This is a genomic window from Mesorhizobium sp. M0045, assembly GCF_040323385.1.
Classification (GTDB): domain Bacteria; phylum Pseudomonadota; class Alphaproteobacteria; order Rhizobiales; family Rhizobiaceae; genus Mesorhizobium.
Window position 1 is genome coordinate 109753 of the sequence record NZ_JAMYUY010000005.1, and the last position, 112412, is coordinate 222164.

Sequence of the window (112412 nt, forward strand, 5' to 3'; positions counted from 1 at the left end):
GCATAGCCGGAAACGGCGCTGGTGACGCCCTTGACGTGCTGGAACACGCCTTGCACACCCCAGAAGCAGCCGCCGGCGAAGACCGCCTTTTCGGTGCCGGCGGTGGCCTTCTCGTCCATTGCCGGCGGCGGGATCACCACCGCGTCTTCGGCCGAGACTGCCGGGGTCTGCCAGAATACGGCGGCGGCCGCCGTGAGGATAAGCGCGGCAGCTGCTGCTTTTGCGAAAATCGACGATCGTTTCACGGCTGCGGTCATGTCTGATCTCCCATGATGTAGTGTGGATTATACGACGGATAGGTCCGCCGGGCTCTCACATTGCTGTGCGCATCGCCTATTTGGCCGGAGCCATGGCATCGCAGGCCTTGGTCGCCTCTGCCTTTTTCATGGCGTCCGTCTCGGCGGCGGCCTTGTTCATGCAGTCGGCCTTCATCGGATCTGTCGCCTTCATCGCGGTCGTAGCCATCGCGTCAGCCGCCATGGCGCCGGCCGGCTTCATTGCGTCCGTTGCCGGCTTCATGGCGCCCGTTGCCGGCTTCATGGCGCCCGTTGCCGGCTTCATGGCGTTTGTCGCCATCGCCGGCTTCATCGCATCTTCGGCCCGCGCCGCGCCTCCTGCGAACAGCGCCGTCGAGCAAAGGGCGAAGGCGAGTGCCGCCAGGGTCGGGCGATTGGTCAAACGATTGGTCATGATGATCTCCTAGGGTTTGGCAGGGTTGACGGCATGCGGCGGCGCCGCTGCGCGTTGGGGAATTTCGGGAGGGTTTCTAATTCGTAGCGGCAGCAAGGATCGGCCCGCCGCCCGGCACCTGCACCAGCACCGCCGTGCTAAGGCCGCCCGTCGTCGCCGGCAGCGGCAGCGCGGTGGCGTCGCCGGTCCAACTGCCCAGCCTGGTCAGCGAATGCACGACATTGGCGTGCGGCAGCGTGCGGCCGGTGTTTTCTCCGCGCGCCACCGGCACCTCGACGACGCCCTTGCCGTAACGCACCAGCCAGACGTCGGCCTTGCCGCCGGGCACCGGACCGGCGCCGATGCTGACCGTCCCGCCGGCGAGCGACAGCGAAGGTCCGTCGGCGCGGCCGCCGCTCGAAATCAGCTGCTCGATCTCGCCCGGCCTGGCGCCGACCGCATCGGCCCTGCCGTTGACCACCACTTGCGGCGTGAACGGGCCGGAACGGCCGAGCGACGGTTCATAGCGGACCTGGCGCTGCGTGAATTCTTCTTTGCCGAATGTGTCCTTCCAGCCGAGATAGTCCCAGTAGGTGACGTTGAAGGAGAGCGCCAGCACGCCGGGCCGGTCCTTGACCTTGATCAGATTGGCGTTGGCCGGCGGGCAGGACGAGCAGCCCTGGCTGGTGAACAGCTCGACGACGGTCTGCGTCTGGCCGGCGGCCGCGCCGGTTGCCGACAGCACAGTTGCCGAAAACAGCATTGCGGCGAGCCCCTTCAGGGCTGTGCTGCGTCTCGATCCGGTCATCGCTGTTCTCCTGTGCGGTTCCATGTCCACACTTCGCCGCCGACACACGGTTCGTTACAGCATCACCGCTTCGTGATCGTTCGCAGCTCTCCCTTCCCCTTGTGGGAGAAGGTGGATCGGCGCGAAACGCCGAGACGGTTGAGGGGTGCTGGAAGAAATGAGGCGTCGGCGTCTTCTGGAACACCCCTCATCCGACCGAGCTTTGCTCGGCCGTCTTCTCCTACAGGGGGCGAAGGGAAGACGGTCGCTCGCAACCAACACGCCACCCGGTGTGACCGGGCGGCGGTGTGATGGACGGGCAGCCTAAGCGGGCCGATATGCCCTCGCACTCAGCTGCGGCGTCCTATTGTGTCAACAGCGTTTCCGATGCCCGCTGATTGAAGGCGCACTTGCCGGTTACTGTGTAGAAAAAGTCCGCGTTGGAATCGGTGATGGTCGGAGATGTCGGCACCGGCGATCCCCCGTCTTCCCACGCTTGTGTGCTGGTCTGGCCGCACGGCACCAGCGTAAAGATATCGACCGTTTGGCCACTGGCGATCTCGACGCCGTCCGCGTAGAGGCGGTTCGATGTCGCCGGATCGTTCGATTTGAGCACCGTTGGATTGCCTGACGGCACATCCATCTGCAGATAGAGCTGGTCCATCTGGCTGACGTCGATCACCGCGCCGGCACCGGTCGCCGGGTACATGGTGTTGACGCAGGTGGTCGCATATTTCTTGCCGTTGGAAGCGGTCTGGGTGATCGTGGTGCTGGGCAGCCCATAAAAGCTGAGCACCGTGGTGGTCGTACACACCTGCTGCTGGACCGTAGTGATCGTCGCTCCGTTGATGGTGGAGACGGTCGCCGTGCCATAGCCTTTCGGATCGCCATAACCGTTGTATGTGTAGGTGATCTTCATCAGCTTGTTGGCCACCGTGTCCCCGAATTTGGTGCCGTAGAGTGTCATTGTCTTGCCCCACCAGCCCGAGACCTTGGTCACCTTGAACGTGGCTTGCACCAGCGCCGGCCGCTTTGTCACTGCCGACGCAACGCCGACCTGCACCGTGTTGATCCTGGCGATCTGCATGAAATTCGTCGGCATGGCAAAGCCGGCGGAAGCCTTGATGCTGGCGGCGCCGTCGGTGGCGACGACGAAGCTGTCGAGCTTGGCCGTGCCTTGCCCGCCATTGGCCAGGTATGTCTCCTGCAGTTTTACCTGGCGGTCCGCCAATGAGGTGTCCGTCGCAAGCGTCGTGATCGACAGCGACGCTGCATCGAGGGCGTTCTGCATCGATGCCCTGGTTGAAACCGCCGAGGTATAGTCGATGGAAAAGCCCAATGCGGCAACCATCGGGATAAGCAGGATGGCGAGCATCGGCGCGAACGAGCCGCTCACCGATCTGAGAAATTTGCGTGCTGACGGCGGCATTCCGATCCCCCCGAAACGGCGATAGACCGGTGGGCTATCACGCCGGGCGCAAACTATGCTCTAATCTCATGGATCAAAGTTTAACGACTTTGCCGCCCCGCCGCCCCGCCGGCGTCCCGCCGCTTGCCGATATACCGTGCCCCTGCTAAAGCGCGCCGCATGACCACGCCGATCAAGAACATCCGCAACTTCTCCATCGTTGCCCATATCGACCATGGCAAATCCACGCTTGCCGACCGGCTGATCCAGTCGACCGGCGGGCTGGAGCTGCGCGACATGAAGGAGCAGGTGCTGGACTCGATGGACATCGAGCGCGAGCGCGGCATCACCATCAAGGCGCAGACGGTGCGGCTGAAATACCGCGCCAACAATGGGCAGGACTATATCCTCAACCTCATCGACACGCCCGGCCATGTCGACTTCGCTTATGAAGTGTCGCGCTCGCTTGCCGCCTGCGAGGGTTCACTGCTGGTCGTCGATGCCTCGCAAGGGGTCGAGGCGCAGACGCTGGCCAATGTCTACCAGGCCATCGACAACAACCATGAGATCGTCGTGGTGCTGAACAAGGTCGACCTGCCCGCCGCCGAGCCCGAGCGCATCCGCGAGCAGGTCGAGGAGGTGATCGGCATCGACGCCTCCAACGCCGTGCTGATCTCGGCCAAGACCGGGCTGGGCATCCCCGACGTGCTGGAAGCGATCGTCAACGATCTGCCGCCGCCGCGCGAGGGCGACATCACGGCTCCGCTGAAGGCGATGCTGGTCGACTCCTGGTACGACGCCTATCTCGGCGTCATCGTGCTGGTGCGCATCATCGACGGCGTGCTGAAGAAGGGCCAGACCATCCGCATGATGGGCACCGGCGCCAGATACCTGGTCGAGCGCACCGGCGTCTTCACGCCCGCCCGCATCAATGTCGACGAGCTCGGCCCCGGCGAGTTCGGCTTCTTCACCGGCTCGATCAAGGAGGTTGCCGATACCCGCGTCGGCGACACCATCACCGAGGACAAGCGCCCGACGGCACAAGCCCTGCCCGGCTTCAAACCGGCGCAGCCGGTGGTGTTCTGCGGCCTGTTCCCGGTCGACGCCGCCGATTTCGAAGACCTGCGCGCCGCGGTCGGCAAACTGCGCCTCAACGACGCCTCCTTCTCCTTCGAAATGGAAACCAGTGCCGCGCTCGGCTTCGGCTATCGCTGCGGCTTCCTCGGCCTGCTGCATCTCGAAATCATCCAGGAGCGGCTGGAGCGCGAGTTCAACCTCGACCTCATCGCCACCGCGCCCAGCGTCGTCTACCGCCTACTGTTGAACGACGGCACGATCAAGGAACTGCACAACCCGGCCGACATGCCCGACGTGGTCAAGATCTCCGCCATCGAGGAGCCATGGATCCGCGCCACCATCCTGACCCCCGACGACTATCTCGGCGGCATCCTGAAGCTATGCCAGGACCGGCGCGGCATCCAGGCGGACCTCTCCTATGTCGGCAAGCGCGCCATGCTGATCTACGACCTGCCGCTCAATGAGGTGGTCTTCGACTTCTACGACCGTCTGAAGTCGATCTCCAAGGGCTATGCCTCCTTCGACTATCACCTGACCGACTATCGCGAAGGCGACCTGGTGAAAATGTCGATCCTGGTCAATGAGGAGCCGGTCGACGCGCTGTCGATGCTGGTCCACCGCACGGCGGCGGAAAAGCGCGGCCGCCAGATGTGCGAGAAGCTGAAGGAGCTGATCCCGCACCACCTGTTCAAGATCCCGATCCAGGCGGCAATCGGCGGCAAGGTCATCGCCCGCGAGACCATCTCGGCGCTGCGCAAGGACGTCACCGCAAAATGCTACGGCGGCGACGTCTCGCGCAAACGCAAGCTGCTCGACAAGCAGAAAGAGGGCAAGAAGCGGATGCGCCAGTTTGGCAAAGTGGACATCCCGCAGGAGGCGTTTATCCAGGCGCTGAAGATGGGGGATTGAGAAGCCGGTCAGCGACCGCGCGCGGCCGAGACATCGATCCGGTGGATCGATGTCAGGCTTCGAAAGCGGGGGAGTTGCCCACAAAACGCGGTCTGGGGCTGCACGTCCGAGACTCTTCTCGGCAATACTCAGAGGTACGAGCTCTAGCCGGACAGCGCTAAGGCTACTTGGTCCATAGCCCCAAATAAGCTATCGTAAAGATGGGGCGCCCGGGGGGAATATAATGGCTGGATTAGAGCTAACGATTGATGAGCTACTGCTTGATTTAGAGAATCCGCGTATTAGTCGATGCGAAAGTCAGCGCGAGGCGCTACAGAAAGTCATCGAAGACCAGGACGTTAAACTGGTTGTGCTCGCTGAGAGCATTGTATCAGACGGCCTCAACCCGATGGACAGATGGCTTGTTCTGAAGTCCCCGCTCGAACTTGGAAAATATATAGTGCTTGAGGGCAACAGGCGCTTAGCAACGATCAGGGTATTGAACAATAGGCATTTACTGAGTTCTCTTGAAGTACGGTCCGCGATAAAAAAGAGATTGGAGGACTTGGCCGATCAGTTCGATCTGGATCGAACTCAGCCGATTGCTTGCTTCGAGATAGGAGATCGACCGAGTGCCGCCGCCTGGCTAAATCAACGTCACACGGGGGAGAACAAAGGACGGGGAATTGTAAATTGGGGAGGCGTTGCTACGGCGCGCTTCCGCGGTCGAGATCCAGCGCTGCAGGCACTCGATTTAGTGCTTGAACACGGCGAACTAAGTGACGAGGAGAAGGCGCTAGTAGAGGATCACTTCCCGATTTCAACCCTTGATCGCCTCCTATCTACGCCTGCTGTTCGTAATCTAATCGGGGTAGACGTTTCCGAATCCAAGCTAAAAACCGACCTTCCGCCTGCCGAAGTTATTAAGCCGATAAGGCGAATTGTTCTTGATTTGGCGAACGAGGTCATCAATGTGAGCGCGCTCAAAAACCGCGACCAAATGGTGGGTTACGCTAACAAACTCGGAAAGGACCTCCCGAACCTTTCCAAGCGCACTGGTGAGCTAAAATCCGTCGATGAACTTGGCGATCGCGACTTCAAGCCACCTCCTGCTCCGAAACCCAAGCCAAAGCCCAGGCCAGTGCCGCTGCGTAAGACGCTCATACCCCGAGACTGCTATTTAACTGTGTCAAATCCGAAAATCGCAGAGATAGCAAAGGAACTTAGAAACCTAACGATAGCGGATTTTCCGCACGCAATATCGGTCCTATTTCGCGTATTTCTCGAGCAATCCGTGGATCACTATCTGACGCAGCAAGGAATTCCTCTGCAGGTAAGCACGACAGGCGGCAACAAAGACAAAAACCTCAGAAAAAAGGTCGGCGAAGCCATCGAAGGCATTGTCGCTGCAGGTACACCAAAAAAGGACTTGGCCGGTGTCGAGAAAGGAATAGACGATAAGGACAGCCCGCTATTCGTCGACACTCTGCACAATTATGAACACAATAGATTCTATTCTCCAACTGAGCGTGACCTAAAGGTTGCTTGGGATAACGCTCAACTGTTCTTCGAAAAGATATGGCAGTGACCGATTGTAGTTCACCTAGCCGGCGCCGCCTCACCCATTTTACGCCACTTCGATACCCCGGCGGCAAAGGAAAACTCGCCGCATACGTGAAGGAGATCCTTAGTCATAACAATTTACTTGATGGTTGCTATATAGAACCTTACGCTGGGGGCGCTGCAATTGCATTAGAGCTTCTTATGCAGGAATATGTATCGCGAATTTGTATTAACGACTATAGTAAACCAATATATTCTTTTTGGAAATGCGTCCTAGACGAGACGGATGATCTCTGTAGGCTCATAAGAGATACACCTTTAACTCTGGAGTCGTGGCTAAAGCAGAAGAGCATATTCAAGAATCAAAAAGAGCAGGATGACCTAAATCTTGGTTTCGCCACCTTCTTCCTCAACCGAACAAACCGCTCTGGCATACTCAATGGCGGTATAATAGGAGGGCGCGACCAGAGTGGTCCGTGGAAGATTGATGCTCGGTTCAATCGGATGGAGCTTGTCTATCGGATTGAATCCATTGCGAAGATGAGGTCTCGAATTTCGCTCAGTCGGCTAGATGCGCTTGAATTTTTAAAGACGGGCCTGTCAATTTGGCCGACTAAGACGCTGATATATCTTGACCCTCCATATTATGTCAAAGGCCGCGATCTATACTATGATTTTTATCAACCGAAAGATCATCAAGAGCTAGCCTCGTTTATAATAGAACGGATGTCCCAGCATAGATGGATTGTTTCGTATGATAACGCACCTCAAATCCGCAATTTCTATTCCAAGAGTACCAGACTGACTTATGAACTTGGGTACAGCGCGAGGCAGTCCTCACCTGCTGGTGTCGAAGTAATGTTCTTTAGCGAGCTTTTAAAAGTTCCAAACCTTGTAGGTCCTTTCCGGGTCGTTGCTGATAATGCATAGTAACGGACGGAACTCTGTACAAGCCGCCCCTTCGGCGCGTTGTCAAACGCTCCGAAAGCGGCGAAGTCGCTTGGCGCACACCGTTGCCAACGAAAGCTCTAGCCGCAACCTTGTAGGTCTCAGGGGCAACAGTGCCAACAGTATCACCGCCAATTGCTAACATTCCGGATTTTAGAAAGTGGCTGGAGGGAAAGGACCCCGTGTGGGTCCAAACAGTTACTGTCCGTACAGTGCTGAGGATATTTCCACTTTCGGGCGGGCTATTCGAGGGTCGTGGTCAGATTGAGAAAGAGTTAGCGGGCAGGCTTTTTCTCAAAGTTCTCAGAGCAACTACCGAGCAATTCGTCGTCGGAACTGAAATTGCCGCTGAAGGCAACATCCCATTCATGCAGTCCTCCGCAGCTATGGAGGAAGCGACCAGCTATGTTAGCCCAGATGATCAGTTGTATGCTGTGTTTAACGCCATGGAATTGGCGTCGAGAGCAGCAGCATTCTTTGATAAGGAGTCAGCGGTATTTGAAGACGATGATGTGCCGCGCGCAGTAGCGTGGCGCACCGTGGAGCGAGCTATCGCCGCTTGCGGCGGTAAGAACGTTGCCGCCATTTGGCGTGCCCTGTCGAACGATATCAATTACCTTGAACAGTCCCAGCTTGGTTCTATTGGGCTGAGATCCGAGAAGCTGTGGTTGGGCAATACGCCAGATTGGGCATTTTCCGTATATAATTCCTTGGCCCGAAATCTAAGGAGGCAGGGGGAGGGTTGGGAAATTTGGTCGGGATGGTATCGAAGCAGATTGGACGGGCGCCCAAGTTATGGCCTCGGCCCAAGGGAGGGGGAAGCGTTCGATGGCTGGATAGCGACAAGGGGGAGCGAATTTTGGAACCAATCGCCTGTTAACGTAAACTTAGCGGTAGCAGCTTGGGTGGAAGCTCGGCGCACTTTTGAGTTGGATCAAAAGAATCCAACGATAGGTCAATTCATCATCAGATTCTTGGAGGAGCGGAAAGAGCCCGCGTCCATCGGGGAGATTTCAAGGGCCTTTGAGGAGGCTGGGCTTTCAGTTGTGCCGAAAACCGTTCGAGGAGACCTGAGCCGACTAGCCTCAGCGGGGCAAATCCAGCGTGTTGGCAATGGGATCTATCAAGCCGCCAACCAAATCAACGTCGTAGACATCGGGCGGGCCGAGCCCCAAACTCAAGGCGCTATTCAATTTGCTGGACATGAAGATGCTCCGATAGATGTTGTTCCTCGGGGAAGCGCTGGTAAGCTGCGTAACGATGTTAGCGCACAAAAGCGCCACCGTGAGGTCCTTCGGCGTGCCGAAGCGCTGTTGGCGCACTATTCCCGTGCCGAGCAGGGCGGAAATGCATCGTCCGCCGTCGTTGATGAGGTATCACTATTTCGGGATTCGCTTGGCTCGTCCATCGAAGACGTGGACCCGGATCTATTGATTCCGAGAGGTGATGGTCTCCGTCACGACCTTGCAGCACATCAGGGAAGGGACGATTTTTCCAAACTGGCTCCGCTACCCGATGATCTGTTACTTTCGCTTCGTAAGTTGATCTCAGATTACAACAATTTTGTCTCGTTTGATGCGGAACTTGCGCGGCGCGACGAGGCTCTATTAGGCCCTGATGCGAGACGAAAGCTGGTGCCGCCCGCGGAAGGCCAAAAAGTGCTTGAACAGGCTGTACAACTCGGGGCAGCCGCAGCGAATGTAGTGGCGGTCCTTTCTGAAGAAGCAAAAGTCGCTCCAGAAGTGCCCGACCCAGAAAGCCGGCAGTCAAGGAGGTACTCAGAAGGTGCCAAAAACTTTGCTCGAATAGCGATAGAGAGAGCGACAGATTTTGCACGACTGGTTTGGAAACACAAAGGCAAGGCGGTAACAGGCGCGGGGTTTGGCTACTGCGCCGCGCAATGGGTAGTCGGACACGAATCTTGGTTGCTGAAGTACTTCGCGGCAAATCCGACAATGCTGGACGTAATCGCCAAGTTACTGAGGGCCCTGCATGAGTTGCCTCTCACATAGAATCGAGCTGGTAGCGACCTCCGACCGCGTCAAATATCCGCCTCCTTGAGCTCATCCTTTGAGAACGCTTCGCGCTGAAGTATCCTTAGGCGGCTTCGGGGGAGAGATCTCAGTGGGCTCCACTCTGGACATCGTCGCCGCGATCGGCCTGGCCATCGGCGGCGCTCTGGGCCTTGCCGGCACCTTCGTGGAGAGCGCCCCCCTCCGCGAAACACTCTGGACGATCGATGGCGTGGCGGTCGTAGTGGCCGCAGCACTTCTGACGATGAAGTATCAGCGGCAGGGCAATGACTGGGTGGCGGCCGGGTTTCTGACCTTTCTCGCCGGCGAGAGTCTGCTCCTGGCCGGCAATGCCGCAGGCCTCCAGGCCAGCGTACCCTCCTATGTCGGCGGTATCTCGCTTTGGGCGGCTGCGCTTGTCATGGTCAGCGGGCCGAAAACCTTCGCGCTGTGGATGCGGCTTACCGCTGTCGTGGCGGCTTTGCTGTTTGTCGTGTCGGCAGGCCTGATCCTGTGGGGTGCGCCGTTGCTGCCGACCTCGACGCCGCTGCCCGCTGCCGGGTATCCGTTCCTGGTGCTCACATTTATCGGCTGGATATGGACGCTGCTGAAGCCCGGACGTTGAGCCCGGTCGGACCGCCTCCTCTCCGGCCGCTTCGCGGCCACCTCTCCCCCACCTTGTGGGGGCGAGGAACCCAAGCCTTGTGAGGCTTCGGCGATTGGCATTCCCCGCCCCGGGGAGAGGTGGTTTGCGAAGCAAACCGTAGAGGGGTCTTGCTTGGCAACCTCGCGCGTCACGCGGAGCGCAAATGCCGCGATCACCTCTTCCACCCATCCCGCCATCATGCCATGTTCCCCCTCGCGGCCGGGCAGGCCGTGTCGTTCCGGGGGGAATCATCATGTTGTCTTACGCTTTCGCGCGCCGCGCTGCCGCGGCGCTTTGCCTTGCCGCCTTGTTTGCGCCCGTCGCGCATGCCGGCGATGTCACGTTCGAGATCAGGAACAGCCATCCCAACGCCATGCGCGTCGAACTCTACAGCCAGGACCGCGACCATGTCTGGCCGGGCAACAATCAGGATTATTATCTCAACGACGGCGAGACCAAGTCGATCCCGCTGTCCTGCAATGACGGCGAATCGATCTGCTATGGCGCCTGGGTCGATGGCGACGACAGCACCTATTGGGGCGTCGGTCCCGGCAACACGGAAAAATGCGACGATTGCTGCTACACCTGCAGCGGCGGCGAGACCGAGGAAATCGATCTGGTTCCGTAGCGCGCGAATCTCCCCCTCGAGGGGGAGATGGCCGGCAGGCCAGAGGGGGTCGCCGCGCGTGGAGCGCCGGCCTGTTCTGCAGTAGCAGGCCGAGCCCAGTCGAGCCGCCCCCCTCTGTCGCCTTCGGCGACATCTCCCCCTCAAGGGGGGAGATCAGGCGCCCAGCCTCTCAGGCAGCTTGACGCCGTCCCGGCCGCCGCCATAGCGTGACGCCTTCAGCAAGGAGATCACCCATGGCAGGCACGGTCGAAGGCGAAAAAATCGATATCGGCTTTTCCAGGCGCCGCTGCATCCATTCGCGCAATTGCGTGCTGGGCGATCCCCATGTCTTCGTGCCCAATGCGCCCGGCCAATGGATCCACCCCGAGGCGGCCAGCGTCGAGAAGATCGTGGCGCTCGCCGAAGCCTGCCCGTCCGGCGCCATCACCTATATCCGCAAGGATGGCGGGCCGCAGGAGCAGCCGCCGGTGGTTAACACCGTGCGCATCAGGGAGAACGGCCCGCTGGCGGTGCACGCCGAGATCGTGCTTGGCGGCGAGACGTTCTTCCGCGCCACGCTGTGCCGCTGCGGCGCCTCGGAAAACAAGCCGTTCTGCGACGGCAGCCACGCCAAGGCAGGCTTCACCGCCACGGGCGAACCGCCGCTGAAGGACACGCCGGCGCTGGAGGCGCGCAATGGCCCGCTCACCGTGACGCCGACCACCAACGGCCCGCTCAAGCTCGAAGGCAATGTCGAAATCGTCACCGGCACCGGCCACACGGTCGACCGCACCCAACGCACCTTCCTCTGCCGCTGCGGCCATTCCGCCAACAAGCCGTTCTGCGATGGCAGCCACAAGCGCGTGGGGTTTGTGGGGTAGGCGTCAAAGCTGCCAATCTCCCCCCTCGTGGGGGAGATGTCCGGCAGGACAGAGGGGGCGCCGTAGAGCGCCAATTTCAGGAGCACAATGCCTCACACGCCACTGCCTCCAAAACATCGCGCAAACGCCCGATCGATGCGTAAGGTCATGACCTCTGCTGAATTGAAGCTCTGGAACGAGCTTCGCGCGCACCGGCTGATGGGGCTTGGCTTTCGGCGACAACTTCCGATCGCCGGTTACATTGTCGATTTCGCCTGCCCGGAGCAGAAGCTGATCGTCGAGTCGACGGCTGCCAGCATACCGAAGCCGATGCTGGTGCCAGAGACGAAGCAAGGACAGTGCGCCTGGAACGGGACGGCTGGACCGTCCTGCGTTTCTGGAACGATGACATCATCCGCGACATCGACAATGTCTGCCAGCATATCGTGATTGCGGCGGGGCTCGCCGAGGTGCCTTAGATCGTGGCAAGGTCGGCGGGACAGCGCCCCCCTCTGTCCTGCCGGACATCTCCCCCACGAGGGGGGAGATTGGCCGTCACCACGATCATCGCCCGTGGCCCAGCCATCACGGCTTTATCGATCGGCCGGTATCCGCTAAGGGGCGGAGACGAATTCTCCGGACGCAAATATGACCGCCAGGCCCAAACCCTCACCCCTGTTCCTCGGCATCGACACCGGCGGCACCTACACCGACGCGGTGCTGTGGTCGGAGGCCGGCGGCCCAAGCGGCAAAGTGCTGGCCAAGGCCAAGGCGCTGACGACGCGCCACGATCTCGCCGTCGGCATATCGGGCGCGGTCGATGCGGTGCTGCAAAAAGCCGGCACCGACCCGGCGGCGATCAAGCTGGTGTCGATGTCGACGACGCTGGCCACCAATGCGCTGGTCGAGGGCCAGGGCGGGCGCGTAGCACTTGTGATGATCGGCTTTGCCGAAGGCGACCTGGCCCGTGACGGGCTGAAGGCCGCACTTGGCACCGATCCGGTGGTGTTCTGCCCCGGCGGCCACGATGTCCATGGCAATGCGGCAAAGCTCGACCTGTCCGGGCTGGAGGCAGCTTTGCCGGAACTGGAAAAGTCGGTGTCCGGCTTTGCCGTCTGCGCCTATTTCGCCACCCGCAATCCGGCGCACGAGCTAAGCGCGCGGAACCTGATCCGCGACAGGACCGGCCTGCCGGTCACCGCCAGCCACGAGCTGTCGGCCAAGCTCGGCGGCCCGCGCCGGGCGCTGACGACATTGCTCAACGCCAGGCTGATCTCGATGATCGACCGGCTGGTCGCGGCGACCGAAGGCTTTTTGACCGCGCGCAACATCGCCGCTCCGCTGATGGTGGTGCGCGGCGACGGCGCTTTGGTCTCGGCCGCCTTTGCCCGCCAGCGGCCGATCGAGACGATCCTGTCCGGCCCGGCCGCCAGCCTCGTCGGCGCCCGCCACATGACCGGCCTCGACGATGCCGTGGTCTCCGACATCGGCGGCACCACCACCGACGTCGCCGTGCTCGACAAGGGCCGGCCGCGGCTCGATCCGGAAGGCGCCACCGTCGGCGGCTTCCGCACCATGGTCGAAGCCGTCGCCATGCGCACCTTTGGGCTGGGCGGCGATTCCGAAGTGGCGCTGGAGGACGGCGTGCTCAACCCGAAAATCCTGCTCGGGCCGCGCCGCCTGGTGCCGCTGGCGCTGGCCGGCATGATACATGGCGAGGCGGTTACATCAGAGCTGGAACGCCAGCTGCGGGCTCCCAATCCTGGCCGCATGGACGGACGCCTGGCGGTTCGGACCGGGGTGCCGGAGCGGCTCGCAGCCGGACTGACCGGTGCCGAAGCCAAGCTTTACGAACTGATCGGTGCCGTGCCGCAGGCTCTCGACAGATTGCTGACCTCGAATGCCCAGAACGCCACCTTGAACCGGCTGGTGTCGCGTGGGCTGGTGCATGTTGCCGGCTTCACGCCATCGGACGCCGCGCATGTGCTGGGCAGGCAGGCCAATTGGGATGCGGCCGCGGCGCGTCTCGGTGCCGAGCTGTTCGCGCGCAGGCGTGACGGCCGCGGCCAGTTCATCGCCGCCTCGCCGGAGGCGATCTCGGAACGGGTGCTGACCACGCTGACCCGCCTCTCGGCGGAAGTCATCCTCGAGACCGCCTTTGCCGAGGACGGCCTGGATGGCGCTGCGACCGTCGCCCATGCCCTGGTCCAGCGCGCCGTCGACGCGCATCCCGGCATCGCCCGCCTCAGCGTCGCGCTCGACCGTCCGGTCATCGGCCTCGGCGCCTCGGCGCCGCTGCACTATGCCGGGCTGGCCGAGCTGGTAGGCAATCGATGCGTGGTGCCGGAGGATACCGATGTCGCGAATGCGCTCGGCGCCGTCGTCGGCCAGGTCCGGGTCTCGGCCGAGGCGCGGGTCAGCCAGCCCAAGGAAGGCCTGTTCCGCGTCGCCTCAGGCGAAAGCGTACGCGATTTCAACGACGAGGCGGCGGCGATCGCCGCGGCGGAGAAAGATGTGCGGGCGATTGCCGCCGGGCGGGCGAAGGATGCCGGCACCGACAGCGCCGAGATCGAAATCGCCAGCGAGTTCCGCGTCTCCACCGTCGAGGGCCAGCGCATGTTCATCGAGGCGCATGTCGTGGCGGTGGCGTCGGGACGGCCAAGGATTGCGGTGTAGAGGGACCCTCTTCCTTCTCCCCTTGTGGGAGAAGGTGGATCGGTGCGAAGCGCCGAGACGGATGAGGGGTGCTGGAAGGAATGAGACGATGGTGGTTTCTGGAGCACCCCTCATCCGTCGCCTTCGGCGACACCTTCTCCCACAGGGGGGAGAAGGGAAGGCCACCGCCCCAAAACGCCCTACCTTCATCCTAAGCCGAATTGACCCTGCAACCGTGACATGTCAAAGGCCCGGCTTAGCCTTTCGTCTGGAGAAGCCCTGATGACTGATCGCGTCGAGATCGCCGGATTGCGGATTGCCCGCGAGCTTCATGATTTCGTCGTGAACGAGGCGCTGCCGGGCACCGGCATCGAGGCGGAGGCATTCTGGAACGGTTTTTCGGCCATCGTCCATGATCTCTCGCCAAAAAATCGGGCGCTGCTCGCAAAGCGCGACGCCATGCAGGACAAGCTCGACCGCTGGTACCGCGACAATGGCGCCCCCGTCGACATGGAGGCCTACAAGACGTTCCTCCGCGAGATCGGCTATCTCCTGCCCGAGGGGCCGGCCTTCAGCGTGACCACCGAAAATGTCGACCCGGAAATCGCTTTGGTCGCTGGGCCGCAGCTGGTGGTGCCGGTGATGAACGCGCGTTATGCGCTGAACGCCGCCAATGCGCGCTGGGGTTCGCTGTACGATGCGCTCTACGGAACCGATGCCATCCCGGAGGCGGACGGCGCCGAGCGAGGCAACAAATTCAATCCGGCGCGCGGTGCCAAGGTCGTCGCCTGGGTGAAAAGCTTCTTCGACGAGGCGGTGCCGCTCACGACAGGCAAATGGGTCGGCGTCAACGGGCTTGCGGTCGCCAACGGCATGTTGCGGCTGGGCGAGGGTGCCGGCGCCACCACGCTTGCCGACCTCAAACAGTTTGCCGGCTATCGCGGCGATGCCGCCAATCCCGAAGCCGTGCTGCTGGTCAAGAACGGCCTGCACATCGAAATCGTTGTCGACCGCAACAACCAGATCGGCCGCACCGATCCGGCCGGCATTGCCGATGTCGTGCTGGAATCGGCGCTGACCACCATCCAGGACTGCGAGGATTCGGTCGCCGCAGTGGATGCGCAGGATAAGGTGCTGGTCTACCGCAACTGGCTCGGCCTGATGAAGGGCGACTTGGCCGAGGAGATCACCAAGGCCGGCAAGAGCTTTGTCCGCAGGCTCAACCCCGACCGCGCCTATACCGCGCCCGATGGCGGCACGCTGACCTTGCCCGGCCGCTCGCTGATGCTGGTCAGGAATGTCGGCCACCTCATGACCAATCCGGCGATATCGGACCGCGACGGCAACGAGGTGCCGGAAGGCATCATGGATGCGGCGCTGACGGCGCTGGTCGCGCTGCACGACATCGGCCCGAACGGGCGCCGCGCCAATTCTCGCGCGGGCTCCATGTACATAGTAAAGCCCAAGATGCACGGGCCCGACGAAGTTGCCTTCGCCGTCGAGATTTTCGACCGCGTCGAAGCGCTGCTCGGCATGGCCAGGAACACCATCAAGATGGGAATCATGGACGAGGAGCGGCGCACCACCGTTAACCTCAAGGAGGCGATCCGCGCTGCCAGGGACCGCGTCGTCTTCATCAACACCGGCTTCCTCGACCGCACCGGCGACGAGATCCACACCTCAATGGAAGCCGGCCCGATGATCCGCAAGGGCGACATGAAACAGGCCGCCTGGATTGCGGCCTACGAAGCCTGGAACGTCGATACCGGGCTGGAATGCGGGTTGGCCGGCCACGCCCAGATAGGCAAGGGCATGTGGGCGATGCCCGACCTGATGGCGGCAATGCTGGCCGAGAAGATCGCGCACCCCAAGGCCGGCGCCAACACCGCCTGGGTGCCGTCGCCGACGGCGGCAACCCTGCACGCCACGCACTACCACAAGGTCGACGTCCACGCCGTGCAGCAGGCTCTGAAGAGCCGGCCCAAGGCCAGGCTCGACGACATCCTGTCGATACCGGTGGCAAGGCTGCCGAACTGGTCTCAGGAAGATATCCAGAAGGAGCTCGACAACAACGCGCAGGGGATTCTGGGCTATGTCGTGCGCTGGATCGACCAGGGCGTCGGCTGCTCGAAAGTACCAGATATAAACGACGTCGGCCTGATGGAGGACCGCGCCACGCTGCGCATCTCCTCTCAGCACATCGCCAACTGGCTGCATCACCGCGTCTGCACGCCCGAGCAGGTCATGGAGACGATGAAGCGCATGGCGGCTATCGTCGATCGCCAGAACCAAGGCGATCCGCTCTACCGGCCGATGGCGCCGGAATTCGACAAGTCCATCGCCTTCCTCGCCGCCTGCGATCTCGTCTTCAAAGGCCGCGTCCAGCCCAACGGCTACACCGAGCCAGTGCTGCACGCGCGGAGGTTGGAATTGAAGGCGAAAGGGCAGGAGCGATAGTCGCCAGCGTCCCCTCCCCCTCGAGGGGAGGGTGGCCCGAGGGGCCGGGAGGGGTCCTGGGTGCAGTGCGCTGACGCCCATTCTGACGATGCGCCTCGGGAAGAGCACGGCAACGCTCCGCACGCGGATCGGTTTCGAAATACAGCAAGGCCGAGGGTCCCACCACTGACCCCACCCGGCCGCTTCGCGGCCACCCTCCCCTCAAGGGGGAGGGGAGCGTCCCTCACGCCGCCTGCGCCATCCGCTCCGAACTCATGCGGTAGGAAATCGCTTCGGCCAGATGGATGCGGCCGACCGTCTCGCTGGCCTCGAGATCGGCCAGTGTCCGCGCCACCTTCAGGACGCGGTGGTAGGCTCGTGCGGAAAAGCCGAGCTTTTCGCTGGCATCCCTCAGCAGCGACAGGCCGGCGGCATCGGGCATGGCGATCTCCTCGATGACCGACGGCGAGCAATGCGCGTTGGTGGTGGCGGAGGTCGCGCCGAGCCGTTCGAAACGCTCACGCTGGATCGTACGGGCACGGGCGACGCGTAGTGCCACGGCTGCGCTCTTCTCCGCCCGGTCCGGCCGGATCAGATCGCTGGCCGAGACCGCCGGCACCTCGATCCTGAGATCGATGCGATCGAGCAGCGGGCCGGAAATGCGCGCCTGGTAGTCGGTGCGGCAGCGGTCGCCGCGCAGGCAGCGATAGCCCGGCTCGCCGGCCATGCCGCAGCGGCACGGGTTCATCGCCGCGACCAGCTGGATGCGCGCCGGATAGGTGACGCGATGATTGGCGCGCGCGATCATGCAGTCGCCGGTCTCCAGCGGCTGGCGCAGCGCATCGAGCGCCTGCGGCGAGAATTCGGGAAACTCGTCGAGGAACAGCACGCCGTGATGGGCGAGCGAGGCCTCGCCCGGCCGCACGCGCAACCCGCCACCGACCATCGCCGCCATCGAGGCCGAATGATGTGGCGCGCGGAACGGCCGCCGGTCGGTGAGTTTTCCTTCCCCGAGCTCGCCGGCCACCGAGGCGATCATCGAGACTTCGAGCAATTCCCTGGGTGCCAGCGGCGGCAGGATCGACGGCAGCCGCTGCGCCAGCATCGACTTTCCCGACCCCGGCGGCCCGACCATCAAAAGATTGTGGCCGCCGGCGGCCGCCACCTCCAGCGCCCGCTTGGCGGTCTCCTGGCCCTTGATGTCGGCAAGGTCGGGCAGGTCGCGCGCGCGGCATGGATGCCGGCTTCCGGCCGTGACAGAACCTGCGTGCCGCGAAAATGATTGGCGATGGCAATCAGGCTGCGCGGCGCCAATATGTCGAAATCCTTGCCGGCCCAGGCCGCTTCCGGCCCGCAGGCGAACGGGCAGATCAGACCCTTGCCTTCGGCATTGGCGCCGATTGCCGCCGGCAGCGCGCCGGCCACCGCGGCAATGGTTCCGTCGAGCGACAATTCGCCAAGCACGACATAGCCGGCGAGCATGTCGCCCGGAATGGCGCCGAGCGCCGCCATCAGCCCGAGCGCGATCGGCAAATCGTAGTGGCTGCCCTCCTTCGGCAGGTCGGCGGGTGCCAGATTGACGGTGACCTTCTTCGACGGCATCGACAGGCCGGATGCATGAAGTGCTGCCTGCACCCGCTCGCGGCTTTCGGCTACAGCCTTGTCGGCCAGCCCGACGATGTGCATGTTGACCTTGCCCGGCGCGATCATCACCTGCACGTCGACCGGCACGGCCTCGATGCCTTGGAAAGCAACCGTGCGAACCCGCGCCACCATGTCTTCACCCCGGATGCGGCTTTTGCCCCAAGCCTTTGCGATCATGCCGCGAACGGCGTCACCGGAGACAACCACAGATTTCCGGCGAAGGCAAGAACATTTGGGGAACGGCTGAACGCAACGGCTGCGATGGTTTGCAACGCGGCCGCTCGCGAAGCGAGGCTAGCTGCGCTTCTCCTCCACCGCATTCCAGAACAGGCTGGCGATGTCGGCGCCGCCGAAGCGCTGCACTTCGCGTATGCCGGTCGGTGAGGTCACGTTGATCTCGGTCATGTAGTCGCCAATGACGTCGATGCCGACAAGGATGAAGCCGCGCTCCTTCAGCGAGGGGCCGATGCGGGCGCAGATCTCGCGTTCGCGTTCCGTCAGCTCGGTTTTTTCGGCGCGGCCGCCGACATGCATGTTGGAGCGCGAATCGTGCTCGGCCGGCACGCGGTTGATGGCGCCGACAGGCTCGCCGTCGATCAGGATGATGCGCTTGTCGCCAGCCCGCACCTCCTTGAGGTAGCGCTGCACGATGTAGGGTTCGCGGAACATCTGGCCGAACATTTCGAGCAGCGAGGCGAGGTTGCGATCGGCCTCATGCAGGTGGAAGATGCCGGCGCCGCCATTGCCGTAGAGCGGCTTGACGATGATGTCGCCGAACTCCTTGCGGAAGGCGGCGACCTCGAGCGGATCCTTGGTGATCAGCGTATCCGGCATCAGGTCGGGAAATTCGGTGACGAAGATCTTTTCCGGGCTGTTGCGCACCCAGGCCGGGTCGTTGACCACCAGCGTCTTCGGATGGATGCGCTCGAGGATATGCGTGGTGGTGATGTAGTTCATGTCGAAGGGCGGATCCTGCCGCAAAAGGATGACGTCCATCTCCGATAGGTCGGTGCGGACTTCTTCGCCTAGCGAATAATGATTGCCCTTCTCGTCGCGGACCTGCATCGCCTCGATACGGGCAAACACCTTGCCATCGCGCAGCGACAGCCGGTTGGGCGTGTAGTGGAACAGCTGGTGCCCGCGCCGCTGCGCTTCCAGCGACAGCGCAAACGACGTGTCGCCGGCAATCGACACGGTGGAGATATGGTCCATCTGGACGGCGACTTTCAGGGGCATGGCAGCTCTCCGGCGCACTTGGGGCGATCCACTTGGATGCACAAAGTACGCTCCAACACTTTGAATCCATGCATCGTGTTTTCCGAAAATCGATTCCGATTTTTCGGGCCGATGCACCGACGAGAGCGATATAAGGAAATCGGCGGCCTCTGCCAATCGGCCAAGGTCATGATGAGGCTGCGCTTCGCTTGGCGCAGACCCCAATGCGATGTGCCTTCAGCGGTCGAAGACCAGCTTGGAATAGCCGAGGAAGGACAGCGCCATGGCAACCAGTGAGGCGACCGCAAGGGCGGCGAGCGGCGGCACCATCGGCAGCGCGAACAGCATGGCGCAATAGACGAGATAATTGACGAGGCTGGTGGCAATGCCGACGCCGCCATAGCGTGCGCTCTCTTGCGCGACGCCGCGGCTGGAAGGCGAGAAGGTCAAATGGCGGTTGATCAGCCAGGTGACGGACAGGGCAAAACCGATCGAGATGATGCGAGCCGCGAAGGGTCCGAGCGGCGCTATCGCCAACACCAGCCAAAGCGCCGCCGCGTCGGCGACGAAGCCGATGCCGCCGGCGACAATGAAGCGGGCGAGGCGTCCCATTTAGGGCTCTAAGCCGCCCGCGGGGTCTTGCGCGGTCCGGTCTTCAGAGTCGCGAGCGCACTTGCGCGTTCGCGTTCGATGCGGCCGGAAGGCATCGACAGATAGAAGATGCGCTTCTGCTCGGCCCGGCCGCGCGACACCGAATCGAGGATTACCCCGGTCACCGCCGCCAGCATCGACAGCAGCAGCAGCCCGACCGACAGCACCCACGTCGGCATGCGCGGCACCAGCCCGGTTTCGGCGAACTCGATCAGCACCGGCGCCATCAGAAACAGGCTTGATGCCAGGAAGAACACCGAAAAAGCGCCGAAGAAACGCAGCGGCTGCGTCTCCTTCATCAGCATGGCGAACATCCACAGGATCTTCGCGCCGTCGCGAAAGGTCGATAGCTTCGACGAGGAGCCTTCCGGCCGTCGGCCATAGTCGAGCCCGATCTCGCTGACCGGCAGTTTGAGTTGCGAGGCGTGCACCGACATTTCGGTCTCGATCTCGAAGCCGCTGGAAACCGCGGGAAAGCTCTTGACGAAGCGCCGAGTGAAGGCGCGGTAGCCGGAGAAGATATCGGTGAAGTCGGAACCGAACAGCCGCTTGTAGAGGCTGTTGAAGATGCGGTTGCCGAAGGCATGACCGGTCCTGCCGCCATCGTCGGTGACGCCGCGCCTGGTGCCCACCACCATGTCGGAGCGCTCGGTCAGCAGCGTGTTGATCAGTTGCGGCGCGTCCTCCGGCGTATAGGTGCCGTCGCCGTCGGCCATCAGGTAGATGTCGGCCTCGATGTCGGCGAACATGCGGCGCACGACATTGCCTTTGCCCTGGCGCGGCTCGCGCACCACGATGGCGCCGGCGGCGCGGGCTCGGAGCGCCGTCAGGTCGCGCGAATTGTTGTCGTAGACATAGATCGCGGCGGCAGGCAGCGTTTCGCGAAAGCGCCGCACCACTTCGCCGATCGTCAGCTCCTCATTGTAGCAGGGCAGCAGCACGGCGATGCTCGGCTCATGGCGCACGTCTTGTGGCATTTTCGTCTCCGGATGCCCCGTGAGGCCCCTGACCGCGCAAACGCCGGCCTCGCTCGGGCGGCTTTACTATTTATTGAAGCTGTTAAGGCTAGGTTTAAGCCGCCCCGTATTCCTCCAAAGGTCCTGATATGAGCACAGCCGACGATGGCGCCTCCATTTGGAGGTCCGATATCGCGCTGGCGCTGCTTGCCACGGTGCTGGCACTTGCCGTCAATGCCTTTGCCGGCTTCCCGGCACTGACCAATGCCGGCGGCGACAACGACAATCTGCTGCGCCTCGTCGAAGTTCGCGACATGCTCGCCGGCCAAAGCTGGTTCGATCTCCACCAGTACAGGATGGGCCTGGAAGGCGGCTTCGTCATGCATTGGTCGCGGCTGGTCGATGCGCCGATCGCCGCCATCATCATCGCCGTATCGGCCCTGACCGGCAGCGCGGCGCTTGCCGAGAATGTCGCGCAAGTGCTGTGGCCGGCGCTGCTCTTCTGCCTGACCGTATTTTTCACCGCCCGCGCCGCACGCAGCTTTGCCGGTCACGGCGCTGTGCTGCCGGCTGTCGTCGTCGGCGCCGCCGCACTGCATTTCCTCGGCATTTTTTCGCCTGGCGCGCTCGATCACCACAATATCCAGCTGATGCTGAGCATGGCCAGCCTGAGCTTGTTGCTTGAAGCGCCATTGCGCAAGGCGGCGGCATTGCTCTCCGGCCTATGCGCCGGGCTGATGCTGGCCATCGGTATGGAAACCGCGCCATACGTTGCCACCATCGGCGCCTATGTCGCCATGCTGTTTGCCCTCGACGTCAATGGCGAGAGGTCGATCGCCAGGGATTTCGGCCTCGGCTTTGCCGGCATCTCCGCCCTCGTTTTTGTCGTCACCATTCCGTGGTCCGCTTGGGGTCAGGCGCAATGCGACGCCTTCTCGGCCGTGCAGTTCGTCGTCGCAGCGATTGCCGGAACCGGCCTTGCAACCATAGCGTCGATCGAGCCGGCCGGCCGCACGCGCCAACGGCGCATCGCCTCACTTGGCCTGCTCGCCATGCTATTGGGCGCTGTCGTCGTCTTGTTGTTCCCACAATGCCTGGCAGCGCCCTACGCCAACCTCGATCCGCGCCTCAAGGAGCTGTGGCTTGATCACATCGACGAGGCGCAGTCGCTGTTCAAGCTGCTCGCTGAAGATCCGGCCGGGGTGGTGGCGCGCTATGCCACGCCGCTCATTGCGCTCGTGCTGATGGCGCTTCGCCTTGGCCGCGGTGGCTGGCGGCGGCAGGACAGCCTTGTCGGCGCGCTGCTTGTCGTGGCCTTCATCGTCAGCGCCTGGCAGGTACGCGGTTCGACATTCTCGATCGCCTTCGCCGTCATTCCGCTTGCCGCCTGGATTGCCAAATGGCGTCAACGGGCCGAGGCCAGCGCGTCGCGCGGTGTGGCGCTGCGCATGGCTGCCGTCTGGCTGGTTTCGGTGAATGCGGTCTGGACTGGGGCTGCCGCGGCGACCTCGGTAGCCTTCGAAGACAGCAACACCACGGCGGATAATGGCGACGGCACCGATGTCGCTTGCCAGCGCAAGGCCTCCTTTGCGGCGCTCGGCCGCCTGCCCGGCACCACCGTGCTGGCAATTTCCAATCTCGGATCGCCTATCCTGGCCTATTCCGGACATCGCGTCTTCGCCGGGCCTTATCATCGCAATGTCGCCGGCAACCTGCTGGCGCTCGATGCCTTCCTTGGGTCCGATGCCGATGCCAAGACGGTCGTCGCGGATCATAACGTCGGCCTCGTCGCGCTGTGCCCCGGCAGCGCCGAAAGCAAGCTCCTCGCCGCCAAGGCGCCGGCAGGCTTTCTTGCCGGGCTGATGCGCGGCAGCGTGCCGGAATGGCTTGCGCCGGTTGCCGGGACCAGTGGAGCCGCCGTCGAATTGTACCGCGTCCGGCTGGGCGGCTGATCGATCGGCGGCGCGTGCGGCCTTTTGTCGGACATAAGTCGCGCCAATCCACTCTTTCGCCCTTGCCCGCCCGACACGGCTGGATAGGATGCGCGCCGGCCGACCGAGATCATTGGACCGGGAGAGAATTTCATGATGCCATCGGCACGCTTTGCCGACCTCGAAGGCGCTTCGGTGCTGATCACCGGCGGCGGCTCCGGCATTGGTGCTGCCTTGACCGAAGGTTTTGTCCGCCAGGGGGCAAAGGTCGCCTTTATCGATATCGCCGACCGTCCGAGCCTGGCGCTGGCCGATCGGTTGGACAAGGAGCTCGGCCGGCGGCCGTTCTATCTCAAGACCGACATACGCGACATCGAGGCATTGCGGGTATCAATCGCCAAAGCCGCCGAGGCGCATGGCGACGTGACCGTGCTGGTCAACAATGCCGCTCAGGATGACCGTCATGCCGTCGAAGACGTCACGGTCGAGTTCTGGGACAACAACCATGCCATCAACCTGCGCCCGCATTTCTTCAGCGCACAGGCGGTGGCGCCAGGCATGAAGCGGGCCGGTGGCGGCTCGATAATCAATTTCACCTCGACCTCGTTTCTCATTAACCATCCCGATATGCCGGCCTATACCGCCGCCAAGGCCGGCATCGTCGGCCTCACCAAGGGTCTCGCCGGCAAGCTTGGTGCCGACGGCATTCGCGTCAACGCGATCGCGCCCGGCTGGGTAATCACCGAGCGGCAGAGAAAGCTCTGGGTCACCGAAGAGGCGCTCGCCGCCCACGTCGCCAAGCAGTGCATCAAGCGTGTGATGCAGCCGGAAGACATTGTCGGCACCGTGCTGTTCCTGGCGTCGGATGCTTCACGCATGCTGACCGCGCAGATGCTGATCGTCGACGGGGGGTTCCTGTGATCTCACCGAGCAAGGCAGCTTCCGTCGCGGCCGTCGACTGGGGCACCACGCGCATGAGGGTATGGCTGCTCGACGGCACCGGCGACGTTCTCGCCGAGCGGCGCGGCGATGACGGACTGATCACCGCTCAGGCTAAAGGGTTTTCGTCCATTCTCGAAGGGCATCTGGCCGCCATGGGCGCACCCGAAAACCTGCCGGTCATCATTTGCGGCATGGCCGGCTCGCGCCAGGGCTGGCTGGAGGCGCCCTATGTCAGCGTTCCCACGCCAATCGGCGCTATCCTGGCCGACGCTGCCCGCATCCCCGGCCAGCGCCGCGATATCCGCATCGTGCCCGGCCTTGCCCAACGCCTCGCCGATGCACCTGACGTCATGCGCGGTGAGGAAACGCAGCTTGCCGGAGCCGGTTTGCCGGCAAAGGGACGTCACCTCGTCTGCATGCCCGGCACCCATTCGAAATGGGTGCTGGTCGAGGACGGCTCCGTTGCCGGGTTCGGCACCTGGCCGACCGGCGAGCTGTTTTCGGTGCTCGCCGCGCACTCGATCCTGCGCCATTCGCTGGGCGAGCCGCCGCAGCCGGTTGCCGCCGAAAGTCCGTTTTTTCGGGACTGGTGCCTGAAGGCGTTGGCCGAAGGCGGTGACGTCGTTTCAAGTTTGTTCTCGATCCGCGCCGCCAGCCTGCTGCAGGACCTGAAGCCCGAAGGTGCCGCAGCCTGCCTGTCCGGCCTGCTGATCGGCGGCGAGATCGCTTCGGCAAATCGCCGTTATGAAGCAAGCGCTGTGCCCGTCGTGCTGATCGCGTCGGGCGCACTCGGCACGCTCTATGCCGAGGCGCTCGGCCTTGCCGGGCTCGCTTTCAGGGCCGTCGACGCCGACGAGGCGGTGCGTGCCGGCCTCGCCGAAGCCGCGCGCGAAAATGGCATGATCGCCAAAAATGGAGTTGTCGCATGACCGAAACCGCACCTTTTCCAAAGCTCGAGCGGGGTCTGGTCGCGATCCTGCGCGGCCTGAAGCCAGGCGAGGCGGTGGCGATCGGCCAGGCGATCTTCGGCGCCGGCATTGAAGCGATCGAGGTGCCGCTCAACTCGCCCGAGCCCTTTGCCTCCATCGCCAGCATTGTCGAAGCGCTTCCTCCGACAGCTCTGGTCGGCGCCGGCACGGTGCTCACCGCCGCCGATGTCGACGGTCTGCACAAAGCCGGCGGGCGGCTGCTGGTCAGCCCCAATATCGATGCCGAGGTCATGGGCCCTGCCATGCAGTACGGTATGGTGACGATGCCCGGCGTGTTCACGCCAACCGAGGCATTCCAGGCCATCCGGCTCGGTGCTTCGGCACTGAAATTCTTCCCGGCGAGCGTGCTTGGCGCGGCAGGCATTTCGGCGATGCGCGCGGTGCTGCCGGCCAATGTGCTGGTCGGCGCCGTCGGCGGCGTTTCAGACAAGGATTTTGCCGGCTACAAGGCAGCCGGCGTCAGCGTCTTCGGTCTTGGCTCCAGCCTGTTCAAGCCGGGAATGAGCGTCGACGAAGTGGCAGCACGGGCGAAAGCCGCAGTTCAGGCCTGGGACGCGGCGTTTGGAGTGGCATGATGAGCGAGACCATCGTTTCGGTTTTTTCCGACCACGTCTGCCAACTCGGCGAGGGACCAAGCTATGACCCCGCCACCGACACGCTCTACTGGTTCGACATCGTCAACGGCCAGCTCCTGGAAAAGCGTTTGTCCGGCGGTGCGGTCAAGATCCACGAGCTCCACCAGATGGCCAGTGCGATTGCCGTCATCGACGACCGGCGTCAGCTGATCGCCACGGAAACCGGCCTGCATGTCCGCGACGTCGCGACCGGCAAGCTGACGCTGCACACGCCGATCGAGGCCGACAATCCGCTCACCCGCTCGAACGATTCACGCGTTCACCCTTGCGGCGCCCTCTGGGTCGGCACCATGGGCAAGGGCGAGGAGAAGGCCGCCGGTTCGATCTACTGGTTCTTCAAGGGCGAGCTGCGCCGGCTCTATGCGGATATCACGGTGCCCAATTCGATCTGCTTTTCCGAAGATGGGACCATCGCCTATTACACCGACACCAGCACCGGGCTGTTGATGCGCGTCGGCTGCGATCCGGCGACCGGCCTGCCGGTTGGCGAACCGAAGGTCTTCGTCGACCACCGTTCGGCCAAGGGCTATATCGATGGTTCGGTGCTCGACCGCGACGGCATATTGTGGAACGCCTGCTGGGGCGGCAGCGTCGTCGAAGCCTATGGGCCCGACGGCAAACTTGTCCGTTCGGTGGCGATGCCGGTCACGCAACCGTCCTGTCCGGCTTTTGTCGGCGGGAATGCCGACCGGCTCGCGGTCACCTCCGCCTGGTCGGGCAAGAGCGAGAAGCAGCGCCTGCTCGACCCGCAAGCCGGCATGACGTTTATGCTCGACATTCCGGTCAATGGTCGCTTCGAGCCGCGCGTGTTGATTGCCTGAGAGCAGTTGCTGTCGTGCGGGCACCCGGCTGACGTCGATTCCGCGAAAGCCGAATGCGCTCGCCGTGCGATGCTAGAACGGTTCATCGTTTCGCGGGAACGCTGAACCGCTCTATCTCTTTGTTTGAAGCAATTCCGGACGGAAAACCGTTTCACACTTTTCCTGGAATTGCTCTAGCAATCGTGCTGCCGGGAAATCGTTCAGTCATGTCAAGCCGCAAGCCGAAGCTGATCCTTGTCTACGAGCCGGAACAGGCCTGTTTCGATCGGCTGGTCACCGACAATCATGTGCCGGAGCGTGCCGCCGAAATCGCCTCCTACCTGGCGCAATCGACCGACATCGCTGCTGAATTCGACGCACTTGCCGCCGCTTGCCAAACGCGCGGCTTGTCGTTTGCGCCGGTGGCGCTCGACGACGCCGCAAGCGTTCTCGCCGGCGAAGTTCCGAAGACCTCGCTTGTCTGGACGTTGACCGACGGCATTGCCTATTTCCGCGGCGGCGCGGCACCGGCTCTGGCACGGCTGAATGGCTTCGACGCGATCGGCGCCGACGATGCGTTGTTCGCGCTCTGCCAAGACAAGTTCCGGTCCGGCGCCGTGCTCGGCGCGCTTGGCCTGCCGGTGCCGCAGGCGGGCCTTGCCCGTGACGGTGCGTGGCTGGTCGCGCCGCCGGCCTCGCCGGCCGGCTGGTTCGTCAAGCCGAACCGGCTCGGCGCCAAGATCGGCATCTGGCCGGATTCGCGCTGTCACGATCTCGGCCACGCGCTAAAGCTTAGCCGGCGCGTATTCGCCGCCTATCGCGACGATGTCGTCGTCCAGCCCTATGTCCCCGGACGCAATGTGCGGGCCAGCTTTCTCGGCCTGAAGCCGGATACCGGCATTGAGGCGCTCGGCGTCGCCTTTGTCGATTCGGGCGGCGATTTCCAAACCATGCAGGACAGCTTGGCGCTTTACGGCAATACCGGCGAAGCGGCCAAAGCCACGGGAAATTACGCCGAGCCGTTGCTGCTTCCCGTTGGCGCCAGCCAGCCTCGAGCCGATGCAAGAATCCGTCGCATCGCCGAAAGCCTGATGGTCGGGCTTGGCCTGCGGGACGTCTTTTCCATCGACTTCCGGGTCGAAGCCGACGACAGCGTGCATGTCATCGAGTTCGAGGTCTGCCCGGGCCTGCCTTGCTTCGATTTTCGCGATTACTGTCGCAAGCAATGGGGCCTGAGCCTCGCCGATGCGATGGCGGAGGCAGCGGCGAACCGGCTTCGCGCCTAAATCCCCTCGACCAGGACGATTTCGCCATCGGCCACCTTCTGGCGGATCGCGACGGCGCGCTGGTATTCGGGCGAGTGGTAGCAGTCATGCGCCACCGCAAGCGACGGAAATTCGATGATCACGTTGCGGTCGCGGCCCGGTCCCTCTGCCTTCTCATGCGCGCCGCCGCGCGCCAGGAACTTGGCGCCGAAGCGGTCGAAGGCCAGCTTGGCGGCTGCGACATAGTCTTTGTAGCCTTCCGCATCGCGCACATCGACGCGAGCGATCCAGTATCCCTTGGGCATGGTATTTCTCCGGGTTAATTCCTGGCATCAGGCCGAGCGCATTTCATCGAGAATGGCTTCCGCCGCCGCCCGCCTGTCGGTGGCGCCGACGATCGGCCGGCCAACGACGAGATGGCTGGAGCCGTTGCGGATCGCCTGCGCCGGCGTCACCACGCGTTTCTGGTCGCCATGGTCGCTGCCCTTCGGTCGGATTCCCGGCGTCACTACCGCCAGATCGGGGCCGACGATGCGGCGTACCGCCTCCGCTTCCTCGGCCGAACAGACGATGCCGCCCATGCCGGCATGCAGCGCCTGCTCGGAGCGCCTCAGCACCAGCGTATGCGGGTCATACTCATAGCCGGCGTCGATCACGTCTTGCTCGTCCATCGAGGTCAGCACGGTAACCCCGAGCAGGCAAAGGTCGCTGCCCCTGGCAGCCTCGACCGCCGCCTTCATCGTCTTCGGATAGGCGTGGATGGTCAGCATGCTCATGCCCATCCTGACGATGTTGTCGACCCCCTTGGCAACGGTGTTATCGATGTCGAGCAGCTTCATGTCGAGAAAGATCCTGGTGCCGCCGCTGGCCAGCTCGCGGGCGAAGTCGAGCCCGCCGGCAAAGGCGAGCTGGTAGCCGATCTTGTAGAAGGAGACGATCCCGTCGAGCTCGCGCACCGCCTTCTCGGCTTCCCTCAGCGTCGGCAGGTCGAGGCCGACGATCAGCCTTTCCTGAATTGTGTCGGCACGCGCGGCGTCCGGGATCATGCCTCGATCCGCGTCGACAGCATGCGCGAGGTTTCGATCAGCGTTCGGCATAGGTGCTCCATCGATTGGCGTAGTCTTTCGTCCCGGAAGTTGCCTTCGTCGTCGAAGGCGCTACCGCCCTCCGGCACCGAACACTCCGGTGTTACCACCTCCATCCGGCAGCGCACCAGCACAGCGCGCAGATGGTTGATGCAGCGTATCCCTGCAAAGGGTCCGCTGGAAGACGAGCACAGGCCGGCGACCTTGCCGGCAAGCGGCCTGAACGTCCGGCCCCCATCCTTGCGCAGTTGGCTCACCCAGTCGATGGTGTTCTTGAGCAGCGGCGGAATGGAGCCGTTATATTCGGGCGTCGCGATCAGCAGGCCGTCATGGGCGGCGATCATCCGGCCGAGGCTGACGGCGTTTTCGGGAATGCCTTCGTCCTTTTCCAGATCCTGGTCGAGGATCGGCAACGGATAGTCGGCGAGCGAGATGCGGGTCACCTCCGCGCCCTGCATGGCAAGTTCCTTCTGCGCCACGTCGGCAGTCCTGCCGCTATAGGCACCGCTGCGCACCGAACCGGCGACGACGAGAATTTTCGGGACGATCGGCATCGCAATCCCTTGCTGTGGCGGCAGCTATAGGCGATGCGTGGGATGAATCAATAGCCGAGATTGCGGCACGCATTTAGCCTTGGCCGCTTTGGCGACCGGCGCCAGCGGATAGGGCGGGACCTCGTGGGATTGAAATGGGTTGGCTATGGTCTTGTCGCTCTCGCGGTGGCTGCTGCCGTCGGCTACGCCGCTTTCGTCCTTAGCCCGTGGCCTTCGGTCCTTCTAATCCGTTACGCTTTTCACAAGGATGCAGTGGCAAAGAACCGCGCGCTTGAAAAGCACGTGCCCGCCAATGTCGGCGAACTGCGCGACGAGCGCTATGGCGAGGACCCCGACGAGACCCTTGACGTCTTCTTTCCCTTGGACGCTCAGGCAAAGGCGTTGCCGACGGTGGTCTGGGTGCATGGCGGCGGCTTCGTTGCCGGAAACAAGGCCGACATCTCGGCATATATGAAAATACTGGCCGGGCGGGGCTACGTCACTGTCTCGGTCGGCTATTCCATCGCCCCTGGCGCCCGCTATCCGACGCCAGTCCTCCAGGCCAACAAGGCGCTTGCCTTTCTTTCCGGCAATGCCGGCCGCTACCGCATCGATCGCAACAGACTTTTTCTCGCCGGCGACTCCGCCGGCTCGCAGATCGTCGCTCAACTGGCTGCCACGATCAGCAATCCCGCCTATGCCGCCATGATGGACGTCGATCCGGGCATAGAGCGCGCGCAACTGAAAGGCGTTGCACTGTTCTGCGGCATTTACGATCCCGCGATGATCTCGCCCGAAGGGCCTTTCGCCGGCTTCAACAGGACCGTCATGTGGTCGTATCTCGGCGTGAAGCGGCTGGACGACGACCCGCGCATTGCCGAATTTTCAGTCGACAGGCACCTGACGCCGCAATTTCCGCCGGCATTCGTCTCGGTCGGCAATGCCGATCCGCTGGCGCCGCAGTCGCGTCTGATCGCGCGCGCGATCACGGCGCAAGGCATTGCGGTCGACATGCTGTTCTTTCCGGACGACTACAGTCCGGCCCTGCCGCATGAATATCAGTTCGATCTCGACGGCAAGGCGGGAGAGCAGGCGTTCGAAAGGCTGACGGCATTCCTGGACCGATTGGCCAACCAGCCGCAATGACCGGCATCGGGAACTCCGATATGCGTTCAGCCGCGCCGATAGATCCAAAGCTGCGTCGGCGGAATGTTGCGGATGACGAAATGGAAATGCTCGACCGTATAGTCGCCGCGGCCGGGCGGGATCGGCGACAGCGGCCCGTAAGTTAGTTGCACGATCGGCCGGCCCGCCGGGATACGGTCGAGCAGGCTCTCGACATAGGCGATGCGCTGGGCGACCGGAAAGTTGAGCAGCGGCACGCCCGATATCACCGAATCGAAGATCAGGTCGCGCTTGTCGCCAAGCGTCGCGTCGAGATTGAAGGCGTCGCCCTCGATGACGTTGACGCCTGGATAAAGCTGACGCAGATGGCGCACGAAATCAGTGGAATATTCGACCGCGTAGAGATTTTCAGGCTTTATGCCCTGGGCGAGGATGGCGCGCGTGATGACGCCTGTGCCGGGCCCGACCTCGAGCACCGGCAAGCCGGATTTCGGATCGACGATCGAGGCCATCTTGCGCGCGGTGACGGAACTGGTCGGGACGATCGAACCGACCGCCTTCGGCTTGTCGATCCAGCCCTTGAAGAACTTCAACTCGTCGTCGAACTTTTCCGCCAGCGTCTTTCGCAGTCCGGGACTACGCGTCATCGAAAGTCCTCCTCAACGCTCCCTCGCATGCTACTTAACAGCTACGAGGTGCAAGACAAGGCGAATCCCCGGATAAGGTGTTGATGACGCTCGGGAAGCGTTTTCCAGGGATCAGCTTCGGTGCTCGCCGAACGTTTCGAAAAAGTCCTTCATGCGGGCGAAAAATCCGCTCGACTGAGGCGAATTGTCCTTTGAGGAAAGCTGCTCGAATTCTTCCAGCAATTCGCGCTGGCGGCGCGAAAGGTTCTGCGGCGTCTCAACCACGGTCTGGATGTAGAGGTCGCCAATATTGGGCTGGCGCAGCACCGGCATGCCCTTGCCCTTGAGGCGGAACTGGCGACCGTTCTGGGTGCCTTCCGGCACCTTCACCTTCGTCTGGGTACCGTCCAGTGTCGTCACCTCGAACGAGCCGCCAAGCGCTGCCGTTGTCATCGAGATCGGCACCTTGCAATAAAGATCGGCGCCGTCGCGCTGGAAGAATTCGTGCGGCTTGACCGCGAGGAAGATGTAGAGATCGCCGGACGGGCCGCCGCGTAGGCCGGCCTCGCCCTCATTGGCCAGCCGGATGCGGGTGCCGTCCTCGATGCCGGCAGGGATGTTTACCGACAGCGAGCGCTCCTCGGTGACACGGCCCTGGCCGGCGCATTTGGGGCACGGATCCTTGATGGTCTGGCCGCGCCCCTGGCATTGCGGGCAGGTGCGCTCGATCGAGAAGAAGCCTTGCGTGGCGCGCACCTTGCCGTGGCCGTTGCACATCGAGCAGGTGACGGGCTGGGTGCCGGGCTTGGCGCCGCTGCCGGAGCATTCCGAGCAGGAGATCGAGGCCGGCACGCGAATCTGCGCGGTCTTGCCGGAAAATGCCTCCTCCAGCGTGATTTCCATATTGTAGCGCAGGTCGGCGCCGCGCTCGCGGCCGCCGGACGAGCGGCGCTGGCGCCCGCCCATCATGTCGCCGAAAATGTCTTCGAAAATGTCGGCGAAGCCGCCCGCGCCAAAGCCCTGCGCCCCGCCATTCATGCCGCCGTGCTCGAAGGCCGCGTGGCCGAAGCGATCATAGGCGGCACGCTTTTGCGGGTCCTTCAGCGTTTCGTAGGCTTCGTTGATTTCCTTGAACTTGTGCTCGCAGGCATGGTCGCCTGGGTTGCGGTCGGGATGGAACTGCATGGCCAACTTGCGGAAAGCGCTCTTGAGCTCCTTCTCGTCGGCGCCCTTTTGCACGCCCAGCGTTTCGTAAAAATCAGCTTTCATGTTTTCCCGCAGTCCGGATAGTCAACGTCTTGAAGCATCGTTGCGTCGTTTGCCGGCACGCTGTTCCGATTTAGGTGTGATGGAGCCGCGATGCCAGTGTCTACGAGGCTTTGTCCGCATTTTTTCGGGGAGCTCCGCGTTTTTCTGGCAAAGGGTTGCAAAAAAGCCCGGCTGCGCGCCGGGCTTTTTGCTTACCTGTACCGTCAGGCGGTTCAGGCCGACTTCTTCTTCTCGTCGTCCTCGTCGATTTCCTCGAAATCGGCATCGACGACGTCGCTGTCCTTGGCGGCATCAGCCTTGGCGTCGGCCTCGGCGGCTTCCTTCTGCGAAGCCTCGTACATGGCCTGGCCGAGTTTCATCGAGACTTCGGCGAGCGTCTGCGTCTTGGCCTCGATCTCGGTCACATCGTCGCCTTCGGCAGCGGTCTTCAATGCCGCGATCGCATCGGCAATCGCCGTGCGGTCGGCCTCGGAAACCTTCTCGCCATATTCCTTCAGCGACTTCTCCGAAGAATGCACCAGCGCCTCGGCCTGGTTGCGGGCCTCGACCAGCGCGCGCCGCTTCTTGTCCGCTTCGGCATTGGCCTCGGCGTCCTTGACCATCTTCTCGATGTCGGCGTCCGAAAGGCCGCCAGACGCCTGGATGCGGATCTGGTGCTCCTTGCCGGTGCCCTTGTCCTTGGCCGAGACGTTGACGATGCCGTTGGCGTCGATGTCGAAGGTGACCTCGATCTGCGGCACGCCGCGCGGCGCAGGCGGGATGCCGACCAGATCGAACTGGCCGAGCGCCTTGTTGTCGGCGGCCATTTCACGCTCGCCCTGGAAGACGCGGATGGTCACCGCCGACTGTGAATCCTCGGCCGTGGAGAACACCTGGCTCTTCTTCGTCGGGATCGTCGTGTTGCGTTCGATCAGCCGCGTGAACACGCCGCCCAGCGTCTCGATGCCGAGCGACAGCGGCGTCACGTCGAGCAACAGCACGTCCTTGACGTCGCCCTGCAGCACGCCGGCCTGGATGGCGGCGCCCAATGCAACAACTTCATCCGGGTTGACGCCCTTGTGCGGCTCCTTGCCGAAGAACTGCTTCACGATCTCCTGGATCTTGGGCATGCGGGTCATGCCGCCGACCAGGACGACTTCGTCGATTTCGCCGGCCTTGAGGCCGGCGTCCTTGAGCGCCGCCTTGCAGGGATCGATCGTGCGCTGGACGAGATCCTCGACCAGGCTCTCGAACTTCGCCCGCGTCAGCTTCAGCGTCAGGTGCTTGGGGCCGGTGGCATCGGCGGTGATGAAGGGCAGGTTGATTTCGGTCTGCGTGGTGGACGACAGCTCGATCTTGGCCTTTTCAGCCGCTTCCTTGAGGCGCTGCAGGGCGAGCTTGTCGTTCCGCAGGTCGATGCCCTGTTCCTTCTTGAACTCGGCCGCCAGATATTCGACCAGGCGCATGTCGAAATCTTCGCCGCCGAGGAAGGTGTCGCCATTGGTCGACTTCACCTCGAACACGCCGTCACCGATTTCGAGCACCGAAATGTCGAACGTGCCGCCGCCAAGGTCATAGACGGCAATCGTCTTGCCTTCCTTCTTGTCCAGTCCATAGGCAAGTGCGGCCGCCGTCGGCTCGTTGATGATGCGCAGCACTTCGAGGCCGGCGATCTTGCCGGCATCCTTGGTCGCCTGGCGCTGGGCGTCGTTGAAATAGGCCGGAACGGTGATGACCGCCTTCTCGACCTTCTCGCCGAGATAGGCCTCCGCCGTTTCCTTCATCTTCTGCAGGATCATCGCCGAGATCTGGCTGGGCGACTGCTTCTTGCCGCCGGCCTCGACCCAGGCATCGCCATTGTCGCCCTTGACGATCTTGTAGGGGACAAGCTTCTTGTCCTTCTCCGTCACCGGATCGTCGTAGCGGCGGCCGATCAGGCGCTTGACCGCGAAAATGGTGTTTTCAGGATTGGTGACCGCCTGGCGCTTGGCCGGCTGGCCGACGAGGCGCTCGCCGTCGCTGTTGATGGCGACGATGGAAGGGGTCGTGCGGGCGCCTTCCGCATTCTCGATGACCTTGGATTCCTTGCCATCCATGATGGCGACACAGGAGTTGGTTGTTCCCAGATCGATACCGATTACTTTTGCCATTGTTCTAATCTCTCCGCTAAGCAGGCTCTCAGGACCCGTACAGGCGTTCCGATGAAAGCCCCTGTTCACAAGAAATTCCGCTCCGGCAACCGGCATTCGGCGCTGGACGGCTTGGCGCGTATATAAGAACAGGCTGCGTGGCGCGCAAGCATTCTGCGCAAGGCGTTCACCATTCATCGCGGTTGATCGGATCCGGGACCGGCAGGCCGGTATTTTCCGGCGGTGATCCAGCCGGCCCGGCCCCGGCCCATGAACCTTTCCGCCTCGCCCCGCGACAGACGCTCAGGTGCCGCACGGTGCGGCCCCGGAAAGGAAAGCCCCATGACCACAGATCCAGAGGCTCCATGGTCTCATGGAACAGCAGGAGCTCAGCGCGACCTTCGCCTTCCCATGACCTGTGGGGGGAGATCCATGTCTTGCGACCACGGGGCGTTCGTGCGCTCTCGTGGCGGCCGTTTGCGCCGCGCCATCCAGGCTGCCAGCGGATTGTCGATCTTGGCGCTCGCCGCTGGGCTGAAGAAGCCCGATCTGCAGAAGGTGAAACAAGGCAACCGCAAGCTCTTCCTGCCACGGACGGCCAGGCTGCGGCGCCATTCGAACTGAAATCCAAGGCCGTGCACTGGAAAGGCCTTGGAGGAAAGGTCTGCACCAGAAGAGAAGTGGCTCGCACCGCTTCTCGCCTTCTGCGCGGACGCCGGATTCCTGTCGACAAGCGGCGCCGAGATGATTACGGCGAAGGCGGGCTCAACAACGGGAAGCGGACATGGCTCAAAAAACCCTGATTGCGCCATCGGTGCTGGCTTCCGATTTCTCGAAGCTCGGCGACGAGGTCGAGGCGGTGGCCGCCGCCGGCGCCGACTGGATCCACCTCGACGTCATGGACGGGCATTTCGTCCCGAACATCACCTTCGGGCCGCCGGTGATCAAGGCGATCCGCAACCGCACCAAGGCCTTCTTCGACTGCCATCTGATGATCGCCCCGGCCGATCCTTATCTGGCCGCCTTCGCCGACGCCGGCTGCGACGGCATCACGGTGCACGCCGAAGCCGGGCCACATCTCGACCGGTCGCTGCAAACGATCAAAAACCTTGGCAAGAAGGCCGGTGTGTCACTCAACCCCGCGACACCGGAGACGATGATCGAATACGTGCTTGACCGGCTTGATCTGATCCTGATCATGACGGTCAATCCGGGGTTCGGCGGCCAGGCCTTCATTCCGGCGATCGTCGACAAGGTGAAGCGGGTGAAGGCGCTGATCGGCCGCAGGCCGATCAGGATCGAGATCGACGGCGGCATCTCGCCCGAAACTGCGCCCCTGGTCACTGCCGCCGGCGCCAGCGTGCTGGTCGCCGGTGCGGCCATCTTCAAGGGCGGCAGCGTCGAAGCCTACCGGGCAAACATCGAGGCAATCAGGACGGCGGCGGACAAGGCGGCCGGCTGACCGCCGCCGTCCGGCCGGAGTCAGCCGCTCGGGGTAAACATGAGCAACCATCTGTTTGATGCTTTCCGTGCCCGGATGCTCGCGCACGGACGCCTTTTGATGGAGGCAGAGGACGGGCGCTCGATCAGCTACGGCGATATGCTGGCGCGCTCCGCACAACTGGCGCATGCGCTGTCGCGGCTCGGCGTCGAAGCCGGCGACCGCGTCGCCGTTCAGGTCGAGAAGAGCCCGGAGGCCATTTTCCTTTACCTCGCCTGCCTGCGTGCCGGCGCGATCTTCCTGCCGCTCAACACCGCCTATACGCTGACCGAGCTCGACTATTTCTTCAGGGATGCCGAGCCACGCCTGGTCGTCTGCGACCCGGCGCGAGTGAGCGAAATCGGCGCCTTGGCGCAGGCCTCGGGCGCTGCGGTCGTGACACTCGGCAGCAAGGGCGAGGGTTCGTTGACCGATCGCGCCTCTGAGGCGGCCGTGGACTTCCACGATGTGGCGCGCGGGCCGGACGACCTTGCTGCGATCCTCTACACGTCCGGCACGACCGGCCGTTCGAAAGGCGCCATGCTCAGCCACGAAAACCTCGCCTCGAATGCGCGGGTGCTGGTCGACCTCTGGCGCTTCACCGCCGCAGACGTGCTGGTTCACGCGCTGCCGGTTTTCCACACGCATGGCCTTTTCGTCGCCACCAATGTCGTCCTGATGGCCGGCGCCTCGATGCTGTTCGAAACCAAATTCGACCCGGCCCGCATCGTCTCGCTGCTGCCGCGCGCCACCGTCCTGATGGGCGTGCCGACCTTCTACGTCCGCCTGCTGCAGCAGGACGGTTTGAACCGGCAGGCGGCGAAAAGCATCCGCCTGTTCATTTCTGGCTCGGCGCCGCTTTTGGCCGAGACGCACAGAGCCTGGCGAGAGCGCACCGGCCACGCCATTCTCGAGCGCTACGGTATGACCGAGACCAATATGAACACGTCGAACCCGTATGAGGGCGAGCGGCGAGCCGGCACGGTTGGCTTCCCCTTGCCCGGCGTCTCCCTGCGCATCGCCGATCCCGACGGCGGCGAAACACTTGCCCGGGGCGAGGTCGGCATGATCGAGGTCAAGGGCCCGAACGTCTTTTGCGGCTACTGGCGCATGCCGGAAAAGACCAGGGCCGAATTCCGTGACGATGGTTTCTTCATCACCGGCGATCTCGGGCTGATCGATGCCGACGGCTATGTCCACATCGTCGGTCGCGGCAAAGACCTGATCATTTCGGGCGGCTACAATATCTATCCGAAGGAAGTCGAGAGCGAGATCGACGCGCTGCCTGGTGTTGCCGAAAGCGCTGTCATCGGCGTTGCCCATCCGGATTTCGGCGAAGGCGTCACCGCGGTCGTGGTGCGGGCGCCGGGCTCGACCATCAGCGCCGCGGGGATCATCGAGGCTATCGCCGGGCGCCTTGCCAGGTACAAGCATCCGAAACGGGTGATCTTCGTCGACGAACTGCCGCGCAACACGATGGGCAAGGTGCAGAAGAACCTGCTGCGCGAGACCTATAAGGACCTCTATACGTCCAAAACCGGCTAAGCCGGAGGGATAGCGTTAGCTGCAAAAACTTTGGCGCCGTCGATCCAGACGCTTTTAATGTCCAGATCGTCCGACAGCGAAACGATGTTGGCGGCGGTGCCTTTGGCGAAACGCCCGAGCCGGCGCGACTGGCCGATCGCTTGCGCCGGATAGAGCGAGGCCATGCGCAAGGCTTCGTCGAGGTCGAGACCGACGACGCGGTGCACGAAGCGCACCGCGGAAATCATGTCGAGATCGGCGCCCGCCAGCGTGCCGTCGGCAAGTGTCAGCCTGCCATCCTTACGGTGGATGGTGCGGACGTTCAGCGTAAACGAGGTCATGTCGGTACCGATCGTCGCCATCGCGTCGGTGACGAGCAGGATCTTGCCCGGCCCCTGCTTGGCGCGCAAGGCGATGGCCATGGTGGCCGGATCGACATGGATACCGTCGGCGATGATGCCGGCATAGAATGTGCCGGCATCGATTGCCGCGCCCGCCAGCCCCGGCTCGCGATTGCCGATCTGGCTCATCGCATTGAACAGATGGGTGACCACCGTTGCGCCGGCCTCGGCAAAGGCGCGAGCCGTGGCATAGCCGGTATCGGAATGGCCGATGCTGACGACAATGCCGGCCTTGCTAAGTGCCGACACCTGGCCGGGCTCGACGGATTCGGGCGCCACCGTCGTCAGCAGCACGGGCAGGTTTTTCCGTGCGGCGATCAGCATCGCCTGGTCGGGGCCTAGCATCGGCCGGATCAGGGCCGGGTCATGCGCGCCCTTGCGGGCGATCGAAAGATGCGGCCCTTCAAGATGCAGGCCCAGGAACCCTGGCACCTTCCTCCGTGCCGCCTCGGCTCCGGCCGCAACCGCCGCGGCGGTGATCTCGGACGTGTCGGTGATCAGCGTCGGCAACAGCGCCGTCGTGCCGAAGGGTGCGTGCGCCCGGCAGATGGCCTCGATCGAGGCAACGTCCGGATGGTCGTTGAGCATGACGCCGCCGCCGCCATTGACCTGCAGATCGACGAAGCCAGGCGCCAGCATGCCGCCGCCGGTCTCGATACGCGCAACATTTGATGGAATCGCGCCGGCGGCAACGATGGCCTCGACGAGGCCGTCGCGCACGACAAGCGCCGCATTGTCGTGCCAGTCGTCGCCATCGAAAATCCGGGCGCCGGTCAGGGCAAAGCGATCGCTCATAGCGTTTCCGTCACCTTGCGCAGATTGGGCGGCGTGTCGGGGTCGAGACCGCGATGGCGAGCAAAAGCCTCGACGAAACCATAGAACGACACGATCAGCGTCAGTGGATCGGTCAGCGGATGACCGGTTGCGACATGCGGCAGCGGCTGTGCGCTCCTTGCCTTGTTCGACGTCACAAAGACGGCGGCGCCCTTGCCGGCCAGGCTGTCGGCGGCATCGGCCACCGACGGTTCGGACGCATCGCGAGCAGCCAGAGCCAGCACCGGGAAGCCGGGACCGATCAGCGCCAGCGGGCCGTGCATGACCTCGGCGGCACTATAGGCTTCCGCGTGCATGGCGCAGGTTTCCTTGAATTTCAGCGCCGCCTCGTTGGCGATCGCCGCCGACGGGCCACGGCCAAGGATGAACAGCGATTTCGGCGTCTCGAGTGCCGCTGCCAGCGCCATCCAGTCGCAAGCGATCGCCTTGCGAAAATGCTCCGGCAGGCGGGCGAGTGCTGCCAGAAGTTTGTCATCGCCGGTGCTGTGCGCCATCAAGGCGAGGCCGGCGACCGCCGAATTGACGAAGGTCTTCGTCGCCGCGACGCTGAGCTCCGGTCCGGCCAAGATATCGATGGCGTAATCCGAGGCTCGCGCGAGCGGCGAATCGGCAGTGTTGGTGATGGCGACGGTCAGCGACCCGCCGGCCCGCGCCGCCTGCGCCATTGCGACGATGTCCGGGCTCTTGCCGGACTGCGAGATCGCCAGGCAGGCCGAGCCGCCCAGCTTCAGCTTGGCGCCATAGATCGAGGCGATCGACGGGCCGACCGATGCAACCGCCAGCCCGGCGGTCAGCTCCACGGCATATTTCATGAAGGTTGCGGCATGGTCGGACGAACCGCGCGCCACGGTGACGACGAAATTCGGGTCGCGCTCGCGAATGCCGCGCCCGGCCTCGGTCAGCACCGCGGCCGAGCCGTCGAGCAGGCGCGCGGTGGCCTCCGGGATCTCGTCGATCTCGCGCCGCATATGGGTAATTGTTGCGCTCATGACCGGCCCTCTTCGCCCGGCCCGCTTAGCCGGAGTTCGGCGACAAAATCATAGGCGTCGCCTCTGTAGATGGAGCGGGTGAACTCGATCACCTTGCCGCTCGCCAGATAGGAGATACGCTCGATATGCAGGCCGGCAATGCCTGGCGGCACTTCGAGCAGATGCGCATCGCCATCGCCGAGATTGGTGGCGGAAATGCGCTGCACGGCCCGCACCGGTCTGTTGCCGGTCTTTTCCAGCGCCGCGTAGAGCGACGAACCGATCGCCGCCGGATCGGGCAGCACGCTTGTTGATAGCGAGGCGCGCTCGATCGCCAGCGGCGTGTCGTTGGCGATGCGCAGGCGCGCCACGCGCGCCACCAATTCGTTCGACGCCAGGCCGAGCACCATCATCTCGTCGGGCGACGGCGGATAGAGGCCGCGGTCGAGCCAGGCTGAACGCACCGCCATGCCGCGCCGCGCCATGTCTTCGGTAAACGAGGTCAGCATCGACAGCGACTGCTCGACGCGCTCCATGCGCGGCGCAACGAAGGTACCGGAACCATGGCGCTGGACGAGGATGCCGCCCTTGACCAGGTCCTGCACCGCCTTGCGCACGGTGACGCGCGAAATGTCGGCCTTGCTGGCGATGTCGCGCTCGGAAGGCAGCGCATCGCCCGGTCCGATCAGCCCGCGTTTGACCGCATCCTCGATGCTCTTCCTCAGCTGCAGATAGAGCGGCGCGCCGCTCTGCGACGATTGTTTCAGCGCCGTGAATATCTGGTCGGCGGCCTCGCTCATCGCGCTGTTTCCGCCGTGTTTGCGAAAATCCGAACCGCCATCTGCACCGCGCCGCCCAGCGCGTCGTCGAGCGGCGGTTTCAGCAGCGCCCGGTAGCGGGCCGACAGGCGCGGCGCGTAAAGCGGCGCCAGCCCGCCGAGCAGGCAGAGCGGATCGTCGCCGCCCAGGTCGAGTACGCCAAGCGCTGCCTCGACATCGGCGACCGCCTTGTCGAGGATCCAGATAGCGACGACGTCGCCTTTTTCGGCGTGTTCGAACACCTTGGGCGCGAAGCCGCCGAAATCGCCGGGCTTGGCGTTGGTGGTGAATTCGACCACATCCTCGGGATTGTTGCGGAAGATGGCGAGCATGGCCTGCGTCAGCGGCGAGCCTTCGCGGATGCCGTCATAGGCGAGCAGCGTCTGCTCAAGCAGGTCGCGGCCGATGCGGGCGCCGCTGCCCTGGTCGCCGACCTGGAACCCCCAGCCGCCGATGGCGCGCGACTTGCCTTGTCTGCGCGCCATATAGGCGGTGCCGGTGCCGAGGATGGCCATGGCGCCGTCGCCGGAGCCGACCGCACCTTCCAGCGCGATTTCGGCGTCGGTCTCGACACGGCTGATGCGGAACGGCAGGATCGCTTCGAGCTGCTGCCTATAGGTGCCGACATTGGCGCCGGCCAGGCCGAGAACGGCCGGCGTTTGCGGGATCAGTGCGGGATCCCTGCCCGCGGCGACAAAGGCCTGCTGCGCCGCGTCGACGATGTTCGTCCTGGCGCCGGTGAGATCGGTGCGGATGTTGGCGGCGCCGCTTTTGGCGCGGCCGAGGACGCTGCCGTCGGCCGTTGCAAGGGCCGCCCTGCAGCTGGTGCCGCCGCCATCGATGCCGAGCACGAATTTCACGCGATTTCTCCTCGGGGCGGATAATACCAATAAAATACCAATAGCCAAGGGTTAATTTCCATTTCAAAAAAGTTAAGGCCTAGTTTGTTGAGAAATCAGCGGATTTCGTCTGCAGGCCTATCCCGAACGTAGGGATTTCATTAATGCGTGTGGACAAGTGGTATTTTTTTGGTATTGTTTTCTGGATTGGAGGAAAGCGGATGGCCGAAACGCGCACCGAAGCGCTTCACCACAATGCCGAGGGACTGGACATCCAGGCCCCGGACGCCATCCTTTCCTCTTTGGCCAACGCACAGATCGAGGCCGCCAAGGCCGTACGCGGCGCCATTCCTGCCATTGCCGCGGCAGCCGAAATTATCGCAACCCGGCTGAAAAGCGGCGGCAAGCTCGCCTATGCGGCCGCCGGCAGCTCGGGCCTGATGGCATTGGCCGATGCGCTGGAACTGCCGGGCACTTTCGGTATCCAGCGCGACCGCATCGCCATCCTGATCGCCGGCGGCGACGAAGCTTTCAGGACACTGGCCGGCGGGCCTGAGGATGACGTTGACGAAGCTTCGGCTGCGGTCGCCGCCGCCGGCATCGGCAATAGCGATTGCCTGATCGCCGTCTCGGCCAGCGGCTCGACACCTTACGCTGTCCGCGCGATCGAGGAAGCCAGGCGCCGCGGTGCAGCGACGATTGCCATCGCCAACAACAGGGATGCGCCGCTGCTGCGGCTGGCCGACATCGCCATCCTGCTCGAAACGCCGCCGGAGCTGATTGCCGGCTCGACGCGCATGGGCGCCGGCACCGCCCAGAAGATCGCGCTCAACATGCTGTCGACGCTGGCCGCAATCCATCTCGGCCATGTCCATGACGGCTACATGGTCAACCTCATGGCCGACAACATCAAGCTGCGCGACCGCGCCGCACGCATCGTCGCCGCCGTCAGCGGGCGCGACAAGGACGAGGCGGCGCGCCTGCTCGAAAAGAGCGGCGGCGCCGTCAAGACCGCCATTCTGCTCGCCGCCGGCGCCACCAGCGCCGACGCGGCCGAGAAGATACTGGAAGGGACCGGCCACAAGCTGCGGCCAGCCCTTTCCGCGATCGAGGGGAGCAAGGGGCGCAATGCCTCTGTTCTCATCAAAACCGAACCTGAAAAAGGTCAACAGGGAGACTGAGCATGACAACGAAGCTACTGACGGCACTTCTTCTCGGCACCAGCATTCTCGGCTCCGCCGGGGTGGCTTACGCCGACGACGTAACGCTCAACATCGAAAGCTGGCGCGGCGACGACCTTGCCATCTGGAAGGACAAGCTGATCCCGGCCTTCGAAGCCAAGAACCCGGGCATCAAGGTGGTGTTCGCGCCGTCGGCGCCAACCGAATATGACGCCGCCCTCGGCGCCAAACTCGCCGCCGGCTCGGCCGGCGACCTGATCACCTGCCGCCCGTTCGACAAGTCGCTGGAGCTCTTCAAGAAGGGCAACCTCGCCGACATCTCGACCCTGCCCGGCATGGAGAACTTTTCCGACGTCGCCAAGGCCGCCTGGCAGACCGACGACGGCAAGTCGAGTTTCTGCGTGCCGATGGCCTCCGTCATCCATGGCTTCATCTACAACAAGGACGCCTTCGACAAGCTCGGCATCAAGGTGCCGGAGACGCGCGACGAATTCTTCGCCGCGCTGGACAAGATCAAAGCCGACGGCACCTACATCCCGATGGCGATGGGCACCAAGGACCTCTGGGAAGCGGCGACCATGGGCTACCAGAACATCGGCCCGAACTACTGGAAGGGCGAGGAAGGCCGCCTGGCGCTGATCAAGGGCGAGCAGAAGCTGACCGATCCGCAGTGGGTCGAGCCCTTCAAGGAACTGGCCAGGTGGAAGGACTATCTCGGCGACGGCTTCGAGGCGCAGACCTATCCGGACAGCCAGAACCTGTTCACGCTCGGCCGCGCCGCCATCTACCCGGCCGGCTCGTGGGAGATCGGCCTGTTCAACACGCAGGCGCAGTTCAAGATGGGCGCCTTCCCGCCGCCGGTGCAGAAGGCCGGCGACACCTGCTACATCTCCGACCACACCGACATCGGCATGGGCCTCAATGCGGCCTCGAAGAACGCGGATGCGGCCAAGACCTTCCTGTCCTGGGTGGCCTCGCCGGATTTCGCCACCATCTACGCCAACGCGCTGCCGGGCTTCTTCAGCCTGAACAACACCCCGGTGAAGATGGAAGACCCGCTGGCCCAGGAATTCGTCTCCTGGCGTGGCAAGTGCAAGTCGACGATCCGCTCGACCTACCAGATCCTGTCGCGCGGCACGCCGAACCTCGAAAACGAGACGTGGGTTGAATCGGCCAACGTCATCAACGGCACCGACACGCCGGAAGCTGCCGCCAAGAAGCTGCAGGACGGCCTCGACAGCTGGTATAAGCCGGCGAAGTAAGAGCGCGGCGAAGCGTTGTCTCCCCCCTCGAGGGGGAGATGTCGCCGAAGGCGACAGAGAGGGTTGGTCGAGGCAGGCTGCGGCTTGATCGCTGCTGGAAAGCACGGTCGAAACCACGATGGCGGGCCGCCTCGCCGACCCCACCCGCCTCGCTGTGCGAGGCGCCCTCCCCTCGAGGGGGAGGGAGGCGCCGCGCCCTTTGACGGCAATTGCAAGAACCTGATCCGCGGGGACCGAACGCATGGCCGCAGCACCGAAAAGACCGTTCCGTTGGCATATCGGCGTTTTCCTGGCGCCGGCGCTGCTGGTCTATACGGCGATCATGATCCTGCCTCTGGCCGGCACGCTGCAGCTTTCCTTGTTCCGCAACATCAATCAGTCGCAGGTCTTCGTCGGACTGGAAAATTTCCGCATGCTGTTCGGTGACCCCAACTGGTCGGTCAACTTCTGGAACGCGCTCAGGAACAATGTCTGGTTCTTCATCATCCATATGCTGGTGCAGAACCCGATCGGCGTCCTTTTGGCCGCACTTCTGTCCAGCCCCAGGCTGCGGTTTTCCGCCTTCTACCGCACGGCGATCTTCGTGCCGACGATCCTGTCCTTCGTCATTGTCGGCTTCGCCTGGAAGCTGATCCTGTCGCCGCTATGGGGCGTGGCGCCGCATATGATGGACCTTGTCGGCCTGAAAAGCCTGTTCACGCCCTGGCTCGGCAAGGCACAATATGCGCTGACCGCGCTCAGCCTGATCTCGGTGTGGCAGTTCGTCGGCATCCCGATGATGCTGATCTATGCGGCACTGCTGTCCATTCCCGAAGAGGTGATCGAAGCGGCCGAATGCGACGGCATCACCGGGATGGCGCAGTTCTGGAAGATCAAGCTGCCGCTCATCCTGCCGTCGATCGGAATCATCTCGATCCTGACCTTCGTCGGCAATTTCAACGCTTTCGACCTGATCTACACCGCGCAAGGCGCGCTGGCCGGGCCGAACTATTCAACGGATATTCTCGGCACCTTCCTCTACCGCGCCTTCTTCGGTTTCCAGCTGCAGGTCGGCGATCCCAACATGGGCGCGGCGATCGCCACGATGATGTTCCTGATCATCCTCGGCGGCGTCTGCGTCTATCTGTTCCTCGTGCAGACGCGCTTGCGTCGCTACCAGTTCTGAGGCGCGACATGAGCACGGCAACCCGCTCGCTGCCCCGCACCATTGGCGCCCACGCGATCCTGTTGACCTACACCGCCATCGCGCTGTTTCCGGTCATCCTCGTCATCATGAATTCGTTCAAATCGCGCGCAGGGATTTTCGGCGCGCCGCTGACGCCGCCGACGCCAGGGACGTTCGACCTGATCGGCTACGCCACGGTGATCGGCCAGGGCGACTTCATCCACTATTTCCAGAACAGCCTTGTCGTCACCGTCGCCTCGCTGTTCTTCGTGCTTCTGTTCGGCGCCATGGCTGCGTTCGCGCTGTCGGAATACCGCTTCCGCGGCAATTCGCTGATGGGGCTCTATCTGGCGCTCGGCATCATGATCCCGATCCGCCTCGGCACCGTCGCCATCCTGCAGCTGATGGTGGCGAGCGGGCTGGTCAACACGCTGACGGCGCTGATCCTGGTCTACACGGCGCAGGGCCTGCCGCTTGCCGTCTTCATCCTGTCGGAATTCATGAAGCAGGTCTCGGACGATCTGAAGAATGCGGGCAGGATCGACGGCCTGTCCGAATACACTATCTTTTTCCGGCTGGTGCTGCCGCTGGTGCGCCCATCGATGGCGACGGTCGCGGTCTTCACCATGATCCCGATCTGGAACGATCTGTGGTTCCCGCTGATCCTGGCGCCGTCGGAGGAGACCAAGACAGTGACGCTCGGCGCCCAGCTGTTCCTCGGCCAGTTCGTCACCAACTGGAACGCCATTCTGGCGGCACTGTCACTGGCGATCATGCCGGTGCTGATCCTCTACGTCATCTTCTCGCGGCAGCTGATCCGCGGCATCACTTCGGGAGCGGTCAAGTGAGTTCGCAACAACCTCTGCGCGTCGTCGTCGCCGGTCTCGGCAATATGGGCCGCAGCCATGCGCTGGCCTACCATACCAATCCGGGCTTCGAGATCGCGGCACTGGTCAATCGCTCCGACGTGCCGTTGCCGGCCGGGCTCGCCAGTTATGGCATCAGGCGCTCCTTTGACCAGGCGCTGCGCGACGAGAGTCCTGACGTCGCCTGCATCGCAACCTATTCCGACAGCCATGCCGACTATGCGGTGAGAGCGTTCGAGGCCGGCTGCCATGTCTTCCTCGAGAAGCCGCTGGCAACCACCGTCGCCGATGCAAAGCGCGTGGTCGCGGCAGCCAAGGCCAACGGCAAAAAACTGGTGATCGGCTACATCCTGCGCCACCATCCGTCCTGGATCCGGCTGATCGCCGAGGCGCGCAAGCTCGGCGGCCCTTACGTGTTCCGAATGAACCTCAACCAGCAATCCTCCGGCCATAGCTGGGAGACGCACAAGCAGTTGATGCAGACGACGTCGCCGATCGTCGACTGCGGCGTGCATTATCTCGACGTGATGCTGCAGATCACCGACGCCAGGCCGGTCGAGGTGCGCGGCATGGGGCTGCGGCTGACCGACGAGATTGCGCCCACGATGTATAATTACGGCCACCTGCAGGTGCTGTTCGACGATGGTTCGGTCGGCTGGTACGAGGCCGGCTGGGGGCCGATGATCTCGGAGACGGCCTTCTTCGTGAAGGACGTGATCTCGCCCAATGGCTGCGTGTCGATCGTCATGAAGGAGGGCGTCAGGTCCGACGACATCGACACCCACACCAAGACCTCGACCATCCGCCTGCACAGTGCGGCGACCGGCGCGGACGGCAAGTTCGCCAAACCGGACGAGATGCTGTTGATGGAGGGCGAGCCTGGCCATCAGGATCTTTGCGACCTGGAACAGGCGTTTGTGCTGAAGGCGGTTCGCGAGGATCTCGACTTGACCCGTCACATGGACGACGCGGTGAAGTCGCTCGCCGTCTGCCTTGCCGCCGACGAGAGCGTGCGCAGCGGCCTCGCCGTGAAACTCTAGAACAGGGACGAAGCCGTGGGCTCGCTGAACATCGAGAATGTCAAAAAGGCCTTCGGGCCGGTAGAGGTGCTGAAGGGCATCAACCTCGAGGTGACGGATGGCGAGTTCGTCGTCTTCGTCGGTCCATCCGGCTGTGGAAAGTCGACGCTGCTCAGGGTCATTGCCGGGCTGGAGGACTCGACCTCGGGCCGCGTGGTGATCGACGGGGCGGACGTCTCCGCCACGCCGCCCGCCAAACGCGGCATCGCCATGGTGTTCCAAACCTATGCGCTCTATCCGCATCTGACGGTGAAGAACAACATGGGTCTCGGCCTCAAGCAGGCGGGCACGCCGGCGGCCGAGATCGACCGCCGCATCGGCATCGCCTCTTCGATGCTGTCGCTGGAGCCCTACCTAGAGAGGCGGCCGGCCGAGCTTTCCGGCGGTCAGCGCCAGCGCGTCGCCATCGGCCGCGCCGTGGTGCGCGAGCCCAAGCTTTTTCTGTTCGACGAGCCCCTGTCCAACCTCGATGCCGCGCTGCGCGTCAACACCAGGCTGGAGATCGCCCAGCTGCACCGTCGGCTGAAGGCCACGATGATCTATGTCACCCACGACCAGGTCGAGGCGATGACACTGGCCGACAAGATCGTCGTGCTGAACGCGGGAAAGATCGAGCAGATCGGCGGACCGATGGAGCTTTACAATTCGCCGGCAAATGAATTCGTCGCCGGCTTCATCGGCTCACCGAAGATGAACTTCGTCGACGGGGCCAGGCTTGGCGAGACGGCCAAGACCATCGGTGTCCGTCCCGAGCACCTGACCGTCGATGCGAAATCCGGTGCCTGGAAAGGCACGGTTGTCCATGCCGAGCATCTTGGCGCCGACACCAATCTCTATCTCGACTGCGAGAAGGCTGGCTTGATCACCGTGCGCATTTTTGGCGTCTATAACGCCGAACCTGGTGCCACGCTCTACGCGACGCCGGATCCGGCGAAGACGTACCGGTTTGGGGCCGATGGGAGGGTGCTGAAGTAGCTGCTCTTTTTCCTTCTCCCACAAGGAGAGAAGGGAAGAGTGCGCTACACGTCAGCCCTGAACGTCTGCTTCTGGATGCCCAGCCCTTCGATGCCGAGCTCGACGACGTCGCCGGGCTTCAGGAACACCGGCGGCTTCATGCCGAGGCCGACGCCGGGCGGCGTGCCGGTCGAGATGATGTCGCCGGGGTGCAGCGACATGAACTGGCTGAGATAGGACACGAGATAAGCGACGCCGAAGACCATGGTCTTGGTCGAGCCGTTTTGCATCGTCTTGCCGTTGACCGTCAGCCACATCGGGATGTTCTGCGGGTCCTTGACCTCGTCCTTGGTCACCAGCCACGGACCGATCGGCCCGAACGTGTCGCAGCTCTTGCCCTTGGTCCACTGGCCCTGGCGCTCGGCCTGGAACGCGCGCTCGGAGACGTCATGCGCGACGCAATAGCCGGCGACATAATCCAGCGCCTCGGCCTCGGTGACATACTTCGCTTTTCTGCCGATGACCACGCCGAGCTCGACCTCCCAGTCGGTCTTGACCGAGCCGCGCGGGATCAGCACGTCGTCATTCGGCCCGACAATAGCCGAGCTTGCCTTCATGAAGATGATCGGCTCAGGCGGCACGGTAGCGCCGGTTTCGGCGGCGTGGTCGGAATAGTTGAGACCGATGCAGATGAATTTGCCGGTGCCGGCGACGCAGGCGCCGATCCGCGGCTTGCCGGAAACCGCCGGCAGCGATTTCGGATCGAGCTTCGACAATGTCTCGAGCGATGCCGGGTCAAGCGCCTTGCCGGCAATGTCGGTGACATGGGCGGAGAGGTCACGGATCGTTCCATCGGCATCGAGCAGGCCGGGGCGTTCGTTCCCCGCCTCGCCATAGCGCAGCAGTTTCATAGAATTCCTCTCCTTGATTTGAGATGAGCTTAGATCGACCAGCCACCGTCGATATTATAAGCCTGCCCCGACGTATAGGTGGCGCCGGCCAGATAGACGGCGAGATCGGCGATTTCCTCGGGCGTGCCGAGGCGGCCCATCGGCTGGCGAGCGATGAAGGCGGCGCGAGCTGCTTCGTAGTCGCCCTGCGCATGCATGCGATCCTGCAGCGACGGGCTTTCGACCGTGCCCGGACAGATCGCATTGCAGCGTATGCCCTTGCCGACATAGTCGGCGGCGACCGATTTGGTCAGGCCGATGACGGCTGCCTTGGTCAGCCCGTAAACGAAGCGGTTCGGCACGCCCTTGGTCGAACTGGCCAGCGACGCCATGTTGATGATCGAGCCGTCGCCGCGTTCCAGCATGCCGGGCAGCACGGCGCGGATGGTGCGGATCATCGAGCGGACATTGAGATCATAGGCGAAGTCGAGATCGCCGTCCTTCATCTCGAGGATCGAGCCGGAATGGACGAAGCCGGCGCAATTGAACAGCACGTCGACGGCGCCGATCTCGGCAAAAGCGGCATTCACCGCCTCGTCGTTCAGCACGTCGAGCTTGCGGGTCTTGATACCGGGCGTCTTGCCGAGATCGGCGAGCACCACCTCGTTGATGTCGGTGGCATGGACGACGGCGCCGGCCTTGGCGAACGCCAGCGCACTTGCCCGGCCGATGCCTTGCGCCGCCGCCGTGACGACAACGATCTTGCCAGTCAGATCTGCCATGCTTTTCTCCTCGCCCGTCTTTAATCGTTCGGCTTTTTACCGGCACAAGGCCGGGCGCAATGTGCCAGGCGGGCAGTACCATCCCGCCTGTTTCGGTATTCGCTTGCCGCCCAAATGTTTTTTCTCGGTAAAGAACATCTTTTGGCCCGTCAAGCCCGGACGTCCCCTCCGGGACACTCAGTCGCCGTAGGGCACCCAGACGTTCTTGACCTCGATCGCACGCCGCAGCAAGGCATCGCCGGCTGCTTGGCTCGACGCCCAGTCGAGGCTGTGGCCGTTGCCGGTCCAGACACGCTTGAGATTGCCGATGGACTCGGCCTCCGCCTTGGCACAGGTGTCGGCATCGGCGAACATCCAGAGCCCGTCGACATCGTCGTGCTTGGCCAGCACGCCGGCCAGCTCGGCGCTACGGCCCGTAACGATGTTGATGGCGCCCGCCGGAACGTCGGAATATTCGATGACCTGGTAGAGGTCGGTGGCAAGCAGCGGGTATTTTTCGGATGGCACTGCGACTACGGTGTTGCCCATGGCGAGCGCCGGTGCCATCAGCGAGATCAGGCCAAGCAGAGGCGCATTGTCCGGTGCGATGATGCCGACGACGCCGACTGGCTCGTGCAGCGCCAGCGTGACGGCGCGGGCCGGCGGCTGGTGGACGCCGCCCTCGAATTTGTCGGCCAGGCCGGCATAGAGGAACAGGCGCTCGATCGACAGCTCGACCTCGTCACGCGCCGCCTTGCCGGTCGCGCCGGTGAGCTGGGTCAAACGGGCGGCAAACTCGTCGGCGCGGCCGGAAAGGTTTTCGGCCACGTAGTAGAGTACCTGGCTGCGGTTGTAGGCGGTCGCCTCCGGCCAGGCCTTGCAGGCGCGCGCGGCCGCGACGGCGTCGCGGATATCCTTGCGGTTGCCGAGACCGACCTCGCCGGCAAGCTTGCCCTTGGCGCTGGCGATGGGCAAGGAATAATTGCCGTCCGGCCGGACCTGCTTGCCGCCGATGAACAGCTTTGCCGTGCGGTCGATGACGCCACCTTCCGCCTGCTCGACAGGTTGGGCAGAAGAATTTGCGGGTTTGATGATCGGGCCGAGCGGCAGTTTTGCCGAGAGATATTCGAACATGCCCTCGCGCCCGCCTTCGCGGCCAAAGCCGCTCTCGCGATAGCCGCCGAAGCCGCAGGCGGCGTCGAACATATTGGTGCCGTTGACCCAGACGACGCCGGCCTTCAATTGCGGCGCGACGTGCAGGGCAAGATTGATGTTCTCGCTCCACACCGAAGCGGCCAGGCCATAGCGTGTGTTGTTGGCGAGCTCGATCGCTTCCTCGGTGTTGCGGAAGGTCATGGTGACGAGCACCGGCCCGAACACCTCTTCCTGTGCCAAGATGTTAGCCGGCGAAACACCGGTCGCCAGCGTCGGCAGATGGTAATAGCCCGCGGCGGGCAGCGCCGAGTCCGGCTGCCAGCAGATCGCGCCCTGCTTGGCACCGTCGGCGATCAGGCCCTTGACGCGATCGAGCTGAGTCAAATCGACCAGCGGGCCGATATCGGTGTTCTTGTCGAGCGGGCTGCCGACGCGCAGCCGGCTCATCCGCGTCTTGACCTTGGCGATGAAGGCGTCGGCGATGCCTTCCTGCACCAGAAGGCGCGAGCCGGCACAGCACACCTGGCCCTGGTTGAACCAGATGCCGTCGACCAGACCCTCGACGGCGCTGTCGAGGTCGGCATCCTCGAAAACGACGAATGCCGACTTGCCGCCAAGCTCCAGCGAAAGTTTCTTGCCCGAGCCGGCAGTGGCCTTGCGGATGATCTTGCCGACCTCGGACGAACCGGTGAAGGCAATCTTCTGGACGCCGGGATGGTTGACGATGGCCGCGCCCGCCTCCGGCCCGCCCTGGACGATGTTGACGACGCCCTTCGGCACGCCGGCGCGTGCGCAGATCTCGGCAAACAGGATCGCGGTGAGTGGCGTGAATTCCGCGGGTTTGAGCACCACGGTGCAGCCCGCGGCGAGCGCCGGCGCGATCTTCCAGGCGAGCATCAAGAGCGGGAAGTTCCACGGGATGATCTGGCCGACGACGCCGACGCCCTTGTGACCGGGAAAATCCCTGTCCAGCGTCTGCGCCCAGCCGGCATGATGGATAAAATGGCGGATCGCCAGCGGCACGTCGATGTCGCGGCTTTCGCGGATCGGCTTGCCATTGTCGATTGTCTCAAGCACCGCGAACAGCCGTTGGTGGCGCTGCATGGCGCGGCCGATGGCATAGAGCACCTTGGCTCGGCTGTAGCCGGTGCTGGCGCTCCATTTCGGCAGCGCTTTTGTGGCGGCCGACACCGCCGCGTCGATATCGGCGGCACCAGCGTCCGACACCTTGGCCAGCAGCTTTCCCGAGGACGGATCGCTGGTGTCGAAGGTTTTGCCTTCGCTGGCTGCCTTCCAGTCGCCGCCGATGAACAGCGCCTTGCCGAAATCCCGCGCGGCCAGCCAGGCATCGGCCTCGTTGCGGGCTTCCGGCGCCAGCCCGTAATCCATGGCGTGATAGCGTTCGAGGATGTTCATGAAGCGCTCCGAATCACGCCATCGCGTGGCGATGATTGGCCGAGTAGTGGCCGGTCAGATGATGCTCGAGCTGGCGCTCGATATCGGTCAAAAGGCTCGATGCTCCGAAGCGGAACAGCTCCGGCTCCAGCCACGGCCGGCCAAGCTCTTCCTTCATCAGCACCAGCCAATCGAGCGAGGCTTTTGCCGTGGAAATGCCACCGGCCGGCTTGAAGCCGATGAGATAGCCGGTTTCCTCGAAATAGGCGCGGATGGCGCGCACCATGGCAAGGCCGACCGGCAGCGTCGCGTTGACACTTTCCTTGCCGGTCGAGGTTTTGATGAAATCTGCACCCGCCATCATCGCCACCATCGAGGCGAGCATGACGTTGCGCAGCGTGGCGAGGTCGCCGGTACCGAGGATCACCTTCAGATGCGCCTCGCCGCAAGCGGCGCGCATCGAGACGATCTCGTTATAGAGCTCCTGCCATTTCGCCCCGAATACCAAGCCGCGCGGGATGACGACGTCGATCTCGTCGGCGCCGTCGCGGACCGATGCTTCGATCTCTTGCAGGCGCGTCGAAAGCGGTGCAAGTCCATGCGGGAAGGCGGTCGAAACGGCGGCGACATGGACGCCGCTGCCGCGCAGCGCTTCGACGGCGGTGGCGACGAAGGGATGATAGACGCAGACCGCCGCGGGGCGGATCTTTTCACCAGTAATGCCGAGCCCTTCGACGATGTCGCGACGGAACGGGTTCACCGCCTTGGCACAAAGCCGGCGCACGCGCTCTTCCGTGTCATTCGAGTTCAGCGTCGTCAGGTCCATGCAGGCGACGGCGCGCAGCAGCCAGGCCGCCTGGTTATCGGCCTTGATCGAGCGTCTTTTGGTCAGGCTGGCGACGCGGCGTTCCAGCGCCGAGCGGTTGACGCTGCGCATCGATTCCATGAAGCCGAGATCGAGCCTCATGCCGGGATTGCGGGCAATGCCATGGGCTTGCGGCATCGGCGCATTGGCGGCGGCGCGCGCCGGCAGCGGCGTGATCTTGGACGTGCCGAGATCGGTTTCGCGGATTGTGCTGCTCATCTCCTGCCCCTTGTTCAGCGAGTTATGCCGAAGATAGACCGTGAAGCAGCGCTTCACGAGTCCTTCAAGCGGTCATAGCGGAAAAGACGGTCGAGGCAGCCGACTTTTGACCGTATGGTCAAAATCAGGGTCGCAAACCAGTAGACTCTGAACTGCCGCGTCTCAGCCGACGAAGGCGCGCTCGACGACGAAGCTTGCCGGATGATGCAGCGAGCCTTCCTGGAAGCCGTGGCTTTCAGCCAGCTCCTTGACGTCCTTGAGCATATGCATCGAGCCGCAGATCATGATGCGGTCGGTCTCGGGATTGAGCCTGTCGATGCCGAGATCGGTGTAGAATTTGCCCGAGCCGATCAGCGCGGTGATGCGGCCCATGCGCTCGGAGGTCTCGCGCGTTGTCGAATTATACAGCGTGACGCGGCCGCCGGTAAGCTCGCCGATCAGCGGATCGTTCTCCAGTGCGGCCACCAGTTCCTGGCCGTAGGTGAGCTCGGCATTGTCGCGGCAGGTATGGGTCAGGATAACCTGCTCGAACTTCTCATAAGTATCGGGATCGCGCAGCAGGCTGGCGAAGGGAGCAATGCCGGTGCCGGTCGAGATCATGAACAGGCGCTTGGCCGGCGTCAGCGCGTCGACCACCAGCGTGCCCGTCGACTTCTGCCGCATGATGACGGTATCGCCGATCTCGATTTTCTGCAGCTCCGAGGTAAGCGGGCCGTCCGGCACCTTGATCGAGAAGAACTCGAGTTCGTCGTCCCAGGACGGGCTGGCGATCGAATAGGCGCGGAACACTGGCTTCTCGGCATTGGGCAGGCCGATCATGACGAATTCGCCGGAGCGAAAGCGCAGCGACTGCGGCCGGGTGATGCGGAACGAAAACAGCCGGTCGGTATAATGCTTCACCGAGACCACGGTTTCGGCATAGACATTGGCCGGTATCGGGAACTGCAACGGCCGGGCGCCGGCTGTGTTGAACGCGGATGTGGTGTTCATCAAACCTAACCTTCTGGGCCGGCTCAGCGCCGGCGCCAAATCTCCACCTGCGCGCCCGAACCGATCAGGTTCCAGCGTGCCGTTTGCACACTCCGAAGCGGTAAGCTCTTGTGTCCGGAATTTATTAGTATACAAACGATATTTGCGTCAAGACGCCGCCGTAAAACAGCTTTCCAAACTAAGGCATGTAGGCAGTTCGGGCATTTCGGGTTTCGACAATGGGACAGAATTTTTCGGCGCAAGCGCTGGATTCGACTGGCAGCGTCGTCGCCGGCATCGATGTCGGCGGAACTTTTACCGACCTCCTTCTGATCGACGGCCGTGACGGTGGCCGGGTGCACATCGCCAAGACCCCGACGACAGTCGACAACCAGGCGTTCGGCGTCGTTTCGGCACTTGGCGCCACCGGATTTCCGGTCGAGGGCATCGACCTCATCGTGCACGGCACGACGACGACCACCAACGCGGTCCTGGAGCGCCGGCTGGCCAAGACCGGCATGATCACCACACGCGGCTTTCGCGACGTCATCGAGCTTGGCCGGCGGACACGGCCGCAGGCCTATGGCATGACGGGCACCTTCGTCCCGATCATTCCGCGTAATCTGCGGCTCGAAGTGTCGGAGCGGGTCGAGGCCTCGGGCGCGGTGCGCATCCCGCTCGACGAGGCCGAGATGCGGACAGCGGTTTCACAACTGATCGCAGCCGGCTGCGAATCCCTGGTCATCCATTTCCTGCATTCCTACGCCAACCCGGCGCATGAGCGGCGCGCCGCCGAGATAGCGGCCGAGCTTTGGCCGAACGGCTACATCACGACAGGCCACGCCCTGCTTTCGGAAGCGCGCGAATTCGAGCGCGGCGTGACCGCTTCGGTCAACGCCTCGGTGCAGCCGATCCTCGAACGCTATGTCGAGCGGCTGCGCAAGGAGCTGGCGTCAAAAGGCTACGCCCGCGACTTCCTGATCATGAACGGCAATGGCGGCATGATCTCGGCCCGCTTTGTCACACGTGAGTCGGCCAAGACCGTCATGTCCGGCCCCGCTTCCGGTGTCATTGCTGCCGCCTATACCGGCAAACGCGCCGGCTTCGAAAACCTGGTCACCTACGACATGGGCGGCACCTCGACCGACGTGGCGCTGATCCGCAACGCCGAGCCGGCAGTGTCGAACGAGATCGAGATCGAATATGCGATGCCGATCCACGTGCCGATGGTGGCGGTCCATACGGTCGGCGCCGGCGGCGGCTCGATCGCCCGCGTCGATGCGGCCGGCCTGATCCAGATCGGCCCGGAAAGCGCCGGCGCCAATCCCGGGCCAATCTGCTACGGACGCGGCGGCTTGGAGCCGACCATCACCGACGCCAATCTGGTGCTCGGCAGGCTGGCGCCGAAGAAGCTGCTCGCGGTGGAAAACCCGGTCACCGTCGAACGGGTCACCGGCATATTCGAGGACAGGATCGGCCGCGCCACAGGCTTGTCCGGCGTCGAGGCGGCGGGTGCGGTGCTGCGGCTCGGCAACGTGAAGATGGCCGGCGCCATCCGCATGGTCTCGGTGTCGCGCGGCCACGACCCACGCGATTTCGCGCTGTTCGCCTTCGGCGGCGCCGGTCCGCTGCATGCGACGGCATTGGCGCGCGAACTAGGCCTGCCGAAAGTGCTGGTGCCGGCGCGGCCAGGCATCACCAATGCTCTCGGCTGCGTCGTCGCTGATCTGCGCCATGATTTCGTCAACACGGTCAACCAGCCGGTGGCCAATCTCGATGAAACCCAACTCCACGAGACATTGGAACGGCACCGAAACGAAGGCGAGGAGCTGATCGGCAAGGAAGCGGTGAAGCCGGAAGCAATCCGTGTCACGCATTCCGCCGACATGCAGTTCGTCGGCCAGACGCATATCATCAACGTGCCGCTGCCGTCGTCTGCCGTGACACGTCAGGTACTGCAGCAACTGTTCGAGAGTGCCTATTTCGCCCGCTTCAAGGTCGAGCTACCGGAAATCCGCGCCAATCTGGTCAACCTCAACACGTCGGTCACCGGGGTGCGGCCGACGATCGATCTGTCCCGGCTGATCGACCCGGCTGGGCGCGCCAAAACGCTCGAAGGGGCGCGGCGCGAGATCCGGCCGGTCTGGTACGGCGGGCGCTGGTACGATACGCCGGTCTACAGCAGGGAAAAGCTGCCGCTCGACGCAGTCATCATGGGGCCGGCGATCCTCGAACAGATGGACGCCACTACCGTGCTAGAGCCCGGCGACCGGGCGCGGTCGGATGCCGACGGCAACATCATCATCGATATCGGTGAGGCCTGAGATGGCGCAGCTCGACACTATTACGCTTTCGGTCCTCCAGGCGGCCCTGCAGCAGGTCTGCGACGAAATGGACCTGACGTTTTCGCGCGCCGCGTTTTCGCCTGTTATCGCCGAGGCCAATGACCGTTCGGATGGCATCTATTCGGCGCTCGATGGTTCGCTGATCGCGCAAGGCAGCCAGGGCCTGCCGGTGTTCGTCGGCGTTATGCAGTATTCGACCAAAACGGTGATCGAGATGATCGCCGACGGCCGCTGCCTGCCGCCCGAGCCGGGCGATATCTACATCGTCAACGATCCTTATCTCGGCGGCACCCATCTGATGGATGTGCGCTTCGCCATGCCGGTCTACCGGGACGGGAAGATCTTCTGCTGGCTGTCGAACACCGGCCATTGGCCCGACATTGGCGGTTCGGTGCCGGGCGGCTTCTCCGCCTCGGCAACGGCGGTCGAGCAGGAAGGCTTGCGGTTGCCGCCGGTGAAACTGTTCAAGAAGGGCGTGCTCGACCCGGAGATCTACGCCATCATCTCTTCCAACATCCGTGTTGCCGACCAGCGCATTGGCGATATCCGCGCACAGGCGGCGGCACTGCTGATCGGTCAGGACAGGCTCAACGGAATCCTGGATCGTTACGGAGATGAAACGGTTGTCGAAGCGATCGCCGAATTGCGGCGCCGCGCCGCTGAACAGATGCGCGTCAACATATCGGCCATTCCCGACGGGATCTATCGTTCGCTGGCCTTCGTCGATTCAGACGGCGTGGTAAACGAGCCGCTGATCATCGCGCTGGCAGTCGAGAAAAAAGGCGACACGCTCAGCTTCGACTTCTCGGGCTCATCAAAACCCTGCGCCGGGCCGATGAACAGCGTTCTGGCGACGACGTTGTCCTCGGTCTATCTCGCCATGCGCCATATTTTCCCGGATGTGCCGATCAGCGCCGGCGCCTTCGAACCGCTGATCGTCAAGCGGCCGGAAGGCACCTTCCTCGACGCCAAATATCCACGCCCTGTGTCGGGCTGCGCAGCCGAGGTTTCGCAGCGCATCGCCGAGGCGGTGTTCGCGGCGATGGTGCAGGCTCTGCCGGACAGGGTGACGGCGGCTCCGGCTGGCTCCAGCGGCAATTTCGCACTCGGCGGCAACGACCCGGCGCGCGGCCGCGATTATGTCATGTACCAGATCTCCGGCGGCGGCTATGGCGGCAATGCCGGTCACGACGGCCTGACCAATGGCTGCTCGACCATAGGCATCTCCAAGTCGCCGCCGGTCGAAATCATGGAGCAGGCCTTTCCGGTGCTCTACCGCCACTATGCGCTGCGCGAAGGCTCCGGTGGCGCCGGCAAGCATCGCGGCGGTTTCGGGCTCGCCTATGAGGTGGAAATCCTGCGCGGCGACGCACGTGCCTCTTTCGTCATGGATCACGGCCGCTTCGGCCCGCAAGGTGCGCTCGGCGGCAAGGACGGCGCGGTCAACACGGTTGCCGTGTTCCGCGACGGCAAGGAACATGTGCCGCCGCACCTGTCCAAGGAGCAGGACATCGCGTTGAAGGCCGGCGACCGCGTGCGCGTCGGCACGCCGGGCGGCGGCGGCTACGGCGATCCCTTGCAGCGGGACGTCGATCTGGTGGCGAGGGATGTCGCGCTGGGCTATTACACGCCCGCAGAAGCCGCCGAAAAGTTCGGGGTCGCTCTCTCGGCGGATGGATTGGGGATCGACCGGGCAGCCACGGAAAAGAGGCGCGCCGGATGACGGCGCGGCCTCGGATTCCCTCATTTGCGGCCAACAATCAGTTGCGGTGATCCAGCCTCGCGACCAGCCGGTCGCCGGCCCACTGGATGCCGCAGACCAGGACGATCAGGACGATGACCACGGCGATCATGACTGACGTTTCGAAGCGCTGGTAACCGTAGCGGATGGCGAGGTCGCCGAGCCCGCCGGCGCCGATGGCGCCGGCCATCGCCGAGGCGCCGATCAGCGTCACCAGCGTCACCGTGAAGCCGGCGACGATGCCGGGCAGCGCTTCCGGCACCAGCACCTCGCGAATGATCGTCCAGCGGTTGCCGCCCATGGCGCGCGCCGCTTCGATCAGCCCGTGGTCGACCTCACGCAGCGACACTTCGGCGATCCGGGCATAGTAGGGCGTCGCGGCGATCGACAGCGGAACGATCGCTGCCCAAGTGCCGATCGAGGTGCCGACGATCAGCCGCGTCACCGGGATCAGCGCAACCAGCAGGATGATGAAAGGCACAGAGCGGAAGCCGTTGATGACAGCGCCAAGCGCGCGGTTCACCCACAGGTTTTCGGCGATGCCGCCGCGGTCGGTGGCGACCAGCGCCAGGCCGAGCGGCAGCCCGAAAACCAGCGAGATGAGGCCGGAGGCGGCCGTCATCAGGATCGTTTCCCAGATCGAACGGACGAGAAGCTCAAACAGAACCGGCGACATGGCCAAGCACCTCCACCCGCGCTTGGCGGGCTTTCAAGAACGCGATCACCTCTGCCAGGTGAGCTTCATTGCTGCCGGCGACCGCAACGAACAGTGTCCCGACCGGCTGCTGCTGGACGTGATCGATGCCGCCATGCACGAGGCGGAACGAGCCGGGAACTGCCGAGGCAAGATCGGACAAAAGCGGGCTTCGCGCGGCCTCACCGGCCACGTCGATCCTGAGGATCGCCTCCACGCCGGCGTTCCGCGTTAGCCGGCTTGCGATCTCTGCCGGCAATTGCGGCCGGATGCCGCCGAGCAGGCTCTGCGTGATCGCCGACTTGGGGTCCGCAAAAACCGACCAGACCGGGCCTTGCTCGACGATCCGCCCAGCGTCGATCACCGCGACACGATCGGCGATCGAACGGATCACCTCCATCTCGTGCGTGATGAGCAGGATGGTCAGGCCGAGCTGCCGGTTGATGTCTCTGAGCAAGGCAAGGATGGAGCGCGTCGTCTCCGGGTCCAACGCCGAGGTCGCTTCGTCCGACAGCAGCAGCGCCGGGCGCGCCGCAAGCGCCCGGGCAATGCCGACGCGCTGCTTCTGCCCGCCCGACAGCGACGCCGGATAGGCTTTCGCCTTCTCCGACAGGCCGACAAGCTCGAGCAGCTCGGCGGCGCGCGCCAGGCGTTCGGCCCTGGGCCGGCCTTCGATCTTGAGCGGCAGCGCTACATTGTCTTCGACCGTCTTGGCGGACAGCAGGTTGAAATGCTGGAAGATCATGCCGATGCGCCGGCGCAGCGGCTGCAATTCGCGCTCGCCGAGCCGGCTGATGTCGCGGCCTTCGATGAAGACTTGTCCTGAATCCGGCCGCTCCAGGCCGTTCAGGCAGCGTATCAGCGTCGACTTGCCGGCGCCGCTGCGGCCGATGATGCCGAGGATCTCGCCCTGGCGCACGCTGAGCGACACGCCGTCCAGCGCCGCTGTCGCGCCGAAGCGGCGCTTCAGCTCGATGAGACGCACGACATCGTTCGGTCCCGCGGAGCGGCCGCCGACGGGATGCGTGACTTCGGTGACCGAGGCGAAATGCTGGTTCATGAAAGTTCCTGTATTGGTGTCCCGCAAACGCGATCGCGGTCCGCGTTGAAGCGCGGACCGCTTTATCATGCTAGGCTTCAGCGCCCAGTCGAGCTCGGCATCAATAGGCGCTGATGCCGGTTCCCTTGTAGACCCGGTCGAATTCGGCCTTCACCTTTTCGTTCTGATAGGAGGCGACCAATGTCTTTACCCAGGGCTGGTTTTCATTGCCGGCCTTGACCGCGATGAAATTGCGATAGGGATTGTCGGCCACCGCCTCCTGGGCGATGCGGTTCTCCGGTGTGAGGCCGCTCTTAAGCGCCCAATCCGTGTTGACTACGGCCCCGTCGAGGTCTTCCACCGAGCGCCCGACGATGCCTGCGTCCAGCTCCTTGATGACCAAGTGCTTCGGGTTTTCGGCGATGTCGGTGGTCGTCGCAAGAATGCCGGTACCCTCCCTGAGCTTGATCAGATGTTCGCTCTGCAGGACGCGCAGTGCGCGGCCCTCATTGGACGGGTCGTTCGGCACGCCAATGACCGCGCCTTCGGGCAGGTCGGCAATATTCGCGTACTTCTTGGAATAAAGGCCGATCGGCCAGACCCCGGTATAGCCGACCGGGACGATGTGATAGCCCTGCGTCTTGATCTGGTTGTCGAGATAGGGCTTGTGCTGGAAGGCGTTGGCGTCGATTTCGCCACGCTCGAGCGCTTCATTCGGCTGGGTATAGTCGTTGAACACCACGGTCTCGATCGTCAGGCCCCTCTCCACCGCCTGGGCGGTGACGACGCGCCAGACGTCCTCGTCCTCGCCGCTCATGATGCCGACCTTGACCGCCGTCTTGTCCTCGGCGAACGACGGCGCAGCAAGGCTGACAATCGCAACCGCTGATGCGAAAAGTACAGCGAGGCCGGCGCGCCGGCTTATAGTTGCCGAAAAGAATGGAAGCAAAGTGTTGGTGTTCCCAGGCATGGTCAATCCCATCGGTTTTGCAATCGTTGCGGCCAGGCGGAATGCGAAGCCTTGCGGGCATCATCGGAAATGCTGATCGCCAGATCAAAGAACAGTATTTCACACCAGATGAGGAGCCGGGAATATTCTCTCAAAGTTTCTGGTCTGGCGAGCACAGGACCCTGCCGCCTGGCGTGCTGACTCGGCTATGTGGCCCGCCGTGCGTCGGAACGGCGGGCCTTTCTGCGTCGGAATGCCCAACAAGGGCAGCAGTCTGGGATGTCGACAATGCTGGACGCGCCGCATGTCCCTTCAAAGCGACGCGCTTGTTCACTCGATGACCTTCACGATCCTGCGCGTGCCAGGATCGACCAGGACGGTCCGATTGTCGACGACGACGTAGCGGTATTTGACGCTGGGAACTTCATGAAGCTCGACGGTATCGGGCAGTGTCGAGCCGACATTGAGCTCCACGCCGGGAAGCTGGACGGACGCCAGAGGCTGCTTTTTCACATACTCGCGTACGATCGTCTCCTGCTGCGGTTCGATGACCACGTCCTGGGCCGCAGCGGCGCCAACACCCGCAAGCAGCAAGAACCCAGCCGCAGCCGCGGAAAGATGCATTCTCATGATCGTCTCCTTTCGTCGTGAGCCACCTCTGCGCTGCGCCGCGTCATGCCGTTCGCAGCGGGGTCGCTAGGTCGGTAACGTCACCGGGCAAAGCTTGTTCCGCCGCTCGGATCGCTTGCCGTTTCGCTCGGTTAATTTGGAACAAAGTTTTTTAGCCGCAGTTTTACGCGGTGAAGGGACGCATTTTCCAAGGAGATCTCTCATGAAAGGCGTTCTGATCACCAGCATGCTAGCAATCAGCGTCAGCTGCGGAGCGGCACTTGCCCAGACGCAGCAGTCGACCGACGACCAGTCCGGCGCCAATTGCGCAGCCGGCACTGCCAACTGTCCAAATGGCGCAAAGATGGGCGAGCAGGCCCAGGGCAAGGCCGGCGCTACGACTGAACAACAGGCGCAGGGCAACAAAAAGCTGAAGACCGACGAGCAAGCCCAGGGCAAGGCTGGCGCTACGACTGACCAGCAGGCTCAGGGCAAGCCGAAAATGAAGACCGACGAGCAAGCTCAGGGCAAGGCTGGCGCCACGACTGACCAGCAGGCCACGGGCAACACCAAAATGAAAACCGACGAGCAGGCCCAGGGCAAAACCGGAACCACCACTACCGAGCAGGCCCAAGGCAACACGAAAATGAAGACCGAGGAGCAGGCTCAGGGCAAGACTGGGACCACGACCAGCGAGCAAACTAAAGGCAACGCCTCTACGCAGACGCAGGACCAGAGTTCGACCGCTTCCATCAGCAATGTGACCGTTGAACAGAAGACAGAGATTACCCAGGTCATCAAGGAAACGAACGTCCAACCCGTTTCCAATGTCGATTTCGACATCTCTGTCGGCGTCGAGGTTCCGCGAAAGAAGGTCCGGCTACATCGTCTGCCGGCGCGCATCGTCAAGATTGTTCCGGCTTACGAATCCTATGAATATTTCGTGCTGGCCGATGGCCGAATCGTCATCGTCGATCCGAATACCTACAAGATCGTGCTTATCCTGACCTAGTTGTAGCCGGACGGTTTGCAAGACCGTTTGATTGCACCGGTAAGCCCGCGGCGCGACTTGCGCGGCGGGCCTTACCGCATCCCGCTCCACAGCGTTGCAGCGTCTGCAAATCGCAGATCACGGTCCGTCCTCGGGGCGAGGAGCCAGCATGGTCTGATCGATGGTGTCGGGCAGGCATGGACTTGGAGCGCACCTCGTTCGGAATGACGCGGTGGCCATGGCATCAATATTCGGGACCAGCACCATTCTCGCGTAGTGCCGCGGCCACAGCGGTTCTCCAAACAAGATGAAGATGCCGCCAACCATCAGCGCCAGCAACAAGAGCGCCGTTGCGTTTGCAAATATCTCGCCGTAGCGCATGGTAACCTGTCCCGGCCGGAAATCGATTCAGCCTGTGACAGCGGCAATCGGAACGGCGCCGAAACCCAGCTCTACTGCCCTCGGCGCCTCGCGAATGCCGCCTCCCATTGGATCCTCCCGGGAATAGGCCAAGTGAATAACGGCACTCTCGGTACTTTGTTCCCGGGGCCGACGACAGCCGCTCCCTTCAAGCCCGGCGTCTCCGTTGGCGAAACCGCTGGCGGTCGTCGCCCTCATTGATGCGCGGCGGCGAGATCCTTCACGTGACGTTCGTGCATTTGCAGCACCGGCAGCGTCTTTTTGGCAAATTCCTTCATCGCCGGATCGTCGCCGGAATTTGCGTAAGCGGAAAACAGCGCCACCGCTTCCTTATGCGCCTGGGTCTGCATGTCGATGTATTTCGATTGGAAGCTGTCCCCGCTGGCCTCCTTGAGTTGGTCGAGCAGCGCCTGATGCTTGGTGTCCAGCGGCGGGCCGGCTGGCGCGGTGGCCGAAGTCGTCTGACCCTTGCTGAGCGCCGCCTTGAACTCCTCGTCGGCCTTGGTGTGGTCCGTGACCATTTGCGCCGCGAAGGCTTTTACGTCGTCGGCCTTCGCCTGCGTCTGCGCAAGTCGGCTCGATTCGATTTCGAATGTATTGGCGATGGGCACCGTCTTGACGAACGTCGCAGTGTCAACCTTGCTCATGGTGTCGGTCGTTAGAGGCGTCAGCGTCGCCGATTGGGCAAAAGCAACCAAAGGCGCGCCGGCCACCATCGCTGCCGCAGTGACGGATAGAAGTGTTTTCATGGGAGCTCTCCGAGGCTGATGTCATCCCTCGATGGCTCAACGCGGAAGCTGCGGCGAGGTTGCCTGGTCGTGGCGCCAGAGCCGCCGCGACGCCAGACAATAGTTTGGAAACGCAAAACAAAGGACGCCGGCTGCATCCCGCAAATCGCAACGCACGCAGCGAGATCGTACGGATTCGTACAAGCTCTTTCGCTTTGCCGCGGTCTTGCTATCGTCGGTCGGGAGAGATGGGTGGAGGCTTCCGTGGGGCAGATCAAGTCGCCGCTTGGAATCGGTATGGATACCGACAAAGCCATTCATACCGTCATGGCCGACTACCAATCGGGCGATATTCTCTCGACCACCGTCGTCATAGCCGATTTGCGCAGACGCTTTCCCTGGTTCCGGCAAACCGACGAGGAGCTGGTTGGCTTCATCGTTCGCGCGCTGGACGGTCGGCAGATCGCGGTCAGCTTCGACCACCGCGGCCGTTAGGCGCTAATTTGCGGCAAAAACCAACACGCTGCGGAGCCTATGCTCCGCGGCCTGGTCAGGCTGTGATCACCGGGCGCTTACTTGCCGCAGTGGTTGTCGTTCACCGTCGGGGCCATCGTGCCCGGAGCCTTGCCGGTCGCATCGGGCAGGGCCCCCTGCGGGCCTGGCGGGCAATTCCGGTCGGCATTCGAATTCGTCGTTGAGAAATCGCGAATGCTGTTGGTGATGGTCGAATCCGCGCCGGTGTCCGGGCCGCCATTATTCGGGACTACGATCGTCCGCCCGCTGCCGTCGGTAGCGTCCCCGGAGGGATCGCCGACGTTCTGGGCCATCGCTGACGTGGCCAGACCGATCGTAAGCGCGGAAGCTGCGAGAATTTTCGTGAACATGATGCTTCTCCTTTTTACGAGGGTCGTCGCGTTGCGACTAAGAAAACAACCGTTCGGGCGGGCGAAGGTTCCGACAAATTCCCCATGAATTTCAGCATGTTCTCAGGTGTTCAAGGCGGCCGCCATGCCATTCTCCGCAGGCATGCATCTGTGGACTTTTCTGACGGCACGGCCCGGCAGTTTGCTTGTACGCCTTACCGTCCCGCCGGAACAGGAATGCTCCTTGCGAGTTCATACCTTTGTACAATGCGACGCGCTGATGCGAATGGCGGCAGCGCAAACAGGGAGAGCAGACATCATGGGCCTTGGAACCATTCTCATCATCATCTTGGTCCTTGCCTTGCTTGGCGGCTTCAGCGGCTTGGGCGGCGGACCGTTCTATGGCACCGGCTATTACGGTGGTGGCGGCCTCGGCCTGGTGCTGCTTATCGTCATTATCCTGGTCCTGCTTGGGCGCATTTGATGCATGTCGCGCCAAAGCATGCCCTCGGGCTGGCCCGAGGGTGTGCAGCGGTTTTGTGATAACGACATGCATAAAACAGGAACCTAAAGCGCGTCGCATGAGGCCGGTCAAGCGCGACACGCGTTGGTTTCACGCTCGCGACAAACCGCCTGCCGCCTGGTAATAAGCGCCGGGCGTTTTGTCGTGAAAGACAAGATTTCCAAGATCCTTGGCAAACCGGGACCCCGGCTAAAAAGGGCGATTCGGTGCCGAACCTTTCGGCGCCGAGGACGCCACCATAGCAGCAGCTTAGTGTTGGCGATCGGCGGCCAGCGCTTCTTTCAGATCGGCGCTGAGCACACCTTCGTTGAACAGCGACATGATACGGGCTGCCAACCGCTCGCGGACAGGACTGTCGTCCGCAACACCCAACTCGCGGCAGCAGTCGTCGAGCGCTTTTCTCAGCACGCTCAGTTCGGCTGGAGTTGCTGCACCTTGCATCGACATGCCATCCTCCCTTGAAAAGGGCGAAAGCGCGAAGCGTCTTTCAAGCGTCCACTCGCCATGCCTGTGTGGACGACTCCAATTCAATTAGCGCCGCTCTCGTCCAAACTCAATGTACAGAAATTACCAAGCAGACAGTTTGGGAACGACTGTCTCGCACCTGCATTGTTGCTGCGATCCAACCCACCCTCATTTGGATCACTGGGCGTAGCCCACGACGCCCGAATGGAGCCCGTTGCATCCCTCGCGACGGGCTCTTTTGCGCCCGGCGATCTCAAAATTGTCGTTTTCGTACGAAACCGTCTTTGGTACGTTTCCAACTCTAACTTTCAGTCGGATGTTTTCGTAGGCAAGCGGCAGGAGAACTGCCGTGCATCGATTCATTTTTTTATTTAGTAGGCTCCATACCTTTCAGTGCTTATATAAGCGCTATCGTTCGCAGGTTATACCGGGCGCGGACGGCTGGGAGATAAGAAAGCTCTTGCCCTGTTTTGGGCCCAGCTATGTCTGATCCAGCAACTTCCAATAAGAATCCATATTCCAATAAAAATCCATACAAAAACAAGCTGTTGCGCCGACTGAACGCCGGCGATTTCGCTTCTCTCGAGCCGCACATCGAGCGCTGTTCGCTGGAGTTACGGCAATCGCTCGAAGTGTCCGGATCGCCGATCGAGGCCATCTATTTCCTCGAGGAGGGTATCGGTTCCGTGGTTGCGAAGATGCCGAACGGCAGCGATGCGGAAGTTGGCCTTGTCGGCTTGGAAGGTATGACCGGCTCGGCCTTGATAATGGGCGACGACCGTACGGTCCATGATTGCTATGTGCAGCTGGCGGGAGAAGCCGCCAAGATCGACGCCGAGCCGTTCAAAGCGGCGCTGACACAAAGCCCGACGCTGCGGCTGTTCTTGCTGCGCTACGTGCAATATCTGCATGTACAGACTGGCTTTACCGCGCTGGTCAACGCGCGATCGAAACTTGAAGACCGGCTGGCGCGCTGGCTGCTCATGTGTGACGATCGGGTGGACGGCGGCCGGCTGACGATCACTCACGAATTCCTGTCGATCATGCTTGGCGTAAGGCGCCCGGGTGTCACGGTCGCGCTGCAGCTGCTTGAGGGGCGAGGGCTCATCCGGTCCCGCCGCGGCGAAATTATCATCCGCGACCGCGATGGTCTCGTCGCACTGGCAGATGGCGGCTACGGCTTGGCCGAGGCCGAATACATCCGCCTGTTCGAGCATATCGGCGAGCGCTGACGGCGCTTTCCTCGCCGATTGCTGCCGTAAGTCGAGGCCCTTGCGACACCGCACGCGGGTCGGAAAAATTTTCAAAGCTCCCGTAACGTCAGGGAACTTGTTTCCCGTCGAAGGGTTATCGGACACCTCCACTTTGCGAGGCGGCACCAACCATTCGGGAGAGGATCATGGCGACCACGAAAAAGGCCGCGAAGGCGGCAAGCAAGGGCCTTGAGGATCTGTTCCTCGACGGGCTCAAAGACCTCTACTACGCCGAGAAGAAGATACTGAAAGCGCTGCCCAAAATGGCCAAGGGCGCGGAGTCGGAAGAAGTGACCGCCGCTTTCGAGAAACACCGCATGGAAACCGAAGGACATGTCGACCGCCTCGAGGAGGTGTTCGAGAAATTCGGCAAGCCGGCCCGCGGCAAAACCTGTCCGGCAATTGACGGCATCATCGAAGAGGGCTCGGAAATGCTCGAGGAGTATAATGGTGCTCCCGCGCTCGACGCCGGGCTTGTCGGTGCGGCGCAAGCTGTCGAACATTACGAGATCGCTCGCTACGGCACTTTGATCGCGTGGGCGGAAGAACTTGGCAAGAGCGACGTTGTCGAGCTGCTCAGGGCAACTCTCAAGGAAGAGGTCGCGACCGACGAAGCGCTTTCCAAGCTCGGCGAAAGCGGTGTCAACGAACGCGCAATGCAAGAAGCCGCTTGATTTCAAAACCGCAACCGAGCCTCGGAAATGTTGCCAAGGCTCGGTTGGCCGCGGCGAACCGGTGAATTCTGCATTGGTCCGTCATGAACGGTAGAGCGGGCGGCTAGAGCCTTGAAGCGGTGCCTCGGAGCCGACTTACTCGATCTGCTCGAACGTGCATTGCCGGGGCTCCTTGTCCGGCCGCCAGCGCAACAGCTTGGTTCCGTGCCGGAATCGGTCGCCGGTCACATGGTCGAACCGAACCTCGACCACCAGTTCAGGCTTTATCGGTTCCCATTGTCCGCTCCGCTCCGTGCTCCAGCGGCTTGGTCCGCCCGGCGCCTTGCCGGTGAAACCCGGTTTGGCCCGCAGTTTTTCCAGCCGTCTGGTCAATGCTGCCCTGTCGTCCTTGCCGATGGTCGAGGTGAACCCGACATGGTCCAGCCTGCCTTCGTTATTGTAGAGGCCAAGCAGCAGGGATCCGACTTCGTTGCTGCCGGCGAGATAGCGAAAGCCGCCGACCACGCAATCAGCAGTGCGCAGTCGCTTGACCTTGGCCATGGCGCGCTCGCCGGGCCGGTATGGCCCGGCGATCAGTTTGGCAACAACACCGTCGGTGGAGCCGTGGCCGGCGCCCTGCAGCCAGCGCTCGGCGGTGGCGGCGTCGTGCGTATATTTGGACAGGTGCAGTTCGGGCCGTGCCGCCGTCGCGACAAAGGCCTCAATCGCCTGCCTCCTGGTGGTGAGAGGCTCTTCGATGATGATCCTGCCGCCGGGTTCGGCCAGCATATCGAACAGGACCAGCATGGCAGGCGTCTCGAGGCTTAACTTGCGGATCCTGCTTTCGGCGGGATGAAGGCGCATTTGCAGGGCCTCGAACGAGGACGATCCGTCGACCTCGATGACAATCTCGCCATCGGCAACAAACTGTCGCGAGCTCACATCGCGCAGCACCGCGACCATTTCGGGAAAATAGCGGCCAAGCGGCTTGCCGGATTTTGCACGCAGGTCGACCGCATCGTCGCCCTTGAACGCGAGGCAGCGAAACCCGTCCCATTTCGGCTCGTATTGCCAAAGCCCGTCGCCGCCAGGAATTGCATCGGCGGCTTTGGCTTCCATTGGACGAAGGTCGAGCGGCAACGGAAATGCGGTCATGGCTGGTCCGCGCCGCCGCTACGGCATTCGCTAGCGCCGTCGGCCATTCCTCTGTGCCCCGCTTTGCCGCCTCGGCGCCTTGCGGCCGGCTTGGTCGGCCGAAGGCGACAGCGGATCGACCTCGCCGGATCCACCGATCTCCTTGGTGATGCGATAGGCCAGATAAGCGACGGCTCCAGCAAGCAGCAAGCGGACCATGACTGCAAATCCTTCGTTGGCGTGAACCCACCAACCCGCAGGCCGGAGGTTTTGTTCCGCCGCTGCCCATCGCCGGGGTGAATCGTCGGCGGCGCAACCAAAATCCAGGCGCATCGTTTGTTGCCTATCGACGAAAAGAATTTGCGATGAAGACGCTCTTGCCCTTGTTCGTTTTGACCATGGCGCTATTCCTGGCCAGCAGCGCCTGGCCCGACGGGTGACCGCGATGCTCCTCGTTGTTCCGGTTTGGCAGGACATCGCAGCACGACTACTTCTGACCGCGCTCGCCGGCCTGTTGATAGGCCTCAACCGGGAAGCGCGCGGGCACGCGGCGGGGCTACGCACCACCGTGCTGGTCGGGTTGGCGGCCGCCATCGCAATGGTCCAGGCCAGCATTCTGCTGGGAACCGTTGGCAAGCACCCGGATTCGTTTGCATCGATGGACGTCTTGCGCTTTCCGCTGGGCGTGCTGACCGGCGTCGGCTTTATCGGCGGTGGCGCCATTCTTCGCCGTGGCAGTCTTGTCAGCGGCGTCACCACGGCGGCCACCTTGTGGGTGATGACGGCGATCGGATTGGCTTTCGGTGGTGGCCAATACGGCTTGGGCGCGGCCGGCACCGCACTGACGCTGGCCACCTTGCTCGTCCTGAAATGGGTGGATCTTCGAATTTCGCGCGAACACCACGCCCAGTTGGCAGTGACCTGGAAGGCCGCAGCCCGACAGGAACTCGATACGATGATCGGGCCGCTTGGCTACCGGGCACGCCTCGTCGCGATAGAGAGGCGCCCGGATATCAAAGACCCTGTTTTCTCGTTCGAGATCAGTTGGAGACGGCCGGACACTGGCGCACCGCCAATAGATCTGCTGGAATCGGTGGGCGAGCATTGCGAGATCCAGAAGTTTGATCTCCTCAGCGAACCTGCCCGCTAGCTGGCGGCTTGCAACGATCGCGGCCTGAATCAGGCCATAGCTTCTCCACACCCCTTTCGATACCTATCTGTCGAGGCAGGACTCAAGGAGCAAGCAAAAGACCGTGGCACAGCGATCGGGAAGTGCTGATCTCCCACTTCACGGCGGGCGCGTACCGAAATGGCTCGGCGACCGCATGACGCGGCTTGGCGCGGTCATGTGCGAGGCGATCATCCACCATTACGGCCGCGATGAATTGCTGCGCCGGCTGGCGCATCCGTTCTGGTTCCAGTCTTTTGGCGCCGTGATGGGGATGGACTGGCATTCCTCCGGCATCACCACCAGCGTCGTCGGAGCGTTGAAGCGCGGGCTGTCGCCGCTTTCCGGCGAACTCGGCATCCACGTTTGCGGCGGCCGCGGCGCGCATTCGCGCAAGACCCCGCATGAGCTCGCCCTGATCGGCGAGCGTGTCGGCCTCGACGGGCAAGGCCTCGCGACTGCCAGCCGGCTTGTCGCCAAGGTGGACAGCGCCGCGGTCCAGGACGGTTTCGATCTCTATCTGCACGGCTTTATCGTCACCGACGACGGCAAGTGGGTGGTGGTGCAGCAAGGCATGAACGGCGACAGCAAGGTGGCGCGCCGCTATCACTGGCTGTCCGAGGGCCTGAAGAGCTTTGTCGACCAGCCGCATGCTGCCATCGAGGGCGCCAATCAGGGCGAGATCGTCAACCTGACCGACCGCCGCGCCGAAGCGTCGCGCCAGGGACAACTGGACCTTCTGCACGGCCTTGGACCGGATCGCATCGTGAGGGAACTTGCCGCTTTGGAGCGGGGTTCGGCGCCAGCGCCGGAGCCGGCGCAAAAGCTGTTGCCGCATCTGGTGATGCCGGCGCACCACGATGTGCGCGAAAGCGATGTCGTCATGCGCCGCCTGCACGGCAACATCGCCGCGGCGGCCGAGCGCGGCCCGACGGATTTCGCCGAGCTTCTCCTGGTGCCCAATGTCGGCGCGCGCACGGTGCGGGCGCTGGCGTTGGTCGCCGAAGTCGTGCATGGCGCGCCGTGCCGTTTTTCCGATCCAGGACGCTTCTCGCTGGCGCATGGCGGCAAGGACAGGCACCCGTTCCCTGTGCCGCTGAAAGTCTATGACGAGACGATCGGCGTGCTGAAGTCGGCTGTCGAAAAGGCCAGGCTCGGCCGTGACGAAGAGATCGGCGCCTTGCGGCGGCTGGACGACCAGTCGCGGCAGGTCGAGCGCTATGTCACCGGCCCAAGCCTGAAGGAAATCGTCGCCGGGGAGTTCGAGCAATCGCATCTGCTCGGCGGCCGCAGCGTCTTCGGTTGGGAGGGTGTACCCGAAACGGCCGCAGTCAAATCAACGAAGTGATCGGCTCGGATCAAGGCTCCAGGTCGATCAGGGCGACGCCGAGTTCGGGATGATGCCTGCGGCGCAGATGGCCAGGCGTCTCCACCAATGTGACCTCGAGCGTCGGCCGCACGATTCCGTCCAGCAGATGACCACCCCTCGTGGTGCCGTCACTCAATCCAAGGACTGCGTGGACGTGCAGGCTGGGCCTGCCGTCGTCGCCGATGGCAACATCGCCGATCGCGCTCAGCACTTCGCACTGTTCCTGGATGGGGATTTTCCGGTAGGTCCTTTCTCCAGGGTCGAACCAGCCGACGGTTGCCCTTTCGAAAGCGCCGAGCGCAGTCAGCGACGCGCCGCCGACGCCACGCTCGACCGCAAACGACGTCAGTTGCGCAAACGCCTCTTCGCCGGGATCAAGCACAACCACAAACGTTCTCTGCCCGGCGCTTTCGGCAACAAGCTGTGATTTCATGATTTCGCTCCAGCCGTCAGGAATTCAAACCCACCACACCAGCAATGCCAGAAAGACGAGACCCACCAGGCCGGCGATGAAAATGATCCGGCGCGCCCGCGTCCGCAGGATCTCGCCCTGCCGCGCCTGCTCCGCCGAAAAGACAGGACCATTCTTGTCCGGGTCGCTGCTCATCCATCGTCTCTTTCCGGGGCAATTATTCGGCATTGATTGGATCTGGCGCCCGATAGAACACAATTTCGTTTTGGCGGATGAGGTTCCACGGCTGGGCGCCGTTTGCATCTATTCCTTTGGCGCGGTGGCGGGCGCGGTATAGCGGCGGCGCACTGCGTCCAGGATGTGGTTGCGGCTCTCCTGCGCCGAAAGTGTGCCGTCTTTCTCCGCCTCCGCGGTCTCGCGCGCCAGTTCCTTGTCCCTGATCTGGTGGCGAAACCATTCGGAATAGTCGCCGGCGCGCAGATGATGTTCCCAGGTCCTGTCGTCGATGCCCTCGGCGATCTGGGCGAAAATCATCAGATTATGGGCGCGGAGGTTCATTGCATTGTCGGGGCCGCGGAAATAGAAGCTGCCCTTCTCGTCGAGCTGGCCCTCGGCATATTTGCGGCTGTGGCGCTTGAGCGACTGCCGCGGCTCGATCGGCTCGACCATGGCAGGTTTCTTGTGCGCCTGCGGCCGCCAGAACAGCACGCGCTCGTCTTTTGGCGAGCTCAGATCCTTGTCCTTTGGCGATTCGGTGCCGGTCTCGCGGCAGAACGTCTTGATGACCTTTTTTGCCTTGGGGCCGAGTGCGATGACGGCGGTGACCAGCCGCAATGCATCGGTTGAGATCGCGTCCGGATGAACCGTGATCAGGATCGTGCCGGGCAATTCCATCGCCAGCACCATTGGGGTATCGTCGCGCCGCTTCGGCAGGAGGTGATGCGCCTCGTCGATGATCAGCCAGTGCGGTCGTGCCGTACGGAAACGAAGACTGCCGAGGCCCGGCAGCAGGTCGGCAAAGAAGTCCGGCCGCTCGTTGACACGCAGCGCCAGGCCATTGACGACAAGATTGTTGTCGGGCTTCTCCAGGAGATCGAGCAATTGCGTTTTCGTCGGCGCGTTCGAGCCGTCGCCCAGCCGGACCGCGCCTTCGAGGCCATCGTAGTCGCCTTCCGGATCGAAGATGCAGAACTGGAACTTTCTCTCGACGAAGCGCTCCGTCAGTGCGGTCGCCAGGGTCGATTTGCCGATGCCGGAGCTCCCGGCGATCAGCACCGTATCGGTTGGCGACAGATACACCTCCTTGCCGTCCTCCGAGCCAAGCACAATGCCGTCGCGGCTCGGCACAAGCTCGCGATCGCGCTCCACCACCTTGGCGATCAGTTCCTCGACGCCTTTTCCGCGCGCGCCGCGTGTCACGAGATCCGCCGTTTCCTTGACTGCCGGCAGTGCGTTGTCGACGGCGACGCTGAAGCCGCAGGCGCGCAGGAAGGCGTGGTCGTTTTCGGCGTCGCCGACACCGACGACGTTGTGCGGCGACAATCTGAGGTCCTGAAGCGCGGCTGTCAGGCCGGTCGCCTTGTTGATGCCGCTGGGCAGGATCATCACCGCGCCCTTGTTGAAGATGATTTCCAGCTCCAGCCCCAATTTCTTGATGACCTCGAGCGCGGTAGCCTGATGCGGTTCCCAGGTTGCGACGATCGAGCGTCCGACCGAAAGCGGTTTGACACCGCGTTTCCTGAGTTTGGCGATGAGCTCGGGGGCGGGCGGCGGAGATATCGTCCGCTCCTCCTCGCTGGCCGGCGTGTAGATCAGCGCCCCGTTTTCCGCGACCACCTTGTCGAAGATCGCGACTTCGGGAAAGACGCGTTTGAGGTCGGGCAGCTCGCGCCCGGTGACGAGAATGAGTTTGCGGCCGCTCTTCTTGAAGCGTTCAAGCGCCGCAAGCGTCTTCTCGGCAACGACCCCTTCATGCGCCAGCGTGCCGTCATAGTCAGTGGCCAGGGCAACGAAATACATGCCGTCAGTAGCCGCCCACGATCGGCAATATCTCGCCGGTAATATAGCTCGAGCAATGTGACGAGGCGAGGAACACGTAGGCCGGCGCGATCTCCTCCGGCTGGGCCGGCCGTTTCATCGGCGTATCCGCGCCAAATTTCGAAACATCGCCGGCTTCCTTGTCCGAGGGGTTGAGCGGCGTCCAAACCGGCCCCGGCGCCACGGCGTTGACCCGTATGCCCTTGTCGACAAGGTTGCCTGAGAGCGCGCGGGTGAAGGCATGAATGCCGCCCTTGGTCATGGAGTAGTCGACCAGTTGCTTCGAGCCCTCGATGCCGGTCACTGAACCGGTGTTGATGATCGCCGAACCGGGTTTCATGTGCGGTACCGCCTCCTGCGCCATGTGGAAATAGCCGTAGAGGTTGGTCTTCAGCGTCGTGTCGAAATGCTCCTCGGTGAGCTCGCTGAAATCGCTGGAGTGGATCTGGAAAGCGGCATTGTTGACCAGCACGTCGATGCGCCCAAACTCCTGCACGACCTCAGCCACCGCGTTGTGGCAGTGGTCGCGTTCGCTGACATCGGCTTTGATCAGGATGCAGCGCCGGCCTTCGGCTTCGACGGCCCTTTTGGTCTCTTCGGCGTCCTTGTCCTCCGAGAGATAGACGATCGCCACATCGGCGCCTTCACGCGCATAGAGCACGGCCACCGCACGGCCGATGCCTGAATCGCCGCCGGTAATGACGGCCACTTTGCCGTCGAGCTTTTTCGATCCGATGTAAAATGGCGCATCATAAAGCGGCGCCGGCTCGATCGCCCATTCATGCCCCGGCTTCGGCTGGTGCTGCTCGGGGAAGGGCGGCTCGGGATATTTGCGGGCGCCGGCCTGCATAGCGCCTTTTTGCTTGCCATTGGATTTGGACTTGTCCTTCTCGTCGATACGGCGCTGGATATGCCGCTGCTTGGCGGCCTCGCCGGCGATTTCCGATTTCATCTGCATGGTCATCTCCCTGGCTTGAAACCCAACAACGCATGTCCGGCGAAAAGGTTTATGCCATGGCGTCATTCCTTCAGTCCGGAGCGGATTGTGCGAAGTCTGAGCCACGGCAACCCGCTGCAGTACGAACCCGCTGAAAATGCCCAGGAGATTGCGGCGTCCTCAGCGGCGCATTTGTTCGGCCCGCCCTGAATCACAGATTGTTCTGCAGTGTCGCCCGACGGCTGGCTCCAGCCGTCCTATTCATGTCGCTGCCCCTGCCATTGAGTTGCCTGGCCTCGTCCTCGGCTGCGTCTTCGAGCTTGGCGACCAGCAGATCCTTGAGGTCGCCAACCTCTTCCTCGATGTCTTCGATGGGTACCCCGGCGTTGGCCGCCTCTTGCTTACATTCCCTGGCGAGGATTTCCGCCTCCTTTTCAAGCCTGATCGGAGGCGGCGGCACATGAACGTTTTCGTGAATCCAGTCCTGCAAGAATTCTATCGCATTAGCACTCATGGTGCTCACCTGTAGCGGCAAACTGTAGTGTCATTAACGTACGTGCTGCAAAATGGATGCTTGGCAACGCCGAATTTCAAACAGCGATACTTAACGATAGCGTGATCGCCAAAGAGCTAGAGCTTTGCAGTCAAGCGAAATCATTTGGCGTCGCAGAATGCCGCTAACCAGACATTTGGGGCGGGGTGTAATTTGCAGGCATCCCGCCCTAAGACGCGTTGCGCCGTCGCGCCGGTGTTGCGCGGTTCGGGTCGCCTGACGGCCGAACATCGTCACCTGCGGCAGATCGTGTCGGCCGCTCAGCGACACGGTCGGCACGCATTTTGCGTTTATGCGCCATCCAGAACGGCAAGAGCTCGGCAAGAAAACTGTATAGCGTGGTCTTCATCGGCATGCTCCGGACCGGATTACAACTCGTGATCCCGCATTTCCGTTCCGACAAAGTGTCGCGTTCCAACAAATCCGTCGCTTCTACAATTGCGATTCGATCGGCAGGCACCCAACCAGCGCTGCAACGATGCGCCGATAGAGACTGGCCTCCGGTTCACGCGAATATCGCCGCATCTCGCCATCCGCCAAGCCGAGCCACCGCAAGGCGCCTTTGTCCAGGACCAGCTGGTAGCTCGTCTGCGGTGACTTTTCGTGCTCGAACAGCCGGCGCAACTCCATTACCAGATTGATATCGTGGAAAAGCACGCCCATTTCCGCATTCAACGACACCGAACGCGGATCGAAATTGAAGGAACCGACAAACCCCAGCGTGTCGTCGACCGTAAAGGCCTTGGTATGCAGGCTGGCTCCCTTTGAGCCGAAAACGGAGATGTTGGCCTGGCGGTCGAAGGGCTGCAATTCGAAAAGCTGGATACCTTTTTTAAGCAGCTTGCGGCGGTATTTGGCATAGGCGCCGTGCACGGCGGCGACGTCCGTCGCGGCGAGCGAGTTGGTCAGGATTGCAACCTCGGCGCCACGGTCCACCAGCTTCGACAGGATGGCCAACCCGGTGCGGCTGGGGATGAAATAGGGCGAGACAATTTCGAGGCGCTGCCTGGTCGCCGCGATAGCGGGAAGCAGCTCCTTTGTCAGCCAGTTCCTGCGCCTCTTGCCGCGCACCTTTTCCGGCGGATCGGAAATGACGCGAACGCCTTTCGTCCAGCAGACGTCGCTGTGCGCTACAATGAACTCCGTGATCGTGCGCCAGGCACGGAGGCTGTTCAAAAGCTGGCCATCCGTGGTCGCATCGAGATTGTTGAGGAAATCGGCGCGCGAACCCACCGCAGCCGGGTTGAGCAGCTGAATCGGCTTTGCCGCCTCGCAATTCCAGAACGCCTCGAAGATACGCATCGTCTGCTCTACGGCAGGACCGAGAAGCAACAGGTCGAGATCGCGAAAATTCGTCTCGGCAGCGTCGAAATAGGCATCGCCGATGTTCCTTCCGCCGACGATGGCCAGGCCCTCATCGGCGATCCAGGCCTTGTTGTGCATGCGGCGGGTCATCGCAAACAGCCGGGCGACCATCTCCAGCGAGCGAAAGATGCTGCCGTTCCTCATGCCGCTGGGATTGAAGAGCCTCAGCTCGATGTTCCTGTAGCTGTTGAGCGCCAGGTAAGCGGCGTCGCTGTTGCGCGGATTGATATCGTCCAGCAGCATTCGGACGCGGACACCGCGCTCCGCCGCCTTGACGACCTCCTGCATAAGCAGCCGGCCGCTATGGTCGTCGTGCCAGAGATAATACATCAGGTCGAGGCTGCTTGTGGCACTGCGCGCAGCAAGGATTCGCGCGGCAAACGCGTCATAATTGTCGGCGATCAGCAGCAACCCGGTATTGTCGGCCGCGATCTTGTCCCGGGCAAACCGCGAAATGGCTGTATCCATCAAGTGCACCGGCAAACGTCAGCGAAGCAAACCGTCTGAAATCTGACTAACAACCCTTCAGGTTCATTCTGGTTGCAGTCGTGGCTGCCGTATCGCGTCCAGGTTCAGCCGGGCCTTGATCGGCAGATGATCGGAAGCCCGCTGCGCCAGCGGCGTCTTGTGCACCTCGATGCTGGAAATCAGGTGCGGCGGCCTGGCCAGGATGCGGTCGAGCGCAAAAAGCGGAAAGCGCGACGGAAAGCTCGGCAGAACCGCATCGATCGGACCGAAATGCGGCAGCAGGGCCAGCAGCGAAGACCTGTTGCGGACGCGCCATTCGTTGAGGTCGCCAAGCAGGATTGTTGGCCGCAGAACCGGGTGCGTGGCTTCGACCAGCGCGTTGGCCTGCTGCGAGCGCGACCGCCGCAGCAGGCCAAAATGTGCGGCTATGATCCTGAGCGAGACGCCCTTCAGCTCCAGATCCGCGATGACCGCACCGCGCGGCTCAAGGCCGGGCAGCCGGATCTGGTTCACGCTTTCGACCACGCCGCGGCGCGCCAGGATCAGATTTCCGTGCCAGCCATGGCTGCGGCGGTTTTCCGGGACATGTGTGGGGACGAGGTCGCTGTCCCGCTCGAGCGCTGCGAGATCGAGCAAACCCTGCCTGCTTCCGGTTCTTTCGTCGGCCTCCTGCAAAGCAATGATATCGGCGTCGAGTTCCTTGACCACGGCCGCGACCCGCTCCGGATCGAACCTGCCATCGGTGCCGACGCATTTATGCACATTGTAGGATGCAACCGTGGTGCACGAAATTTCATTGCCGGGCGCCGTAAACCGCGGCACTTCCCTTCGCAGCGCAGCGCCAAGCGACCTTGGAAGGGTAGGCGATCGATCCAGCATCTGATCCATTTGCTGTTGAGTCGGCGAGTGGCGGCCATTGCGATTATGGCGCGTGCGGAGGTCTGAAACAACGACGAACCTTGCAAAACCGTTCCACCACCGGCCTCGGCGCGCGGTCTGGAACCCTGACGGGCAACAACACGTTTCGGGAGGGCAGCGCAGTCTACGGAGAAGTCGAATGCAGCCCTTAGCCGCAAATTCCGCCCCCCAGCCAGGCCCGCTCAGGATTGTCCCGTTCGATGGAACCGTAACCGTTCGGTTCTCCGACGCCATTATTGCATCGAGCGCGCGGGCAAAGCTGCTCTACGAAGACGGTCACGATCCTGTCTTCTACATACCCTTCGAGGACATCTATTTCGACCTTCTGGAGAAGACGAACACAACGAGCCACAGCCCGCTGAAGGGCACGGCAAGCTATTGGCGTGTTCATGCGGTCGGCTCGTCGGCAGAAGACTTCATGTGGGCCCACGAGACGCCCGACACCCCGGCACTGGCGATCGCCCGCCACGGCGCGTTCGATCCCGGCCGGGCGCGGATTGAGGCCGATCCCGCGGAGGACAAGCGGCATACGCCGCACGTCACCGAATAGACCCACATCGGCGACAGGCGCCAGCCTTCCGTCAGCTCGCGAACTCTTCTCTGAGAATGCGCAGGCCGGCTTCGTATTTCTCTGTCGAGGCACCGATCTGCCGTGCCTGCCATAGATTGTCGACAAGATCGGCGCGCTTGACCGGCAACGCCAGCGGGTTGGCCGCAGCCCTGCGAACGAACACGGAATCGTCCTCGTTCGGCCGCCGTGTCAGTGCGTCGACGGCCGATACGATGGACGGCCCGAACCCGGCCGCCTCAAGCCGGTCGCGGTTCCAGCCGTCGCCTTTTTCGATGACGTCGTGAAGATAGGCGATGGCTTTCTGGTCGAGCGTTTCGACGGCATCGACGACCCGGCGGCAATGTTCGATATAAGGCCGCCCTGTCTTGTCCGTCTGCCCGGCATGAGCCTGTTCGGCGATTTTCGCTGCGCGATAAAGCACGCTCATTGGGTCGATCCCGTAACGAACAGCACATGTCCTGGCGCACCAACGCGCCATTGTCAGTGCGAGTTCCTACGCGCCGCGGGACCCTGCTGCCTCGCTTGCGAGCTGAATGCCGCGGTGGCGGGCGCGATAATCAGGAGACGCGTTCAAAACTGTCGAGGCTGGTTCCAAAGGCACGCCAGGCGGGGAGTTTCCTGGCTCGGGCCGGCGCCCCTTCCTTTTCCGCCGACAAAGCGGCATCCGCAACGGTGTGCCATAGCATCTCCAGCTTCCCCTCCCTGAGGATGCCGGTATAGCTCACCGCTGCGGCTCCGACACGCCCTTCGGCCGCGCAGGTGAATCCGATGACATCTCCATGGCAGGCTCCGAACAGCGGCACCGTCGTGCCGAAGAAGGCGCTGTCCTCCAGCGCCGTCCTGAAGGTTCCGCGGATCCGTCCGCCCTCTTCGCTGGTCAGTTCGACGACCGACCCGTACTGGTTCCGCCAGGTGCCCAGCCAACTCATCGCGGCTCCTCCTGATTGCTGCCATAGGGATTACGTTGGCACACGGCCTCCAAGCCGCGGTAGCGGCCTTCAATCAGCCGCAATGCCAGCCATCGACATCTGAACGAAGCGCAGCGGCGCTTCCAGCGTCCAGGTGATGCCGTGCCTCTCAAATTCCAGGCGGCCGGTGCCGCTGAGCGCCTGCGGGGTGACGCGTTTGAGCACGACCGTTCCGAAACCGCGTCGCGTGTTTTCATCGACCAATGGTCCGTCCAGTTCCCGCCAGACAAGGCGGAAGCCGTCGCTGCCATCGGCGGCTGGCGTCACGGTCCATTCGACCTCGACCCGCCCGTCGAGGCGCGACAGCGCTCCGTGCTTTACCGAATTGGTGGCCAGCTCGTGAAAGGCAATGCCGAGATATTGCACCGCATTCGGCTGCAGCATGATCATCGGCCCGCTCATCGACAGCCTGGCCTGTGTCGCGAAGGCCTTGGTCTGGGCATGGATTAGTTCGCCGATAGTCGCGCCACGCCATTCGGCATCGACCAGCAGATCGTGTGATTCCGAAAGTGCCATGATGCGTTCCCGGACCTGGGAAAGGAAAGCCTCTGGCGTACCCGCCAGCTTGCTGGTCTCGCGGATCATCGAGACGATCACCGAATACTGGTTTTTAACGCGATGGTTGACTTCGCGCATGAGTGTGCGGATACGCCGTTCGCTGTCCTTGTGCGGGCTGATGTCGCGCGCGATCTTGGAAGCGCCGACGATACGCCCAGTGCCGTCGCGTATCGGCGAGATGGTGAGCGAAACCGGAACCAGGGTGCCGTCCTTGCGCTGCCGGATAGTCTCATATGAAGGAATCCGTTCGCCGGCGCGAATGCGGCTGATGATCATGGCCTCCTCATCCAGGTGGTCGGGCGGGATGAGCATCGTCACTGGGCGACCGATCGCCTCCGCGGGCGTGTAGCCGAACAGGCGTTGTGCCGCGTCGTTCCAGCTGGTGATAATGCCGTTCAGGTCTTTCGACACGATCGCGTCCATCGAAGATTCGACGATGGCAGCGAGCCTTATGCTGGCGTCGTCAGCCAGTGCCTGGGTGCGCAGGTCGAGCAAGGTGTTGATGGCGCCGACGACCTCACCGTTCGCATCGCGAAGCAGGACCGGATGCGCGCTGAACGGGATGAACTGGCCGTCCGGCCGCTCGGCGATCGCCCGGCCCCCAGGAACGTCCCGCTCCTCCAGCAAGGCAACGGCCATCGGACATTCGTCGTGCGCCATCGGCCGTCCGTCGAGGTGGCGAAGCTTCCATGATCCGCACCAGCGGTCCTGGCCGATAACCGGACGATATCCCCAGAGATCGGCAGCGGCTTCATTGAAGAAGGTGACGTAGCCTTGTCTGTCGGTGGTGTAGACAGCCACAGGCAACGCCTGCATCAGATCGGCGGAGGAAACTTGCGGGATTCCGCCAGTCTTTAGTTCAACGACGTCCACCAGTCCCCCGCTCCGCTTGGCTTGCCGACGGATTGCTACGTCATCTAAATGCGCGCGAGCGTTTTCGGTTCCGTTCGATCCGCTTTCGGACATTCAGGCTGATCTGCGTTTCGCGGCCGTTCCCGGGCCTTTGTTAGGCGCCTTGCCGCCTTCCTGCGCCAGGCTTCTGCGCAGAATATCGGCGAGGTTGACGACATTCGTCCTCGGCGCAGGTGCCGGCTTGGGCGGTTTCTTGCCCTTGCGCTTGGCTTCGATCATCGCAACCAGCGCCTGTTCATAAGTGTCTTCGAACTTCGACGGGTCGAATTTGGCGGGCTTCTTGTCGATCAGCAATTGCGCGATTTCCAGCATCTCGGGATCGACCTTGCGAGCCTTCAGTCCTTCGAACACCGCGTCGGTTGCGACCACTTCATTGTGGTTGCGTAATTCCGTCATCACCATGCCCTTGCCCAGCGGCTGGATCAGCACCTCTCGGCCTCGCTGGTACAGCACGACGCAGGACCGGGCTGCCACTTTCTTCCTGGCCATGGCGTCCCGGATCACCGCGAAGGCCTCAGTGGAGGGCGCGTCGGCCGGAACCAGATAATAGGGCTTTTCGAGGTAGCGTGCGTCGATTTCGGCGGTGGGCACAAACTCGCCGATCTCGAGCGTGTGCTGCGATACCATCTTTAGTTTCTTGATTTCGTCCGGCTCTATGCGGATGAATTCGCCCTTCTCGACTTCATAGCCCTTTACCTGGTCGGCAGCCTCCACCGTATCGCCGGTCTCCTCGTCGATATAAGCGCTCTTGACCGGGAGACCGTCCTTGCGGTTCAGGATCCTGAAATGCACTTTCTCGGCCTCGCTGACGGCGCCGATGATCTTGACGCCACAGGAAACCGATCCGACCTTCATAAAGCCCTTCCAGGCAGCTCGCGGCGTCGCCATGTCAATCACTCATTTGCCGAACGGACGGAACGGCTGCGAGCCGAAATCGTTCCGCCGTGGCAGGCTGGTCCGTACGCCGGCCCGGACGAGAACATTCGGTTCATTTTCGTCAGGGGAATAGCGGAATGGCCAAACGCAGCGCAGGGTTGCTCATTTATCGCCAAAGCCGAGGGTCACTTCAGGTGCTGCTGGTGCATCCCGGCGGCCCATTCTGGGCGAAGAAGGACGACGGCGCATGGTCGATCCCGAAGGGCCTGGTCGACGAGAACGAAGACGAACTGACGGCGGCAAAACGCGAAGCCGAAGAGGAGCTCGGGGTCGCCATCGATGGAGTTTTCGAACACCTTGGCAGCTACCGGCAGCCGGGCGGCAAGCTCGTCGTCGCGTGGTGCGTCGAAGCGGACTTCGACAGCGACGCCATAAGCAGCAACACCTTCGTCATGGAATGGCCGCCAAGGTCCGGCTCGATGAAGGAATTTGCCGAAGTCGACAGAGCGGGCTGGTTCTCCCTGCCTGAAGCCAACCTCAAGATACTGAAAGGCCAGCGCGCCATGCTGGCGGATTTGGCCGGTCGGCATGGCGACCCATGAAATCGTATCGGCTCAGTACTTCAGGGCGGCGCCTGGCTTGCCTTACGGCGCTATCCCAAGCGAATTTTGAGCGCGCAACGTGCGCAATGTGATCGAATAGCGGTGCTCGGCGACCGGCGGAATGCTGTGCTCCCATTCGTTGCGCGCAGCACCCGTCATCAAATAGGCTGATCTTGGCTCGACGGTGACCGTCTTGCGATCCCATCGCGTGCCGTTTTTCCGGCGCAGGCGGAAGCTGCAGGCGGCCAGCAGCGAAACGCCGGCGACCACTTCGAAATGAGGCTTGTCGCGATGCCAGCCGATACCGGCGCCCGGCCGGTACTCGTTGATCAGCACCTGCACGAACGTTTCGGCCGGCAGGCGGGCAAAGGCTGCAACTTTGTCCCTGAGCGGCAGCAGAAAGCCGGGTATCGGCGGTGCTTCGACGACTTCGCGCCGGTCGTAGTCGTAACGCAGCCCGAAGCCGACCACCCGCCGGTTTGCCAGATGGCCGTGAAAGTCGAAGGGCTGAAAAGGCAGGCCGTCGAGCTGGCTTGCCAACGCTGCTTCCTCGTCCGGCGTGATCAGTTCGGGCCGGTAGCGGAATCCTTTCGGCAGGTCGTCGGTGGCGGCAAAGAGATCGCCCTGACGGGCTGCAGCCGATGTCTTGAGCGGTGGCATCAACTGTACTTGGTGAAGCCGGCCCGTAGCGGCAAGGCTGCTTCGGCAGCAAGGAACCTCGCTCTCCGTGCAGGGTTATTCACACGATGGCGTGGATTGGAGCACTGCCGAGCATTGGAGCTGTCGAGATGCCTTCAACTGCGATCAGAAACATCGACTACCAGCCGGCGACGAGGGTACTCTCGGTGTGGTTCGTCCCGAGCGGAAACCGCTATGATTACGAGGACGTTCCGCCGCAGGTCCACGCCGCGTTCCGCAAGGCTTCGTCGAAGGGCCGGTTCTTCAACGAACATATTCGCGACCGGTATAAATACCATCTGGTCGAGCAGAGCCATTCGAGCTGAGTCTTCCGACGCTTCTCAACCATGATCTCGGCTCTCCGCCATTCGTAGCCGCGCGGCAATGAGCGGACTTCGCAGTTGGTGAGCGACCTGATATTGATCATGGTTTCACCGGAAACATCGAAAGCCTGGAATGCCCGCCGAAGTCGAAAAAACCGAGCAGCTCCAGCAATTGCTCGATACCCCGCATCTGGCGGGCGTGCTGGATAGCGAACAATTCAAGAGATTTCTCGACCAGCTGCCGATCGCGATCGCAATTTCCGATCTCAGCGGCGACGAACGTGTCGTCTATGTCAATTCCGAGTTCCAGAAATTGTCAGGCGTATCCGTCGCCGAGCTCGAGCGCTGGAACTGGGCCGCACTGAGCGGAGAAGGCTTGAGCGAATACAAGGACCGGCCGCTGGCCCGGGCCATCGTCGAGGATATCGATCGTGCGGGAACATTCAGGATACAACGTGCTGCCGCAGCGCCAGCCATCGTCGATGTCTATTCGAACCTGATCGAGGACGAGCGCGGGCGACGGTCCTTTCGACTGGTCGCCCTTGTCGACGTTACCGCGCACAAGGCAAGCGACAGCGAGGCCATCGAACAACGCATTCGGGAAAAGGACATGCTGCTGCGCGAGTTGCAGCATCGGATGAAGAACAATCTCCAGATGATCACGGCTCTCATCAGATTGGAGGCCCGCAGTGCGGCGTCACCCGATCAGAAACGCTTCGAGCGCCTCGCCGGCCGCGTCGATGCGCTCGCAATTCTCTACCAGACGCTGTCGGTCGACGAACAGAAGGCCGAAGTGGACCTTGGCGTCTATCTCAGCCAGATCGCTTCCGCCGTGATGACGTCGCACGCCATGCAGGGCATCCGGCTGGACATGAAGGTCGATACCTATCCCGTGTCCATCAACGTGGCGATGCCAACGGGTCTGGTGGTCAATGAGCTTTTGACGAACGCGCTGAAACACGCCTTTCTGGGTCGCGAAGGCGGGACGATCACGCTGCGCAGCGTCGTCGACGGAGACGGTTTTCGCATCGTAGTCGCCGATGACGGCATCGGCCTGCCCGAAGGCGAGACCTGGCCGAAACCCGGCAAGCTCGGCGCGTTGATCGCTCAATCGCTGATTGAAAATGCCAAAGCCCGGTTCGAGGTGGATTGTGCCCCCGGCAAAGGAACGCGGGTGACCATCGTGTTCAACAGATCGGCCGCCGTCGCGACGTAGCCGGCCGAGCAAGCGCCATTCAAGGCCATCCGCATCAGCCAGGCCCGTCGATCACCTTGCGCGTGTGGCGGGCGATTACACCTTCTTCGTCGGTTGCGATGACGCGGACTTCGACCTTGCTGTCCGCCTGGCTTATGAGCGCTTCATGGGAGCTGTTGTCGGCTTCGTCGATCGCCACGCCGAGCCAGCCAAGCCTGCCGCAAATCGCTTTGCGGGCCGCGGCAGAGTGCTCGCCGATGCCGCCGGTGAAGACCAGGCATTCCAGCCCGCCCAGCGTATTGGCGAGGGCGGCAACTTCCCTGGCGGCGCGGAAGGCGAAAAGCTCCACCGCTTCGCGCGCCCGGCGGTCATCGCTGGCCTCCAGCGTGCGCATGTCGCCGGAAATGCCGGACACGCCGAGCAGGCCGGATTCCTCGTAGAGCATGTCTTGCAGCGCCTCTCCCGAAACGCCTCTTTCCAGCAGGAGGTACAAAAGCACGCCCGGATCGATGGCGCCGCAGCGTGTGCCCATGACCAGGCCGTCAAGCGCCGAAAAGCCCATCGTCGTATCGACGCTTCTCCCGTCGCGCATGGCGCACAGGCTCGCCCCGTTGCCGAGATGGGCGACGATGGTTCTTTTCGCCGCCAGATCGGGCGATATCTGCTTGAGCCGGCCCGCGACATATTCGTAGGAAAGCCCGTGAAAGCCGTAGCGGTGGATGCCGTCTGCCTCATAGCGGCGCGGCAGCGCAAAACGGCTGACCAGAGGCTCGATGGTCCTATGGAAGGCCGTGTCGAAGCATCCGACCTGCGGCAGGTCGGGCCGCAGCGCGGCAAGCGCCCGGATTGGTGCGAGGCTGCGCGGCTGGTGCAGTGGCGCAAGCGGCGTCAGCCTGTCGAGAGCCTCGATAACTGTCGGCGTCAGGCGGACAGGTTCGACGAACTCGCGTCCGCCATGGACGATGCGATGGCCGGCGGCGATCAGTTTCCTTCCGCCAAGTTCGTTCTCGATCCATTGCAGCATCTGGCCGAGGCCCATGTCGGGCGATGCGTCCGCGGCAAGTGGCCGATCGCACTGCAGCTCGCCATCGGCGGCTTTTGCGGTCAGCCTTGGCGCATCGCCCAGATCCAGCGAACCGCGCGACGCAAGATCCAGCTCGGCGGATGCTGCAAGGTCGTAAAGTCCGAACTTGATGCTCGACGAGCCGGCATTCAACGCAAGGATCGATCGTAGCATCAATCGCCGGCCCTTGTCGCGCCGTCCTGTGGCCAGGACCATTTCTGGATCTCGGGCATGTCCTCGCCATGTTCGCGGACATAGGCCTTGTGCTCAGCTAATTTCCCATGCAGCGCCGCGGCAAGCTCCTTCGCCCGCTCGGCCAGCCCCGGCACACGCGCGATCGCGGCGAGCGCCAGATGATAGCGGTCGAGCTGGTTAAGCACGACCATATCGAACGGCGTCGTCGTCGTGCCTTCCTCGCGAAAGCCATGCACATGCATGTCGTCGTGGTTGGCGCGCCGATAGGTCAGACGGTGAATGAGATAGGGGTAGCCGTGATAGGCGAAGATGACCGGCTTGGCCTTGGTGAACAGCGCGTCGAATCTGTCGTCGGCAAAGCCATGCGGATGTTCGGAATTCGACTGCAAAATCATCAGGTCGACGACATTGACGACGCGGATCTTCAGGTCCGGAACGCCCGAGCGCAGGATGTCGGCTGCGGCAAGCGTCTCCAGCGTCGGCACGTCGCCGGCGCAAGCCAGGACCACATCCGGATCTTCGCCCTTGGCAACCGTCCCGGCCCATTCCCAGATGCCCGCGCCGGCCTTGCAGTGCGCTTCCGCGTCCTCGGCGGACAGCCATTGCGGCGCCAGCTGCTTGCCGGCGACGATGACGTTGATGCGGTTGTAGGTTTTCAGGCAATGGTCGGTGATCCACAGCAGCGTGTTTGCATCCGGCGGGAAATAGAGCCTTACCGTGTCGGCCTTCTTGTTGGCGACGAAATCGGCAAAGCCCGGATCCTGATGGCTGAAGCCGTTGTGATCTTGCCGCCAGACATGCGAGGTCAGCAGGTAGTTTAGCGAGGCGATCGGCTTGCGCCAGGCAAGTTCGCCGGAGGTCTTCAGCCATTTGGCGTGCTGGTTGACCATGGAATCGACGATGTGGACGAACGCCTCGTAGCACGAGAACAGGCCGTGGCGGCCGGTCAGCAGATAGCCCTCCAGCCAGCCTTGGCAAAGGTGCTCGCTGAGCACTTCCATGACGCGGCCGCCGCGGGAAAGATGAACGTCGTAAGGCTCGATCCGCTCCATCCAGACCCGGTCCGTAACCTCGAACACGTCGTCGAGGCGGTTCGAGGACGTCTCGTCGGGTCCCATCAGCCGGAAATTCCTGGCCTCGGCGTTCAAGCGGATCACGTCGCGAAGATAGCTCCCCACGGTCCGCGTTGCCTCCCCAACAGTGCCGCCCGGACGCGGTACGTCGAGCGCCAGGCCTTTCCAGTCGGGAAGCACGAGGTCTTGCTTCAGCAGGCCGCCATTGGCGTAGGGGATTGCGCCCATGCGTCTTGGCCCTGTGGGCGCCAGCGCCGCGAGCTCCGCCAGGAGATGCCCGCCTTCATCGAACAGCGTCTTCGGTTCGTAGCTGCGCATCCAGTCTTCGAGGATCTGGCGGTGCGCCGCATCGCCGCGTGCGTTCGACACCGGGACCTGGTGCGAGCGCCAGAAATCCTCGACTCGTCTGCCGTCGACCTCTTTCGGCCCGGTCCAGCCCTTTGGGCTGCGCAGCACGATCATCGGCCACAGCGGCCGCTCTCCCTTCCAGCCCGCGGCTCGTGCAGGCTCCTGGATGGAGTGGATCCGGTCGAGCACGGTATCGAGCGTGCGGGCCATCTCCCGATGCATCGGGGCAGGCTCGTGGCCTTCCACGAAAAAGGTTTCGTAGCCATAGCCGAGGAACAGGCTGCGCAACGCCTCGTCTTCCATACGGCCGAGGATCGTGGGGCTGGCGATCTTGTAGCCGTTGAGATGCAGGATCGGCAGGACGGCACCGTCGGATGCCGGGTTCAGGAACTTGTTGGAATGCCAGGCCGCGGCGAGCGGGCCGGTCTCGGCTTCGCCGTCGCCGACGACGCAGGCAACCACAAGGTTCGGATTGTCGAAGGCGGCGCCGAAGGCATGGACCAGCGCATAGCCGAGCTCTCCGCCTTCGTGGATCGAGCCGGGTGTCTCCGGGGCAGCGTGGCTCGGCACACCACCGGGGAACGAGAACTGCCGGAACAGCTTTCGCAGGCCGTCTTCATCCCTGCCGATCTCGGGATAAATTTCGCTGTAGGTGCCCTCGAGCCAGGTGTTCGCGACCATTGCCGGGCCGCCGTGACCCGGCCCGCAGATGAAAAGAACATCGAGACCACGTTCACGGATGATCCGGTTCAGATGCACATAGATGAAATTGAGGCCGGGCGTCGTGCCCCAATGGCCGAGCAGCCGTGGCTTGATGTGCTCGGGCCGCAAGGGCTCGCGCAAGAGCGGATTGTCGAGCAGATAGATCTGGCCAACCGAAATGTAGTTCGCGGCGCGCCAGTAGCGGTCCATCAGATCCATCTGGTCAAGGCCGGTTGTTTGCGCAGTGGTGCGGGCCTCGTCGTTCATGGAAATGCCTCCGGAATACCCTCGTCCGTCGTTATCTGGAGTGGCGTCGCCTCGGAGAAAGGATTTGCCTCGAAATAAGTTTGGGCGGGCGCGGCCAGCTCCCGCTCGCCGATCCTGCAATCCGCCTCGCCCGACAAAAAGCGGGTCGGTCTTTTGAGGAACCTCGGGGCTTGCCAACGGTTAGGAAGATGCACCGCATTGCATGAATCCAAGGGGACTGCCGAGGCCCCCGGGACATCGACTGGCCAAAGTGCCGTTGAGCAGCTTGGGCGATTGTGGCGGAGGCCCGTAGGAGGAGCAAAAAATGCTCGATCTCTCCCATGCCCGCAACCAGATGGTCGACATTCACCTAAGCCGCCGTGGCATTCGCGACCGCAATGTCCTTCAGGCGATGCGCGAGGTCCCGCGCGAGGCTTTCGTCGAGCCCGGTTTTGAAGAATTTGCCTATGAGGACGGGCCGCTGCCGATCGCCGAAGGTCAGACGATATCGCAGCCCTATATCGTTGCGTTGATGATCGAAATGGCCGAGGTCGGAGCCGGTGACCATGTTCTCGAGATCGGCACCGGCTCGGGCTATGCGGCTGCCGTAATGAGCCGGATCGTCGAACGTGTCTACACCATCGAGCGCCACGCCGCGTTGGCTGCAACGGCAAGGCAGCGGTTTAAAAAGCTTGGCTACGACAATATCGCAGTCCGCACCGGCGACGGCACCAAGGGCTGGCCAGAGGCTGCACCCTTCGATGCGATCCTGGTTGCCGCCGCTGGCCCCGGCGCACCGCTCGCTCTGCAGGAACAGCTCGACGTCGCCGGCCGGCTTATCATCCCGGTCGGCGACGAATTCGACGCGCAGCGCCTGCTCAAGGTCACCCGGACCGGCGCAGCAACTTACACCGAGGAGGATTTCGGCGGCGTGCGGTTTGTTCCGCTGATCGGCGAGCAAGGCTGGGGCGAGCCAGGCAGCGACAGCCAGATAGCGGCCGATCTTCCGCACCGGCATCAGCGCAGGAGCAGCCTGCCGCAGATGATAGCGGCCGCCGCCGAACCGCTTCCGGATTTCGACGATCCGGCCTTCGGTGCGCTGTTCGACCGGTTTGCCGACCGCCGCGTCGTCTTGCTCGGCGAAGCCAGCCACGGCACGTCGGAGTTCTATCGTGCGCGCGCGGCGATCACGCGCAGGCTGATCGAGAAGCATGGCTTCACCATCGTCGCGGTCGAGGCCGACTGGCCCGATGCCGCGGCGATCGACCGTTACGTCCGCCACCGGCCACCACGGCCGGGCGCCGATCCGCCGTTCCAGCGCTTTCCCACCTGGATGTGGCGCAACACCGACGTCGCGGCGTTCGTCGACTGGATGCGAGAGCATAATGAGCGGATCAGGATATCCTCCCGGCGGGCCGGGTTCTATGGCCTCGACATCTACAATATGGGCGGGTCGATCGCGGCGGTCCTGCAATATCTCGACCGGGTCGATCCGCAGGCGGCAAGGATCGCACGCGAACGCTACGGCTGCCTGACTCCGTGGCAGAACGACCCGGCCACCTATGGCCGTGTCGCACTCACTTCCGGTTACCAGAAATGCGAGAAGGCCGTGCTTGAGCAATGCCGGGAATTGCTTGCCAGAGAGCTCGATTATGCGCAGCAGGACGGGTTCGATTTCCTCGACGCCACCCAGAACGCCCGCCTGGTCGCCTCCGCCGAGCGCTATTACCGCACCATGTATTATGGTGGCGCGCAATCCTGGAACCTGCGCGACACCCACATGTTCGAAACGCTGGAGCACCTGCTGCAGGCCCGCGGCCCGAACGCCAAGGCGGTGGTGTGGGCGCATAATTCCCATATTGGCGATGCCCGCTATACCGAGATGGGGATCGTCAGGGACGAATTGAACATCGGCCAGCTCTGCCGCCAGCGTCTTGGCGACGAGGCTGCCTTGATTGGGCTCAGTACGCATTCCGGGACGGTGGCCGCTGCCACCGACTGGGACGGCGACATGGAAGTGAAACCGGTTCGGCCTTCCCACAACGACAGCTATGAGCGGCTTTGCCACGACAGCGCCGTCTCGCCTTTCCTGCTCGATTTCGAGCGCGACGACACGCTGCGCCAACGGCTTCTGGAGCGCCGGCTGGAACGCTTTATCGGCGTCATCTATCGGCCCGAGACCGAGCTGCACAGCCACTATGCGGACGCCTCGCTCGCCCGCCAGTTCGATGCTTTCGTCTGGTTCGATGAGACCAATGCCGTGACGCCGCTTGGGCCGGAGCATGCGGGGACAGGCCTTCCCGAGACTTACCCTTTCGGGCTGTAGCGAATCTGGAACTTGGGGAAGCGGAAAATCGAAAGGAAGGAGGTCACCAATGGCCGGAAAGAAGACTCATGAGCAGCAATTGCGCATCATCGAAGAGCGCGAGAACACGAAAAACGCCGGCAAGGATTTCGACGCGGAAGCGGATTTGAAAAAGACCAGGCAAGAGCGCGAGGCGTTCCGGCGCGGTGCCGAGCTCAGATCGGACCCGAAGGATATTGCCGATCCCGACGATCGCAACATCATCCGCGGCGAGCACCAGGAAAGCGCCCACAACAAGCATCGCGCCGACCGCTGAACGGCCGGATCGCTTGACGTTAAGACAATACGATGCCGGGTCCGTCCCTTGACCTTAATCCCTGGGGCTATTCGGCAAAAAATGTCGCGGCGACAGCAATTGAGACGAGGCTCAGCATTGCCAGGCCTGCCCTGACCACATGCGAAGCCTCCCAGACGTTGCGCAAATCTCTCCAGTCGCCGGTCTGCTTTCGAGAGAACATTGAAAAAAACGTCGCGGCGGATTTCGGCAGGACAGTGTCTTGCACCCAGAAATTATTGACGGGGTGGGTGACCAACCAATAGGTCGCGTGCTCCGCCAGCAATGAGACAAGCGCCGCCAAGGTCCACCAGAATCGGGCGCTTGGATAGGGCGTCAGGTAAAGCAGGACGGCGAGTGCAATGATGCCGCCGATCTCGGCGAACCCGCCGATCGTGAAGCCGGGATAGTAGATCGCCTGCACTGATCTGTAGGTGGCCTCCTTGAGGCGCAACTTGCCGGGCAATTCCAAAGCGTGCGCGAGCGAGAGCGCCATCGAGACGGCGACCAACAGAAGCGTGGCGATCGTCAATGCGCGCATGTTCCTGCTCCCGACCATGCGCTCGTGGTGCGCGCGTAGATAGGGTGGTTGGTGATCCTGAAAAGGCGCCCGACTTCGCCGGCAGGCTGTTCGGTCATTCCCCGATCTGGCTGGTCGAGCGTTCGTGGAGCCTGGCGCCGGTCTGCGCGTCGACCGCGACCATGCTGACCTCGTAGCCCCAGAGCTTGCGGATGTGGCGCAGCGTGGCGTCGCGGCTGCCGCCTTCCAGCACGATGCCGTCCTTGACCTTGTGCTGCAGGCGCAGATGCCGGTCGCCGAGCAGGTCCACATCCACCACCTGGATGTCCGGCCGGCTGGCGCCGATGTCGTAGCTGTGGGCGAGTGCGCTGCGGATACTCTCGTAGCCGCGCTCATTGTGTATCGAGGCGACTTCGTAATGGGGGTCGTTGGCAGCGTCGGCAAGCACAAAGAACCGCCATTTCCGTATCAGGGTAGGGCTCAGATATTGGCGGATGAAGGACTCGTCGCGATGGTTGGCCCAGGCGTCCAGCAAGGTCTGGCGCCAGTCGCCGTTGCCGGCGATATCGGGGAACCAGTCGCGGTCCTCGGCCGTCGGCGCGGTCGAGATGCGCTGGATGTCCTGCATCATGTCGAGACCCAGCGCGTAAGGGTTGATACCGGAAAAGCGCGGATCGTCGAAGCCCGGCTGGAAGATCACGTTCGAATGGTTGCGCAGGATTTCCAGCATGGCACCTTCGCCGATCAGCCCGCGGTCGAACAAAAGGTTCATCAGCGTGTAATGCACGAAGGTGGCGCAGCCCTCGTTCATCACCTGCGTTTGGCGCTGTGGATAGAAATACTGCGCGATAACGCGGACAATCCGGATAACCTCACGCTGCCACGGTTCCAGGATCAGGCTGTTCTTCTCGAGGAAATAAAGCAGGTTCTCCTCGGGCAGCTTGAGCGATTTCTTGCGCTCCGCCATGGTGTCCGTCTCGCGGACCTTGGTGCCGTCCTTGGACGGCGGCAGCGTGCGCCACAGATCGTTATAGGAGCGCTCCTCGTATTCCAGGCGCTCGCGAAGGCCCTCGCGCTGCTTTTCCGACGACAGCTTCGGCGGCCGGTGATATCTGAACACGCCCTGTTCCATCAGCGCGTGTGCGGCATCGAGGATCTCTTCCACCGCATCGACGCCATGCCGCTCCTCGCAGCGGGCAATGTAGCCCTTGGCGAAGTCCAGATAGCTGAGGATGGCGCCGGCGTCCGTCCACTGCCGGAATAGATAATTGTTCTTGAAGAAATGGTTATGGCCGAGTGCTGCGTGCGCCGTCACCAGGGCCTGGAGGGCCATGGTGTTTTCCTCCATCAGATAGACGATGCAGGGATTCGAATTGATGACGAGTTCATAGGCGAGCCCTCGCCCGCCTTTGCGATAGAGCAGTTCCTGGTAGAGGTAGTGCTTGCCGAAGGACCAGTGCCGGTACATCAGCGGCATGCCGACCGAGGAATAGGCGTCGAGCATCTGTTCGGACGAGATGATCTCCATCTGTACCGGATAGGTGTCGAGGTGGAGCTCTTCGGTGGCGATCGCCTCGATGGTCTCGTAGGCGCGCGACAGCGTCCTGAAATCCCAGTCGGAACCGGAAAACAGCAGCCCGGATCTGCTCGCCATCAGCCCCCTCTTTCACCGCTCTTTTGATAGCCCGGCTGTCTGGCGAAGAGCTGGCGGAAAACCGGGTAGATGTCGGCCGCGGTGGCGATGCGGCTCATCTGGAAGTTCGACCATCTCAGCTTGACCGCACTGTAGGCACGCCATAGCGACGTGCCGTTGTCGGTAGCGCCGAAGATGTGGCTCTCGCGCTCGTCGAGGATCTCGACATAGGCGAAATACTGGCACAGCCGCATGATCTGTTCGTCGAGCAGGGCGATGCAGCGCTCGGAATCGGTGACGAAATTGTCACCGTCCGAGGCCTGGGCGACATAGATGTTCCATTCGCGGCTGGGATAGCGTTGCTCGACGATGCGGTGCATCTCCTCGAGCGCGGTGGAAACCACCGTACCGCCGCTCTGGGTGTTGTAGAAGAAGGTTTCCTCGTCGACCTCCTGCGCCTCGTGGGTGTGGCGGATGAAGACCACCTCGGTCCGGTCGTAGCGCCGCTTCAGGAACAGGTGCAGCAGCACGAAGAAGCGCTTGGCCAGATCCTTCTCGCGTTCGCCCATCGAACCGGACACGTCCATGAGGCAGAACATCACCGCGTTGGCGTTCGGCACCGGCTGGGCGTCGAAGCGGTTGAAGCGGATATCGACCGGGTCGACATAGGCGATCCGCTTGCGGCGACGCTCCAGTCGATCGAACTCTTCCTGCAGCGCCACGATGCGCTGGCGCATCTCGACGTTTTGCGGCTTCGCCTCCAGCGACGCAATCTCCTGCGCGATCGCATCGAGGTCCTCCTGCTTGGGACGCCTGAGCGCTATGCGGCGGCCATGGCTGTTGCGCATCGTGCGCCCGACATTGATGTTGGTCGGCGAGCCGGTCGCGGCGAAGCCGGCCCGGCGCGGCTTGAAGGCGAGGATCTCCTTGAGGTTGAGCTTGACCATGTCAGGCAGTTCGAGGTCTTCGAAAAAGAGGTCGAGCACCTCTTCGCGCGACAGCACGAAACGGAAATCGTCCTCCGATTCGGTTCTCCCCGGTGCGGACCCCATGCCGCCGCCCTGGCCGGGCTTGGGCAGCCGGTCGCCTGGGGAGAAATGCTTGTTGCCGGGCAGGACGTGCTGGCGGCTGCCGCTGTTCCTGGCATCGTTGAAACTCGGCTCGCCGGTGCCCCGCGCCGGCATCGAAACGGCATGCTCGGCGTCCACATCGGCGATCTTGCCGGTGCGAATCTGATCGCGGATGGTGCGCTTCAACTCTTCGCGCGCCCGCCGCAGGAAACGCTGCCGATTGCCGAGGCTTTTGTCCTTCGGGTTCAGTCGGCGATCGATGAAGATCGGCATATATTACCCCGGGCTGGCTTCAACCCGCCTTGTTCACCCGCATGTACCAGTCCACCAGCCGGCGAACCTGGCGTTCGGTGTAACCGCGCTGGATCATCCGCTGCACGAATTCGGTATGCCGCTTCTCCGTCACGCTGTCCTGCTTGGAGCCGAAGCTGATCACCGGCAGCAGATCCTCGACCTGCCCGAACATCCGCTTCTCGATGACTTCGCGCAGCTTTTCATAGCTTGTCCATGACGGGTTGCGGCCATGGTTTCTGGCCCGCGCGCGCAGCGTGAACTTCACCACTTCGTTGCGGAAGTCCTTGGGATTGGCGATGCCGGCCGGCTTTTCGACCTGCGACAGTTCGTTGTCCAAAACCTCGCGATTGAGGATCTGGCCGGTATCGGTATCCTTGTAGTCCTGATCCTCGATCCAGGCATCGGCATAGGCGATGTAGCGGTCGAACAGGTTCTGGCCGTATTCGCTGTAGGATTCCAGATAGGCCTTCTGGATCTCGTGGCCGATGAACTCGGCATAACGGGTGGCCAGCTCCGACTTTATGAAATCGAGATAGTCCGCCTCTGTTTCCTTCGGGAACTGCTCGCGCTTGATCGCCTCTTCCAGGATGTACATCAGATGCACCGGATCGGCGGCCACCTCTTCGGTGTCGTAGTTGAAGGTCTGCGACAGGATTTTGAAGGCGAAGCGGGTGCTGACGCCGGTCATGCCTTCATCGACACCGGCCGCGTTTCGGTACTCCTGGACCGACTTCGCCTTGGGATCGGTTTCCTTGAGGTTCTCGCCGTCATAGACGCGCATCTTGGTATAGAGCGGCGAATTGTCGTGTTCGGCCAGGCGGGTCGAGACGGTGAACCGGCTGAGGATGTCGAGCACTTCCGGAGCGCAGGGGCTGTTAGCCAATTCGCTTTCGCGCAACAGCTTCTCGTAGATCTGCCGCTCTTCGGTTACGCGCAGGCAATACGGCACCTTGACCACCAGGATGCGGTCGAGGAACGCCTCGTTGTTCTTGTTGTTCTTGAACTGCAGCCATTCCGATTCGTTGGAATGGGCAACGATGATGCCCTGATAGGGGAAAGCGCCGAAATTCTCGGTGCCGTTGTAGCTGCCTTCCTGGGTGGCGGTCAGCAGCGGATGCAGCACCTTGATCGGCGCCTTGAACATCTCGACGAATTCGAGCAGTCCTTGCGTCGTCCGGTTCAGCCCGCCGCTATAGGAATAGGCGTCCGGATCGGACTGGCTGAAGTTTTCCAACTGCCTGATGTCGACCTTGCCGACCAGGGCCGAAACGTCCTGGTTGTTCTCGTCGCCCGGCTCGGTCTTGGCGATGCCGATCTGGCGAAGCCTGGACGGCATCAGCTTGACGACGCTGAATTTGGAGATGTCGCCGGACAATTCGTCGAGACGCTTGGCCGCCCAGGGCGAGATCAGGCCGGTCAGCCGCCGCCGGGCGATGCCGTATTTGTCCTCCAAAAGGTCGCCCATGCGGTCGGGATCGAACAGCCCGAGCGGTGATTCGAAGACCGGGCTGACCTGGCCGCCGACCTTCAGCGTATAGATCGGACGCTGCTCCATCAGCCTTTTCAACTGCTCCGCAAGCGAGGACTTGCCGCCGCCGACCGGGCCGAGGAGATAGAGGATCTGCTTGCGTTCCTCGAGGCCTTGCGAGGCATAGCGGAAATAACCGGCGATACGCTCGATCGTATCCTCCATGCCGTAAAAGTCGGCGAAGGTCGGATAGATCTTAATCGTCCGGTTCGAAAAAATACGGCCGAGCCGCTCGTCCTTGCTGGTATCGACAAAGGTCGGCTCGCCGATCGCCTCGACCATCCGCTCGGGCGCCGAAGCGTACATCGACTTGTCCTCGCGGCAGGCAAGCAGATATTGCTGGAGGCTTATCTCCTCCTGCGCCGCATTCTTGTAAACCTCGGAAAACAGATCGAAGACGTCGGATTGATTCTCACGCATGGTATTCCTAGCCCCGGAGCCGATGTGGCTGCATGTTTGTCTCTTGAACAACCAAATGTTGGAAAGCCCTTGTGGTTCCCTTCACTTCGCAGAGAGTGCATGTGACCGAACGATAAGAGTCTAGATAAGGGCATCCTGAGTGCAGACAAGGCGTGGAACGTCCTGCTCGCGGCACAAAATCCTGAATCGCACCACGTCCTGCGGGCGACATCCAACAAGACGGAGGAACGGTTCGGGTCCTTTCCGGTTGTGAGGGAAAGGAGACGGTCGATGTCTGGGAATAGTTTGTGGTTGCTCGTTGTTGCAGGCGGTCCACTGCTGCTGGCAGTCCTGATCGCCTACGCCCTGCTCACGCAGCGCCGTCGCGGCCCGGCGGAGCGCAGGGAAAGCGAGCGTGCGACCGAGCGCCTGTATCAGGAAAAGAAGGACTGACCGACGGGATCGCAGCTCAGCTGCCGGCAACCGCCAGCCCGGTCGCTTTTTCGGCGCGCAGCAGCATGCCAAACAGGTCGCGCGGCTCATCGGGATCGGCCAGAAGGTCTAGTTCCTCGTAAAGGCCGGTCCGCTGCAGCTGATCGCGGACGTAGCGCAGCGCGGAAAAATCCTCGATCGCAAAGCCGACGGAGTCAAACAATGTGATCTGTCGGGCATCCGTCCGGCCTGCTGCCTTTCCTGTCATCACCTGCCACAATTCGGTGAGCGGGTGATCCGCATCGAGCTGCTGGCTCTCGCCTTCGATGCGCGTCTGCGGCGGATATTCTACGAAGATGTCCGAGCGCAGCAGAATGTCGCGATGCAGCTCGGTCTTGCCCGGGCAGTCGCCGCCAACCGCGTTGATGTGCACGCCGGATCCAACCATGTTGTCGGTCAGGATTGTTGCCGACCGCTTGTCGGCGGTAACCGTGGTGATGATCTCTGCACCTTCAACGGCTTCCTGCGCCGACGCGCAGAGCTTGATGTCGAAACCCATGCCGGCAAGGTTCCTCATGCATTTCGTCGAGGCCGCCGGGTCGATATCGTAGAGACGCAGCCTGCCGACGCCAAGCAGCGCCTTGAACGCAATCGCCTGGAATTCCGATTGTGCGCCATTGCCGATGATCGCCATGCACCTGGCAGCCTCGGGAGCGAGGTATTTCGCCGCGACCGCCGAGCTTGCGGCGGTTCTGAGCGCCGTCAGGATGGTCATTTCCGAAAGCAGCATCGGATAGCCGTTGCCGACATCGGCAAGCACGCCGAATGCGGTCACGGTCTGGCGGCCGTCACGCGTGTTCTTCGGGTGCCCGTTGACGTATTTGAACCCGTAGAGCTGCCCGTCGCTGGTCGGCATCAGCTCGATGACGCCGTCAACGCTGTGCGAGGCGATGCGCGGCGTCTTGTCGAACAGCTCCCAGCGCCTGAAATCCTCTTCGATATAGGTGGCAAGCTCGACCAGGAAGCGCTCGATGCCGATGGCAAGCACCAGCTTCATCATGCGGTCGACGCTGACGAACGGGACGATGTTCAAATTGACGGTCATGGCTCAGAACCCCCTCGTCGGACGGTCCATGATCCGCCGGCCCATCAGGCTCGCGGTCAGGTCGACCAGAAGCGTGGCGGTGCGGCCGCGTTCGTCGAGAAAAGGGTTGAGCTCGACCAGGTCGAGACTGGTGACGAGGCCGCTGTCATGCAGCATTTCCATTGCCAGATGCGCCTCGCGGAAGGTGGCGCCACCTGGAACGGTGGTGCCGACCGCCGGGGCGATCGACGGGTCGAGAAAATCGACATCGAGGCTGACGTGCAGCATGCCGTTGGCGGCGCTCACCCGCTCGAGAAAGGCGCGAAGCAGTTGCGCAATGCCGTGCTCGTCGATCGAACGCATGTCATGGACCGTCACGCCGGCTCTGCGCAACGCTTCCCTTTCCGCCAGGTCCACGCTGCGGATCCCCAGCGCGCATATGCGAGCCGGGTCCACCTGCGCTGCAAGGCGGGGGAAATAGCCCTCGAAGCCGGGCTGCCCGCTGGCATAGGCCAGCGGCACACCATGCAAATTGCCGCTGGTGGTCGTGTCGAGCGTATGAAAATCGGGGTGCGCATCGAGCCACAGCACGAAGAGCGGCCGGCCGGCATTCGCCGCCCGGCGGGCAATGCCGGCGAGCGTACCGGCCGAAATGCTGTGGTCGCCGCCGAGAAAGATCGGCATCGCATCGGCGCTCGCGGCATAGGCCGTTTCGCTGATTGCTGCCGTCCAGGCGGCAATTTCCGGCAGCGCCTTCACCGCCGCGTTGCCGTGTACGACAGGACGCATGTCGGCCGGGACGATCGTTCCGAGGTCGGTCAGCGTATGGCCGAGCTCGGTCAGTGCGGTGGCCAGGCCGGCCGTGCGCAGCGCACTCGGCCCCATCTCGCAGCCCATGCGGCCTGAGCCGGCCTGGATCGGTGCGCCCACGATCGTGCAATGCATTCTCATACCCCGCCAATTGCGATGCCTTTATTGAAGCCCGCATCGCTGGCAGAATGAACATGTCAAATTGGCAAATTTGTCGAAATGCCTTACCATAGTGGCATCATCTACTTCCGTTGTGAGCAATCATGGACCAGCTCGACGAGCAGATCATCACCTCTTTGCGGCACGACGCCCGGCGCAGCATTTCCGATCTTGCCGTCGGCCTGGGTGTCTCCCGGGCAACCGTAAGGTCCCGGATCGAGCGGCTTGAAAGGGACGGCGTCATCGTCGGCTACACCGTCATTCTGCGCGCCGACGCGGTCGATCAGCGCGTGCGTGGCATCATGATGATCGAGATCGAAGGCCACGCCGCCGATCGCGTCATTCGGGCGCTGGGTGGCTTCTCCGAGGTCTCGACCATCCACACCACCAATGGCCGCTGGGATCTGGTGATAGAACTCGGAACCCAGACCCTGAGCGAGTTCGACGCGGTACTGAGACGTATCCGCCTGATCCCCGGAATTACCGGCAGCGAAACAAGCCTGCTCCTGGCAACGCCACGCACCACCAAGGCTCGGCTGTGATCCTCGAGTAACCACCTTGCCCTGTAGCGGCAACGAAATCCGAAGCCGCGGAACCTTCAATTGCCGCCGTGGTTGGGCTCGGACAGGCCTCCTTCGAGGGAGAACAATCATGGCTCACGCCCAGCAGGAACTGGTCGAATTCGTTATCAGCAAAGCCTTCAACCCGGTCATGCGAGCCAAACCGGACGGAAAATCCGATGCCGAGCGCAAGACGCTCGAACACGTCCAGCAGGCCACGAAGACCGAGATTGAGCGCTATCGCCGCTACGGCTCGGCCGAGGAGGTCGCGACCAACTTCAGGCGCGACCTGAATTCCGACGCTGCCAAAAAGTTGCACGCCCAGCTGCGCCGACTGCATCTGCCGACGATCGAGGACATTCGTGACGACTTCGAGGACAAGGCCCGCAAGCTCGGGGTCAAGGCCTCGTCGTAGATCCGCGACCGATCGCCTCGGTGACGTCCGTCAGGCCGGCATCACAATCCATCCTTGGTCGGAGGCCACCCTGACCGAGCTGTCTCGGGGATGTTGTCCGACGTCAGCTCGCCGCGATTGAGCTTTTCAATCGCTTCATCGGCTTCGCTTTCGTCGAGACCGGAAAGCGGCAAGCCATCGACCACGACGGCTTCGTCGCTCTCGCTGTCATAGACCTCCCAGAGGCCTTCCGGATCCTGTCGTTTGTCGTAAACGGTTGGCATGGCGATTTCCGTAACCACTCCTGCAGGCAAGGCCGCCATTGCACGCCCGCCACCCATTTCAGGGCCTGGGCTTTTTCTGACTTGCTGCCTGCCCGAAACAAACTCGGGCCATTTGTGGATGTTCCCTGCCGGAGGCGTGCTTGACTTCAACCTGACATGGCTAGAATCGGCCGGCTTCTCCGATCGGCCCTCGGATCGCCTGGGTCACGACGGTGTAACGCGTGACTTGACCCTCCTCCGGGTCCTCCCCGTGGAAATGGATTGCCGCGTTCGGCGGCAGCCGCGCAGTGCTGCCGAACTGCTTGACGGCGGAGACATGCACGATCTGCATGTCGGGGTCGCGCGTCATGGCGTCCATCGCTGCCAGCTCGGCGCTGCTGCTGCCACCGATCCGCCAGCTGGCTTCCAGCACACCCGATCGCCAGATGCCCGAGGAATCGACACCTTGGCCGATGTCGTAGTTGCGTCGCGAAGCGAAGAATCCTGGATAGCCATCCATCGCTGCGTCATAGGTCCTCGCCTGCGCCACGGCCAAACCCAGCGCCGGAGATAATCGCAGCTCATCCAGCGCCTCCCATCCGCCGCGCACCACAACCAGATCGGATCCGCCGTAAACGGGCTGTCCGTCGTTGTCGGTCGTCGTCCGCTGGGTGCCGTAATAGCTGATCGACAATTCGTCGATCATGGTTCTGCCAACGCTCAGCGTAACGATGTCGCGAAGCTGCGTTTCGAGAACAAGGCCGTATTCGCTTAGCTCAGACGATGGATATTGGTCCAGCAGCCTTTCGACATCGCCGACTGTCGCGGCGGTGTGCTGGTCGCGGCCCCGCGAAGCGCGCGGTGGCTTGAACCGGACCAGCCCGAGCTCCAGCAGACGTTGCGCTGCGCGCAGCGCGTCATGGCGTGAAAATGCAGTGTAGCCGGGCAGTACGGCCGCGGCGACGGCGCTGCCGAAGCCGGCGGGCCATTCTTTTGGCCGTGCCGCCGATCCGTCCACCAGCTCGTGGGTTATGGCCTTGGTGGTTGCGAGGCGCCAGGGCACCACCCCGCCGAAGAGATCGTCGGGCCCGTTTATGCCCAGTTGAACCGCATCGGCAGCAAGCAGGCTGTCGTCCGGCACGAAATACAGCCCGCCGCTGTCACCGCCACCTTCACGCAGGCCCTGGCGGAAGGAAAATCCCTTCAACGCTGCAATCGTGCGCGCGACGGCAGCGACGGTTTCCCGTTCATGGGCGTAGATGGTCTCGCCGCCCGGCGCGGAGAATGCGACCACAACACCTTTCGCCCCGCTTGGTTGCCTACCGCTTAGCCCGGTCATGTCGCGCCCTTCGTCCATTGCCGAGCCCATTGCCGTTTCCGCGGCAATGCGTCCGAACCAAAAAACCCGTTGGCGCGGCGAATGTTCCGGCCAACGGCCGGCTGCGGGTTTGACCGGGTGGCTGCCCGGAGCTTCTTGCGGTCGACGTCGAGACGCTGCGTCCCGGCGAGAAGGCCGCCGTAGACGACGTGCTGAAGGAGGCCGCCCCACACGTCCTGGGAGACGCCGACGTCGTCGGCACATTCGAACGGGCTTGAGACCGGAGTTCGCTGTCGCATGAACTGCGGCCGATGGCCGGAATAATCGCTAAATCAGCGGTTCATGTTCATGATCGCGTTCATCGGCATCAAATTGTGGTCGAGATTGGCCATGATCCAGATCGAGCCGCCGATCACCAGAACTACGATCAGCACGCCGAAGGCAAGCGCCAGGGCGTTGTTGGTGTTGTCCGGTCCCGTCGTGATGTGCAGGAAGAAGACGAGATGCACGCCCATCTGGGCGATCGCCAGCACGACCAGCGCCACCGGAACGCCGGGTGCCCATACCAGGTCGGTTCCGGGCAACCAGAACGAGGCGATGGTCAGCAGCGTTGCCAGCCCGAGGCCGATCACATAGCCGCGTAGCCCGGATCCGACGTCGGTGTCGCCGAGGTATTCGTCACCCGGCGCCGTATCGATGTCGTAGCGCTCCAGGCCATGGGTGTCGCGCCGTTGCGCGTGGCGATCATCCGCATTGCTCATCGACTTGCTCCCAGGAGATAGACCACGGTGAACAGCGCGACCCAGATGATGTCGAGGGCGTGCCAGAACAGGCTGAAGCACATGAAACGCCGAAGAATATCGTCGCGGAATCCCTTGGCGAAGATCTGCGCCATCATCGTGAGCAGCCACAGCAGCCCCGCCGTGACGTGAAGGCCATGGCATCCCACCAGCGTGAAGAACGCCGACAGGAAAGCGCTGCGCGTCGGTCCGGCACCGCTGGCAACCATATGCACGAACTCGCGCAATTCGAGCAGGATGAAGCTGGCGCCGAGCACGAAGGTGACAGTCATCGCGACATAGAACCAGGAGCTTCGCCGCGCTGTCACGGCAAGGCCGGCGAGACCGCAGGTAAAGCTCGACAACAGCAAAGCGGCCGTCTCGATCGCGACGTTGCGCAGGTCGAACAGCTCGGCCCCGCTTGGTCCGCCCGCCGTCTTGCCCGCCAGCACGGCATAGGCCGCGAAGAAGGCGGAGAACATCACGATGTCGCTCAGAAGGAAGATCCAGAAACCATAGCCGACGACGATCCGGATCGGGGCCGGGCCGCCGGGTGCATGGCCGTGCCCGCCATGGATACGGTAAGGGTCACGCTCTCGAACGTCTATCGCGGTCATGGCCTTGGCCCCGTGTAGGTAGCCAGTGCCTCGCGGCGCGCGCTTCGGTTGGCGCGGTCGATCCGGGCGACTTCGGCGGCAGAAATGACGTATTCGGGTTTGTCGCGCCATGCGAATACGACGAAGGTGGCGAAAGCACCGAGCGCGCCGAGTGCCACCATCCACCAGATATGCCAGATGAGGGCGAAACCCATCACCGTCGCAAAGAAGGCGCAGATGAACCCGGTGGGACTGTTGCGCGGCATCTCGATCGGCTCGTATTCAGGCTCGTCGCGCAGGCGGTTTTGCTCGCGTGCCCGCTGCTTGATGCTCCAGTAGGGCTCTTCGCCCTCGACGTGCGGAAGCGCGGCGAAGTTGAAGACCGGCGGCGGTGAGGGCGTTGCCCATTCCAGCGAGCGCCCGTCCCAGGGATCCCCTGTGGAATCTCGAAGCGCCGCACGCTGCCGGATGCTGACGACGAGCTGTATGATCTGCGCGACCATGCCGGCGGTGGTGATGATCATGCCGGCGCCCGCAACCAGCACCCAGGGATACCAGGCCGGCACGTCGAAATGCTGCATGCGGCGGGTCATGCCGAGCAGGCCGACGGCGTAGAGCGGCACGAAGGTGGCGTAGAACCCGATCAGCGTCAGCCAGAAGGCCAGCTTGCCCCAGCCCTCGTGCAGCCGGAAACCGAATGCCTTGGGAAACCAGTAGGTATATCCGGCGAAGGCGCCGAACAGCACGCCGCCGATGATGACGTTGTGGAAATGCGCCACCAGGAACAGGCTGTTGTGGAGCAGGAAATCGGCCGGCGGCACCGCCAGCAACACGCCCGTCATGCCGCCGATGACGAACGTCACCATGAAGCCCAGCGACCACAGCATTGGGGTCGCGAAGCGGATGCGGCCGCCATACATGGTGAACATCCAGTTGTAGATCTTCACGCCGGTACCGACAGCGATGATGCTGGTGGCGATGCCGAACGCAGCGTTGACGTCGGCGCCGGCGCCCATGGTGAAGAAGTGGTGCAGCCACACCATGAAGGAAACGATGCAGATGAAGAGTGTCGCGGCCACCATCGAGCGGTAGCCGAACAGCGGCTTGCTGGAGAAGGTGGAGATGACCTCCGAGAAGATGCCGAACGCCGGCAGGACGAGGATGTAGACCTCGGGATGGCCCCAGGCCCAGATCAGGTTCACGAACATCAGCATGTTGCCGCCGGCTTCGTTGGTGAAGAAATGAAAGCCGAAATAGCGGTCGAGTGTCAGCATCGCGAGCGTGGCTGTGAGGATCGGGAACGCGGCGACGATGAGCAGGCTGGCGGCGAGCGAAGTCCAGCAGAACATCGACATCCTGAGGTAACTCATGCCGGGCGCGCGCATCTTCAGGATCGTGGTGACGAAATTGATGCCGGTGAGCAGCGTTCCGACACCCGCTATCTGCACCGCCCACAGATAGTAATCGACACCGACGCCCGGCGAGTAGGCGGTCTCGCTGAGCGGCGGATAGGGCAGCCATCCGGTGCGTGCGAACTCGCCGATCACCAGCGAGATGTTGACCAGCAGCGCGCCGGTGGCGGTGAGCCACAAACTCACCGAGTTGAGCGTTGGAAAGGCAACGTCGCGGACGCCGAGCTGCAGCGGCACGACCAGGTTCATCAGGCCGATGACGAACGGCATCGCCCCGAAAAAGATCATGATGGTACCGTGGGCCGAAAAGACCTGATTGAAGTGGTCGGGCGGCAGATAGCCGGGTGCCTGGAACGCGAGGGCCTGCTGGGACCGCATCATGACGGCGTCGCTGAAGCCGCGCAGCAGCATCAGCAGCGCCAGCAGCACGTACATCACGCCAATCCGCTTGTGATCGACGCTGGTGATCCATTCGCGCCACAGATAGGGAAAATGGCCGGCCAGGAAGACCCAGGCCAGCACGCCGAGGATTGCCAGGGCGACGACCGCCGAGGCGATCATCGGCAGAGGCTGATCGAACGGAATGACGTCCCAGCTCAATTTTCCGAGCATTGTCAGCCTCCTGTCTTGGGCGATATGCCCGGCTCGGGGCGATCGGCCTGGGGACCGGGCGCGGGCGGAACGCCCTGCGTCGCGATTTCGTGGAAAAGGTCCGGCTCGACCGAGCGATAGGTCGAAGGCGGCACGTCGATGCTCTGTCCGGCTAGTTCCTGGTAGCTGGCCTTGTCGAGTGCCTGTCCCTGGCTTCGCGCCGAATTGACGAACGCGTCGAAGGCATCCGCTGCGACGGCATGCAGCACGAATTGCATGCCTGGAAAACCGTCGCCGCTGAAATGGGCCGACCGCCCATAGAATTCGCCGGGCTGATCCGCCTGCAGGTGAAGCTGCGTCGTCATGCCGTTCATCGTGTAGATCATACCGCCGAGCTGAGGCACGAAGAACGCATTCATGACGCTTGCCGAGGTGAGCGAGAAATGCACCGGCCTGCCCGCCGGCACCACAAGCTGGTTGATGCTCGCGACATTCTGCTCGGGGTAGATGAACAGCCATTTCCAGTCGAGCGAGACGACCTGCACCTCGAGCGGCTTTTGCTGGGAATCCAGCGGCTTCATTGGATCGAGGTCATGCGACCCGATCCAGATGATGCCGCTCAGAAACAGGATGACGAGGATGGGGATCGACCAGACCACCAGTTCGATGCGCCCGGAATAGGCCCATTCCGGCAGGTACCGCGCCCTTGTGTTGGTTTCCCGGAACCACCAGGCAAAACCGAGCGTCGCCAGGATCGTCGGGATGACGATGGCCAGCATGATGGCGACCGAATTGAGCAGGATCGTCCGCTGCGCGGCGCCGACTGGTCCTTGCGGGTCGAGTACGCCGCCCTGGCAGCCGGCAAGCAGCGCGGCAAGCAGCATCGTCGCGCCGACGCGGCCAACACGGATGGCCGCACAATTTCGAACGATCGCCCTCAGCAACATGAGATCTCGCCGTGTCCTGAAACCGATTGGAACGTTGCAGGCAGCGTGGCTGCCAACCCCGAATGTGCGCGCCGGTGTGCTCCTGGCGACAGTTTCTTCACGCACGGGGCCCCGGCTCGCAGAACCACATGCGGCGGATGTCATCGTTAAGCGGTCGACCTGTCGAGAACCCCTCCAAATCCTAAAAACCAGCGGCAAATCCCAAGCAACCAGAGCCAAATCCTAAGAAAACCAGAACCAAATCCCTAAGAAACCAGAAATAGTACCCAGATCGAAGTTATCGCCAGAAACGTGGCGAATGCCAAGGCGGCAAACCGGTTCATGGCCGCGCCCATAGTTGGTCCATTTAGTCCGCTCCCTGCGACGTGGCTGCTGATTCCAGTGATGCCGCTCTGGAGGGCTGCGCCAACCGAACGAATGTTCGTCGCGAAAGTTCCCAAAAACCTAGATCCACCGCAGCCTTTGGTTGCAGCGCACGGCGGCAACGCGATGCGAACCAGGGCGGCTGGGCGGCTTTCTGCCAAACCGGAAACGAGTTCGGCTTTGCGTATGTAAAAACTACTTGTGTAGGTGAAAATAGTTGCTACTAATCGGCTGGGCCGGCGCATGGGCGGCTCTGGGAGGAATTTCGGCATGACAAGACTGCGCGGCCTCGCGTGGGATCACCGACGCTGCTGGGGTCCGCTCGAGGCCAGCATCGGGCCGTATTGCGCCGCCAATCCCGGTCTTGAGATCGAATGGGACCGCCGCAGCCTCTATGAGTTCGGCGAGGGCGCGCTTGGTCCGGTGCTCGGCGCCTATGATCTTGTCGTGTTCGATCATCCGTTCATCGGCGATATTGCCGAAGGCGGGCTGATGGTGCCGTTCGATTTGTCGGCTGAGCAGCGCCGCGGCTTCGAACGGGATTCGGTCGGCGCATCCTGGCAATCCTACGCGAGGGACGGGCGCCAATGGGCGTTGCCGATCGATGCTGCCTGCCAGGTTGCCTCGTATCGCCCTGATCTACTGGAGCGCTACGGTTCGTTGCCGCGCAGCCATGACGAGGTGCTGGAGCTCGGCCGGCGCGCCTTGAAGGACGGTAAATGGCTTGGGCTGCCGTTGGTGCCGACTGACGCCATGTGCCTGCTTTTGACGCTCGGTGAGCCCCGCGAAGACGGCGACGAGTTCATTGCTGGGGAAAAAATCGAGCAGGCCGTCGGGCAGTTGCGCCAGCTTGCGGCGCTGTCGCACCCGAACTCGCCGAAATGGAACCCGATCCGCTGCTACGATCATATGATCGCGCATGACGACGTGGTCTACGTGCCGTTCGCCTTCGGCTATGTGAACTACGCCTCCAGGGCAGACAGGCCGTATCTGCGCTTCGCCGACGTGCCGACACCGCGATCCGCCGGCGCCTTGCTTGGCGGCGCCGGCATCGGCGTCAGCGCTCAATCGAAACACAAGCAGGCAGCCATCGATTACGCGCAGTTTCTGTGCTCGCCCGGCTATCAGCGCGGCGACTACGTGAAATCCGGCGGACAGCCGGGATCGCTGGCGGCGTGGCAGGATGCCGAGGTCAACGCTCTCTCAGGCGGCTTCTTCGCCTCGACGCTGGCGACGATCGAAGCTTCCTATCTGCGCCCGACCCATCCGGGCTTCATCAGCTTCTTCCGCCAATGCGCCCCTCACGCCGCGGCGGCCATCACCGGCGAATTGCCGGCGGCGGAGCTCGCGAACCGGCTGAACCGGCTCTATCGCGAGACCAGGCATGGCCAGCCGCAACGGAGCGTCGCGTAATGGCCACCGATATTGCCAAGATCGCCGACGAAGGCGAAAGCGGCCGCAACGGCTACCGCGTGCCTGCTGTGGAGAAGGCGCTCGACATCCTGGAATTCATGGCTGCCGGCGGCGAGCCGCTGACCCAGACCGAGATCGCCACCGGAATGGGGCGCTCCATTCACGAGATCTACCGCATCCTGCTGCTGCTGGAGAAGCGCGGCTACATTTTCCGGACGCAATCGGACCGCTTCCGCCTGTCGCTGAAGCTGTTCGAACTGGCGCATATGCATCCCCCGGTGAACCGCCTGGTCGAATGCGCGCTGCCGGTGATGCGCGGCCTGGCCGCCAATGCCGACCAGAGCTGCCATCTGGTCGTCCGCCAAGGCGAGAGCGCACTGGTCGTGCTGCAGATCGATTCGCCTTTGCCGATGCGTTATTCGGTTGCCCTTGGCTCGCATTTCCCGATCCTCGAAACGAGTTCCGGCGCGGTGCTGCTGGCGCATTCTAGCCGCGCCGAGCGCGACCGCATCGTCGAGCGGATCGTCGCTGCAGGCGAAGGCCAAGGCAGCCGGGCGGAAATCGAAGCGCGGCTGAACGAAGTCGCAAGGCTCGGCTATGAAATGCGCGCCTCGCTGGCTGTCGAGGGCTGCATCAACATCTCGACGCCGGTGCGCGACCATACCGGCGCAGTCATTGCCGCGCTCACCGTCCCGTTCCTGCCGCAAAAGGCCGCGCGCTTCGATCGCAGCACCGTCTTTGAGCGGACTAAGGCGGCGGCCGAGACGATATCGGCGGCGCTGGGCGCGGGCGAAGCTGCCGCCTCTTCACGTGCCGACCCGGAACGGCGGGACTATCCGTTCAGCAACTGACAAGAAATACAGGGAGAAGAAACATGAACTGGTCCAAATCGATGCTGTTTGCCTCGGCGGCCGTGCTGGCTCTGAGCGCCGCCGCGGCACAGGCCGAAAACATGCCGAAGCGCATCGGCTATGTCACCAACTACGCCACGCATGAGTGGTATCAGAACGTCATCAAGGGTATGCAGGCCCGCGCCAAGGAACTCGGTATCGAGCTCGAGGTGCAGGACGCCAATCTGGACGTCGCCAAGGAGGTCTCCGCCGCCGAAGATTTCATGGCCAAGGGCGTCGACGTCCTGATCATCACGCCCGTCAACGAGGAAGGCGTCGTGCCGCTGCTGCGCCAGGCGAAATCCAACAACGTTCCGGTCGTGCTCGAAGGCAATCCGGTCAAGGGCATGACCACAATGGTCGCGATCTGCGACTACGACACCGGCTACACCGCCGGCGTCGAAGCCGGCAAATACGCCAAGGAAAAGCTCGAAGGCAAAGCCAAGGTGATGAATGTCGGCCTGCCGCTGCTGTCCGCCACCGTCCTGCGGTCGCAGGGTTTCATGGACGGCCTGAAGACCATCATCCCCGACGCGGTCATGGTCCACGACCTCGACGGCGGCGGCAATCCCGATCGCGCACTCGAAGTCTCTTCGGCGGCTCTTGCCAAGAACGCCGACATCAACATCATCTACGGCATCAACGATTCCTCCTCGCTCGGCGGCCTTCAGGCCTGGAAAGCGGCCGGCAAGTCGCAGGACGGCCTGTTGACTGTCGGCACCGGCGGCGAAGGCCTCGCCTTCATCAATGCGATGCAGAACGAGCCGTCCTACCGGATCGAGGCCGCGATGTTCCCGGAAAAGGAAGGCTACACCGCCATCGATGCAGCGGTTAAGCTCTTCAACGGCGAAGAGGTGCCGGAACACATCGTCAGCCCGACCGCGCCGATGAACGGTGACGACTGGAAGAAGTTCTACGACTACGATGGCACCACACGCAAAATCAAATGGGATGCCGTCAATGCGCTTCAGCCACCGGAAAAATGCATGAAAACTTCCGCCGATCTGAAGAAGTAAGAATTCCGGGTAGCCCTTCCCGCACGGCGGGAAGGGCAGCGGATCGGATATGCCGACGGCAAAACAGGGCAACCGTCCTGTTTTGGCCGGCAGGTTTCGAAACGGCGACGGCACCGATACGGGCCCGGAGATGAAATGGACATGAGCGAGCTTACGCAATCCTCTGCGCCAAGGCGTTTCATCGGCGGCCAGCTGCTGGGCAGCAGCCAGCTGGTGCTCGGCGTGATCCTGGCCGTGCTCTGCATCGCCATTTCGATTGCGGCGCCGCAATTCTATTCCGAGGCCAACATCATCGCCATCCTGCGCCAATGCGCGCTGGTGCTGATCGTTGCTTCCGGCATGACGATGCTGATCATCACCGCGGAAGTCGACCTGTCGGTCGGTGCATCGCTGGCTTTTGTCGGCTGTATCGGCATGGCCGTGCTCAATTCAACACACAGCCTGACGCTCGGCCTGCTGGCGGCACTCGCCTTTTCAGGCGCGGTCGGTCTGTTCAACGGGCTGGTCGTCACCATGCTCAAGGTGAACTCGCTGATCGCCACCATCGGCACCATGATGATGCTGCAGGGCGGCGTCTATCTGTTCACCCGCGAGGCGGTGCAGAACCACCACCGACTTGCCGGCTTCACCGATCTCGGCGCCGGCTATATCGGCGCGATCCCGCTGCCCGTGGTCGTTGCCGCGGTGATTTTCGCGCTGGCCGCGGCAACGCTGCGCTTCACCACGCTCGGCCGTTATCTCTACGCTGTCGGCGCCAACGAGCGCGCGGTTCGTCTCTCCGGCGTGCGCTCGCAACGCTTGAAACTCTTCGCCTTCGTCGTCACCGGCCTCTGCGTCGGCATTGCCGGCATGATCCTGTCGTCGCTGATGAATGCCGGCCAGCCGACCGCCGGCCGCGGCTTCGAGCTGACGGTTATTGCCGCGGTCATCCTCGGCGGCACCAGCCTGCTTGGCGGCCGCGGCTCGCTGCTTGGCACGTTGCTGGGCGTGCTGGTGCTGAAGGTCATCGACAACGGCATCATCATCCTCGGCTGGAACCAGGATCTGCAGATGGTGGTGCCCGGCATCGTCATCATCCTGGCGACCTATCTCGACATCGCGCGGAACAGAGCCAATGTCGGTTGATTTCCTTCACCCCGACGAAACCGTGGCTGTCGACAAAAGCGTGCCGGCGCTGGAGATGCGCGGCATCGGCAAGCGTTTTCCCGGCGTAATGGCGCTGGACAATGTCGACCTGACCCTGGAACCCGGTAAGATTCATGCCCTGATGGGCGAGAACGGCGCCGGCAAGTCGACGCTGATCAAGATCATGGCCGGGGTCTACGGCAAGGATGCCGGCACCATTCGCCTGCGCGGCCGCGAGGCCGACATCAAGTCGCCGCGCGACAGCCTGAAAGAGGGCATCAAGGTGGTGTTCCAGGAGATCGCGCTGATCGCCGAATTCAGCGTCGCCGAGAACATCTTCCTCGAAGGCTATCCGACCGGCAAAGGCGGGTCGATCGACTGGAAGAAAATCCGTGCCGATGCGGCCGCTCTGTTCAAGCGTATCGGCTTCAATGTCGACCCGGCGGCGCGCACGGGATCGCTGCCGGTCAGCCAGCAGCAGATGGTCGAGATCGCCCGCGCACTCGCCCATGAAGCACGCGTCGTGGTGATGGACGAGCCGACCTCCTCGCTGACGCCGAACGAGGTCTCGCTGCTGTTCACCGTCATTCGCCGGCTGGCCGCGCTCGGCATCGCCGTGCTCTATGTCAGCCACAAGCTCGACGAGGTCTTCGAGATCGCCGACACGGTGACCGTGCTGCGCGACGGCCGCCACGTCTCGACCAGGCCGATCGGCGAGCACACCAACGATACGCTGATCCAGGACATGATCGGCCGGCGCATCGAAAACCTGTTCCCGCGCAAGCGCGGTGCACCAGGCAGCAAGGTCGCCCTTTCCGTGCAAGGACTTAGCACGGCGAAGAAGCTGAAGGACGTGTCGTTCGAAGCGCATGCCGGCGAAGTCCTCGGCTTCTTCGGCTTGATGGGAGCGGGCCGGACCGAGCTCGCCAAGGCGATTGTCGGCTTCGATCCGATCACCTCCGGCACGATTTCGGTCGATGGCAGCCCGCTGCTGCCGCACGACACGCACACCGGCGTCCGGCTCGGCATCGGCCTGCTCACCGAAGACCGCAAGAGCGAAGGGCTGATGGGCGAGCTGCCGGTCTACCAGAATGCCAGCCTCGCCTCGCTCCGTGCCTTCGCCAGGATGGGCTTCGTCGATAGGGCAAGCGAACGCAAAGCGGTGCAGGACTATGTCGACCGTTTCCGCATCAGGACGCCGAGCTTGTTCCAGCAGGTCAAGAACCTGTCGGGCGGCAATCAGCAGAAAGTGCTGATCTCGCGCTGGCTGATGCGCGGTCTCAAGGTGATCGTCGTCGACGAACCGACCCGCGGCATCGACGTCGGCGCCAAATCGGAGATTTTTGCGCTCATCGACCGGCTCGCCGGCGAGGGCCTGGCGGTCGTCATGATGACGTCCGAAATGCCCGAGCTGCTGGGGCTTGCCGACCGCATCGCGGTGATGTGCGAAGGCCGCCTCACCGCGATCATGTCCCGCGACGAGGCCACGCAGGAGAACATCCTCAATGCGGCGATCGGCTAAGACGATGACGCTTCGCAAAGGGACCAAGTGATGAGCCTGGCAAGCACCGACACGATGAAAGCTGGGCCGTCCATGCTGGCACGGCTCGTCGCACGGCAGGAAGTGGCATTGCTCCTCTGCCTCATCCTGGTGATCGCGTTCTTTTCCTTCACCGCCGAGAATTTCTTCTCTGTGCGCAACATCACCAATGTGCTCGGTCAGGCTTCGCTAGCACTGACAGCCGGCATAGGCTGCGCCATCGTCTTCATCTCCGGCGAGGTCGACATCTCGATCGGGTCGCTGCTGGCGACGATCGCGCTGCCGCTGATCATCATCATGAACGACACCAGCTCGCTTGTGCTCGGCATCAGCGGCGCGTTGCTGTTCGGGCTGATCATCGGCGTTGTGAATGGTTATCTGACGGCCTATGCCGGCATCAACTCGCTGATCGTGACCCTGGGCACGATGTTCATCATGCGCGGCGGTGTCTACCTCTACACCGGCCAGCGCGCCATCCCCGACGATGCAGCGCTCGACAGCTTCATCGCGCTGTCGGACGGTCGCCTGTTCAACGTCGTTCCCTATTCGGCTGTCATTGCCATCGTTCTGCTCGCCGTCTTCGCCTACGTGATGCAGCACCGGCCGTTCGGACGGCAGATCTATGCCGTCGGCGGCAATCCGGAAGTGGCACGGCTGGCAGGCTACGACGTGCGCCGTGTCAAGTTCATCTGCTTCATCATCAGCGCGCTGCTGGCAACGGTAGCCGGCATTATCCTG

General features: G+C 62.8%; 107 protein-coding genes and 2 pseudogenes (2 of these 109 only partly in view). 50 read left to right on the top strand and 59 right to left on the bottom strand.

Going from position 1 to position 112412, the window contains the following annotated elements:
- The 4 genes from msrA to NKJ72_RS09985 all read right to left on the bottom strand — a co-directional run.
- Nucleotides 1–257: the 5' end (the start) of a peptide-methionine (S)-S-oxide reductase MsrA gene (gene msrA / locus NKJ72_RS09970; protein WP_352476876.1), read on the bottom strand. The gene continues 472 nt to the left of window position 1, outside the view; 257 of the gene's 729 nt are visible here — the first part of the coding sequence; it begins with the start codon at nucleotides 255–257; the stop codon falls past the left edge of the window.
- 76 nt (nucleotides 258–333) lie between these two features.
- Nucleotides 334–690 (bottom strand): hypothetical protein, encoded by a 357-nt coding sequence (locus tag NKJ72_RS09975; RefSeq protein ID WP_352476877.1) that lies wholly within the window; start codon nucleotides 688–690, stop codon nucleotides 334–336.
- A 76-nt stretch (nucleotides 691–766) separates the two neighbouring features.
- Nucleotides 767–1477 (bottom strand): DUF1223 domain-containing protein, encoded by a 711-nt coding sequence (locus tag NKJ72_RS09980; RefSeq protein WP_352476878.1) that lies wholly within the window; start codon nucleotides 1475–1477, stop codon nucleotides 767–769.
- A 343-nt stretch (nucleotides 1478–1820) separates the two neighbouring features.
- Nucleotides 1821–2885, bottom strand: a complete 1065-nt coding sequence (locus tag NKJ72_RS09985) for a TadE/TadG family type IV pilus assembly protein (protein WP_352476879.1) — start codon at nucleotides 2883–2885, stop codon at nucleotides 1821–1823.
- 159 nt (nucleotides 2886–3044) lie between these two features.
- Here NKJ72_RS09985 and lepA point away from each other — a divergent pair, with 159 nt between their 5' ends.
- The 10 genes and pseudogenes from lepA (at nucleotide 3045) to NKJ72_RS10035 (ending at nucleotide 16577) form a co-directional block, all read left to right on the top strand.
- Nucleotides 3045–4850: a translation elongation factor 4 gene (gene lepA / locus NKJ72_RS09990; protein ID WP_352476880.1), complete on the top strand. Its 1806-nt coding sequence runs from the start codon at nucleotides 3045–3047 to the stop codon at nucleotides 4848–4850.
- A 223-nt stretch (nucleotides 4851–5073) separates the two neighbouring features.
- Complete coding sequence (locus NKJ72_RS09995; protein ID WP_352476881.1) at nucleotides 5074–6417, top strand: hypothetical protein; 1344 nt, start codon at nucleotides 5074–5076, stop codon at nucleotides 6415–6417.
- Nucleotides 6408–7322, top strand: coding sequence for a DNA adenine methylase (locus NKJ72_RS10000; protein ID WP_352476882.1), 915 nt, complete (start codon nucleotides 6408–6410; stop codon nucleotides 7320–7322). Before NKJ72_RS09995 ends, NKJ72_RS10000 begins: the two co-directional genes overlap by 10 nt.
- A 200-nt stretch (nucleotides 7323–7522) precedes the next feature.
- Entirely contained in the window at nucleotides 7523–9352 is a 1830-nt protein-coding gene (locus tag NKJ72_RS10005) for a hypothetical protein (RefSeq protein WP_352476883.1), read from the top strand.
- A 112-nt stretch (nucleotides 9353–9464) separates the two neighbouring features.
- Nucleotides 9465–9977 (top strand): hypothetical protein, encoded by a 513-nt coding sequence (locus tag NKJ72_RS10010; protein ID WP_352476884.1) that lies wholly within the window; start codon nucleotides 9465–9467, stop codon nucleotides 9975–9977.
- 274 nt (nucleotides 9978–10251) lie between these two features.
- On the top strand, nucleotides 10252–10626 hold the full coding sequence (locus NKJ72_RS10015) for a hypothetical protein (RefSeq protein WP_502901842.1): 375 nt from the start codon (nucleotides 10252–10254) through the stop codon (nucleotides 10624–10626).
- 233 nt (nucleotides 10627–10859) lie between these two features.
- The gene (locus tag NKJ72_RS10020; RefSeq protein ID WP_352476885.1) at nucleotides 10860–11486 is read left to right on the top strand and encodes a CDGSH iron-sulfur domain-containing protein; all 627 of its coding nucleotides are present in this window, start codon (nucleotides 10860–10862) and stop codon (nucleotides 11484–11486) included.
- An 87-nt stretch (nucleotides 11487–11573) separates the two neighbouring features.
- A pseudogene (locus NKJ72_RS10025) lies at nucleotides 11574–11944 on the top strand (endonuclease domain-containing protein).
- A 169-nt stretch (nucleotides 11945–12113) separates the two neighbouring features.
- Nucleotides 12114–14141, top strand: coding sequence for a hydantoinase/oxoprolinase N-terminal domain-containing protein (locus NKJ72_RS10030; RefSeq protein ID WP_352476886.1), 2028 nt, complete (start codon nucleotides 12114–12116; stop codon nucleotides 14139–14141).
- 261 nt (nucleotides 14142–14402) lie between these two features.
- Nucleotides 14403–16577, top strand: coding sequence for a malate synthase G (locus NKJ72_RS10035; RefSeq protein ID WP_352476887.1), 2175 nt, complete (start codon nucleotides 14403–14405; stop codon nucleotides 16575–16577).
- Nucleotides 16578–16800: 223 nt separating this feature from the next.
- On the opposite strand, the pseudogene NKJ72_RS10040 reads toward NKJ72_RS10035, so the two are convergent.
- The 4 genes and pseudogenes from NKJ72_RS10040 to NKJ72_RS10055 form a co-directional block, all read right to left on the bottom strand.
- Nucleotides 16801–18332: pseudogene (locus NKJ72_RS10040) on the bottom strand (YifB family Mg chelatase-like AAA ATPase).
- A 162-nt stretch (nucleotides 18333–18494) separates the two neighbouring features.
- Entirely contained in the window at nucleotides 18495–19436 is a 942-nt protein-coding gene (gshB, locus tag NKJ72_RS10045) for a glutathione synthase (protein ID WP_352476888.1), read from the bottom strand.
- A 216-nt stretch (nucleotides 19437–19652) separates the two neighbouring features.
- The gene (locus NKJ72_RS10050) at nucleotides 19653–20027 is read right to left on the bottom strand and encodes a GtrA family protein (protein ID WP_254815715.1); all 375 of its coding nucleotides are present in this window, start codon (nucleotides 20025–20027) and stop codon (nucleotides 19653–19655) included.
- An 8-nt stretch (nucleotides 20028–20035) separates the two neighbouring features.
- Complete coding sequence (locus NKJ72_RS10055) at nucleotides 20036–21043, bottom strand: glycosyltransferase (protein WP_352476889.1); 1008 nt, start codon at nucleotides 21041–21043, stop codon at nucleotides 20036–20038.
- Between the two features lie 128 nt (nucleotides 21044–21171).
- On the opposite strand from NKJ72_RS10055, the gene NKJ72_RS10060 reads away from it, so the two are divergent.
- The 6 genes from NKJ72_RS10060 (at nucleotide 21172) to NKJ72_RS10085 (ending at nucleotide 27605) form a co-directional block, all read left to right on the top strand.
- Complete coding sequence (locus NKJ72_RS10060; protein WP_352476890.1) at nucleotides 21172–22974, top strand: GtrA family protein; 1803 nt, start codon at nucleotides 21172–21174, stop codon at nucleotides 22972–22974.
- 132 nt (nucleotides 22975–23106) lie between these two features.
- Nucleotides 23107–23874: an SDR family NAD(P)-dependent oxidoreductase gene (locus NKJ72_RS10065; protein ID WP_352476891.1), complete on the top strand. Its 768-nt coding sequence runs from the start codon at nucleotides 23107–23109 to the stop codon at nucleotides 23872–23874.
- Complete coding sequence (locus NKJ72_RS10070) at nucleotides 23874–24824, top strand: 2-dehydro-3-deoxygalactonokinase (protein ID WP_352477096.1); 951 nt, start codon at nucleotides 23874–23876, stop codon at nucleotides 24822–24824. Before NKJ72_RS10065 ends, NKJ72_RS10070 begins: the two co-directional genes overlap by 1 nt.
- Entirely contained in the window at nucleotides 24821–25459 is a 639-nt protein-coding gene (locus NKJ72_RS10075; protein WP_352476892.1) for a 2-dehydro-3-deoxy-6-phosphogalactonate aldolase, read from the top strand. Before NKJ72_RS10070 ends, NKJ72_RS10075 begins: the two co-directional genes overlap by 4 nt.
- Nucleotides 25459–26340: an SMP-30/gluconolactonase/LRE family protein gene (locus NKJ72_RS10080; protein ID WP_352476893.1), complete on the top strand. Its 882-nt coding sequence runs from the start codon at nucleotides 25459–25461 to the stop codon at nucleotides 26338–26340. Before NKJ72_RS10075 ends, NKJ72_RS10080 begins: the two co-directional genes overlap by 1 nt.
- A gap of 206 nt (nucleotides 26341–26546) precedes the next feature.
- Nucleotides 26547–27605 (top strand): D-alanine--D-alanine ligase family protein, encoded by a 1059-nt coding sequence (locus tag NKJ72_RS10085; RefSeq protein ID WP_352476895.1) that lies wholly within the window; start codon nucleotides 26547–26549, stop codon nucleotides 27603–27605.
- On the opposite strand, the gene NKJ72_RS10090 is transcribed toward NKJ72_RS10085, so the two are convergent.
- The 3 genes from NKJ72_RS10090 to NKJ72_RS10100 are packed head-to-tail and all read right to left on the bottom strand — an operon-like array spanning nucleotide 27602 to nucleotide 29223.
- Nucleotides 27602–27889 carry a DUF1330 domain-containing protein gene (locus tag NKJ72_RS10090; protein ID WP_254815722.1) on the bottom strand — a complete coding sequence of 96 codons (288 nt, stop codon included), beginning with the start codon at nucleotides 27887–27889 and terminating at the stop codon, nucleotides 27602–27604. The genes NKJ72_RS10085 and NKJ72_RS10090 overlap by 4 nt on opposite strands.
- Nucleotides 27890–27916: 27 nt before the next feature.
- Nucleotides 27917–28630 (bottom strand): orotidine-5'-phosphate decarboxylase, encoded by a 714-nt coding sequence (gene pyrF, locus NKJ72_RS10095; RefSeq protein ID WP_254815723.1) that lies wholly within the window; start codon nucleotides 28628–28630, stop codon nucleotides 27917–27919.
- Nucleotides 28627–29223 (bottom strand): NADPH-dependent FMN reductase, encoded by a 597-nt coding sequence (locus tag NKJ72_RS10100; RefSeq protein WP_352476896.1) that lies wholly within the window; start codon nucleotides 29221–29223, stop codon nucleotides 28627–28629. Before NKJ72_RS10100 ends, pyrF begins: the two co-directional genes overlap by 4 nt.
- A gap of 252 nt (nucleotides 29224–29475) precedes the next feature.
- Here NKJ72_RS10100 and NKJ72_RS10105 point away from each other — a divergent pair, with 252 nt between their 5' ends.
- Nucleotides 29476–30348 (top strand): alpha/beta hydrolase, encoded by an 873-nt coding sequence (locus NKJ72_RS10105; RefSeq protein ID WP_352476897.1) that lies wholly within the window; start codon nucleotides 29476–29478, stop codon nucleotides 30346–30348.
- Between the two features lie 26 nt (nucleotides 30349–30374).
- On the opposite strand, the gene pmtA is transcribed toward NKJ72_RS10105, so the two are convergent.
- From pmtA to dnaK, 3 genes are all read right to left on the bottom strand, one after another.
- Nucleotides 30375–30974, bottom strand: a complete 600-nt coding sequence (pmtA, locus tag NKJ72_RS10110; RefSeq protein ID WP_352476898.1) for a phospholipid N-methyltransferase PmtA — start codon at nucleotides 30972–30974, stop codon at nucleotides 30375–30377.
- A 111-nt stretch (nucleotides 30975–31085) separates the two neighbouring features.
- Entirely contained in the window at nucleotides 31086–32222 is a 1137-nt protein-coding gene (gene dnaJ / locus NKJ72_RS10115; protein ID WP_254815727.1) for a molecular chaperone DnaJ, read from the bottom strand.
- Between the two features lie 212 nt (nucleotides 32223–32434).
- Nucleotides 32435–34351, bottom strand: a complete 1917-nt coding sequence (gene dnaK, locus NKJ72_RS10120; RefSeq protein WP_023679851.1) for a molecular chaperone DnaK — start codon at nucleotides 34349–34351, stop codon at nucleotides 32435–32437.
- 411 nt (nucleotides 34352–34762) lie between these two features.
- On the opposite strand from dnaK, the gene NKJ72_RS10125 reads away from it, so the two are divergent.
- From NKJ72_RS10125 to NKJ72_RS10135, 3 genes are all read left to right on the top strand, one after another.
- Entirely contained in the window at nucleotides 34763–34954 is a 192-nt protein-coding gene (locus NKJ72_RS10125; RefSeq protein WP_352476899.1) for a hypothetical protein, read from the top strand.
- Nucleotides 34955–35114: 160 nt separating this feature from the next.
- On the top strand, nucleotides 35115–35792 hold the full coding sequence (rpe, locus tag NKJ72_RS10130; protein WP_352476900.1) for a ribulose-phosphate 3-epimerase: 678 nt from the start codon (nucleotides 35115–35117) through the stop codon (nucleotides 35790–35792).
- A gap of 39 nt (nucleotides 35793–35831) precedes the next feature.
- A complete protein-coding gene (locus tag NKJ72_RS10135; protein WP_352476901.1) occupies nucleotides 35832–37355 on the top strand; it encodes a malonate--CoA ligase in 1524 nt (507 codons plus the stop codon).
- Here NKJ72_RS10135 and nagA read toward each other — a convergent pair.
- From nagA to NKJ72_RS10155, 4 genes are read right to left on the bottom strand one after another with little or no spacing between them, the layout of a single operon-like run.
- A complete protein-coding gene (gene nagA, locus NKJ72_RS10140) occupies nucleotides 37352–38530 on the bottom strand; it encodes an N-acetylglucosamine-6-phosphate deacetylase (RefSeq protein WP_352476902.1) in 1179 nt (392 codons plus the stop codon). The two genes, NKJ72_RS10135 and nagA, sit on opposite strands and share 4 nt — an antisense overlap.
- A complete protein-coding gene (locus NKJ72_RS10145) occupies nucleotides 38527–39558 on the bottom strand; it encodes an SIS domain-containing protein (protein ID WP_352476903.1) in 1032 nt (343 codons plus the stop codon). The genes nagA and NKJ72_RS10145 overlap by 4 nt, the downstream gene beginning before the upstream one ends.
- Nucleotides 39555–40337 carry a GntR family transcriptional regulator gene (locus NKJ72_RS10150; protein ID WP_254815733.1) on the bottom strand — a complete coding sequence of 261 codons (783 nt, stop codon included), beginning with the start codon at nucleotides 40335–40337 and terminating at the stop codon, nucleotides 39555–39557. The genes NKJ72_RS10145 and NKJ72_RS10150 overlap by 4 nt, the downstream gene beginning before the upstream one ends.
- Entirely contained in the window at nucleotides 40334–41215 is an 882-nt protein-coding gene (locus NKJ72_RS10155; protein WP_352476905.1) for a glucosamine kinase nucleotide-binding domain-containing protein, read from the bottom strand. Before NKJ72_RS10155 ends, NKJ72_RS10150 begins: the two co-directional genes overlap by 4 nt.
- A gap of 200 nt (nucleotides 41216–41415) precedes the next feature.
- Here NKJ72_RS10155 and NKJ72_RS10160 point away from each other — a divergent pair, with 200 nt between their 5' ends.
- From NKJ72_RS10160 to NKJ72_RS10185, 6 genes are all read left to right on the top strand, one after another.
- Nucleotides 41416–42375: an N-acetylmuramic acid 6-phosphate etherase gene (locus tag NKJ72_RS10160; protein WP_352476906.1), complete on the top strand. Its 960-nt coding sequence runs from the start codon at nucleotides 41416–41418 to the stop codon at nucleotides 42373–42375.
- A gap of 2 nt (nucleotides 42376–42377) precedes the next feature.
- Nucleotides 42378–43637, top strand: coding sequence for an ABC transporter substrate-binding protein (locus NKJ72_RS10165; RefSeq protein WP_352476907.1), 1260 nt, complete (start codon nucleotides 42378–42380; stop codon nucleotides 43635–43637).
- A 241-nt stretch (nucleotides 43638–43878) separates the two neighbouring features.
- Nucleotides 43879–44802: a carbohydrate ABC transporter permease gene (locus tag NKJ72_RS10170; protein ID WP_023718922.1), complete on the top strand. Its 924-nt coding sequence runs from the start codon at nucleotides 43879–43881 to the stop codon at nucleotides 44800–44802.
- 8 nt (nucleotides 44803–44810) lie between these two features.
- A complete protein-coding gene (locus NKJ72_RS10175; RefSeq protein WP_254815738.1) occupies nucleotides 44811–45650 on the top strand; it encodes a carbohydrate ABC transporter permease in 840 nt (279 codons plus the stop codon).
- Nucleotides 45647–46708, top strand: a complete 1062-nt coding sequence (locus NKJ72_RS10180; protein WP_352476908.1) for a Gfo/Idh/MocA family protein — start codon at nucleotides 45647–45649, stop codon at nucleotides 46706–46708. The genes NKJ72_RS10175 and NKJ72_RS10180 overlap by 4 nt, the downstream gene beginning before the upstream one ends.
- A 15-nt stretch (nucleotides 46709–46723) precedes the next feature.
- Nucleotides 46724–47722, top strand: coding sequence for an ABC transporter ATP-binding protein (locus NKJ72_RS10185; protein WP_352476910.1), 999 nt, complete (start codon nucleotides 46724–46726; stop codon nucleotides 47720–47722).
- Between the two features lie 44 nt (nucleotides 47723–47766).
- Here the strand turns inward: NKJ72_RS10185 and NKJ72_RS10190 are convergent, their stop codons facing one another.
- From NKJ72_RS10190 to NKJ72_RS10210, 5 genes are all read right to left on the bottom strand, one after another.
- On the bottom strand, nucleotides 47767–48612 hold the full coding sequence (locus tag NKJ72_RS10190) for a fumarylacetoacetate hydrolase family protein (RefSeq protein ID WP_352476911.1): 846 nt from the start codon (nucleotides 48610–48612) through the stop codon (nucleotides 47767–47769).
- 29 nt (nucleotides 48613–48641) lie between these two features.
- Complete coding sequence (locus NKJ72_RS10195) at nucleotides 48642–49373, bottom strand: SDR family oxidoreductase (RefSeq protein ID WP_254815741.1); 732 nt, start codon at nucleotides 49371–49373, stop codon at nucleotides 48642–48644.
- 177 nt (nucleotides 49374–49550) lie between these two features.
- A complete protein-coding gene (locus NKJ72_RS10200) occupies nucleotides 49551–51923 on the bottom strand; it encodes an aldehyde dehydrogenase family protein (RefSeq protein ID WP_352476912.1) in 2373 nt (790 codons plus the stop codon).
- A 13-nt stretch (nucleotides 51924–51936) separates the two neighbouring features.
- Complete coding sequence (gene deoC / locus NKJ72_RS10205) at nucleotides 51937–52986, bottom strand: deoxyribose-phosphate aldolase (RefSeq protein WP_352476913.1); 1050 nt, start codon at nucleotides 52984–52986, stop codon at nucleotides 51937–51939.
- Between the two features lie 162 nt (nucleotides 52987–53148).
- A complete protein-coding gene (locus tag NKJ72_RS10210; protein ID WP_352476915.1) occupies nucleotides 53149–53976 on the bottom strand; it encodes a ferredoxin--NADP reductase in 828 nt (275 codons plus the stop codon).
- A 218-nt stretch (nucleotides 53977–54194) separates the two neighbouring features.
- Here NKJ72_RS10210 and NKJ72_RS10215 point away from each other — a divergent pair, with 218 nt between their 5' ends.
- Both NKJ72_RS10215 and NKJ72_RS10220 read left to right on the top strand, forming a co-directional pair.
- Complete coding sequence (locus tag NKJ72_RS10215) at nucleotides 54195–56279, top strand: hydantoinase/oxoprolinase family protein (RefSeq protein WP_352476916.1); 2085 nt, start codon at nucleotides 54195–54197, stop codon at nucleotides 56277–56279.
- Nucleotide 56280: 1 nt separating this feature from the next.
- Nucleotides 56281–58023 carry a hydantoinase B/oxoprolinase family protein gene (locus NKJ72_RS10220; protein ID WP_352476917.1) on the top strand — a complete coding sequence of 581 codons (1743 nt, stop codon included), beginning with the start codon at nucleotides 56281–56283 and terminating at the stop codon, nucleotides 58021–58023.
- 37 nt (nucleotides 58024–58060) lie between these two features.
- Here NKJ72_RS10220 and NKJ72_RS10225 read toward each other — a convergent pair whose 3' ends face one another.
- The 4 genes from NKJ72_RS10225 to NKJ72_RS10240 form a co-directional block, all read right to left on the bottom strand.
- A complete protein-coding gene (locus NKJ72_RS10225) occupies nucleotides 58061–58717 on the bottom strand; it encodes a methionine ABC transporter permease (RefSeq protein ID WP_352476918.1) in 657 nt (218 codons plus the stop codon).
- Nucleotides 58698–59795, bottom strand: coding sequence for a methionine ABC transporter ATP-binding protein (locus NKJ72_RS10230; protein WP_352476919.1), 1098 nt, complete (start codon nucleotides 59793–59795; stop codon nucleotides 58698–58700). The genes NKJ72_RS10225 and NKJ72_RS10230 overlap by 20 nt, the downstream gene beginning before the upstream one ends.
- Before the next feature lie 100 nt (nucleotides 59796–59895).
- The gene (locus NKJ72_RS10235; protein WP_352476920.1) at nucleotides 59896–60744 is read right to left on the bottom strand and encodes a MetQ/NlpA family lipoprotein; all 849 of its coding nucleotides are present in this window, start codon (nucleotides 60742–60744) and stop codon (nucleotides 59896–59898) included.
- A 309-nt stretch (nucleotides 60745–61053) separates the two neighbouring features.
- On the bottom strand, nucleotides 61054–61353 hold the full coding sequence (locus NKJ72_RS10240; protein WP_254815751.1) for a DUF1236 domain-containing protein: 300 nt from the start codon (nucleotides 61351–61353) through the stop codon (nucleotides 61054–61056).
- 202 nt (nucleotides 61354–61555) lie between these two features.
- Here NKJ72_RS10240 and NKJ72_RS10245 point away from each other — a divergent pair, with 202 nt between their 5' ends.
- Nucleotides 61556–62344 (top strand): DUF1236 domain-containing protein, encoded by a 789-nt coding sequence (locus NKJ72_RS10245; protein WP_254815752.1) that lies wholly within the window; start codon nucleotides 61556–61558, stop codon nucleotides 62342–62344.
- A 117-nt stretch (nucleotides 62345–62461) separates the two neighbouring features.
- Here NKJ72_RS10245 and NKJ72_RS10250 read toward each other — a convergent pair whose 3' ends face one another.
- Nucleotides 62462–62704: a polymerase gene (locus NKJ72_RS10250; protein ID WP_254815753.1), complete on the bottom strand. Its 243-nt coding sequence runs from the start codon at nucleotides 62702–62704 to the stop codon at nucleotides 62462–62464.
- Between the two features lie 233 nt (nucleotides 62705–62937).
- Nucleotides 62938–63459 carry a DUF4142 domain-containing protein gene (locus NKJ72_RS10255; protein ID WP_352476921.1) on the bottom strand — a complete coding sequence of 174 codons (522 nt, stop codon included), beginning with the start codon at nucleotides 63457–63459 and terminating at the stop codon, nucleotides 62938–62940.
- 309 nt (nucleotides 63460–63768) lie between these two features.
- Here NKJ72_RS10255 and NKJ72_RS10260 point away from each other — a divergent pair, with 309 nt between their 5' ends.
- Nucleotides 63769–63966, top strand: a complete 198-nt coding sequence (locus NKJ72_RS10260; protein ID WP_352476922.1) for a hypothetical protein — start codon at nucleotides 63769–63771, stop codon at nucleotides 63964–63966.
- Nucleotides 63967–64043: 77 nt separating this feature from the next.
- On the opposite strand, the gene NKJ72_RS10265 is transcribed toward NKJ72_RS10260, so the two are convergent.
- Nucleotides 64044–64355, bottom strand: coding sequence for a hypothetical protein (locus NKJ72_RS10265; RefSeq protein ID WP_352476923.1), 312 nt, complete (start codon nucleotides 64353–64355; stop codon nucleotides 64044–64046).
- Nucleotides 64356–64653: 298 nt separating this feature from the next.
- Between NKJ72_RS10265 and NKJ72_RS10270 the strand changes: the two genes are divergently transcribed.
- Nucleotides 64654–64818, top strand: coding sequence for a DUF3309 family protein (locus NKJ72_RS10270; RefSeq protein WP_023677107.1), 165 nt, complete (start codon nucleotides 64654–64656; stop codon nucleotides 64816–64818).
- A gap of 288 nt (nucleotides 64819–65106) precedes the next feature.
- Here the strand turns inward: NKJ72_RS10270 and NKJ72_RS10275 are convergent, their stop codons facing one another.
- Nucleotides 65107–65304, bottom strand: coding sequence for a hypothetical protein (locus tag NKJ72_RS10275; protein WP_254815757.1), 198 nt, complete (start codon nucleotides 65302–65304; stop codon nucleotides 65107–65109).
- Between the two features lie 500 nt (nucleotides 65305–65804).
- Here NKJ72_RS10275 and NKJ72_RS10280 point away from each other — a divergent pair, with 500 nt between their 5' ends.
- Together NKJ72_RS10280 and NKJ72_RS10285 are read left to right on the top strand one after the other, a co-directional pair.
- A complete protein-coding gene (locus NKJ72_RS10280; protein ID WP_352476925.1) occupies nucleotides 65805–66554 on the top strand; it encodes a Crp/Fnr family transcriptional regulator in 750 nt (249 codons plus the stop codon).
- Between the two features lie 167 nt (nucleotides 66555–66721).
- The gene (locus tag NKJ72_RS10285; RefSeq protein WP_254815759.1) at nucleotides 66722–67249 is read left to right on the top strand and encodes a YciE/YciF ferroxidase family protein; all 528 of its coding nucleotides are present in this window, start codon (nucleotides 66722–66724) and stop codon (nucleotides 67247–67249) included.
- Nucleotides 67250–67384: 135 nt separating this feature from the next.
- Here the strand turns inward: NKJ72_RS10285 and NKJ72_RS10290 are convergent, their stop codons facing one another.
- Both NKJ72_RS10290 and NKJ72_RS10295 read right to left on the bottom strand, forming a co-directional pair.
- On the bottom strand, nucleotides 67385–68383 hold the full coding sequence (locus tag NKJ72_RS10290; RefSeq protein ID WP_352476926.1) for an ATP-dependent DNA ligase: 999 nt from the start codon (nucleotides 68381–68383) through the stop codon (nucleotides 67385–67387).
- 30 nt (nucleotides 68384–68413) lie between these two features.
- On the bottom strand, nucleotides 68414–68581 hold the full coding sequence (locus NKJ72_RS10295) for a hypothetical protein (protein WP_254815761.1): 168 nt from the start codon (nucleotides 68579–68581) through the stop codon (nucleotides 68414–68416).
- Between the two features lie 226 nt (nucleotides 68582–68807).
- Between NKJ72_RS10295 and NKJ72_RS10300 the strand changes: the two genes are divergently transcribed.
- Both NKJ72_RS10300 and NKJ72_RS10305 read left to right on the top strand, forming a co-directional pair.
- The gene (locus NKJ72_RS10300) at nucleotides 68808–69512 is read left to right on the top strand and encodes an MgtC/SapB family protein (RefSeq protein WP_352476927.1); all 705 of its coding nucleotides are present in this window, start codon (nucleotides 68808–68810) and stop codon (nucleotides 69510–69512) included.
- A 103-nt stretch (nucleotides 69513–69615) separates the two neighbouring features.
- Entirely contained in the window at nucleotides 69616–70878 is a 1263-nt protein-coding gene (locus tag NKJ72_RS10305; protein WP_352476928.1) for a DUF763 domain-containing protein, read from the top strand.
- A 10-nt stretch (nucleotides 70879–70888) separates the two neighbouring features.
- Here the strand turns inward: NKJ72_RS10305 and NKJ72_RS10310 are convergent, their stop codons facing one another.
- The 7 genes from NKJ72_RS10310 to NKJ72_RS10340 all read right to left on the bottom strand — a co-directional run bounded on the left by NKJ72_RS10310 (nucleotide 70889) and on the right by NKJ72_RS10340 (nucleotide 77550).
- The gene (locus tag NKJ72_RS10310) at nucleotides 70889–71332 is read right to left on the bottom strand and encodes a PPC domain-containing DNA-binding protein (RefSeq protein WP_254815764.1); all 444 of its coding nucleotides are present in this window, start codon (nucleotides 71330–71332) and stop codon (nucleotides 70889–70891) included.
- Between the two features lie 24 nt (nucleotides 71333–71356).
- Entirely contained in the window at nucleotides 71357–71506 is a 150-nt protein-coding gene (locus NKJ72_RS10315) for a peptide ABC transporter permease (RefSeq protein ID WP_352476929.1), read from the bottom strand.
- A gap of 108 nt (nucleotides 71507–71614) precedes the next feature.
- Nucleotides 71615–73330: an HAD family hydrolase gene (locus NKJ72_RS10320; RefSeq protein WP_352476930.1), complete on the bottom strand. Its 1716-nt coding sequence runs from the start codon at nucleotides 73328–73330 to the stop codon at nucleotides 71615–71617.
- Between the two features lie 4 nt (nucleotides 73331–73334).
- Nucleotides 73335–74306: an SDR family oxidoreductase gene (locus NKJ72_RS10325; protein ID WP_352476931.1), complete on the bottom strand. Its 972-nt coding sequence runs from the start codon at nucleotides 74304–74306 to the stop codon at nucleotides 73335–73337.
- A 190-nt stretch (nucleotides 74307–74496) separates the two neighbouring features.
- A complete protein-coding gene (locus tag NKJ72_RS10330) occupies nucleotides 74497–74799 on the bottom strand; it encodes a hypothetical protein (RefSeq protein WP_254815768.1) in 303 nt (100 codons plus the stop codon).
- 471 nt (nucleotides 74800–75270) lie between these two features.
- Nucleotides 75271–76671: a phospholipase D family protein gene (locus NKJ72_RS10335; protein WP_352476932.1), complete on the bottom strand. Its 1401-nt coding sequence runs from the start codon at nucleotides 76669–76671 to the stop codon at nucleotides 75271–75273.
- A 63-nt stretch (nucleotides 76672–76734) separates the two neighbouring features.
- Complete coding sequence (locus NKJ72_RS10340) at nucleotides 76735–77550, bottom strand: endonuclease/exonuclease/phosphatase family protein (protein ID WP_302893445.1); 816 nt, start codon at nucleotides 77548–77550, stop codon at nucleotides 76735–76737.
- 178 nt (nucleotides 77551–77728) lie between these two features.
- Here NKJ72_RS10340 and NKJ72_RS10345 point away from each other — a divergent pair, with 178 nt between their 5' ends.
- Nucleotides 77729–78139, top strand: coding sequence for a DUF427 domain-containing protein (locus NKJ72_RS10345; protein WP_352476933.1), 411 nt, complete (start codon nucleotides 77729–77731; stop codon nucleotides 78137–78139).
- 31 nt (nucleotides 78140–78170) lie between these two features.
- Here the strand turns inward: NKJ72_RS10345 and NKJ72_RS10350 are convergent, their stop codons facing one another.
- From NKJ72_RS10350 to ku, 4 genes are all read right to left on the bottom strand, one after another.
- Complete coding sequence (locus NKJ72_RS10350; protein ID WP_352476934.1) at nucleotides 78171–78587, bottom strand: HD domain-containing protein; 417 nt, start codon at nucleotides 78585–78587, stop codon at nucleotides 78171–78173.
- A gap of 130 nt (nucleotides 78588–78717) precedes the next feature.
- On the bottom strand, nucleotides 78718–79089 hold the full coding sequence (locus tag NKJ72_RS10355; protein WP_352476935.1) for an avidin/streptavidin family protein: 372 nt from the start codon (nucleotides 79087–79089) through the stop codon (nucleotides 78718–78720).
- Nucleotides 79090–79158: 69 nt separating this feature from the next.
- Complete coding sequence (locus NKJ72_RS10360; protein WP_352476936.1) at nucleotides 79159–80559, bottom strand: PAS domain-containing HWE histidine kinase family protein; 1401 nt, start codon at nucleotides 80557–80559, stop codon at nucleotides 79159–79161.
- A 93-nt stretch (nucleotides 80560–80652) separates the two neighbouring features.
- Nucleotides 80653–81486, bottom strand: coding sequence for a non-homologous end joining protein Ku (gene ku, locus NKJ72_RS10365; protein ID WP_352476937.1), 834 nt, complete (start codon nucleotides 81484–81486; stop codon nucleotides 80653–80655).
- Between the two features lie 125 nt (nucleotides 81487–81611).
- Here ku and NKJ72_RS10370 point away from each other — a divergent pair, with 125 nt between their 5' ends.
- Nucleotides 81612–82076, top strand: a complete 465-nt coding sequence (locus NKJ72_RS10370) for an NUDIX hydrolase (RefSeq protein ID WP_352476938.1) — start codon at nucleotides 81612–81614, stop codon at nucleotides 82074–82076.
- A 42-nt stretch (nucleotides 82077–82118) separates the two neighbouring features.
- On the opposite strand, the gene NKJ72_RS10375 is transcribed toward NKJ72_RS10370, so the two are convergent.
- On the bottom strand, nucleotides 82119–82736 hold the full coding sequence (locus NKJ72_RS10375) for an alpha-ketoglutarate-dependent dioxygenase AlkB (RefSeq protein ID WP_352476939.1): 618 nt from the start codon (nucleotides 82734–82736) through the stop codon (nucleotides 82119–82121).
- Between the two features lie 128 nt (nucleotides 82737–82864).
- On the opposite strand from NKJ72_RS10375, the gene NKJ72_RS10380 reads away from it, so the two are divergent.
- Together NKJ72_RS10380 and NKJ72_RS10385 are read left to right on the top strand one after the other, a co-directional pair.
- Nucleotides 82865–83080, top strand: coding sequence for a KTSC domain-containing protein (locus tag NKJ72_RS10380; protein WP_352476940.1), 216 nt, complete (start codon nucleotides 82865–82867; stop codon nucleotides 83078–83080).
- A gap of 130 nt (nucleotides 83081–83210) precedes the next feature.
- A complete protein-coding gene (locus NKJ72_RS10385; RefSeq protein ID WP_352476942.1) occupies nucleotides 83211–84293 on the top strand; it encodes a sensor histidine kinase in 1083 nt (360 codons plus the stop codon).
- Between the two features lie 34 nt (nucleotides 84294–84327).
- Here NKJ72_RS10385 and NKJ72_RS10390 read toward each other — a convergent pair whose 3' ends face one another.
- Both NKJ72_RS10390 and NKJ72_RS10395 read right to left on the bottom strand, forming a co-directional pair.
- Nucleotides 84328–85509, bottom strand: a complete 1182-nt coding sequence (locus NKJ72_RS10390) for an acetate/propionate family kinase (RefSeq protein ID WP_352477097.1) — start codon at nucleotides 85507–85509, stop codon at nucleotides 84328–84330.
- Nucleotides 85509–87920 carry a phosphoketolase family protein gene (locus NKJ72_RS10395; RefSeq protein ID WP_352476943.1) on the bottom strand — a complete coding sequence of 804 codons (2412 nt, stop codon included), beginning with the start codon at nucleotides 87918–87920 and terminating at the stop codon, nucleotides 85509–85511. The genes NKJ72_RS10390 and NKJ72_RS10395 overlap by 1 nt, the downstream gene beginning before the upstream one ends.
- A 304-nt stretch (nucleotides 87921–88224) precedes the next feature.
- On the opposite strand from NKJ72_RS10395, the gene NKJ72_RS10400 reads away from it, so the two are divergent.
- A complete protein-coding gene (locus NKJ72_RS10400) occupies nucleotides 88225–90225 on the top strand; it encodes a protein-L-isoaspartate(D-aspartate) O-methyltransferase (protein WP_352476944.1) in 2001 nt (666 codons plus the stop codon).
- A gap of 49 nt (nucleotides 90226–90274) precedes the next feature.
- Nucleotides 90275–90520, top strand: a complete 246-nt coding sequence (locus NKJ72_RS10405) for a hypothetical protein (protein WP_023720508.1) — start codon at nucleotides 90275–90277, stop codon at nucleotides 90518–90520.
- Nucleotides 90521–90587: 67 nt separating this feature from the next.
- On the opposite strand, the gene NKJ72_RS10410 is transcribed toward NKJ72_RS10405, so the two are convergent.
- The 4 genes from NKJ72_RS10410 to NKJ72_RS10425 form a co-directional block, all read right to left on the bottom strand.
- A complete protein-coding gene (locus NKJ72_RS10410) occupies nucleotides 90588–91079 on the bottom strand; it encodes a DUF1772 domain-containing protein (protein ID WP_352476945.1) in 492 nt (163 codons plus the stop codon).
- A gap of 94 nt (nucleotides 91080–91173) precedes the next feature.
- Nucleotides 91174–92712, bottom strand: a complete 1539-nt coding sequence (locus NKJ72_RS10415) for a SpoVR family protein (protein ID WP_254815784.1) — start codon at nucleotides 92710–92712, stop codon at nucleotides 91174–91176.
- Nucleotides 92712–94034, bottom strand: a complete 1323-nt coding sequence (locus tag NKJ72_RS10420; protein WP_352476946.1) for a YeaH/YhbH family protein — start codon at nucleotides 94032–94034, stop codon at nucleotides 92712–92714. Before NKJ72_RS10420 ends, NKJ72_RS10415 begins: the two co-directional genes overlap by 1 nt.
- Nucleotides 94035–94053: 19 nt before the next feature.
- Nucleotides 94054–96003, bottom strand: a complete 1950-nt coding sequence (locus NKJ72_RS10425) for a PrkA family serine protein kinase (RefSeq protein WP_254815786.1) — start codon at nucleotides 96001–96003, stop codon at nucleotides 94054–94056.
- A 270-nt stretch (nucleotides 96004–96273) separates the two neighbouring features.
- Here NKJ72_RS10425 and NKJ72_RS10430 point away from each other — a divergent pair, with 270 nt between their 5' ends.
- Nucleotides 96274–96435 (top strand): hypothetical protein, encoded by a 162-nt coding sequence (locus NKJ72_RS10430; protein WP_254815787.1) that lies wholly within the window; start codon nucleotides 96274–96276, stop codon nucleotides 96433–96435.
- 16 nt (nucleotides 96436–96451) lie between these two features.
- Here the strand turns inward: NKJ72_RS10430 and ocd are convergent, their stop codons facing one another.
- Together ocd and rocF are read right to left on the bottom strand one after the other, a co-directional pair.
- Complete coding sequence (gene ocd / locus NKJ72_RS10435; RefSeq protein ID WP_352476947.1) at nucleotides 96452–97519, bottom strand: ornithine cyclodeaminase; 1068 nt, start codon at nucleotides 97517–97519, stop codon at nucleotides 96452–96454.
- A 3-nt stretch (nucleotides 97520–97522) separates the two neighbouring features.
- Nucleotides 97523–98443: an arginase gene (gene rocF, locus NKJ72_RS10440; protein WP_352476948.1), complete on the bottom strand. Its 921-nt coding sequence runs from the start codon at nucleotides 98441–98443 to the stop codon at nucleotides 97523–97525.
- 128 nt (nucleotides 98444–98571) lie between these two features.
- Between rocF and NKJ72_RS10445 the strand changes: the two genes are divergently transcribed.
- A complete protein-coding gene (locus NKJ72_RS10445) occupies nucleotides 98572–99009 on the top strand; it encodes an Lrp/AsnC family transcriptional regulator (RefSeq protein WP_352476949.1) in 438 nt (145 codons plus the stop codon).
- Nucleotides 99010–99118: 109 nt separating this feature from the next.
- On the top strand, nucleotides 99119–99442 hold the full coding sequence (locus tag NKJ72_RS10450) for a hypothetical protein (RefSeq protein WP_352476950.1): 324 nt from the start codon (nucleotides 99119–99121) through the stop codon (nucleotides 99440–99442).
- A gap of 41 nt (nucleotides 99443–99483) precedes the next feature.
- On the opposite strand, the gene NKJ72_RS10455 is transcribed toward NKJ72_RS10450, so the two are convergent.
- From NKJ72_RS10455 to cyoA, 6 genes are all read right to left on the bottom strand, one after another.
- On the bottom strand, nucleotides 99484–99705 hold the full coding sequence (locus tag NKJ72_RS10455; protein WP_254815792.1) for a hypothetical protein: 222 nt from the start codon (nucleotides 99703–99705) through the stop codon (nucleotides 99484–99486).
- A gap of 160 nt (nucleotides 99706–99865) precedes the next feature.
- Nucleotides 99866–101053, bottom strand: a complete 1188-nt coding sequence (locus NKJ72_RS10460; protein WP_352476952.1) for a DUF3182 family protein — start codon at nucleotides 101051–101053, stop codon at nucleotides 99866–99868.
- Nucleotides 101054–101334: 281 nt separating this feature from the next.
- On the bottom strand, nucleotides 101335–101763 hold the full coding sequence (cyoD, locus tag NKJ72_RS10465) for a cytochrome o ubiquinol oxidase subunit IV (RefSeq protein WP_352476953.1): 429 nt from the start codon (nucleotides 101761–101763) through the stop codon (nucleotides 101335–101337).
- Nucleotides 101760–102398, bottom strand: coding sequence for a cytochrome o ubiquinol oxidase subunit III (gene cyoC, locus NKJ72_RS10470; protein WP_352476954.1), 639 nt, complete (start codon nucleotides 102396–102398; stop codon nucleotides 101760–101762). The genes cyoD and cyoC overlap by 4 nt, the downstream gene beginning before the upstream one ends.
- Nucleotides 102395–104401, bottom strand: coding sequence for a cytochrome o ubiquinol oxidase subunit I (gene cyoB, locus NKJ72_RS10475; RefSeq protein WP_352476955.1), 2007 nt, complete (start codon nucleotides 104399–104401; stop codon nucleotides 102395–102397). The genes cyoC and cyoB overlap by 4 nt, the downstream gene beginning before the upstream one ends.
- 2 nt (nucleotides 104402–104403) lie before the next feature.
- Nucleotides 104404–105327 (bottom strand): ubiquinol oxidase subunit II, encoded by a 924-nt coding sequence (gene cyoA / locus NKJ72_RS10480; RefSeq protein WP_352476956.1) that lies wholly within the window; start codon nucleotides 105325–105327, stop codon nucleotides 104404–104406.
- 633 nt (nucleotides 105328–105960) lie between these two features.
- On the opposite strand from cyoA, the gene NKJ72_RS10485 reads away from it, so the two are divergent.
- The 6 genes from NKJ72_RS10485 to NKJ72_RS10510 form a co-directional block, all read left to right on the top strand.
- Nucleotides 105961–107103, top strand: a complete 1143-nt coding sequence (locus NKJ72_RS10485; protein WP_352476957.1) for an ABC transporter substrate-binding protein — start codon at nucleotides 105961–105963, stop codon at nucleotides 107101–107103.
- Entirely contained in the window at nucleotides 107103–107954 is an 852-nt protein-coding gene (locus NKJ72_RS10490) for an IclR family transcriptional regulator (protein WP_352476958.1), read from the top strand. The genes NKJ72_RS10485 and NKJ72_RS10490 overlap by 1 nt, the downstream gene beginning before the upstream one ends.
- Before the next feature lie 23 nt (nucleotides 107955–107977).
- Nucleotides 107978–109009: a sugar ABC transporter substrate-binding protein gene (locus NKJ72_RS10495; RefSeq protein ID WP_352476959.1), complete on the top strand. Its 1032-nt coding sequence runs from the start codon at nucleotides 107978–107980 to the stop codon at nucleotides 109007–109009.
- Nucleotides 109010–109150: 141 nt separating this feature from the next.
- Nucleotides 109151–110134: an ABC transporter permease gene (locus tag NKJ72_RS10500; RefSeq protein ID WP_352476960.1), complete on the top strand. Its 984-nt coding sequence runs from the start codon at nucleotides 109151–109153 to the stop codon at nucleotides 110132–110134.
- Complete coding sequence (locus NKJ72_RS10505; RefSeq protein ID WP_352476961.1) at nucleotides 110124–111656, top strand: sugar ABC transporter ATP-binding protein; 1533 nt, start codon at nucleotides 110124–110126, stop codon at nucleotides 111654–111656. Before NKJ72_RS10500 ends, NKJ72_RS10505 begins: the two co-directional genes overlap by 11 nt.
- A 30-nt stretch (nucleotides 111657–111686) precedes the next feature.
- Nucleotides 111687–112412 carry the 5' portion of an ABC transporter permease gene (locus tag NKJ72_RS10510; protein ID WP_352476962.1) on the top strand. Its footprint extends 270 nt past the window's final position, so 726 of the gene's 996 nt are visible here — the first part of the coding sequence; its start codon is at nucleotides 111687–111689; its stop codon lies off the right edge, out of view.

Bases quoted from the DNA above. Each gene is read 5' to 3' on its own strand.
- cyoB (WP_352476955.1), bottom strand. From the start codon at position 104,401: ATGCTCGGAAAATTGAGCTGGGACGTCATTCCGTTCGATCAGCCTCTG.
- NKJ72_RS10355 (WP_352476935.1), bottom strand. From the start codon at position 79,089: ATGAGTTGGCTGGGCACCTGGCGGAACCAGTACGGGTCGGTCGTCGAA.
- rpe (WP_352476900.1), top strand. From the start codon at position 35,115: ATGGCTCAAAAAACCCTGATTGCGCCATCGGTGCTGGCTTCCGATTTC.
- NKJ72_RS09995 (WP_352476881.1), top strand. From the start codon at position 5,074: ATGGCTGGATTAGAGCTAACGATTGATGAGCTACTGCTTGATTTAGAG.
- NKJ72_RS10225 (WP_352476918.1), bottom strand. From the start codon at position 58,717: ATGTCGCCGGTTCTGTTTGAGCTTCTCGTCCGTTCGATCTGGGAAACG.
- NKJ72_RS10165 (WP_352476907.1), top strand. From the start codon at position 42,378: ATGACAACGAAGCTACTGACGGCACTTCTTCTCGGCACCAGCATTCTC.
- NKJ72_RS10030 (WP_352476886.1), top strand. From the start codon at position 12,114: ATGACCGCCAGGCCCAAACCCTCACCCCTGTTCCTCGGCATCGACACC.
- cyoA (WP_352476956.1), bottom strand. From the start codon at position 105,327: ATGTTGCTGAGGGCGATCGTTCGAAATTGTGCGGCCATCCGTGTTGGC.
- ku (WP_352476937.1), bottom strand. From the start codon at position 81,486: ATGGCGACGCCGCGAGCTGCCTGGAAGGGCTTTATGAAGGTCGGATCG.
- NKJ72_RS10220 (WP_352476917.1), top strand. From the start codon at position 56,281: ATGGCGCAGCTCGACACTATTACGCTTTCGGTCCTCCAGGCGGCCCTG.
- NKJ72_RS10210 (WP_352476915.1), bottom strand. From the start codon at position 53,976: ATGAACACCACATCCGCGTTCAACACAGCCGGCGCCCGGCCGTTGCAG.
- NKJ72_RS10215 (WP_352476916.1), top strand. From the start codon at position 54,195: ATGGGACAGAATTTTTCGGCGCAAGCGCTGGATTCGACTGGCAGCGTC.
- NKJ72_RS10270 (WP_023677107.1), top strand. From the start codon at position 64,654: ATGGGCCTTGGAACCATTCTCATCATCATCTTGGTCCTTGCCTTGCTT.
- NKJ72_RS10425 (WP_254815786.1), bottom strand. From the start codon at position 96,003: ATGCGTGAGAATCAATCCGACGTCTTCGATCTGTTTTCCGAGGTTTAC.
- NKJ72_RS10145 (WP_352476903.1), bottom strand. From the start codon at position 39,558: ATGAGCGCAACAATTACCCATATGCGGCGCGAGATCGACGAGATCCCG.
- NKJ72_RS10490 (WP_352476958.1), top strand. From the start codon at position 107,103: ATGGCCACCGATATTGCCAAGATCGCCGACGAAGGCGAAAGCGGCCGC.
- NKJ72_RS10265 (WP_352476923.1), bottom strand. From the start codon at position 64,355: ATGTTCACGAAAATTCTCGCAGCTTCCGCGCTTACGATCGGTCTGGCC.
- NKJ72_RS10310 (WP_254815764.1), bottom strand. From the start codon at position 71,332: ATGAAATCACAGCTTGTTGCCGAAAGCGCCGGGCAGAGAACGTTTGTG.
- NKJ72_RS10055 (WP_352476889.1), bottom strand. From the start codon at position 21,043: ATGCCACAAGACGTGCGCCATGAGCCGAGCATCGCCGTGCTGCTGCCC.
- NKJ72_RS10100 (WP_352476896.1), bottom strand. From the start codon at position 29,223: ATGCCGATCGTCCCGAAAATTCTCGTCGTCGCCGGTTCGGTGCGCAGC.
- deoC (WP_352476913.1), bottom strand. From the start codon at position 52,986: ATGAGCAGCACAATCCGCGAAACCGATCTCGGCACGTCCAAGATCACG.
- dnaK (WP_023679851.1), bottom strand. From the start codon at position 34,351: ATGGCAAAAGTAATCGGTATCGATCTGGGAACAACCAACTCCTGTGTC.
- NKJ72_RS10375 (WP_352476939.1), bottom strand. From the start codon at position 82,736: ATGCCACCGCTCAAGACATCGGCTGCAGCCCGTCAGGGCGATCTCTTT.
- NKJ72_RS10315 (WP_352476929.1), bottom strand. From the start codon at position 71,506: ATGAGCAGCGACCCGGACAAGAATGGTCCTGTCTTTTCGGCGGAGCAG.
- NKJ72_RS10390 (WP_352477097.1), bottom strand. From the start codon at position 85,509: ATGCTACGATCGATCCTTGCGTTGAATGCCGGCTCGTCGAGCATCAAG.
- NKJ72_RS10335 (WP_352476932.1), bottom strand. From the start codon at position 76,671: ATGGATACAGCCATTTCGCGGTTTGCCCGGGACAAGATCGCGGCCGAC.
- NKJ72_RS10175 (WP_254815738.1), top strand. From the start codon at position 44,811: ATGAGCACGGCAACCCGCTCGCTGCCCCGCACCATTGGCGCCCACGCG.
- NKJ72_RS10085 (WP_352476895.1), top strand. From the start codon at position 26,547: ATGTCAAGCCGCAAGCCGAAGCTGATCCTTGTCTACGAGCCGGAACAG.
- NKJ72_RS10090 (WP_254815722.1), bottom strand. From the start codon at position 27,889: ATGCCCAAGGGATACTGGATCGCTCGCGTCGATGTGCGCGATGCGGAA.
- NKJ72_RS10330 (WP_254815768.1), bottom strand. From the start codon at position 74,799: ATGAGTGCTAATGCGATAGAATTCTTGCAGGACTGGATTCACGAAAAC.
- NKJ72_RS10290 (WP_352476926.1), bottom strand. From the start codon at position 68,383: ATGACCGCATTTCCGTTGCCGCTCGACCTTCGTCCAATGGAAGCCAAA.
- NKJ72_RS10495 (WP_352476959.1), top strand. From the start codon at position 107,978: ATGAACTGGTCCAAATCGATGCTGTTTGCCTCGGCGGCCGTGCTGGCT.
- NKJ72_RS10015 (WP_502901842.1), top strand. From the start codon at position 10,252: ATGTTGTCTTACGCTTTCGCGCGCCGCGCTGCCGCGGCGCTTTGCCTT.
- NKJ72_RS10370 (WP_352476938.1), top strand. From the start codon at position 81,612: ATGGCCAAACGCAGCGCAGGGTTGCTCATTTATCGCCAAAGCCGAGGG.
- NKJ72_RS10405 (WP_023720508.1), top strand. From the start codon at position 90,275: ATGGCCGGAAAGAAGACTCATGAGCAGCAATTGCGCATCATCGAAGAG.
- NKJ72_RS10080 (WP_352476893.1), top strand. From the start codon at position 25,459: ATGAGCGAGACCATCGTTTCGGTTTTTTCCGACCACGTCTGCCAACTC.
- NKJ72_RS10400 (WP_352476944.1), top strand. From the start codon at position 88,225: ATGCTCGATCTCTCCCATGCCCGCAACCAGATGGTCGACATTCACCTA.
- NKJ72_RS10230 (WP_352476919.1), bottom strand. From the start codon at position 59,795: ATGAACCAGCATTTCGCCTCGGTCACCGAAGTCACGCATCCCGTCGGC.
- NKJ72_RS10160 (WP_352476906.1), top strand. From the start codon at position 41,416: ATGGCCGAAACGCGCACCGAAGCGCTTCACCACAATGCCGAGGGACTG.
- NKJ72_RS10035 (WP_352476887.1), top strand. From the start codon at position 14,403: ATGACTGATCGCGTCGAGATCGCCGGATTGCGGATTGCCCGCGAGCTT.
- NKJ72_RS10235 (WP_352476920.1), bottom strand. From the start codon at position 60,744: ATGCCTGGGAACACCAACACTTTGCTTCCATTCTTTTCGGCAACTATA.
- NKJ72_RS10150 (WP_254815733.1), bottom strand. From the start codon at position 40,337: ATGAGCGAGGCCGCCGACCAGATATTCACGGCGCTGAAACAATCGTCG.
- NKJ72_RS10380 (WP_352476940.1), top strand. From the start codon at position 82,865: ATGCCTTCAACTGCGATCAGAAACATCGACTACCAGCCGGCGACGAGG.
- cyoD (WP_352476953.1), bottom strand. From the start codon at position 101,763: ATGAGCAATGCGGATGATCGCCACGCGCAACGGCGCGACACCCATGGC.
- NKJ72_RS10260 (WP_352476922.1), top strand. From the start codon at position 63,769: ATGGATACCGACAAAGCCATTCATACCGTCATGGCCGACTACCAATCG.
- NKJ72_RS10455 (WP_254815792.1), bottom strand. From the start codon at position 99,705: ATGCCAACCGTTTACGACAAACGACAGGATCCGGAAGGCCTCTGGGAG.
- NKJ72_RS10300 (WP_352476927.1), top strand. From the start codon at position 68,808: ATGCTCCTCGTTGTTCCGGTTTGGCAGGACATCGCAGCACGACTACTT.
- NKJ72_RS10240 (WP_254815751.1), bottom strand. From the start codon at position 61,353: ATGAGAATGCATCTTTCCGCGGCTGCGGCTGGGTTCTTGCTGCTTGCG.
- NKJ72_RS10295 (WP_254815761.1), bottom strand. From the start codon at position 68,581: ATGGTCCGCTTGCTGCTTGCTGGAGCCGTCGCTTATCTGGCCTATCGC.
- NKJ72_RS10200 (WP_352476912.1), bottom strand. From the start codon at position 51,923: ATGAACATCCTCGAACGCTATCACGCCATGGATTACGGGCTGGCGCCG.
- pmtA (WP_352476898.1), bottom strand. From the start codon at position 30,974: ATGACGCGTAGTCCCGGACTGCGAAAGACGCTGGCGGAAAAGTTCGAC.
- lepA (WP_352476880.1), top strand. From the start codon at position 3,045: ATGACCACGCCGATCAAGAACATCCGCAACTTCTCCATCGTTGCCCAT.
- NKJ72_RS10395 (WP_352476943.1), bottom strand. From the start codon at position 87,920: ATGAACGACGAGGCCCGCACCACTGCGCAAACAACCGGCCTTGACCAG.
- NKJ72_RS10410 (WP_352476945.1), bottom strand. From the start codon at position 91,079: ATGCGCGCATTGACGATCGCCACGCTTCTGTTGGTCGCCGTCTCGATG.
- NKJ72_RS10195 (WP_254815741.1), bottom strand. From the start codon at position 49,373: ATGGCAGATCTGACTGGCAAGATCGTTGTCGTCACGGCGGCGGCGCAA.
- ocd (WP_352476947.1), bottom strand. From the start codon at position 97,519: ATGACCGTCAATTTGAACATCGTCCCGTTCGTCAGCGTCGACCGCATG.
- NKJ72_RS10275 (WP_254815757.1), bottom strand. From the start codon at position 65,304: ATGTCGATGCAAGGTGCAGCAACTCCAGCCGAACTGAGCGTGCTGAGA.
- NKJ72_RS10020 (WP_352476885.1), top strand. From the start codon at position 10,860: ATGGCAGGCACGGTCGAAGGCGAAAAAATCGATATCGGCTTTTCCAGG.
- NKJ72_RS10125 (WP_352476899.1), top strand. From the start codon at position 34,763: ATGTCTTGCGACCACGGGGCGTTCGTGCGCTCTCGTGGCGGCCGTTTG.
- NKJ72_RS10340 (WP_302893445.1), bottom strand. From the start codon at position 77,550: ATGCTGGATCGATCGCCTACCCTTCCAAGGTCGCTTGGCGCTGCGCTG.
- rocF (WP_352476948.1), bottom strand. From the start codon at position 98,443: ATGCATTGCACGATCGTGGGCGCACCGATCCAGGCCGGCTCAGGCCGC.
- NKJ72_RS10450 (WP_352476950.1), top strand. From the start codon at position 99,119: ATGGCTCACGCCCAGCAGGAACTGGTCGAATTCGTTATCAGCAAAGCC.
- NKJ72_RS10505 (WP_352476961.1), top strand. From the start codon at position 110,124: ATGTCGGTTGATTTCCTTCACCCCGACGAAACCGTGGCTGTCGACAAA.
- NKJ72_RS10430 (WP_254815787.1), top strand. From the start codon at position 96,274: ATGTCTGGGAATAGTTTGTGGTTGCTCGTTGTTGCAGGCGGTCCACTG.
- NKJ72_RS10135 (WP_352476901.1), top strand. From the start codon at position 35,832: ATGAGCAACCATCTGTTTGATGCTTTCCGTGCCCGGATGCTCGCGCAC.
- NKJ72_RS10320 (WP_352476930.1), bottom strand. From the start codon at position 73,330: ATGTATTTCGTTGCCCTGGCCACTGACTATGACGGCACGCTGGCGCAT.
- NKJ72_RS10445 (WP_352476949.1), top strand. From the start codon at position 98,572: ATGGACCAGCTCGACGAGCAGATCATCACCTCTTTGCGGCACGACGCC.
- NKJ72_RS09985 (WP_352476879.1), bottom strand. From the start codon at position 2,885: ATGCCGCCGTCAGCACGCAAATTTCTCAGATCGGTGAGCGGCTCGTTC.
- NKJ72_RS10065 (WP_352476891.1), top strand. From the start codon at position 23,107: ATGATGCCATCGGCACGCTTTGCCGACCTCGAAGGCGCTTCGGTGCTG.
- NKJ72_RS10170 (WP_023718922.1), top strand. From the start codon at position 43,879: ATGGCCGCAGCACCGAAAAGACCGTTCCGTTGGCATATCGGCGTTTTC.
- pyrF (WP_254815723.1), bottom strand. From the start codon at position 28,630: ATGATCCCGGACGCCGCGCGTGCCGACACAATTCAGGAAAGGCTGATC.
- NKJ72_RS10350 (WP_352476934.1), bottom strand. From the start codon at position 78,587: ATGAGCGTGCTTTATCGCGCAGCGAAAATCGCCGAACAGGCTCATGCC.
- NKJ72_RS10280 (WP_352476925.1), top strand. From the start codon at position 65,805: ATGTCTGATCCAGCAACTTCCAATAAGAATCCATATTCCAATAAAAAT.
- NKJ72_RS10075 (WP_352476892.1), top strand. From the start codon at position 24,821: ATGACCGAAACCGCACCTTTTCCAAAGCTCGAGCGGGGTCTGGTCGCG.
- NKJ72_RS10255 (WP_352476921.1), bottom strand. From the start codon at position 63,459: ATGGTGGCCGGCGCGCCTTTGGTTGCTTTTGCCCAATCGGCGACGCTG.
- NKJ72_RS09980 (WP_352476878.1), bottom strand. From the start codon at position 1,477: ATGACCGGATCGAGACGCAGCACAGCCCTGAAGGGGCTCGCCGCAATG.
- NKJ72_RS10485 (WP_352476957.1), top strand. From the start codon at position 105,961: ATGACAAGACTGCGCGGCCTCGCGTGGGATCACCGACGCTGCTGGGGT.
- NKJ72_RS10420 (WP_352476946.1), bottom strand. From the start codon at position 94,034: ATGCCGATCTTCATCGATCGCCGACTGAACCCGAAGGACAAAAGCCTC.
- gshB (WP_352476888.1), bottom strand. From the start codon at position 19,436: ATGCCCCTGAAAGTCGCCGTCCAGATGGACCATATCTCCACCGTGTCG.
- NKJ72_RS10415 (WP_254815784.1), bottom strand. From the start codon at position 92,712: ATGGCGAGCAGATCCGGGCTGCTGTTTTCCGGTTCCGACTGGGATTTC.
- NKJ72_RS10500 (WP_352476960.1), top strand. From the start codon at position 109,151: ATGAGCGAGCTTACGCAATCCTCTGCGCCAAGGCGTTTCATCGGCGGC.
- NKJ72_RS10050 (WP_254815715.1), bottom strand. From the start codon at position 20,027: ATGGGACGCCTCGCCCGCTTCATTGTCGCCGGCGGCATCGGCTTCGTC.
- NKJ72_RS10060 (WP_352476890.1), top strand. From the start codon at position 21,172: ATGAGCACAGCCGACGATGGCGCCTCCATTTGGAGGTCCGATATCGCG.
- NKJ72_RS10325 (WP_352476931.1), bottom strand. From the start codon at position 74,306: ATGCAGATGAAATCGGAAATCGCCGGCGAGGCCGCCAAGCAGCGGCAT.
- NKJ72_RS09975 (WP_352476877.1), bottom strand. From the start codon at position 690: ATGACCAATCGTTTGACCAATCGCCCGACCCTGGCGGCACTCGCCTTC.
- NKJ72_RS10245 (WP_254815752.1), top strand. From the start codon at position 61,556: ATGAAAGGCGTTCTGATCACCAGCATGCTAGCAATCAGCGTCAGCTGC.
- NKJ72_RS10460 (WP_352476952.1), bottom strand. From the start codon at position 101,053: ATGGGCTCGGCAATGGACGAAGGGCGCGACATGACCGGGCTAAGCGGT.
- nagA (WP_352476902.1), bottom strand. From the start codon at position 38,530: ATGAGCGATCGCTTTGCCCTGACCGGCGCCCGGATTTTCGATGGCGAC.
- NKJ72_RS10285 (WP_254815759.1), top strand. From the start codon at position 66,722: ATGGCGACCACGAAAAAGGCCGCGAAGGCGGCAAGCAAGGGCCTTGAG.
- NKJ72_RS10000 (WP_352476882.1), top strand. From the start codon at position 6,408: ATGGCAGTGACCGATTGTAGTTCACCTAGCCGGCGCCGCCTCACCCAT.
- dnaJ (WP_254815727.1), bottom strand. From the start codon at position 32,222: ATGAAAGCTGATTTTTACGAAACGCTGGGCGTGCAAAAGGGCGCCGAC.
- NKJ72_RS10250 (WP_254815753.1), bottom strand. From the start codon at position 62,704: ATGCGCTACGGCGAGATATTTGCAAACGCAACGGCGCTCTTGTTGCTG.
- NKJ72_RS10345 (WP_352476933.1), top strand. From the start codon at position 77,729: ATGCAGCCCTTAGCCGCAAATTCCGCCCCCCAGCCAGGCCCGCTCAGG.
- cyoC (WP_352476954.1), bottom strand. From the start codon at position 102,398: ATGACCGCGATAGACGTTCGAGAGCGTGACCCTTACCGTATCCATGGC.
- NKJ72_RS10190 (WP_352476911.1), bottom strand. From the start codon at position 48,612: ATGAAACTGCTGCGCTATGGCGAGGCGGGGAACGAACGCCCCGGCCTG.
- NKJ72_RS10385 (WP_352476942.1), top strand. From the start codon at position 83,211: ATGCCCGCCGAAGTCGAAAAAACCGAGCAGCTCCAGCAATTGCTCGAT.